Source organism: Mesorhizobium sp. B2-8-3 (assembly GCF_006440815.1).
In the GTDB taxonomy this organism is placed as follows: Bacteria; Pseudomonadota; Alphaproteobacteria; order Rhizobiales; family Rhizobiaceae; genus Mesorhizobium.
The window spans coordinates 1-113,076 of sequence record NZ_VFTW01000008.1; the positions used below are offsets into that span (position 1 = coordinate 1).

General features: G+C 64.4%; 109 protein-coding genes (1 of these 109 only partly in view). 38 read left to right on the top strand and 71 right to left on the bottom strand.

Going from position 1 to position 113,076, the window contains the following annotated elements; all coding sequences use genetic code 11:
* Positions 1–148 precede the first annotated feature (148 nt).
* Entirely contained in the window at positions 149–847 is a 699-nt protein-coding gene (locus FJ418_RS14420; protein ID WP_140866486.1) for a DUF433 domain-containing protein, read from the bottom strand.
* Positions 844–1,767: an IS1595 family transposase gene (locus tag FJ418_RS14425; protein WP_140866489.1), complete on the bottom strand. Its 924-nt coding sequence runs from the start codon at positions 1,765–1,767 to the stop codon at positions 844–846. Before FJ418_RS14425 ends, FJ418_RS14420 begins: the two co-directional genes overlap by 4 nt.
* 114 nt (positions 1,768–1,881) lie before the next feature.
* Here FJ418_RS14425 and FJ418_RS14430 point away from each other — a divergent pair, with 114 nt between their 5' ends.
* Positions 1,882–2,382: an MmcB family DNA repair protein gene (locus FJ418_RS14430; protein WP_181166940.1), complete on the top strand. Its 501-nt coding sequence runs from the start codon at positions 1,882–1,884 to the stop codon at positions 2,380–2,382.
* A gap of 281 nt (positions 2,383–2,663) precedes the next feature.
* Here FJ418_RS14430 and nhaA read toward each other — a convergent pair whose 3' ends face one another.
* The 5 genes from nhaA to FJ418_RS14455 form a co-directional block, all read right to left on the bottom strand.
* On the bottom strand, positions 2,664–3,854 hold the full coding sequence (gene nhaA / locus FJ418_RS14435) for a Na+/H+ antiporter NhaA (protein ID WP_140866492.1): 1,191 nt from the start codon (positions 3,852–3,854) through the stop codon (positions 2,664–2,666).
* A gap of 319 nt (positions 3,855–4,173) precedes the next feature.
* Positions 4,174–4,737, bottom strand: a complete 564-nt coding sequence (locus FJ418_RS14440) for an ActR/PrrA/RegA family redox response regulator transcription factor (RefSeq protein WP_140647361.1) — start codon at positions 4,735–4,737, stop codon at positions 4,174–4,176.
* A 291-nt stretch (positions 4,738–5,028) separates the two neighbouring features.
* Positions 5,029–6,354, bottom strand: a complete 1,326-nt coding sequence (locus tag FJ418_RS14445; RefSeq protein WP_140866495.1) for an ActS/PrrB/RegB family redox-sensitive histidine kinase — start codon at positions 6,352–6,354, stop codon at positions 5,029–5,031.
* Positions 6,355–6,732: 378 nt separating this feature from the next.
* Positions 6,733–9,195, bottom strand: a complete 2,463-nt coding sequence (hrpB, locus tag FJ418_RS14450; protein ID WP_140866498.1) for an ATP-dependent helicase HrpB — start codon at positions 9,193–9,195, stop codon at positions 6,733–6,735.
* Positions 9,196–9,252: 57 nt separating this feature from the next.
* Positions 9,253–10,143 carry a DMT family transporter gene (locus FJ418_RS14455; protein ID WP_140650370.1) on the bottom strand — a complete coding sequence of 297 codons (891 nt, stop codon included), beginning with the start codon at positions 10,141–10,143 and terminating at the stop codon, positions 9,253–9,255.
* 21 nt (positions 10,144–10,164) lie between these two features.
* Here FJ418_RS14455 and FJ418_RS14460 point away from each other — a divergent pair, with 21 nt between their 5' ends.
* From FJ418_RS14460 to dhaK, 14 genes are all read left to right on the top strand, one after another.
* A complete protein-coding gene (locus tag FJ418_RS14460) occupies positions 10,165–10,863 on the top strand; it encodes a PIG-L deacetylase family protein (protein WP_140866501.1) in 699 nt (232 codons plus the stop codon).
* Positions 10,864–11,116: 253 nt separating this feature from the next.
* Positions 11,117–12,448, top strand: a complete 1,332-nt coding sequence (locus FJ418_RS14465) for an ABC transporter substrate-binding protein (protein WP_140782532.1) — start codon at positions 11,117–11,119, stop codon at positions 12,446–12,448.
* Between the two features lie 108 nt (positions 12,449–12,556).
* Complete coding sequence (locus FJ418_RS14470; protein WP_140702471.1) at positions 12,557–13,504, top strand: sugar ABC transporter permease; 948 nt, start codon at positions 12,557–12,559, stop codon at positions 13,502–13,504.
* On the top strand, positions 13,501–14,451 hold the full coding sequence (locus tag FJ418_RS14475; RefSeq protein ID WP_140866504.1) for a carbohydrate ABC transporter permease: 951 nt from the start codon (positions 13,501–13,503) through the stop codon (positions 14,449–14,451). The genes FJ418_RS14470 and FJ418_RS14475 overlap by 4 nt, the downstream gene beginning before the upstream one ends.
* A 214-nt stretch (positions 14,452–14,665) precedes the next feature.
* The gene (locus tag FJ418_RS14480; protein ID WP_140702469.1) at positions 14,666–14,869 is read left to right on the top strand and encodes a hypothetical protein; all 204 of its coding nucleotides are present in this window, start codon (positions 14,666–14,668) and stop codon (positions 14,867–14,869) included.
* 2 nt (positions 14,870–14,871) lie between these two features.
* Complete coding sequence (locus FJ418_RS14485) at positions 14,872–15,978, top strand: ABC transporter ATP-binding protein (protein WP_140866506.1); 1,107 nt, start codon at positions 14,872–14,874, stop codon at positions 15,976–15,978.
* The gene (locus FJ418_RS14490; RefSeq protein ID WP_140866508.1) at positions 15,971–16,984 is read left to right on the top strand and encodes an ABC transporter ATP-binding protein; all 1,014 of its coding nucleotides are present in this window, start codon (positions 15,971–15,973) and stop codon (positions 16,982–16,984) included. Before FJ418_RS14485 ends, FJ418_RS14490 begins: the two co-directional genes overlap by 8 nt.
* Positions 16,985–17,061: 77 nt before the next feature.
* Positions 17,062–18,702, top strand: coding sequence for a dihydroxyacetone kinase subunit DhaK (locus FJ418_RS14495; RefSeq protein WP_140866511.1), 1,641 nt, complete (start codon positions 17,062–17,064; stop codon positions 18,700–18,702).
* Positions 18,703–18,712: 10 nt separating this feature from the next.
* Positions 18,713–19,312: a dihydroxyacetone kinase subunit DhaL gene (gene dhaL / locus FJ418_RS14500; RefSeq protein WP_140866514.1), complete on the top strand. Its 600-nt coding sequence runs from the start codon at positions 18,713–18,715 to the stop codon at positions 19,310–19,312.
* Positions 19,312–19,701, top strand: coding sequence for a dihydroxyacetone kinase phosphoryl donor subunit DhaM (gene dhaM, locus FJ418_RS14505; protein ID WP_140866517.1), 390 nt, complete (start codon positions 19,312–19,314; stop codon positions 19,699–19,701). The genes dhaL and dhaM overlap by 1 nt, the downstream gene beginning before the upstream one ends.
* Before the next feature lie 19 nt (positions 19,702–19,720).
* The gene (locus tag FJ418_RS14510; RefSeq protein WP_040988690.1) at positions 19,721–20,023 is read left to right on the top strand and encodes an HPr family phosphocarrier protein; all 303 of its coding nucleotides are present in this window, start codon (positions 19,721–19,723) and stop codon (positions 20,021–20,023) included.
* A 41-nt stretch (positions 20,024–20,064) separates the two neighbouring features.
* Positions 20,065–21,639, top strand: coding sequence for a phosphoenolpyruvate--protein phosphotransferase (ptsP, locus tag FJ418_RS14515; RefSeq protein ID WP_140866520.1), 1,575 nt, complete (start codon positions 20,065–20,067; stop codon positions 21,637–21,639).
* A gap of 7 nt (positions 21,640–21,646) precedes the next feature.
* A complete protein-coding gene (locus FJ418_RS14520; protein ID WP_140866523.1) occupies positions 21,647–22,078 on the top strand; it encodes a hypothetical protein in 432 nt (143 codons plus the stop codon).
* A gap of 79 nt (positions 22,079–22,157) precedes the next feature.
* On the top strand, positions 22,158–23,144 hold the full coding sequence (gene dhaK, locus FJ418_RS14525) for a dihydroxyacetone kinase subunit DhaK (protein ID WP_140866526.1): 987 nt from the start codon (positions 22,158–22,160) through the stop codon (positions 23,142–23,144).
* A 36-nt stretch (positions 23,145–23,180) separates the two neighbouring features.
* Here the strand turns inward: dhaK and FJ418_RS14530 are convergent, their stop codons facing one another.
* Positions 23,181–23,390 carry a hypothetical protein gene (locus FJ418_RS14530; protein ID WP_140866528.1) on the bottom strand — a complete coding sequence of 70 codons (210 nt, stop codon included), beginning with the start codon at positions 23,388–23,390 and terminating at the stop codon, positions 23,181–23,183.
* A gap of 34 nt (positions 23,391–23,424) precedes the next feature.
* Here FJ418_RS14530 and FJ418_RS14535 point away from each other — a divergent pair, with 34 nt between their 5' ends.
* Together FJ418_RS14535 and FJ418_RS14540 are read left to right on the top strand one after the other, a co-directional pair.
* A complete protein-coding gene (locus tag FJ418_RS14535; RefSeq protein ID WP_140866531.1) occupies positions 23,425–24,450 on the top strand; it encodes a nucleotidyltransferase family protein in 1,026 nt (341 codons plus the stop codon).
* A 7-nt stretch (positions 24,451–24,457) separates the two neighbouring features.
* Complete coding sequence (locus tag FJ418_RS14540; RefSeq protein ID WP_181166941.1) at positions 24,458–25,441, top strand: formyltransferase family protein; 984 nt, start codon at positions 24,458–24,460, stop codon at positions 25,439–25,441.
* 131 nt (positions 25,442–25,572) lie between these two features.
* Here FJ418_RS14540 and FJ418_RS14545 read toward each other — a convergent pair whose 3' ends face one another.
* The 5 genes from FJ418_RS14545 to FJ418_RS31925 all read right to left on the bottom strand — a co-directional run bounded on the left by FJ418_RS14545 (position 25,573) and on the right by FJ418_RS31925 (position 27,992).
* Positions 25,573–26,553 carry a serine kinase gene (locus FJ418_RS14545; RefSeq protein WP_140866536.1) on the bottom strand — a complete coding sequence of 327 codons (981 nt, stop codon included), beginning with the start codon at positions 26,551–26,553 and terminating at the stop codon, positions 25,573–25,575.
* Positions 26,550–26,981, bottom strand: a complete 432-nt coding sequence (locus tag FJ418_RS14550) for a lasso peptide biosynthesis B2 protein (RefSeq protein ID WP_140866539.1) — start codon at positions 26,979–26,981, stop codon at positions 26,550–26,552. Before FJ418_RS14550 ends, FJ418_RS14545 begins: the two co-directional genes overlap by 4 nt.
* Positions 26,981–27,268, bottom strand: coding sequence for a PqqD family protein (locus tag FJ418_RS14555; RefSeq protein WP_140644822.1), 288 nt, complete (start codon positions 27,266–27,268; stop codon positions 26,981–26,983). Before FJ418_RS14555 ends, FJ418_RS14550 begins: the two co-directional genes overlap by 1 nt.
* A gap of 392 nt (positions 27,269–27,660) precedes the next feature.
* Complete coding sequence (locus tag FJ418_RS14560; protein ID WP_140866542.1) at positions 27,661–27,852, bottom strand: DUF2259 domain-containing protein; 192 nt, start codon at positions 27,850–27,852, stop codon at positions 27,661–27,663.
* Positions 27,849–27,992 (bottom strand): hypothetical protein, encoded by a 144-nt coding sequence (locus FJ418_RS31925; protein WP_181166942.1) that lies wholly within the window; start codon positions 27,990–27,992, stop codon positions 27,849–27,851. The genes FJ418_RS14560 and FJ418_RS31925 overlap by 4 nt, the downstream gene beginning before the upstream one ends.
* 150 nt (positions 27,993–28,142) lie before the next feature.
* Here FJ418_RS31925 and FJ418_RS14565 point away from each other — a divergent pair, with 150 nt between their 5' ends.
* From FJ418_RS14565 to FJ418_RS14575, 3 genes are all read left to right on the top strand, one after another.
* Positions 28,143–30,050, top strand: a complete 1,908-nt coding sequence (locus FJ418_RS14565; RefSeq protein ID WP_140866545.1) for a propionyl-CoA synthetase — start codon at positions 28,143–28,145, stop codon at positions 30,048–30,050.
* Between the two features lie 122 nt (positions 30,051–30,172).
* Complete coding sequence (locus tag FJ418_RS14570) at positions 30,173–31,252, top strand: acyltransferase (RefSeq protein ID WP_140866548.1); 1,080 nt, start codon at positions 30,173–30,175, stop codon at positions 31,250–31,252.
* 150 nt (positions 31,253–31,402) lie between these two features.
* Positions 31,403–32,116 carry a metallophosphoesterase gene (locus FJ418_RS14575; RefSeq protein WP_246683046.1) on the top strand — a complete coding sequence of 238 codons (714 nt, stop codon included), beginning with the start codon at positions 31,403–31,405 and terminating at the stop codon, positions 32,114–32,116.
* Between the two features lie 10 nt (positions 32,117–32,126).
* Here the strand turns inward: FJ418_RS14575 and FJ418_RS14580 are convergent, their stop codons facing one another.
* The 6 genes from FJ418_RS14580 to FJ418_RS14605 all read right to left on the bottom strand — a co-directional run bounded on the left by FJ418_RS14580 (position 32,127) and on the right by FJ418_RS14605 (position 39,700).
* Positions 32,127–34,508, bottom strand: a complete 2,382-nt coding sequence (locus tag FJ418_RS14580; protein ID WP_140866554.1) for a polysaccharide biosynthesis tyrosine autokinase — start codon at positions 34,506–34,508, stop codon at positions 32,127–32,129.
* A 167-nt stretch (positions 34,509–34,675) separates the two neighbouring features.
* Positions 34,676–35,572 carry a UTP--glucose-1-phosphate uridylyltransferase GalU gene (gene galU, locus FJ418_RS14585; protein WP_140650430.1) on the bottom strand — a complete coding sequence of 299 codons (897 nt, stop codon included), beginning with the start codon at positions 35,570–35,572 and terminating at the stop codon, positions 34,676–34,678.
* Between the two features lie 28 nt (positions 35,573–35,600).
* Positions 35,601–36,587: a glycosyltransferase family 2 protein gene (locus tag FJ418_RS14590; protein ID WP_140866557.1), complete on the bottom strand. Its 987-nt coding sequence runs from the start codon at positions 36,585–36,587 to the stop codon at positions 35,601–35,603.
* Complete coding sequence (locus FJ418_RS14595) at positions 36,577–37,515, bottom strand: glycosyltransferase (RefSeq protein WP_140866560.1); 939 nt, start codon at positions 37,513–37,515, stop codon at positions 36,577–36,579. Before FJ418_RS14595 ends, FJ418_RS14590 begins: the two co-directional genes overlap by 11 nt.
* Positions 37,515–38,504, bottom strand: coding sequence for a glycosyltransferase family 2 protein (locus FJ418_RS14600; RefSeq protein ID WP_140866966.1), 990 nt, complete (start codon positions 38,502–38,504; stop codon positions 37,515–37,517). The genes FJ418_RS14595 and FJ418_RS14600 overlap by 1 nt, the downstream gene beginning before the upstream one ends.
* Before the next feature lie 23 nt (positions 38,505–38,527).
* Complete coding sequence (locus FJ418_RS14605) at positions 38,528–39,700, bottom strand: glycosyltransferase (protein WP_140866562.1); 1,173 nt, start codon at positions 39,698–39,700, stop codon at positions 38,528–38,530.
* Positions 39,701–39,895: 195 nt separating this feature from the next.
* On the opposite strand from FJ418_RS14605, the gene FJ418_RS14610 reads away from it, so the two are divergent.
* Both FJ418_RS14610 and FJ418_RS14615 read left to right on the top strand, forming a co-directional pair.
* Positions 39,896–41,392 carry a lipopolysaccharide biosynthesis protein gene (locus FJ418_RS14610; protein ID WP_140866564.1) on the top strand — a complete coding sequence of 499 codons (1,497 nt, stop codon included), beginning with the start codon at positions 39,896–39,898 and terminating at the stop codon, positions 41,390–41,392.
* 46 nt (positions 41,393–41,438) lie between these two features.
* The gene (locus FJ418_RS14615) at positions 41,439–42,461 is read left to right on the top strand and encodes a phosphoribosyltransferase (protein ID WP_140866567.1); all 1,023 of its coding nucleotides are present in this window, start codon (positions 41,439–41,441) and stop codon (positions 42,459–42,461) included.
* Positions 42,462–42,465: 4 nt separating this feature from the next.
* On the opposite strand, the gene FJ418_RS14620 is transcribed toward FJ418_RS14615, so the two are convergent.
* From FJ418_RS14620 to FJ418_RS14660, 9 genes are all read right to left on the bottom strand, one after another.
* Positions 42,466–43,545, bottom strand: a complete 1,080-nt coding sequence (locus FJ418_RS14620; RefSeq protein ID WP_140866569.1) for a glycosyltransferase — start codon at positions 43,543–43,545, stop codon at positions 42,466–42,468.
* 43 nt (positions 43,546–43,588) lie between these two features.
* The gene (locus tag FJ418_RS14625) at positions 43,589–44,809 is read right to left on the bottom strand and encodes a glycosyltransferase family A protein (protein WP_181166943.1); all 1,221 of its coding nucleotides are present in this window, start codon (positions 44,807–44,809) and stop codon (positions 43,589–43,591) included.
* A 34-nt stretch (positions 44,810–44,843) separates the two neighbouring features.
* Positions 44,844–45,287: a hypothetical protein gene (locus FJ418_RS14630; protein WP_140866574.1), complete on the bottom strand. Its 444-nt coding sequence runs from the start codon at positions 45,285–45,287 to the stop codon at positions 44,844–44,846.
* Between the two features lie 11 nt (positions 45,288–45,298).
* Positions 45,299–46,747: a GMC family oxidoreductase gene (locus tag FJ418_RS14635; RefSeq protein ID WP_140866578.1), complete on the bottom strand. Its 1,449-nt coding sequence runs from the start codon at positions 46,745–46,747 to the stop codon at positions 45,299–45,301.
* Between the two features lie 90 nt (positions 46,748–46,837).
* Positions 46,838–48,169: a UDP-glucose/GDP-mannose dehydrogenase family protein gene (locus FJ418_RS14640; protein ID WP_140644808.1), complete on the bottom strand. Its 1,332-nt coding sequence runs from the start codon at positions 48,167–48,169 to the stop codon at positions 46,838–46,840.
* Between the two features lie 133 nt (positions 48,170–48,302).
* Positions 48,303–49,187 (bottom strand): family 16 glycosylhydrolase, encoded by an 885-nt coding sequence (locus FJ418_RS14645; protein ID WP_140866581.1) that lies wholly within the window; start codon positions 49,185–49,187, stop codon positions 48,303–48,305.
* A 130-nt stretch (positions 49,188–49,317) separates the two neighbouring features.
* Entirely contained in the window at positions 49,318–49,695 is a 378-nt protein-coding gene (locus tag FJ418_RS14650) for a hypothetical protein (RefSeq protein ID WP_140866584.1), read from the bottom strand.
* A gap of 124 nt (positions 49,696–49,819) precedes the next feature.
* Positions 49,820–50,848: a glycosyltransferase family 2 protein gene (locus FJ418_RS14655; RefSeq protein ID WP_281407568.1), complete on the bottom strand. Its 1,029-nt coding sequence runs from the start codon at positions 50,846–50,848 to the stop codon at positions 49,820–49,822.
* Between the two features lie 4 nt (positions 50,849–50,852).
* The gene (locus FJ418_RS14660; protein WP_140866587.1) at positions 50,853–52,127 is read right to left on the bottom strand and encodes a nucleotidyltransferase family protein; all 1,275 of its coding nucleotides are present in this window, start codon (positions 52,125–52,127) and stop codon (positions 50,853–50,855) included.
* A gap of 500 nt (positions 52,128–52,627) precedes the next feature.
* Between FJ418_RS14660 and FJ418_RS14665 the strand changes: the two genes are divergently transcribed.
* From FJ418_RS14665 to FJ418_RS14690, 6 genes are all read left to right on the top strand, one after another.
* Positions 52,628–52,780: a lasso RiPP family leader peptide-containing protein gene (locus tag FJ418_RS14665; RefSeq protein WP_127229803.1), complete on the top strand. Its 153-nt coding sequence runs from the start codon at positions 52,628–52,630 to the stop codon at positions 52,778–52,780.
* Between the two features lie 156 nt (positions 52,781–52,936).
* Positions 52,937–53,236, top strand: a complete 300-nt coding sequence (locus FJ418_RS14670) for a PqqD family protein (RefSeq protein ID WP_140866590.1) — start codon at positions 52,937–52,939, stop codon at positions 53,234–53,236.
* A complete protein-coding gene (locus FJ418_RS14675) occupies positions 53,220–53,636 on the top strand; it encodes a lasso peptide biosynthesis B2 protein (protein WP_246672384.1) in 417 nt (138 codons plus the stop codon). The genes FJ418_RS14670 and FJ418_RS14675 overlap by 17 nt, the downstream gene beginning before the upstream one ends.
* 3 nt (positions 53,637–53,639) lie before the next feature.
* Positions 53,640–55,550 (top strand): lasso peptide isopeptide bond-forming cyclase, encoded by a 1,911-nt coding sequence (locus tag FJ418_RS14680; RefSeq protein WP_140866593.1) that lies wholly within the window; start codon positions 53,640–53,642, stop codon positions 55,548–55,550.
* On the top strand, positions 55,547–56,629 hold the full coding sequence (locus FJ418_RS14685) for a serine kinase (protein ID WP_246683050.1): 1,083 nt from the start codon (positions 55,547–55,549) through the stop codon (positions 56,627–56,629). Before FJ418_RS14680 ends, FJ418_RS14685 begins: the two co-directional genes overlap by 4 nt.
* 8 nt (positions 56,630–56,637) lie before the next feature.
* Entirely contained in the window at positions 56,638–58,533 is a 1,896-nt protein-coding gene (locus tag FJ418_RS14690; protein ID WP_140866596.1) for an ABC transporter ATP-binding protein, read from the top strand.
* Here FJ418_RS14690 and FJ418_RS14695 read toward each other — a convergent pair.
* The gene (locus tag FJ418_RS14695; protein ID WP_140650471.1) at positions 58,507–58,779 is read right to left on the bottom strand and encodes an exopolysaccharide production repressor exox; all 273 of its coding nucleotides are present in this window, start codon (positions 58,777–58,779) and stop codon (positions 58,507–58,509) included. The two genes, FJ418_RS14690 and FJ418_RS14695, sit on opposite strands and share 27 nt — an antisense overlap.
* 606 nt (positions 58,780–59,385) lie before the next feature.
* Here FJ418_RS14695 and FJ418_RS14700 point away from each other — a divergent pair.
* From FJ418_RS14700 to FJ418_RS14715, 4 genes are all read left to right on the top strand, one after another.
* Positions 59,386–60,063, top strand: coding sequence for a sugar transferase (locus FJ418_RS14700; RefSeq protein ID WP_140644800.1), 678 nt, complete (start codon positions 59,386–59,388; stop codon positions 60,061–60,063).
* A gap of 186 nt (positions 60,064–60,249) precedes the next feature.
* A complete protein-coding gene (locus FJ418_RS14705) occupies positions 60,250–61,431 on the top strand; it encodes a polysaccharide biosynthesis/export family protein (RefSeq protein WP_140644846.1) in 1,182 nt (393 codons plus the stop codon).
* A gap of 120 nt (positions 61,432–61,551) precedes the next feature.
* Positions 61,552–62,643 carry an acyltransferase gene (locus FJ418_RS14710; protein WP_140866599.1) on the top strand — a complete coding sequence of 364 codons (1,092 nt, stop codon included), beginning with the start codon at positions 61,552–61,554 and terminating at the stop codon, positions 62,641–62,643.
* Between the two features lie 41 nt (positions 62,644–62,684).
* The gene (locus FJ418_RS14715; RefSeq protein ID WP_140866602.1) at positions 62,685–63,968 is read left to right on the top strand and encodes an O-antigen ligase; all 1,284 of its coding nucleotides are present in this window, start codon (positions 62,685–62,687) and stop codon (positions 63,966–63,968) included.
* Here the strand turns inward: FJ418_RS14715 and FJ418_RS14720 are convergent, their stop codons facing one another.
* The 8 genes from FJ418_RS14720 to FJ418_RS14755 all read right to left on the bottom strand — a co-directional run bounded on the left by FJ418_RS14720 (position 63,969) and on the right by FJ418_RS14755 (position 74,783).
* Complete coding sequence (locus FJ418_RS14720) at positions 63,969–66,065, bottom strand: ABC transporter permease subunit (RefSeq protein WP_140866605.1); 2,097 nt, start codon at positions 66,063–66,065, stop codon at positions 63,969–63,971. It abuts the gene before it with no gap.
* Positions 66,062–67,123 (bottom strand): betaine/proline/choline family ABC transporter ATP-binding protein, encoded by a 1,062-nt coding sequence (locus FJ418_RS14725; protein ID WP_140866608.1) that lies wholly within the window; start codon positions 67,121–67,123, stop codon positions 66,062–66,064. The genes FJ418_RS14720 and FJ418_RS14725 overlap by 4 nt, the downstream gene beginning before the upstream one ends.
* A gap of 93 nt (positions 67,124–67,216) precedes the next feature.
* Positions 67,217–68,155, bottom strand: coding sequence for an ABC transporter substrate-binding protein (locus tag FJ418_RS14730; RefSeq protein WP_140866611.1), 939 nt, complete (start codon positions 68,153–68,155; stop codon positions 67,217–67,219).
* A gap of 83 nt (positions 68,156–68,238) precedes the next feature.
* Entirely contained in the window at positions 68,239–69,066 is an 828-nt protein-coding gene (locus FJ418_RS14735; protein WP_140866614.1) for an SDR family oxidoreductase, read from the bottom strand.
* An 18-nt stretch (positions 69,067–69,084) separates the two neighbouring features.
* Entirely contained in the window at positions 69,085–69,855 is a 771-nt protein-coding gene (locus tag FJ418_RS14740; RefSeq protein WP_140866617.1) for a glucose 1-dehydrogenase, read from the bottom strand.
* A 52-nt stretch (positions 69,856–69,907) separates the two neighbouring features.
* Positions 69,908–70,426 carry an acetone carboxylase subunit gamma gene (locus FJ418_RS14745; protein ID WP_140782493.1) on the bottom strand — a complete coding sequence of 173 codons (519 nt, stop codon included), beginning with the start codon at positions 70,424–70,426 and terminating at the stop codon, positions 69,908–69,910.
* A 5-nt stretch (positions 70,427–70,431) separates the two neighbouring features.
* On the bottom strand, positions 70,432–72,627 hold the full coding sequence (locus FJ418_RS14750) for a hydantoinase B/oxoprolinase family protein (RefSeq protein WP_140866620.1): 2,196 nt from the start codon (positions 72,625–72,627) through the stop codon (positions 70,432–70,434).
* A gap of 14 nt (positions 72,628–72,641) precedes the next feature.
* Positions 72,642–74,783, bottom strand: a complete 2,142-nt coding sequence (locus FJ418_RS14755; RefSeq protein ID WP_140866623.1) for a hydantoinase/oxoprolinase family protein — start codon at positions 74,781–74,783, stop codon at positions 72,642–72,644.
* A 110-nt stretch (positions 74,784–74,893) separates the two neighbouring features.
* Here FJ418_RS14755 and FJ418_RS14760 point away from each other — a divergent pair, with 110 nt between their 5' ends.
* A complete protein-coding gene (locus tag FJ418_RS14760) occupies positions 74,894–75,673 on the top strand; it encodes a helix-turn-helix transcriptional regulator (protein WP_140866626.1) in 780 nt (259 codons plus the stop codon).
* A 7-nt stretch (positions 75,674–75,680) separates the two neighbouring features.
* On the opposite strand, the gene FJ418_RS14765 is transcribed toward FJ418_RS14760, so the two are convergent.
* The 13 genes from FJ418_RS14765 to FJ418_RS14825 all read right to left on the bottom strand — a co-directional run bounded on the left by FJ418_RS14765 (position 75,681) and on the right by FJ418_RS14825 (position 89,484).
* Positions 75,681–76,262: a DUF1349 domain-containing protein gene (locus tag FJ418_RS14765; RefSeq protein WP_140866629.1), complete on the bottom strand. Its 582-nt coding sequence runs from the start codon at positions 76,260–76,262 to the stop codon at positions 75,681–75,683.
* 9 nt (positions 76,263–76,271) lie between these two features.
* The gene (locus FJ418_RS14770) at positions 76,272–77,711 is read right to left on the bottom strand and encodes an aldehyde dehydrogenase family protein (protein WP_140866632.1); all 1,440 of its coding nucleotides are present in this window, start codon (positions 77,709–77,711) and stop codon (positions 76,272–76,274) included.
* 115 nt (positions 77,712–77,826) lie between these two features.
* Positions 77,827–78,312 carry a hypothetical protein gene (locus FJ418_RS14775; RefSeq protein ID WP_140866635.1) on the bottom strand — a complete coding sequence of 162 codons (486 nt, stop codon included), beginning with the start codon at positions 78,310–78,312 and terminating at the stop codon, positions 77,827–77,829.
* 201 nt (positions 78,313–78,513) lie between these two features.
* Complete coding sequence (gene ugpC / locus FJ418_RS14780; protein ID WP_140866638.1) at positions 78,514–79,581, bottom strand: sn-glycerol-3-phosphate ABC transporter ATP-binding protein UgpC; 1,068 nt, start codon at positions 79,579–79,581, stop codon at positions 78,514–78,516.
* A gap of 3 nt (positions 79,582–79,584) precedes the next feature.
* On the bottom strand, positions 79,585–80,433 hold the full coding sequence (locus tag FJ418_RS14785; protein WP_140832168.1) for a carbohydrate ABC transporter permease: 849 nt from the start codon (positions 80,431–80,433) through the stop codon (positions 79,585–79,587).
* Positions 80,433–81,356: a sugar ABC transporter permease gene (locus tag FJ418_RS14790; protein ID WP_140866641.1), complete on the bottom strand. Its 924-nt coding sequence runs from the start codon at positions 81,354–81,356 to the stop codon at positions 80,433–80,435. Before FJ418_RS14790 ends, FJ418_RS14785 begins: the two co-directional genes overlap by 1 nt.
* A gap of 231 nt (positions 81,357–81,587) precedes the next feature.
* A complete protein-coding gene (locus FJ418_RS14795; protein WP_140866644.1) occupies positions 81,588–82,865 on the bottom strand; it encodes a sugar ABC transporter substrate-binding protein in 1,278 nt (425 codons plus the stop codon).
* Positions 82,866–82,890: 25 nt separating this feature from the next.
* Positions 82,891–84,093 carry a PLP-dependent transferase gene (locus tag FJ418_RS14800; protein WP_140866647.1) on the bottom strand — a complete coding sequence of 401 codons (1,203 nt, stop codon included), beginning with the start codon at positions 84,091–84,093 and terminating at the stop codon, positions 82,891–82,893.
* Positions 84,090–84,821, bottom strand: a complete 732-nt coding sequence (locus FJ418_RS14805) for a FadR/GntR family transcriptional regulator (RefSeq protein ID WP_140866649.1) — start codon at positions 84,819–84,821, stop codon at positions 84,090–84,092. Before FJ418_RS14805 ends, FJ418_RS14800 begins: the two co-directional genes overlap by 4 nt.
* Before the next feature lie 368 nt (positions 84,822–85,189).
* Positions 85,190–85,954: an SDR family oxidoreductase gene (locus FJ418_RS14810; RefSeq protein ID WP_140866652.1), complete on the bottom strand. Its 765-nt coding sequence runs from the start codon at positions 85,952–85,954 to the stop codon at positions 85,190–85,192.
* The gene (araH, locus tag FJ418_RS14815; protein ID WP_042645133.1) at positions 85,951–86,901 is read right to left on the bottom strand and encodes an L-arabinose ABC transporter permease AraH; all 951 of its coding nucleotides are present in this window, start codon (positions 86,899–86,901) and stop codon (positions 85,951–85,953) included. Before araH ends, FJ418_RS14810 begins: the two co-directional genes overlap by 4 nt.
* 11 nt (positions 86,902–86,912) lie before the next feature.
* Positions 86,913–88,424 (bottom strand): L-arabinose ABC transporter ATP-binding protein AraG, encoded by a 1,512-nt coding sequence (gene araG, locus FJ418_RS14820; protein WP_140866655.1) that lies wholly within the window; start codon positions 88,422–88,424, stop codon positions 86,913–86,915.
* 67 nt (positions 88,425–88,491) lie between these two features.
* Positions 88,492–89,484, bottom strand: a complete 993-nt coding sequence (locus FJ418_RS14825; protein WP_140866657.1) for an arabinose ABC transporter substrate-binding protein — start codon at positions 89,482–89,484, stop codon at positions 88,492–88,494.
* Positions 89,485–89,752: 268 nt separating this feature from the next.
* On the opposite strand from FJ418_RS14825, the gene FJ418_RS14830 reads away from it, so the two are divergent.
* Positions 89,753–90,442 carry a FadR/GntR family transcriptional regulator gene (locus FJ418_RS14830; RefSeq protein WP_140644844.1) on the top strand — a complete coding sequence of 230 codons (690 nt, stop codon included), beginning with the start codon at positions 89,753–89,755 and terminating at the stop codon, positions 90,440–90,442.
* A 14-nt stretch (positions 90,443–90,456) separates the two neighbouring features.
* Positions 90,457–91,605 (top strand): galactonate dehydratase, encoded by a 1,149-nt coding sequence (dgoD, locus tag FJ418_RS14835; protein WP_140866660.1) that lies wholly within the window; start codon positions 90,457–90,459, stop codon positions 91,603–91,605.
* A gap of 47 nt (positions 91,606–91,652) precedes the next feature.
* Here the strand turns inward: dgoD and FJ418_RS14840 are convergent, their stop codons facing one another.
* From FJ418_RS14840 to FJ418_RS14890, 11 genes are all read right to left on the bottom strand, one after another.
* Positions 91,653–92,312 (bottom strand): DUF2161 family putative PD-(D/E)XK-type phosphodiesterase, encoded by a 660-nt coding sequence (locus tag FJ418_RS14840; RefSeq protein WP_140866663.1) that lies wholly within the window; start codon positions 92,310–92,312, stop codon positions 91,653–91,655.
* Positions 92,313–92,379: 67 nt separating this feature from the next.
* Positions 92,380–93,657, bottom strand: coding sequence for an L-fuconate dehydratase (locus FJ418_RS14845; protein ID WP_140866666.1), 1,278 nt, complete (start codon positions 93,655–93,657; stop codon positions 92,380–92,382).
* A gap of 64 nt (positions 93,658–93,721) precedes the next feature.
* Positions 93,722–94,453 carry an SDR family oxidoreductase gene (locus tag FJ418_RS14850; protein WP_140866669.1) on the bottom strand — a complete coding sequence of 244 codons (732 nt, stop codon included), beginning with the start codon at positions 94,451–94,453 and terminating at the stop codon, positions 93,722–93,724.
* A gap of 18 nt (positions 94,454–94,471) precedes the next feature.
* Positions 94,472–94,918: a MaoC/PaaZ C-terminal domain-containing protein gene (locus FJ418_RS14855; protein WP_140866671.1), complete on the bottom strand. Its 447-nt coding sequence runs from the start codon at positions 94,916–94,918 to the stop codon at positions 94,472–94,474.
* Between the two features lie 9 nt (positions 94,919–94,927).
* Complete coding sequence (locus FJ418_RS14860) at positions 94,928–96,001, bottom strand: Gfo/Idh/MocA family oxidoreductase (RefSeq protein ID WP_140866674.1); 1,074 nt, start codon at positions 95,999–96,001, stop codon at positions 94,928–94,930.
* On the bottom strand, positions 95,994–96,323 hold the full coding sequence (locus tag FJ418_RS14865; RefSeq protein WP_140866677.1) for an L-rhamnose mutarotase: 330 nt from the start codon (positions 96,321–96,323) through the stop codon (positions 95,994–95,996). The genes FJ418_RS14860 and FJ418_RS14865 overlap by 8 nt, the downstream gene beginning before the upstream one ends.
* Before the next feature lie 10 nt (positions 96,324–96,333).
* Positions 96,334–97,446 carry a mandelate racemase/muconate lactonizing enzyme family protein gene (locus tag FJ418_RS14870; RefSeq protein WP_140782473.1) on the bottom strand — a complete coding sequence of 371 codons (1,113 nt, stop codon included), beginning with the start codon at positions 97,444–97,446 and terminating at the stop codon, positions 96,334–96,336.
* Position 97,447: 1 nt separating this feature from the next.
* On the bottom strand, positions 97,448–98,545 hold the full coding sequence (gene ugpC, locus FJ418_RS14875; RefSeq protein WP_140866679.1) for a sn-glycerol-3-phosphate ABC transporter ATP-binding protein UgpC: 1,098 nt from the start codon (positions 98,543–98,545) through the stop codon (positions 97,448–97,450).
* Between the two features lie 4 nt (positions 98,546–98,549).
* Positions 98,550–99,416: a carbohydrate ABC transporter permease gene (locus FJ418_RS14880; protein ID WP_140644767.1), complete on the bottom strand. Its 867-nt coding sequence runs from the start codon at positions 99,414–99,416 to the stop codon at positions 98,550–98,552.
* Between the two features lie 2 nt (positions 99,417–99,418).
* Positions 99,419–100,315, bottom strand: a complete 897-nt coding sequence (locus FJ418_RS14885) for a sugar ABC transporter permease (protein ID WP_140866682.1) — start codon at positions 100,313–100,315, stop codon at positions 99,419–99,421.
* 119 nt (positions 100,316–100,434) lie between these two features.
* The gene (locus tag FJ418_RS14890; protein WP_140853808.1) at positions 100,435–101,751 is read right to left on the bottom strand and encodes a sugar ABC transporter substrate-binding protein; all 1,317 of its coding nucleotides are present in this window, start codon (positions 101,749–101,751) and stop codon (positions 100,435–100,437) included.
* 165 nt (positions 101,752–101,916) lie between these two features.
* Here FJ418_RS14890 and FJ418_RS14895 point away from each other — a divergent pair, with 165 nt between their 5' ends.
* Positions 101,917–102,705: an IclR family transcriptional regulator gene (locus FJ418_RS14895; RefSeq protein WP_140866685.1), complete on the top strand. Its 789-nt coding sequence runs from the start codon at positions 101,917–101,919 to the stop codon at positions 102,703–102,705.
* Positions 102,706–102,872: 167 nt separating this feature from the next.
* Positions 102,873–103,712 (top strand): amidohydrolase, encoded by an 840-nt coding sequence (locus tag FJ418_RS14900; RefSeq protein ID WP_140866687.1) that lies wholly within the window; start codon positions 102,873–102,875, stop codon positions 103,710–103,712.
* Between the two features lie 25 nt (positions 103,713–103,737).
* Here the strand turns inward: FJ418_RS14900 and FJ418_RS14905 are convergent, their stop codons facing one another.
* The 10 genes from FJ418_RS14905 to FJ418_RS14950 all read right to left on the bottom strand — a co-directional run bounded on the left by FJ418_RS14905 (position 103,738) and on the right by FJ418_RS14950 (position 112,200).
* Positions 103,738–104,172, bottom strand: a complete 435-nt coding sequence (locus FJ418_RS14905) for a type II toxin-antitoxin system VapC family toxin (protein ID WP_140650564.1) — start codon at positions 104,170–104,172, stop codon at positions 103,738–103,740.
* Positions 104,172–104,414: a type II toxin-antitoxin system Phd/YefM family antitoxin gene (locus tag FJ418_RS14910; RefSeq protein ID WP_140644761.1), complete on the bottom strand. Its 243-nt coding sequence runs from the start codon at positions 104,412–104,414 to the stop codon at positions 104,172–104,174. Before FJ418_RS14910 ends, FJ418_RS14905 begins: the two co-directional genes overlap by 1 nt.
* Before the next feature lie 183 nt (positions 104,415–104,597).
* Complete coding sequence (locus tag FJ418_RS14915) at positions 104,598–105,563, bottom strand: ABC transporter permease (protein WP_140866690.1); 966 nt, start codon at positions 105,561–105,563, stop codon at positions 104,598–104,600.
* Between the two features lie 5 nt (positions 105,564–105,568).
* Positions 105,569–106,510 (bottom strand): ABC transporter permease, encoded by a 942-nt coding sequence (locus FJ418_RS14920; protein WP_140866693.1) that lies wholly within the window; start codon positions 106,508–106,510, stop codon positions 105,569–105,571.
* On the bottom strand, positions 106,507–107,244 hold the full coding sequence (locus tag FJ418_RS14925) for an ATP-binding cassette domain-containing protein (RefSeq protein WP_140866696.1): 738 nt from the start codon (positions 107,242–107,244) through the stop codon (positions 106,507–106,509). Before FJ418_RS14925 ends, FJ418_RS14920 begins: the two co-directional genes overlap by 4 nt.
* Positions 107,237–107,974 carry an ATP-binding cassette domain-containing protein gene (locus tag FJ418_RS14930; protein ID WP_140866698.1) on the bottom strand — a complete coding sequence of 246 codons (738 nt, stop codon included), beginning with the start codon at positions 107,972–107,974 and terminating at the stop codon, positions 107,237–107,239. The genes FJ418_RS14925 and FJ418_RS14930 overlap by 8 nt, the downstream gene beginning before the upstream one ends.
* Before the next feature lie 157 nt (positions 107,975–108,131).
* Positions 108,132–109,316 (bottom strand): substrate-binding domain-containing protein, encoded by a 1,185-nt coding sequence (locus tag FJ418_RS14935; protein ID WP_140866702.1) that lies wholly within the window; start codon positions 109,314–109,316, stop codon positions 108,132–108,134.
* A gap of 26 nt (positions 109,317–109,342) precedes the next feature.
* A complete protein-coding gene (locus tag FJ418_RS14940) occupies positions 109,343–110,470 on the bottom strand; it encodes an extracellular solute-binding protein (RefSeq protein WP_140866971.1) in 1,128 nt (375 codons plus the stop codon).
* A 14-nt stretch (positions 110,471–110,484) separates the two neighbouring features.
* Positions 110,485–111,645 carry a CaiB/BaiF CoA-transferase family protein gene (locus FJ418_RS14945; RefSeq protein ID WP_140866705.1) on the bottom strand — a complete coding sequence of 387 codons (1,161 nt, stop codon included), beginning with the start codon at positions 111,643–111,645 and terminating at the stop codon, positions 110,485–110,487.
* A 3-nt stretch (positions 111,646–111,648) separates the two neighbouring features.
* A complete protein-coding gene (locus tag FJ418_RS14950) occupies positions 111,649–112,200 on the bottom strand; it encodes a MaoC family dehydratase (protein ID WP_140866708.1) in 552 nt (183 codons plus the stop codon).
* A gap of 204 nt (positions 112,201–112,404) precedes the next feature.
* On the opposite strand from FJ418_RS14950, the gene FJ418_RS14955 reads away from it, so the two are divergent.
* On the top strand, positions 112,405–113,076 hold the 5' portion of the coding sequence (locus FJ418_RS14955; RefSeq protein ID WP_140866711.1) for a lactonase family protein. 435 nt of this gene lie beyond the right edge of the window; only the first 672 of its 1,107 coding nucleotides appear in the window; it begins with the start codon at positions 112,405–112,407; its stop codon lies off the right edge, out of view.

The window sequence follows — 113,076 nt, forward strand, 5'->3', positions numbered from 1 at the left end:
TCTCATCCTCCGATCTCGCTGGCGGAATCGAATCACGGAATGACCTTAGACAAAAGGGTTTTTCCGCAGCCTGTTAGGCTGCGTTCTTTGTGGAATGACCGGAAGACCCGCACCATTGCGGCTGGCATATTTTCATCAAAGGCGACCTTCAAGCCGCCTGCCGCAAGTCAGCTTGGAAGCGTACAGCTTCCCTGACTTGCTTTTCAGGTATCTCGAACTGATCAGCGACCGCGCGGACACTGCCTTCCGCCTTGACCGCAACCGCCAGGGTTTCGGTCGGAATGCGGCTATCCTGTAGGACTGGTTTTCCGAAAGAAAAGCGCGGGTGAACGATGACGTTCGGTGCAATATGCTTGCGAGGATACCAAGCGATCATGTTGCCGAGCGGATCGAACATCACGTCCTCTTTCAAGCAGGGCGCAATGATCGCTGGCAGCTCGAAATTCTTGGTTTTCAGATCCTCATAGATAAGCTCGACGCCGCGCTTTCTAGTGATGGTCGCAACTATCCTCCTGCCATCAGTCTGGAACACAATCCTGGCCCCAAACGGATGCGGATGTTCGAGCGTATCCCGCGCTTCCTGCATGATGGAGCGAATTTCGTTTAGGCGAACACCAGCGTTGGAAAACCGCGCGACAAAACGAAGTTCCATCAGATTGGTAAAGCTGACAGCTACCTTGCCGTTCACCAATCCAAGCTGATTTTCGATGACGGGCTGCTGGCGTCCCTTCTTGCCGTTCACCCAAATCCGCACGTCCGCCTGAGGGGCGTCCACCAAGCCTGCCGTCTCTGGAACGGTAAAGATTCCGCCGACAAGGAGATCAGGGGTATGGGTGTGTATGGTCACGGGACGCCTACCGACGAGTCCCGGTACTTCAGCCGCTTTCCAACGATGCCAGCCATAGCCTTTACCGTCCTGTTGTTGTCATCGACGCCAAGCGCGATGCGATTGCTGTAGCGGAAATCGAACTCTGCCAGATAGCGGTGCAAGTGCTGCTCGCCGCAATGCTGGTAAACGCCCTTCATGCCGCGCTTGAAGATGCTGTAATAGCCTTCGACCGTGTTCGTAACGCTGCCGCGAACGTATTCATCCTTGGAATGTGTGACGAAATCGTGAGAGGCAAATTCCTGGCCCACGCGGCGATACATTTGAGCCTCATCCGTCATCAACGCGCTTTCCTTGGCGATATTGTCGCGAACGATCGGCATAACGGTGCCGATGCGAGCGGTATCGACATGGAAGGAACGGGCGCGGCCGCCGCGCTCGACCAGCGTAACGACAGAATTCTTGTGAGCGCCGCCGTCGCGCTTCACCGGAGTGCCTTTCAGGCGGCCAATGTAGGTTTCGTCAACTTCGACCTGTTTGCCTTCGCCGCCCATTGGGGAAAGGACGCCATCGCGCATGGCCTCGCGTAACCGATGGAACATGAACCACGCGGTCTTGTAAGTGACCTGCAACGTCCGATGCAGTTGGTGAGCGCTGATACCCTTCTTGCTAGACACCAGAAGGTGCGCCGCCTGCCACCACTTGTGCAGCGGTACATGGCTGGACTCAAACACCGTTCCTACCTTCACAGTGAACTGCTTTTTGCACTCTAAGCAGCGGCGGAGGCCGATCCGCGCCGTCTCGCCGGTGACGCGCGTAATCCGTTGCTGATCGCAGTTACCGCACTTCGGGCAAACTGGACCTTCCGGCCACACAATCGCTTCCAGCCGCTCGAAAGCAGCTTCTTCGTTGTGAAAGTGCGATTCGGAAAGGACGCTCATACACTGATTTCCTAGCGTGAAATCAGTGTATCACACCGCCCGTGTTTGTAAAGTACATAATAGCCCATAGAAAACGGGTTCAAACCGTGAACAAAATCTGGCATGGTGCCATCCATGCCCATCGTATCCCCGATTCCCCTCAACCCTTTGATCGACGGCCGCCAGTCGGAGCGCGCCATGCTGGTGCGGCGCGGCGTGCAGCGGCTGCTGACCGAAATGGGCGCGCATGTGCTGCCGGAGCTTTCCTTGGCGACAGGCCGCCGCGCCGATCTCGTCGCGCTGACCAGGCAAGGCGACGTCTGGATCATCGAGATCAAATCCTCGATCGAGGATTTCCGCGTCGACCGCAAATGGCCCGACTACCGGCTGCATTCCGACCGCTTCTTCTTCGCCACCCATCCCGGCGTTCCCCAGGACATCTTTCCCGAGGAATGCGGCTTCATCCTTTCCGACGGCTACGGCGCGGAGATCCTGCGCGATGCGCCCGAGCACCGCATGGCGGCTGCGACGCGCAAGGCGCTGATGCTGCGGATGGCCCGCGCGGGCGCCGCGCGGCTCTTGGCGGCCGAGCTTGCCGGCGTCGCGGTGCCGGCGCTGGATGGCGAGAGCGAGTAGCGCCTGTTCCTCGCCGCACGGGAGTGGCGGGAGTAGGGAGAGGTGACCCGGCGCAGCCGGGACGGAGAGGGGTTGGCGGCGCTCGGAGGTTGTCTCGATCTCCCGAAGGCTTCCCGTTGCTGATCTTCCACCGGTTCTGGCGTCGCGACGGGCCCCCCCGCTCCGTCCCGGCTGCGCCGGGCCACCTCTCCCCGCTTGCGCGAGGGCGAGGAAATCGCGTCGCGGCCTGACCTAATGCATGTCGCGCAAAAGTGACCTCGGTTTTGCGACAACGACATGCATTAGTCCACGTCCTCGTCCACCCCACTCGCCGCCGGTGCCATGAGCAGGATGGCGGCGCCCAAGAGGGCGGCAATCAGCGAGCCGGCGAGGATGCCGACCTTCACCGCGTCCTGCAGCGCCGGGTCGCTGGCGAAGGCGAGCAGGCCGATGAACAGGCTCATGGTGAAGCCGATGCCGCAAAGCAGCGAAATGCCCAGCATATGCAGCCAGCCGGCATTGACCGGCAGGTCGGCGAGGCCGAAGCGGATCGCGAGCGCCGAGGAGCCGAAGACGCCGACCAGCTTGCCGAGAACCAGGCCGGCGGCGACGCCGAGCGTCAGCGGCTCGACAAGGGCCGCAAAGCTCAGGCCGCCGAGCGAGACGCCGGCATTGGCGAAGCCGAAGATCGGGATGACGAGGAAGGGCACGAGCTTGTGCAGGCCGTGCTCCAGCCGGTGGAGCGGTGACTGTTCGAGATCGTGGCTGATGCCGGGAGAGCGTTCGAGCGGGATGGTGAGCGCCAGCGCCACACCGGCGAGCGTGGCGTGCACGCCCGACTTCAGCACCAGCACCCACAGCAGCGCGCCGAGCACCAGATACGGCCAGAGCTTCATGGCCCGCATGCGGTTGAGCACGACCAGCAAGGCGATGACGACAAAGGCGGCGGCCAGATAGGCGAGCGACAGGCCGCTGGTGTAGAACAGCGCGATGATGATGACGGCGCCGAGGTCGTCGATGATGGCGAGAGCGGTGAGGAAGACTTTCAGCGAGGCCGGCACGCGGCTGCCGAGCAGCGAAAGCACGCCGAGCGCGAAGGCGATGTCGGTGGCGGTCGGGATCGCCCAGCCGGAAAGCGCGGCCGCGTTGTCGCGATTGACGGCGACGTAGACCAGCGCCGGAACCAGCATGCCGCCGGCGGCGGCGATGCCGGGCAGCACCCGGCGCGGCCAGGTCGAGAGCTGACCGTCCAGCATCTCGCGCTTGATCTCCAGCCCGACCAGCAGGAAGAACACCGCCATCAGCCCGTCATTGATCCAATGCGAGACGCTGAGCGGTCCGAGATAGGCGTGCAGGACGGTGAAATAGGTTGTGGCCAAAGGCGAGTTGGCGACGATCAGCGCAAGGGCTGCAGCCACCATCAGGATGATGCCGCCAGTGGCCTCGCCGTCGAGGAATTCACGCAGGATCGATTTCGGCCGTTCGTCTTGCATGGTGCCTCGCTAACCTAGCCTGTTGGCTGGGAATCTGTGGTCCAATGATGCGCAACGTCAGTGGAGATGCAAGGCTTACGGGCGACACCGCAGCCGATGCTTCGAAAATTGGCCGAAACGTCGGTCTCTTCGTCATCCACGGGCGAAGCAAGGAGCGAAGCGACGCAGCGCAGACCCGAGGATCCATTCCGTTGCATCGGAGCGGTGCCGACGGCGCAGAATTCTGCTCCGCTGCATCCTCCGGCCAAGGTCACGGCATGGATCCTCGGGTCTCCGCGTCCGCCTCGCTCCCGCTCCGCCCGTGGATGATGACGCTTGCCTAGCGCGGCGCCCGCTTCGCGAGGATCCGCTGCAGGGTGCGCCGATGCATGTTCAGCCGGCGCGCCGTCTCGGACACGTTGCGGTCGCACATTTCGTAGACGCGCTGGATGTGCTCCCAGCGCACGCGGTCGGCCGACATCGGGTTTTCCGGCGGCGCCGCACGCTCGCCTGAGGTCCGGGTAAGCGCGGCGAAGACGTCGTCGGCATCGGCGGGCTTGGAGAGGTAGTCGATGGCGCCGAGCTTCACCGCTGTCACCGCGGTGGCGATGTTGCCGTAGCCGGTCAGGATGATGGCGCGGGCGTCGTCGCGTCTCTCGCGAATGGCGGCAACGACATCGAGGCCATTGCCGTCGCCGAGCCGCATGTCGACCACCGCATAGGCGGGCGGATGGGCGCGCGCCTTGGCGACCGCCTCCTCCACGCTCTCCGCCGTCTCGACCACGAAGCCCCGGGTCTCCATAGCCCGGGCGAGCCGAGTGAGGAACGGCTTGTCGTCCTCGACGATGAGCAGCGAGGTGTCCTCGCCCTCCACCATTGCAACAGTCGTTTCGTCTCCGCTCATCTTATCGGCATCCTACTGACTTGAACCACCTCGCCCCGAAACGAATTCTAGCGAATGCGCCTTAAGTCCTTGTTTCCAGGCACGCCGTTTGCCAAAAAAGCTGCACGGTTTTGGGCGGCATGCCTTACTTTTACGCAGATACAGTCCCGCAAGGGCAATGTCCAATTTTTACAGCCGGCAACAGAGCTGCCATGCAGTAATTGCAGGGCTTTTCACCGTTTCGCAATTCCGGACGGAAAACTACGGCGAAGTCGCCGAGCCCAACCGCTGCGCACTTTTCCTGGAATTGCTTTAGGCATTGTCGAACATGGTGGCCGACGCCTGGTCCTGGTTGAGGAAGACGCCGCGCGGCCATGCGATCTGCACCACCGCGCCTTCGCCAAGCCCGCTCGAATTGCGGAAATCGATGGTGGCGCCCGATCGTTCCAGCAAGGTCTTGGCGATGAACAGCCCTAGCCCCAGGCCGCCGCCGGCCTCCGTGCCCTGGCGCGTCGACATATAGGGCTCGCCGATGCGGTCGATGATCTCGGCCGGAAAGCCCGGCCCGTCATCAGTGATCGAGAAGATGACCTTGTCATTGTCCCAACTCCAGCTGACAGTGACCGACTTGCGGGCGAAATCGACGGCATTCTCGACCAGGTTGCCGAGCCCGTAGATGACGCCGGGGCTGCGCTGGCCGACGGGCTCGGGGCCGATACACTCGCCGGGCCGCAGCCGGATCGAGATGCCGAAATCGCGATGCGGCGCCGTCACCTCCTCGACCAGCGAGGTGAGCGGCATGCGCGACATATGCGCTTCGCCTTCCGACGAAAGGCTGGTCAGCCGCTTCAGGATCTCGCGGCAACGCTCGCTTTGCGAGCGCAGGAGCTTCACGTCCTCGCCGTACTTCGGGTCCTTGCCGAGCGCCTTCTCCATCTCCTTGGCGACGACGGTGATGGTCGCCAAGGGCGTGCCGAGCTCATGCGCGGCCGCCGCCGCCAGCCCGTCCAGCGCCGACAGATGCTGCTCGCGCTGCAGCACCAGTTCGGTGGCGGCCAGGGCGTTGGCGAGGAGGCGCGCCTCCGCCGCGACGCGGAAGGCATAGATGGCGGTGAAGGCGATCGAGGCGAACACCGCCATCCACATGCCGGCGACATAGATGAACGGCATCGGCAGCGGCGCGTCCTCATACCAGGGCAGTGGCAGGTGGAAGAACACCAGCAACGTGGCGGCTATCATGACCAGCGCGCCCAGCACCGCGGTCATGGGCAGCGGCAGCGAAGCGGCCGAGATGACGACCGGGACCGAAAGCAGCACGCAAAACGGGTTGGTCAGGCCGCCGGTCATGTAGAGAAGGCCGGTGAGCTGGATGCCGTCGAAGGTGAGAATCGCGAAGGCCGAAAGCGGGGTCAGGCGGTGCGCCGCCGGATAGCGGAAGGTCAGCCACAGATTCATCCAGGCCGAGCAGGCGATCAGCGCGAAGCACATCGACACCGGCAGCGGGAATTTCAAGCCATAGGCGACAACCAGCACGGTCAGGCTCTGGCCGACGATGGCCAGCCAGCGCAGGCGGATCAACGTGTTGAGCCGCAGCCGCTGGCTTTGCTGGGAATCGGGCGCGCGCAGGATGTTGATCATCGACTTACGATTATAACCGCGGGAGGATAAGCGCTAGTAGCGCTGTAAAGGCGACTTGAGCGATTGGCAGCCGGTGTTTCGGTTCACCATCATGAGCGCTTGGTGGTTGGCCGGGGCCGTCGCGACTTCGTCATCCACGGGCGGAGCGAGGCGAAGCGGAGCGCAGACCCGAGGATCCATTCCGTTACCTCGATCGTAGAGCGCAGCGGAGGGAATTCTGAACCGTGGCAACGCGTCGACGTCGCGGAATGGATCCTCGGGTCTGCGCGCGTCGCTTCGCTCCTTGCTCCGCCCGTGGATGACGAAGTGATGGGCGTTTGCGCCAATCACCAACGTACGCCGCTCGCCAGCGAGACCCCACCAAGCTTCTGTGCAATCCTACGTTCCGCGCGGCTTGGCACGGCTGGTGGCGGCGGCCAACAGCGGATTTTCCGGCCAGACATGCTTGGGGTAGCGGCCGCGCATGTCGGCGCGCACATCCGCCCAGGAACCGCGCCAGAAGCCGGGGAGGTCGCGCGTCGTCTGGATGGGGCGGTGCGCCGGCGAGAGAAGCTCCAGCGTCAGCGGCACGGTGCCGCCCGCGATCGCCGGATGACGGTCGAGGCCGAACAGCTCCTGCACGCGGACCGCAAGCACCGGCCATTCGCCGCCGTAGCGGATCGGCACGTGACTACCCGACGGCGCGTCGAAATGGGTCGGCGCCAGCGCGTCGACCTTGCGCTGCAGGTCGTGCGGGACCAAAGCCATGAGTGCCGACGAAAAAGTCGCCGGCTTGATGGCCGCGAAAGAGGCGTCGCCGGCGAGAAAGGGCAGGAGCCAGTCGTCGAGGCCCTCGACCAGCGCTTCATCCGAAACGTCGGGCCAGGGCGCTCCCAGCCCGCGATGCAGCCAGCCGAGCCGCTGCCGCAACGTCTCGGCATCCTTGCCCCAATCGAGCAGCGACAGCCCGTGCTCCCGTAAAGCGTCGAGGATAGCCTGATCGGCATCGGCGCCCGACGGCGCCGGCAGCATACGCTCGGACAAGGTGATGGCGCCGAGCCGCGCGGTCTCGCGCACACGCACGGCGCGGCGCTCGCGGTCGAAGGTCGTCTCGCGCTTCGTCTCGATGCGATCGGCAAGAGCGGCGCGGATATCGGCTTCGACGACCGGCGCGGCGGCGGTGATGCGGGCATTCTGCGCCTTGCCCTGCAGGTCGGCGACCACCAGCCAGGTCTCATTGGCGAGCGGATCGGCGGCTTCGACCATGGCGCCCGAGCCGTTGGCGAGCACGAAGCGGCCGCGCTCGCCGCGCGCCCTCGCCACCCGATCCGGCCAGGCATGGATCAGGAGCGAGCCGGCGGAGCCCGCCTCGCCACCCTGCCCGCCGCCGGCCTGTCTGGCCAAACGCTCGGCGAGCTGCCTGGCGGCGTTGGCGCGCGGCGATTTCTCGCCGCGAAAGCGGATCAGGCGGCGTTCGAGATCGGCGCTGTCGCCGCCCAATCCGCGCTCGGTCAGCAATACGGCAAGTGTCGCCGCTTCCTGCGCATGACCACCTCTCACCGCTTCGGCCACCATATGCGCCAACCGCACCGGCAATGCCAGCTTTCGCATGGCGGCACCCGCCTTCGTCAGCCGGCCGGCATCGTCGATGGCATGAAGCGCCTTCAGCAGCACCCTCGCCTCGCTGAGCGCCGGGGCCGGCGGCGGATCGAGGAAGGAAAGGCTGGACGGATCGGCGACGCCGAAGGCGGCGCAGTCAAGCAGCAGTCCGGACAGATCGGCCTCGAGGATTTCCGGCGGCGAGAAGGCGGGGAGCGACGCGGTCTGCTCGGCCCGCCACAGGCGAACCGCCACGCCGGCTTGAGTGCGGCCGGCGCGGCCGGCGCGCTGATCGGCCGAAGCCTTGCTGACGCGCACCGTCTCAAGCCTGGTCAGGCCGCTCGCCGGCTCGTAGCGCGGCAGGCGCGACAGGCCGGAATCGATGACGACACGCACGCCGTCGATGGTGATCGAGGTCTCGGCGATCGAGGTCGCCAGCACCACCTTGCGGCGGCCGGCCGGCGCCGGTCTGATCGCCTGATCCTGCGCCCGGTTGTCGAGCTGGCCGTAGAGCGGAACGATGTCGGTGTCGGCGGCGACATTGCCCTGAAGCCGCTCGGCGGTGCGCTCGATCTCGCGCTGTCCGGGCAGGAAGGCGAGCACGCTGCCCTGCTCGCCGGCCAGGGCCGCGCGCACGGCCTTGGCCATGGCGTCCTCGATCGCCAGGCCGGCCGGCCGTTCGTCGTAGCGGACCTCGACCGGATAAGCGCGGCCCTCGCTTTCGATCACCGGTGCCTGCGCCAGAAGCCTCGATACGCGGGCGCCGTCGAGCGTCGCCGACATGACCAGCAGACGCAGGTCAGGCCGCAGCGCGCCCTGCACGTCGAGCGCCAGCGCCAGGCCGAAATCGCCGTCGAGCGAGCGCTCATGGAATTCGTCGAAGATCACCGCCGAAACGCCGGGCAGTTCCGGGTCGTCGAGAATCATGCGGGAGAGCACGCCTTCGGTGACGACCAGGATTTTTGTCCGCGCCGACGTGCGGTTCTCCATGCGCATGGCATAGCCGACCGTGCCGCCAGGTTCCTCGCCGAGCAGCTCGGCCATACGGCGGGCAGCGGCGCGAGCGGCCAGCCGGCGCGGTTCGAGCAGCACGATCCGGCCTTTGCCCAGCCAGGGCGCGTCGAGCAGCGCCAGTGGCACCAGCGTCGTCTTGCCGGCGCCGGGCGGCGCCACCAGCACGGCGCTGCTGCGCTGCGAGAGCGCTTCGCCGAGCGCCGGCAGCACGGCAGTGACCGGAAGCTCCGGCAGGGGTTTTGTCGTCATCTGGCCCGCATATCAGCGGTCGCGGTCGCCATGCAACTTGCGAGGGCCGGTGCGCGGTCAAAGCCTGGTGCGCGAAAACGGATTCCAGCGCACGGTGCCGAGCCTCACCTCTTCGCGCACCATCGTCAGCAGGCCGGAAGCGCCGACCACCGCCAGGCCGACCAATGACAGCCAGTCGGGATATTCCTGGAAGAACAGCGCGCCGAGGATGACCGCCCAGACGATCTGCGAGTAATGCGTCGGTGCGATGCGGTTCGCAGGCGCGTATTTGACCGCAAGCAGCTGCAGAAGTTGTCCGCCGGCGGTGAAGACACCGGCCAGCATCAGCCAGACCAATTGCCCGAGATTGGGGAGCGAGAACGACGTCGCGGCCGCGCCGACGCCGTTGAAGACAAGGCCATAGCCGACCAGGGCGCCGAGAATCGTCGTGCGCTTTTCCTGCTTGGCGAGCGAGCGCATCAGGATGACGCTGGTGGCGGCGAGGAAGGCGTTGGCGAAGGCGGCGAGATGGCCGAGATGCAATTCGCGAAAGCCCGGCCGCACCACCAGCATGACGCCGAAGAAGCCGGCGACCACGGCCAGCCACCGCCAGGGACCGACCTTTTCCTTCAGGATGACCGTCGACAGGATGGTGACCAGCAGCGGCGCCAGGAAGATCAGCGCGTAGACTTCCGCCAGCGGAATGGTGGTGAAGGAATAAACGCTGAGCACACCCGACGCGATGCCCGCCAAGGCGCGCGCCTGCACCGCCCACGGCCTTTTGGTGCGCCAGAAATCGCGCCAGCGTTCGTCATTGGGCTTGGTAAAGAACAGAAAGCAGCCGGCAAACAAGGTCGAGAAGAAGCCGATCTCGAAGACGGTGAACTGCCCGCCCAGGCTCTTGATGACCCCGTCGCTGAACGAATAGCTTGCATAGGCGATCAGGGCGAGCAGGATTCCGTTCGGCATACCATTTCCGGGAGAGAAGACGTGAAGATATTGGCGCTGGGGGCACATCCCGACGACATCGAGATATTCATGTTCGGTACGCTGGCCGCCTATGCGGCGCAAGGCGCAGAGCTGACTTTTGCGATAGCCACCGATGGTGCCAAGGGCGGCAAGGGCGACCCGAAGGCGCTTGCCCGCCTGCGGCGCGAGGAGGCGGCCAAGGCGGCGGGGCTGCTCGGCGTCGAGCCGCGTTTCCTCGACTTTCCCGACGGCGCGCTCATTGCCGATGCAGCGTTGATTTCGGTGCTCAAGGTGCTGATCGGCGAGGTGAAACCCGACCTCGCGATCACCCATGCGCCCTACGACTACCACGGCGACCATCGCGCCCTGTCCGATGGCGTGCGCATAGCCGCATCCTTCGCCGTCCCTGTGCTGCATGCCGATACGCTCGGCGGCACCGGCTTTTCGCCGACGCATTATGTCGAGATCTCGCATCACTGGGAGATCAAGGCGAAGGCGATCCGCGCGCACCAGTCGCAAGGTCCGGAGCACTATGTGCACAGGGCACGCCTCCAGAACGAGTTTCGCGCCGGCCAGTGCAACGGCGCCGCCGGCGCACGGGCCGAGGCCTTCCGCTTCGAGCCGACCTTCCCCTTCGCCGACATACGCGCGCTCTTACCGCCGGCGCCGCCGATCCGGCCGATAACGGCAAGCCCTGGCCCCGCCGACCGGGCCGGCTGACCGCGGCGGGTGCAGCGTCCGGCGACCATTTCCCAACGATTTCAATCACCCGTTTCGCCATGCTGCGGCGCAGCAACGAATTCGCTTGCGTTGTTTAGTAAAAATGGCATCACTAAACAAATTACTAAACATCGGCGGCGCATCGCGCACCATAGCGACGCATAGCGCGCCGTGTTCAGGCCCTCGGAGGAGCGAGGGTTGAGGGGCTCTTGAAACCGTCATCCGGACGCGTTTCGCAAATGGGAGGTAAGGCATGAAATCGACCTTGAAACTGGCGTTGGGACTGGCCTCGGCGATCTTTGCGTCGACAGCCGTCTCGAACGTCGCGCATGCGGAAGACCTGACGCTGTGCTGGGCGGCCTGGGATCCGGCCAACGCGCTCGTGGAACTGTCCAAGGACTTCACCAAGGAAACCGGCATCGGCATGAAGTTCGAGTTCGTGCCGTGGACCAATTACGCCGACCGCTTCCTCAACGAGCTCAACTCGCATGGCAAGCTCTGCGATCTGATCATTGGCGACAGCCAGTGGATCGGCGGCGCCGCCGAGAACGGCCATTACGTCAAGCTGAACGACTTCTTCGACAAGGAGAAGATCAGCATGGACGATTTCGTGCCGGCAACCGTGGTCGGCTATTCCGAATGGCCGAAGAACACGCCGAACTACTGGGCGCTGCCGGCCATGGGCGACGTCGTCGGCTGGACCTATCGCAAGGACTGGTTCTCCAAGCCCGAGCTGCAGAAGGAATTCAAGGAAAAGTATGGCTGGGACCTCGCCCCGCCGACCACCTTCGACCAGCTGAAGCAGATCGCCGAATTTTTCCAGAAGCGGCAGATCGACGGCAAGACCGTCTATGGCGCCTCTATCTACACAGAGCGCGGCTCGGAAGGCATCACCATGGGCGCCATGGACGTGCTCTACAGCTACGGCTTCCAGTATGAGAACCCGAAGAAGCCCTACGAGATGGAAGGCTTCGTCAATTCCGAGAAATCGGTGAAGGGACTGGAATTCTACAAGGCGCTGTATGATTGCTGCACGCCGCCCGGCGCCTCCAACAGCTACATGGGCGAAGGCGTCGACGCCTTCAAATCCGGACAGGTGGCGATGCATATGAACTTCGCCTTCACCTGGCCCGGCCTGCAGAAGGACGAGAATGTCGGCGGCGACAAGATCGGCTATTTCGTCAATCCGAAGGGTCCCGACGGCGACCAGTTCGCGCAACTCGGCGGCCAGGGTATCTCGGTGGTTTCCTACTCCGACAAGCAGGAATCGGCGCTGAAATACATCAAGTGGTTCGCCAACAAGGACGTGCAGGCCAAGTGGTGGTCGCTCGGCGGCTATTCCTGCCTGAACTCGGTGGTCAAGGACCCGAAATTCCCGTCCAGCCAGCCCTATGCGCAGGCCTTCCTCGACTCGATGGCCATCGTGAAGGATTTCTGGGCCGAACCCAGCTACGCGCCGTTGCTGCAGGCCTCGCAGAAGCGCTTCCATGACTATGTCGTGGCCGGCCAGGGCTCGGCCAAGGACGCGCTGGACGGTCTGGTCAAGGACTGGACGCAGGTGTTCCAGGACGACGGCAAGATGTAACCGCTCCTCCCGAGCAACATCGACGCGTCCCGTGCCGCCCTTGGCACGGGACGCAGTTCAGATAAATTCCATAGCCGAGACTTACCCGTGACCGAAGCAGGACTTACCATGCTCAATCGGACTGCGGACAACGTTGCCCGGGCGACGCCGGAGCCGTTGGCCAAGAAGATCCGGGGCATCAGCGACAAGGGCCTCGCCTGGCTGTTCATCTCGCCGACGATCCTTTTGCTGTTGGCCATCAACATCTTCCCGCTGTTCTGGGCGATCTATCTCTCCTTCACCAATTACCGCGCCAACCGGCCCAACGAGGTGGTGAAGAATCTGGGGCTGTCGAATTACCAGCGCATCCTTGGCGACCAGGACATCTGGATCGCCATGCAGACGACGGCGCATTTCGTGTTCTGGACGATCCTCCTGCAGACCGTCATCGGCTTCACGCTGGCCTGGCTGATCGACCGCAAGTTCCGCGGCCACGCCTTCTGGACCACCATCATCCTGGTGCCGATGATGTTGTCGCCGGCGGTGGTCGGCAATTTCTGGCGCTTCCTCTACGAGCCGCAGATCGGGCTGTTCTCCTATGTCATCTCCTTCGTCACCGGTATTCCGCCGACGAATGTCCAGATGCTGTCCAATGTCGAACTGGCGCCATGGGCAATCATCATCGTCGACACTTGGATGTGGACGCCTTACGTGATGCTGATCTGCCTCGCCGGCCTGCGCTCCATTCCCGAATACATCTATGAAGCGGCCGAGGTCGACCGCGCCTCCAACTGGCGGCAATTCTGGTCGATCACCCTGCCGATGGCGCTGCCCTTCATCATGCTGGCCGTGCTGTTCCGCGGCATCGAGAACTTCAAGATGTTCGACATGGTCAACCTGCTCACCGGCGGCGGACCCGGCTCGACCACGGAAGTCGCCTCGATCACGCTGAAGCGGCAGGCCTTCGAGAGCTGGCGCACCGGCTATTCCTCGGCCTTCGCCATCATCCTGTTCGTCGCGGTGTTCGGCCTCGCCAACATCTACGTCAAGGCGCTCAACAAGGTGAAGCAGAGATGAGCCTGACCACCGCCCATTCCGTCGTCGCACCCTCGTCGAACGCGAAACTGATCGCCGGCACGATCATCATAGCCTATGCGTTGATCTCGATCGTGCCGCTGTTGTGGATCTTCGCCACCAGCTTCAAGACGCCGCCGGATTCGATCGCCTACCCGCCGAAGATCGTCTTCCAGCCGAGCATCGAGGGCTATTGCAACCTGTTCACGACCCGCACCCGGCAGACGCCGGAATACATCAACTCGCTCGGGCCGGCGACCGGCTTCTGCGACGAGACCGTGCGCAAGCGCAACATGGTGATTGCCGGGCCGTCGAACTTCCTCCCGCGCTTCGTCAACTCGCTGATCATCGCCTTCGGCTCGACCTTCTGCGCAGTGTTCCTCGGCACGCTCTCGGCCTATGGCTTCTCGCGCTTCAAGGTGCCTTTGGCCGACGACCTTCTGTTCTTCATCCTGTCGACGCGCTTCATGCCGCCGATCGCCGTGGCGATCCCGATCTACTTGATGTATCGCGAACTCAGCCTCTCCGACACCGCGCTCGGCATGATCCTGCTCTACACCGCGGTCAACGTCTCTTTGGCGGTCTGGCTGCTCAAGGGCTTCATCGACGAGATCCCGCGCGAATACGAGGAGGCCGCGATGATCGACGGCTATACGCGGCTGCAAGCCTTCTGGCGCACCGTGCTGCCGCAGGCGACCACCGGCATCGCCGCGACCGCCATCTTCTGCCTGATCTTTGCCTGGAACGAATATGCATTCGCAGCGCTCTTGACCTCCGGCACGGCGCAGACAGCGCCGCCCTTCATCCCGACCATCATCGGCGAGGGCGGCCAGGACTGGCCGGCGGTGGCGGCGGGCACGACCATCTTCCTGGTGCCGATCCTCGTCTTCACCATCCTGCTCCGCAAGCAGCTCCTGCGCGGCATCACCTTCGGCGCGGTGCGCAAATGAGCAGTGTGGGAATAAGTCGACCCCCACTCCGTCGAGCTTCGCTCGACACCTCTCCCCCGATCGACGGGGTAGAGGAAGGGCGCGAACTTCATTCAGCCAGGCTCCCTTCCTCTCCCTCCGGAGGGGGGAGAGGTGGCGCCGCGAAGCAGCCACGGAGTGGGGGAACCACCTGGCAACCATCTCTCCCCTTGAACGAGAAGGAAGGGAGGAACGCATGAGCCGCACCGTTGTCTCCAAGCGCTCCTCTTGGCCCCGCTGGGCAAGGCGCGGCCTGATGGAAAACATCGCGACAGCGATCATCGCGATCGGCTTCCTGATGTTGTTCCAGCCCTTCGCGCTGTCGCTCTACACCTATTCCTTCATCACCATGCTTGCCGGCACGGTCATGTTCATCATCGTCTCGAAATTCCCGGAATAACGATGGCCGAGATCCGTGTTCAGAACCTGAGGAAAGCCTTCGGCGCATTCGTCGCCGTGCAGGATTCCAATTTCGTCGTCGAGGACGGCGAGTTCTTCGTCATGCTCGGGCCGTCCGGCTGCGGCAAGACGACGACGCTGCGCATGATCGCCGGCCTCGAGCTGCCTACCGGAGGCAAGATCCTGCTCGGCGGCGAGGACGTCTCCATGCGCCGGGCGCGCGAGCGCGACATCGCCTTCGTCTTCCAGCTCTTCGCGCTCTACCCGCATATGAACGTGCGCCGGAATATCGGCTTTCCGTTGCTGGCGCAGGGCATGGCGTCGGCCGAGATCCGCAGCCGCGTCGAGGAGACCGCCAAGCTGCTGCGTATCGACCATCTGCTGGACAAGTCGGTCTCCGGCCTCGCCGGCGGCGACCGCCAGCGCGTCGCGCTCGGCCGCGCCATCGTGCGGCGGCCGAAATGCTTCCTGATGGACGAGCCGCTCGGCACGCTCGATACCGAGTTCCGCGACCTGATGGTGCATGAGCTGCGCGAGCTGCACAACCGCATCCACGCCACGACCGTCTATGTCACGCACGACCAGATGGAAGCCATGTCGATGGCCGACAAGATAGCGGTGATGAACCACGGCGTCATCGAACAGTTCGGCACGCCGCGCGAGATCTACGACCGGCCGGCGACGATGTTCGTCGCCGATTTCATCGGCTCGCCGCCGATGAATTTCCTGAAGTTCGGCGGCGGCCTTGCCAGGGGCGCGAAGGAGATCGTCGTGCAGGGCGCCAAGGTGACGGTGCCGGAAGTCCGCGAGGACATCGAACCCGCCGACATGGCGCTCGGCATCCGGCCCGAGCACATCCGCTTCGACGATGCCTCGAAGCTGCGCGGCGCGATCTACGGCACCGAATATCTCGGCACCACGCAGATCGTCGCGGTCGAGACGGCCGACGGCATCATCAAGGCGCGGGTGCCGGCCGGCATCCATCTCAGCCCCGGCGAACAGGTCGGACTGGCCTTGAGCAGCGCCCGGCTGTCGCTGTTCGAAAAGGGCTCCGGACGTGCGGTCAGGACCGCCATGCATGATCAAGCAGTGGAGGCGCGCCATGGCTGATGTCCATATCAAGGGCGTGACCAAGAGTTTCGGCGACACCGTCGCGATCAACGATCTCGACCTTGCCATCAAGGACGGCGAATTCGTCGTGCTGCTCGGTCCGACCGGCGCCGGCAAGACGACGACGCTGAGGCTGGTCGCCGGGCTGGAGCGGCCGGACAGCGGCACGATCCATATCGGCGGCCATGACGCGACCGCGCTGTCGCCGGCCGAGCGCGACACCGCCTTCGTCTTCCAGCAATATTCGCTCTATCCGCATCTTTCGGTGTTCGACAACCTCGCCTTCCCGCTGCGCTCTCCGGCGCGGCGGTTTCCGGAGGAGGCGGTGCGGCGCCGCGTCGAGGAAGTGGCGCGCATGGTGCGCATCGACCACAAGCTCGACAACCGCTCGACGAAACTGTCGGGCGGCGAGATGCAACGCGTCGCCATCGGCCGCGCCCTGGTGCGCAAACCCGCGATCTACCTGATGGACGAGCCGCTGTCTTCGCTTGACGCCAAGCTGCGCGCCGATCTCAGGCTCGAGTTGAAGCGCATCCAGTTCGAGCTCGGCGCCACCATGCTCTATGTCACGCACGACCAGATCGAGGCGATGACCATGGCCGACCGTATCGGCATCCTCGCCGACGGCATGCTGGTGCAGATCGGCACGCCGCGCGCGATCTATTCGGAGCCGGCAAACCTTCATGTCGCGGCGCGCCTCGGCCAGCCGGCGATCAACCTCCTGCCGGCCGGACTGCTGCCCGACGGCGGCGCGCCGACCGGAACGGCGACGATCGGCGCCCGCACCGAGCATCTCGCGATCGAAAAGGCGATGAACGGCCATGCCGACGGCGTGGTCGACTGGGTCGAGCATCTCGGCGACCAGAATCATCTGCATGTGACCGTGGGAGCGAAGAAGCTGGTAACGCTGACCGATCCCGACACGCCGCTCGCAAAGGGGGACAAGGTGACGATTCGCTACATGGCGCCGCTCTATTTCGGCTCGGACGGGCAAAGATTGATGTAGCAGGGGGACTGATGTAGCCGCCTCGCGCCTTATTGGCACACCGATTGACGACCGCAGATACGGACTGGACGAAATCCATGAAGCACTTTTTCAACCGCAAGGACACGATCGTCACCGAAGCGCTCGACGGCTTCCTCGCCACGGCGGGATCGGGCGCGCTCGCCCGCCTCGACGGCTATCCGGAGATTAAAGTCGTGCTGCGCGCCGACTGGGACAAGACGAAGGTGGCGATCGTTTCCGGTGGTGGCGCCGGGCATGAACCCTCGCATGCCGGCTTCGTCGGCGCCGGCATGCTGACGGCGGCCGTCTCCGGCGAGATCTTCGCCTCGCCGAGCGTCGAAGCGGTGCTGGCGGCGATCCGCGCCACGACCGGCCCCGCCGGCTGCCTGCTGATCGTCAAGAACTACACCGGCGACCGGCTCAATTTCGGGCTGGCCGCGGAGAAGGCGCGCGCCGAGGGTCTGGCGGTCGAGATGGCGATCGTCGGCGACGATATCGCGCTGCCCGATATCGTGCAGCCGCGCGGGGTCGCCGGCACGCTGTTCGTGCACAAGATCGCCGGGCATCTTTCCGAAAGCGGCCGTGACCTGGCGTCGGTCGCGGCCGCGGCACGCGCGGCGGCGAAGGACATCTTTTCGCTCGGCATCTCGCTGTCCTCATGCTCAATCCCCGGACAGGCGCATGAGGAGCGCTTCGGCGCCGAAGACGGCGAGCTTGGCCTCGGCATCCATGGCGAGCCGGGCGTCGAGCGCATCGCCCTGCAGAGCGCCGGCGCATTCGTCGCCGTCATGGCGGAGCGCCTCGCCGCGCGGCTCGACACCGCCAGCCGCTATGCCTTGCTGATCAACAATCTCGGCTCGGTGCCGCCGCTCGAAATGTCCTTGATCGCCAATGCGGTGCTCGCCTCGCCGCTCGCCAAGGCCGTGGCGCTGACGATCGGCCCCGGGCATCTGATGACGGCGCTCAACATGAACGGCTTCTCGCTGTCGCTGATCAAGCTGGACGCCGAGCGCGAGGCGGCGCTGCTCGCGCCCGTCGGCCCGCATGCCTGGCTGCCGGCAAAGCCGGTTCGCGCGCCGGTCATCGTGGCGATGGCCAAGCCCGCCATCGGCACAGCCACAAAGCCAGCTAGCCACGATGCGGCCGGAGAGCGGCTGATCAGAGCCGTCTGCCAAAGGCTGATCTCGCTGGAAGAGCCGCTCAACGCGCTCGATGCCAAGGCAGGCGATGGCGACACCGGTTCGACCGTGGCGACCGGGGCGCGCAGCATCCTCGAGCGCATCGAGACGCTGCCGCTTGCCGATCGCGCCGCGACCGCCGCCGCGATCGGCGATACGCTGGGCACGTCGATGGGCGGTTCCAGCGGCGTGCTGTTGTCGATCTTCTTCACCGCCGCGTCGCAGTCGCTCGGCACCGGCGCGTCACTCGGCAAGGCCCTGCTCGCAGGACTCGACCGGATGACTTTCTACGGCGGCGCCAAGGTCGGCGACCGCACCATGGTCGATGCGCTGGAGCCGGCGCTGCGGGTTCTCGACGCGACCGGACTGGAAGCGGCGGCACAAGCGGCGCGGCAAGGCGCCGAGGCAACCGCCGCGATGCGGAAGGCCAAGGCCGGCCGTTCCGCCTATATCGGTAGGCAGCTCGACGTTGCGGATCCCGGCGCCTTCGCCGTGGCCGAAGTCTTCGCTGCCGTGGCGGCGCTGTTTGCCCCGGCATGAAGGACAGAAAATGGCCGCAGCCGATTTCTCCAGACTGATCGCGGCGGCGGCCGATACGATCGCGGCGCATGCCGAGGAACTGACAGCGCTCGACCAGGCGATCGGCGACGGCGACCACGGGCTGAACATGAAGCGAGGCTTCGAGGCCGTGCGCGCCGAGGCGGACGCCTTTTCGGCCAAGCCGCTGCCCGAGGCGCTGAAGGCGGTCGGCACCAAGCTGGTGATGACCGTCGGCGGCGCCTCCGGGCCGCTGTTCGGCACATTGTTCATGGCGCTCGGCAAGGACATGCCGGCAGCACCCGATCGAAACGGGCTGGCCGCGGCGCTGGGCAAGGCGATCGAGGCGGTCGCGGCGCGCGGCAAATCGCAGCCGGGGCAAAAAACCATGCTCGATGTGCTGCAGCCGGTGTATGAGGCGCTGACGCAAGGCAAGACGGCCACCGAAATCGTCGATGCGGCCGACAAGGCGGCGGAAGCCACGGTGCCGATGAAGGCCCTGCGCGGACGCGCTTCCTTCCTGGGAGAGCGCTCGATCGGGCATATGGACGCCGGAGCGCGCTCGACCGCGCTGCTGGTGCGCGCAGTCGCGGAAGCGATAGAGGGTATTTGATGAGCAATGTCGGGATCGTCATCGTGTCGCATTCCCCCCTGGTCGCCGAGGGCACGGCCGACATGGTGCGCCAGATGGTAGGCGACGAAGTGCCGCTTGCATGGTGCGGTGGAAACGGCCATGGCGGGCTCGGCACCAGCGTCGACGCGATCATGGATGCGATCGACAAAGCCTGGTCGGAAGCGGGCGTCGCCATACTTGTCGATCTCGGCGGCGCCGAGACCAATTCGGAGATGGCGGTCGAGATGATCGGCGAGCCGCGCTCCCACAGAATAGTCGTCTGCAACGCGCCGATCGTCGAAGGCGCGGTGATGGCGGCGACCGAATCCTCTGGCGGCGCCTCGCTCAAGGAAGTGGTGGCGACGGCGCATGAATTGTCGCCGTCGTGAACGAACGGGAACCGACTGAATGTCCGCATCCGCCGAAGCAACGGTCCTGATCACCCACGCCGTGGGCCTGCACGCGCGCCCTTCGGTGAAGTTCACCAAGCTCGCGAAGTCGTTCGCGGCCGAGGTGGAAGTGGCGGTGGCGGCAAACGGCCCCTGGTTCGACGCCAAGAGCATCGTCAAGGTGATGGCGGCCAAGGCGCCGAAAGGGACCATGCTGCACATCCGCGCCAAGGGTGACGGCGCGGCCCAGGCGGTGAAAGCGCTGGTCGATCTGGTGCAGCGTGACTTCGACGAGGACGCGGATCATGCCAGGTCCGCTTGAGACATATCTGCATGTCGATGTGCTCGCAAGGAACGCGAGCCATGCGGATTGACGGCATCCCCGCCTCCCCCGGTTACGCCGAAGGTCCGCTGTTCGATCTCGACCAGCCTCCGGCCGGCTACGAAGCCAAGGCGGGCGCGGCGGAAGAGAAGGTTGCGCTGGAAGTGGCGATCGGCAAGGCCGTCGGCCGGCTGGCGGCGCTGATCGAAACCGCCGACGGCGACGCCGCGAGCATCCTCGAATTCCACATCGCCATGCTGGAGGACGACGCCCTGAGCGGTCCGGCCTTCGCGGCGATCGGTTCCGGGCAGGCGGCGGACGCCGCCTGGCGCGCGGCGCTGGACGGCGAGGTTGCCGGCTACGAAGCGTCGGACCAGGACTATTTCCGCGCCCGCGCGGCGGATTTGCGCGACATTCGCGATCAGGTGCTGCGCGCGCTGAGCGAGGACAGCGAGGCCGCGGCGCCCCCGGGCGCGATCCTCTATGGCGAGGACATCGCGCCGACGCGTTTTCTCGAAACCGATTGGAGCAAAGGCGGCGGCATTGCGCTCAAGCGTGGCAGCACCGCCAGCCATGTCGCCATGCTGGCGCGCTCGCGCGGCGTGCCGATGGTCGTCGGTCTCGACATCCCTGTTGGACCGCTCACCGGCGCGGCGTTGCTCGATGCCGAGCGCGGCGGGATCGTTTTCTCGCCGTCGCCCGCCGAGATCGAAGCCTTCCGGCAATCCGCCTCCGCCTTCGCCGACCGGCAGGGCGCGGTGCGGACATTCCTGACCGAGCCGGCGGTGACCAAGGCCGGCACCACCGTGCGTGTCCAGGTCAACATCGCTTACCCGTCCGACGTCGACGGCATCGATATCGCAAGCTGCGACGGCGTCGGCCTGATGCGGACCGAATTCCTGTTCGGAAAGACATTGCCGGACGAGGAGATGCAATACCGTGCCTACCGCAAGGTGCTGGACTGGGCCGGCGACAAGCCGGTGACCATCCGCACCGTGGACGCCGGCGGCGACAAGCCGATACCGGGTTTCACGGTCGAGGAAACCAATCCGTTTCTCGGCTTGCGCGGCATAAGGCTGTCGCTGGCGCGGCGCGATATCTTCCGCGTACAGATACGGGCATTGCTGCGCGCCGCCATCCACGGCAATCTGAAGGTGATGTTCCCGATGATCGCCACGCCCGACGAGTACAGCCAAGCCGCAGCGCTGTTCGCCGGGGAACAGGCCGGGCTTGCCGCGCAGGGCGTGGCGCACAAGCTGCCGCCGCTTGGCATCATGGTCGAGGTGCCGTCCGTCGCACTGGCGCCGGAAGCCTTCGCCGATGTCGCCTTCTTCTCGATCGGCTCCAACGACCTGACGCAATATGTGATGGCGGCCGCGCGGGACAACGCAGCCGTGGCGCATCTCAACTCCGTCCGTCACCCGGCGGTGCTGCGGCTGATCGCTGCGGTCACCGCCTTCGGGCGGGAAAGAGGTATCCCGGTCAGCCTGTGCGGCGACGCGGGCGGCGATCCGGCAGCCATCCCGGCGCTGCTCGAAGCGGGCCTGCGCGACCTGTCGGTCGCCCCCGCGCAACTCGCCATGGCCAAGGCGGCCATCGCGGACGTGCCGGTGTAGGCGCGGCATGGGCAGGACCGAGAAGATACCGGAAACAGGCTCGGAAGAGGCGATCCGCGCCTACAAGACGATCCTGTCGCAGGTCATCGACCAGCGCCCTTCGGGCATGCGCCAGCGCCTGGCCGATGCGCTCGGCAAGCACCGCAGCTTCGTCACGCAGATTTCCAGCCCGGCCTATTCGATCCCGATCCCGTCAAAGCATCTGCCGGCCATCTTTTCCGTCTGCCACTTCAGCCAGGCCGAGCGCGACCAGTTCATGGCCGCCTATCACCAGGCGCATCCCGGCAAGGTGCCCGCGGCCTCCGGTCCGCGCAAGACACGCCATGTCTCGCTCATCGTGCCGGATTTCGGCGACGACAGGCAAAACGCCGCGCTCGACCGGGCGATCAACGAATTCATCCAGAAGATAACCAGCATCGCCGGCAAGGGCAGCGGCTGAGCAAAAGCAATTCCAGGAAAAGTGTGTGGCGGTTTTCCGTTCGGAATTGCGTAAACTAAAGACCGTCGGGAGGACTGCCATGAAGAAATTCATCAATTCGGTGGACACGGTCCTGACCGAGAGCCTCGATGGCTTCGCGGCGGCCCATGCCGATATCCTCGTGCTCGGCGAGGAGCACAAATTCATCCGCCGCAGGGAACTGAAGCCAGGCAAGGTGGCGTTGATCTCGGGCGGTGGCTCCGGCCACGAGCCGCTGCATGGCGGCTTTGTCGGCCATGGCATGCTCGACGCCGCCTGCCCCGGTCAGGTCTTCACCTCACCGACGCCCGACCAGATGCTGGCCGCCGTGCAGTCCGTCGACACCGGCGCCGGCTGCCTGTTCATCGTCAAGAACTACGAAGGCGACGTGATGAATTTCGACATGGCGGCCGAGATGGCAGACGGCGTGCTGCAGGTGGTGACCAATGACGACGTCGCGGTCGAGAACTCGTCCTACACGACCGGGCGGCGCGGCGTCGCCGGCACGCTGGTGGTGGAAAAGATCGTCGGCGCGGCGGCCGAGCAAGGCATGCCGCTGCCCGCGCTCAAGGCGCTGGGCGACCGCGTCAATGCCGCGACGCGCTCGATGGGCGTGGCGCTGACCAGCGGCACGGTGCCCGCCGCCGGCAAGCCGACCTTCGAGATCGGCGACGGCGAGATGGAATTCGGCGTCGGCATCCACGGCGAGCCCGGCCGGCGGCGCGACACGCTGAAGAGCGCCGATGCCATCGCCGAGGAGGTCTGCGCCGCGATTGCCGGCGACCTCGGCGAACGGGCCAAAGGACCGGCGCTGCTGTTCGTCAACGGCTTCGGCGGCACGCCGTCGATGGAGCTATATGTGATGTACAACAGCGCCCGCAGAATGTTCGAGAAACAGGGCGTGACGGTTGTCCGCTCGCTCGTCGGATCCTATGTGACGTCGCTCGACATGGCGGGATGCTCGATCACGCTGACCATGCTCGACGACGAAATGTCAGCACTTTGGGACGCGCCGGTTCACACGGCGACGCTGCGCTGGGGGATGTAAGCGGTTTCAGCCGAGCTGAAGCTGCGGATTGATGGCCTAGACCACCTTTGACGGGCCAGCGACGACAGCGGACAGCTTGCCCACCTTGCGCAGCACCGGTGCTTGATATTGCTTCTTGGTCATTTTCGTGCCCTCCGACTCCAGCTTGTGAGAATGCGGCAAAGCTATTCGCACTGTCAATTCATGCGCGGGGTGTGCCCCGCGCTGCTGGCATCCCTGATGCTTTTCTGCAACCATGTTCGCCATATCTGTCTTCCATGGACGAATCTCGACCAGATCGATGCTGCCTTCTCTTGCGCCTGCCGATGAGAAACTGCTGCTGACCTTCGCCGACCCCGAGGCACCGGCCGCCGCGGGCAATGGCCTTGCGGCCAAAACCCTGCTGGCGCTGCTCGCCAATGCGGAGTTTCATGGCGTGCTGCCGATCATGCTGCGCAAACTGAGGGAAATCGGCGACGCTCAACTGCCGCAGGACACAGCCTTGCAGCGGAAATTGTCGGAGTTGCGCGATGAAGCGACGATGGCGACCGGTCAGTCGATGTTGTTGCAGTACCATGGCGACCGCATCATGAAGGCATTGGCGGCGAAAGGCGTGCCGGCCCGGATCGTCAAGGGACCGGTTTTCGCACGCAAGCTTTATCGCCAGGTTGCGGACCGTCCCTTCACCGACATCGACATTCTCGTCGACCCCGCCAGCATCGAGGAAGCCAACAAGACCATCGGCGAATGCGGCTTCGAGCTCGGCAGCGACGAGGCCGAGTCGCATGAATTGCAGGAGTTCAAATGGCTGGAGAAAGAGAACTCCAGCCTGCTGATCGAGTTGCATGGCGATCTGGTGCACGACACCGGTATGCGCCGGCGCCTGTCGCTCGGGTTTCGGGAATTGCAGGCGATCGACGACGGCGAAACCGACACGCCGGCCGCGCTGCTCACCATCGCCATCGTCCATGCCGCCGGCGGCCACAAATTCCACCGGCTGCAGCTCTGCGTCGACGTGCTGCAAGGCGTGCGGGGGCTGAAATCGCCGGAGGAGGAAACGCGGCTGCTCGAGGCCGCCCGCATGACCGGCATCGAGCTCGAGCTGGCCACGGTCCTCAACGTCACCGGACGCCTGTTCGGCGCGCCACGCGCGATCGAGCTTGCCAACCGCATCAAGCCTGACCTCTCGATACGGCTGGCGAAATGGCTCATCACCGGCAACATGCTGCTTCGGGTCAATTCCCGCGAAAAGCTACGCTCGCGCCTCAGCCGCGATGCCTTCCGCTGGGTGCAGAGGCTGGCGCGGCCGCGACCATATCCAGCCTGAGCCTGGGATGGAGAAACCGCTCTCGGCCGTGTTCGTCACCGAGGTTTCTCCCGTCACCGCGCCCATGCTTGCGCGCTGGACAAATGGCGGCCACGGCATCGCCGCCGTGGTCGTGCCGGGTCCACGTGCCGGCAAACGCTTCAGCTTCAGTGTCCTGCGTCGTCGCCTGCGGCGACGGTTTGCGTTGATATTTCATCCCAGACACGCCATGCCCCGGCTGATCGAATTCAGCCCGCCCTACGACTGGGATACGCTCGGGCGGGAGCTCGACGTGCTCGGCGCCGATCTTCTGATCTGTTTCGGATATGGCAAGCTGATCCCGCGAACCGTGCTGGAGCTGTTTCCAAACGGCGGCCTCAACCTGCATCCCGCGCTTCTGCCGCACTATCGCGGCCCGCATCCGATTCACCGGCTGGTTATCGACCAGATGCATGAAGCCCATGGCGGCGTGACCTTGCACAAGATGACGTCCGGCTTCGACGAGGGCGACATCCTCGCGCATGTTGGCTTTGTAGCAGAGGACTGGCATTCGGCCGCAACGGTGAACCGGGCCCTGGCCGACGCGATGGCTGCGCTCGCGGCGGATATTGCGCCCGAGTTTTGCCGTGGCGGGCTTGCCGGATTGCCCCAGCCGGATGGGGCATATGTCTGGGCGCAGATCGAACAGGGCCCGTTGATCGTCGGCACGCAGTCGTCAAGCGACCATGTCGCCCGGCTGTGCCGGATCGTCGGATCGAGTGTTCCGGTCAGTGTGCTGATCAATGGAAGACCGGTCCGGTTGGCTCAGCCGGTCCGCCGCCTGGGGCCACCCAGCGGCGAAGCGGCGAAATGCCGATGGGGGCTGGTGGAGTTCGACTGCGCCGACGCCCGCGTCGTCCATCTGGGCTACAACAAGCTGTCCAGGCTGTTGTTGCGATGGCAGTCGAAACCCCGCCAGGCACGGCGGGAACAGCGATCCTTCCACATCCGGCGTTTCGGCGCGAAGGGCTAACTCTTTGTTGGAGCATGATCTTCTCCGAGAACCGGTTCCCACTTTTCGGGATCATGCTCTAGGCTTTTGTTTTGTCGCAATTCCCGGACGGAAAACCGCTCACACTTTTCCTGGAATTGCTCTAACACGCCTCAATCAGGCAGCGCTGCCTGGATCAACGAGGCCGCATCGGCGGGACTTGCCCCGACTTCGAGCGTGAAGGTCGGCACCGCCTTCACCAAGGCGGCGATCATCGCCATGCGCCTTTTCTGCAGCGACAGCAGGCCGGTCATGCCGGTCCGCACATTGTCCGTGGCCAAAGCCACCATGGCGTCGGTCCTGGCCATCGGCAGCAGCCGGGTCTCGGTGCCTGCCGGACGCGCAAGATGCAGGAGCGCGGCGACGGGTCTGGCGCGCACATCCTCGACGCGGATGATTTCGCCGAGGCGGTCCAGCGAAACGGACTGCTCGCCCTCGGTGTCCCATTTTTCGCCCAGGCAAGGCGCCACGAAGGGCAGCATCGCCGCCGTGTTGCGGTGGACCTTCACCCTGCGCGGCATGCCCCAGGCCGTGATGCCCTGCCCGCTTGCGTTGAGGATCATCACGTCGTCCGAGCAGAGGCCGAAGCCCCGCGACGCAAGCGCGAGCGATGTGGTCGACTTGCCTGTACCGCTTGGCGCATGAATGAGAACCAGGCCGTCCTTTCCAGGCAAGGTGAGGCCCGCGGTGTGCAGCATATGCTGGCCGTCCGCGTCGAGCGCCGCGTCCAGCACCATCATCAGCAGGGTCCACTTGATCTTGCTGTCCGGATGAAGACGGATTTCGGCCTGGCCCCCGCCGTCGTGGATCGACACGGTCTGCTGGCCCGGGAAGACGAGATGGAAGACGCTTCCGGCGTCGATCATGCGGCAATGGCCGTCCACCGGCACTTCGCCGTCGAAAGCCAGCTTTCCTTCGGGGTTCTCGTGCAACTCAAGCGTTTCGACGATGTCGACGCGAAAGCCGGGCTGGACAGGCTCGTCCACACGCAGGGCGCCGAGCATCAGGTCGAAGCTCGGCCACAGATCGGCACGCGCGGCGGTGATGCCCAGGACCTGACCGTTGAGGTCGTAGCGGAAAGTCTGGTCGCTCAAGCGGCTGGCGCCTTCATCCTGGCCGGGTGGCGGTAGATCTCCACCATGCCGGGCTGGCTGTCGCTGACCACCGGCTTGCCGTCGAGGCAGACCCAGCAATGCGCCGACAGGCGAGGCTCGTTCATCGACTGGGCATCGACGCCGAAACGCAGCTCCGGATCAAGGCCGGCCATGCGCAGAAAGCGAAAACCGAGCAGGCCTTCCCGAAGGCACCTGCGGTCGCGCATCAGCCAGGGACGCCGCACCGTTCGCTTGACGCGGTGGACGATGTAGGTCCAGGGCAAGTCGCGATAGGGCGCCGGCGACTGCAGCGGCGCCAGTTTCAACACACCTTCGAAATCGCGCCGCCCGACCAGCACCGGCATCAGCCGGGCGCTGAGCCACAAATGGACGCGGAACAGGACGCGCAGGGCAGGGCCGTCGGCCATCACGCGCCCGGGTCGGCGAGGATGCCTTCGGCCACCAGTTCGGCGGCCAATTCGGCCATATCCTGGTCGAGCGTTGCCTTGTCGACCTCGAACTCGTCCGACAGCAGGTCGACGATCTGGTCGAGGTTGCGCGCACCGTTCACCTTGTCGAGGAAAGCCTCGGTCGTGTCGTTGCAGGTGTAAAGCTGGCCGCTGCGCGCCAGAAGCACGACGGCGCCATCGCCGACATGCTGCACGGACGCATCGTCCGCCATGCGCAGCACCGTTTCAGAGCCGATTTCCGCCATCCGCCCGCTCCCTTCGCTGAAGAGCAATTAGCGCGGCACAGCAAGGCTGTCCATCGCTGTGGGGTGGCGAAGGGGACGATAGCTCGGCAGGCCTTGCCCGTCGCGGGGCGAATATTAGCGAGGTCTTGCCTTCATGCCCTTGGGTAAGCTATGAGTCCGCCGGGCTTTGGGGAGTGATGTGCATGCGTTACAATTGGGAACGTGCTCCGACGGCGTTCGAGCGCCATCGGAAGGCGCTTGCGGCGGCCATCCTGATCGCCGGCGGCGTCGGGCTGATGCTGGCGGCGCTACCGCTCTAAGCCGGCTGATATCGCAGACCAGGCATAAACGGCGCTCTCGCGAGAGGGCGGAAGAATCGTTTGGCTCTTGTCTGAGCGACCAGGACCAAGCGATCAGGGCAGTTGGCCCGTCACCGCCATGAAGCGGCGGTCGCGGCCTTCGAAGCCCTGGCTGAAGCGCTGGACCAGCGCGGCAATCGCCACCGGCTTGCCCTTGGGCGCGAACTCATAGATCTCCGACAGGCTGCAGGATGTCGGACAGGTGCGCGAACCAGGCCCGGCCTTGTCCTCGTGCAGCACCTTCATCGGCCTGCCGTCCTGACCCCTGCAGCATCCAGCGAGAAGCCGATGATGCGCCGCGCGGCCGCATCATCGCCCGGGTGTGCCGCCGCGCCGGCAAACACGACGCACAGGCCGAGCGCCGCCACGGCAGGCAAATCTCTCATCTCCCCCTCGTTCGGCCGAAACCCGATGCTGCCGTATATTGGCCGGCAAGGCGAGAGCGGAGTGGACCAAAATGCAGGAAGACATGGCCGGCGGAACCGGCTTAGGCTATTTGCCGGTTGATGAAAGCTATTCCTGGGGAGGAAGACCACATGGCCTCACGCTACCGCGAAGTCTATGAGGGCTGGAAAAGCGACCCCATAGGGTTCTGGGCCGAGGCGGCGAAGGCGATCGACTGGTATATGCCAGCCGAAAAGGTCTTCGATCCGGCGGAAGGCGTCTATGGCCGCTGGTTCATCGGCGCCACCTGCAACACCTGCTACAACGCAATCGACCGCCATGTCGCCGGCGGACGCGCCGACCAGCTGGCGCTGATCCATGACAGCGCCATCACCGGCACGATCCGGAAATTCACCTATGCCGAATTGAAGCGCGAGGTCGTCGCGCTTGCCTCGGTGCTGAGGCATCGCGGCATCGGCAAGGGCGACCGCGTCATCATCTACATGCCGATGGTGGCGGAAGCTGCGATCGCCATGCTCGCGTGCGCGAGGCTGGGCGCCGTGCATTCGGTGGTGTTCGGCGGCTTCGCCTCGCATGAGCTCGCCACCCGTATCGACGACGCCAAGCCGAAGCTGATCATCACCGCGTCCTGCGGGCTGGAGCCGGGACGCGTGGTCGCCTACAAGCCGCTGCTCGACAAGGCGATCGAGATGTCGAAGCACAAGCCCGACGCCTGCCTGATCCTGCAGCGCGAGCAGTTGCGCTGCGAGATGAAGGACAATTACGACTTCGACTATGCGGACGCGGTGGCGCGTGAACGTGCGGCCGGCGCCAATGTCGACTGCGTGCCGGTGCTGGCTACCGACCCGCTTTACATCATCTACACCTCCGGCACGACAGGCCAGCCGAAAGGCATTGTGCGCGACAATGGCGGTCACATGGTCGCGCTGAAATGGACCATGGACAACGAGTTCGGCGTGAAGCCCGGCGAAGTGTTCTGGGCTGCCTCCGACGTCGGCTGGGTGGTCGGTCATTCCTATATCGTCTACGGGCCGCTTCTGCATGGCTGCGCCAGCGTGCTGTTCGAGGGCAAGCCGATCGGCACGCCGGATGCCGGCACCTACTGGCGGGTGATCGCTGAGCATGGCGTGGTGGCGCTGTTCACCGCGCCGACCGCCTTCCGCGCCATCAAAGGGCAGGATCCCAAGGGCGAGTTCGTGCCGAAATACGATCTGTCGAAATTCCGCACCCTGTTCCTGGCCGGCGAGCGCGCCGACCCCGAAACCATCAAATGGGCCGAGCAGAAGCTCGACCGTCCGGTGATCGACCATTGGTGGCAGACCGAGACCGGCTCGCCGATGACGATCAACCCGGCGGGGCTCGGGCTGTTGCCGGTGAAATACGGCTCGCCCGGCGTGCCGATGCCGGGCTACGACATCCGTATCCTCGACGATGCCGGCCACGAGGTGGCGCGCGGCACGCTCGGCAATGTCGTGGTCAAGCTGCCATTGCCCGCCGGCTGCCTGCCGACGCTGTGGAAAGCCGACGCCCGCTTCCGCCAGGCCTATCTCGAGGAGTTCCCCGGCTACTACAAGACCGCCGACGCCGGCATGATGGACGGGGACGGCTATCTCTATGTGATGGCCCGCACCGACGACATCATCAACGTCGCCGGCCACCGGCTCTCGACGGGCGCCATGGAAGAGGTGCTGGCGGCCCATCCCGATGTCGCCGAATGCGCGGTCATCGGCATTGCCGATGCCATGAAGGGCCAGGTGCCGCTCGGCTTCGTCGTGCTCAATGCCGGCGTGTCGCGCGATAGCGGCGCGATCGAAAGCGAGGTGGTAGGGCTGGTGCGCGAGCGGATCGGCCCGGTTGCCGCCTTCAAGACGGTGGTGACGATCAAGCGGCTGCCCAAGACCCGCTCCGGCAAGATCCTGCGCGGCACGATGCAGAAGATCGCCGACAAGGAGGAATGGACAATGCCGGCGACCATCGACGATCCCGCCATTCTCGACGAGATCACGGTGGCGCTGAAGGGCCGCGGCATCGGGGTGTAGTCGCCAAGCAGACTGCCGCGTTAAGGAAGAATTCACGAACTTGTCCCGCACTGCAATCGCTTGTTGTGCAGCGCAGCAATAGACTTTAAAGTTTGCGTGGGGGGCCATACCGAAGGCACGGCATGGCTCAGCACAAGACGACATTCGGCGGTGTCGACATCCTGCGTTTCCTGGCTGCCGTCATGGTGATGTTCTATCATTATGGCTTCTGGGTCTGGGCCTTCCCCGACGGCGTTTCGGCGCGCGCCACCGGCGGCATCCCGCCGCATCCCGAAATGGCCTTCGCCGGTTCCGGCTGGGTCGGCGTGCAGGTGTTCTTCGTCATCAGCGGTTTCGTCATCGCCTTCAGCGCCGAGAATTCCACGCCGCTGAAATTCTTCGAGGCGCGCTTCCGGCGGCTGCTGCCGGCGGTCTGGATCTGCGCGCCGATCTCCGCCATCGTCCTGCTCGCTGTCGGCCTCTCCTGGCCGACGGACGCCGTGATCCGCCTCGTCCGCACCGGGCTGTTCGTGCCCTTCGAACCCTGGGTGGACAGCGTCTACTGGACGCTCGGTATCGAGATTGCGTTCTATGCCATCGTCTGGGTCCTGCTGCGGTTCGGCCGATTCGACCTGATGGAGATAGTGGCCATCGTCATCGGCCTCGCCAGCACATTGTTCTGGTGCGCCTATTTCGCCTTCGGCTGGACCGATCTCGCCGAGACGCGCTGGCTGCAGCTGGCCTTGGTGCATCACGGCGCGTTCTTCGCCGTCGGCGTGCTTCTGTGGCTGATGCGCTTCAAGGCGGTAACCCTGCCGCGGCTTGCCTTCGCGGCCCTGTTCCTGTTCGGGGGCGCATTGCAGATCGCGAGCTCGGTCGATGTGCACAGCGTCAAGGTGGAAGCCGCGATGCCTTACACGGCGCCGATCGTCGTCTTCCTCGCAGCGGTGGCGCTGATGGCGTGGTCGCTGCGCCTCGACCTGTCCTGGCGCGGCTGGCGGCGGATCGGACTGATGACCTATCCGCTCTATCTCATCCACGATGTCGTCGGTGCGGCGATGCTCGGCGCCCTGATGCGCGCCGGCGTGCCCTATCTGGCCGCTATTCCCGTTGTCGCCGCTGCCATGATCGTGGTGAGCTGGCTGATCGCGGCCGAGGCCGAGCCGCGGATCCGGCTGCTCTTGGACTACACGCTGTTCCGCTATCGGTTGAAGGCCGCCTGACGACGCGACTGCCGATCGCGCGCCGGTGTGGAATTGTTTGCATTCGGCATGATATCGAGGCGCAGATCAGTGCAAATAGCCGAGCCTCAATCCGTGAATCTTTTCCAACGATCGAGACGCCCTCGACCCGCGCCACGCGAGCGCCTCGTCATGGACATGCGCGACACGGTCATCTACGCGATCGGCGACGTGCATGGCTGCCACGACGAACTGCGCGCGCTGGAGCAAAAGATCCAGATCGATGCGCAGCGCTTCCGCGGCCGCAAGATCATCATCATGCTGGGCGACTATATCGACCGCGGGCCGCACTCGCGGCGCGTGGTCGACCATCTGATGGCGCCGCCGCCGAGAGGGTTCCTGCGCGTCTGCCTGGTGGGAAACCACGAGGTCGCGCTGCTCCTCTATCTGGATGGCTATCTCTCGCGTGAGACCTGGCTCGGCTATGGCGGGCGCGAGACGTTGTTCTCCTACGGCATCGATCCGGACCGCCTGGCAAGCCTCTACGGTTCCAGCGAACGGACGGACGCGCATATACGCGAGGCCTTTCCCGCCGGCCATGTCGACTTCCTGCGCACGTTGCCCATAATGGTCTGCTCCGAGCATTTCGTCTTCGTCCATGCCGGTATCCGGCCCGGTATCGCGCTCGAGGCGCAGGACGAGGGCGACCTCCTCAACATCCGCGAGGAGTTCTTCGAGGCGGCGCACCGTCTCGACCGCTGGGTGGTGCACGGACACACGGTCGTGGAGGTTCCGACGCTCGACGGGCGCCGGCTCGACATCGACACCGGTGCCTTCCAAACCGGGCGGCTGACCGCGCTCAGGATCGTCGGCAAATACGGCCGGCTGCTGTCTTCAAGAGATTGAAGACGGCGCGTCAAGCAGCCTGTTTGGCGCGCGATTCCGACTTGTCCAGATAATAGGTCGAATAGCGGTCGAAGAACCTTTCCGAGCCACCGAGCGAGCCGTATTTGGCCAGCTTCTTCAAATCGACCTTGTTGAGCACCGCGCCGATCACCTTGTTGGCGATATAGGGCTCGGATTCCAGCATCGAGCGCACCATGTTGCGCGGCGTGCGGCCCCATTCGGTGACCAGCACGAAACCGTCGACCAGCGGCGCGAAAGCCTTGGCGTCGACGACGGGGCCGAGCGGCGGCAGGTCGACGATGATGTACTCGAACGTCTCCTTGGCGTTGTCGATGAAGCGCCGCATGCCGGCCGAGCCCAGAAGCTCGCTGGTGTGCGAGAACTGGCCGCGCAGCACGGCGGGAATGATCGCGAGCTTGGTCTGGCGGTCGACCTTGCCGACCGACTGCCAGGTCTGGCCGTTGACCACCGCTTCCATCAGGCCCTGCTCGGCCTCCATGCCGAGGCTGCGGCTCAAGCCAGGATTGCGCAAGTCGCCGTCGATGAGCAGGGTCTTGGCGCCGTTGGCGGCGAGCAGGCCGGCAAGGTTTGCGGCGACCGTCGACTTGCCTTCGCCGGGCAGCACCGAAATGACGCCGATCACCCGGCTGCCGCGGTCTTCCATCACCACGTCGAAGGCGATCTTGGCGTTGCGCAGCGTCTCGGCGAACATCGAGGCCGGGGCGTCGATGCTGACGCGCATGCGCGCCCGTCTCTCAGCCGCGGAGAGACTGGCCACCTTGCTGTCGGCCGGCAGGTCGTCGGCTTTGCTATCCTTGGCCTTGCCGCCGCCGATCGTCGGCAGATAACCGAGGAATTTCAGGCCGACGCGGTCGCGAATGTCCTCGCCCGTCCTGAAGAAACGCTCGTTGAACTCGTTGAGGCCGCCAAAGCCGGCGCCAAGCATCAGGCCGAGCACCAGCGAGAGCGCCAGCACGCGCAAGGTGCGCGGGCTGGAAGCCGCGAGCGGCATCGTCGCGTCGGAAATGATGCGGACCTTGCCGACCGGGAAGGACTGCTGCTGCGAAGCTTCCTCATAGCGGCTGAGGAAGGTCTGATAGAGCGTGGTCAGCGCCTGGGCCTGCTGGTCGAGCTCCTTCAGCTTCACCTGCGACTGGTTGTCGATCGAGCTCTTGCCGGCGGCGGTGGAAATCTTGTCGCGCAAAGCCGTCTCGCGCGCCTGCGCCACCTCGAAATCGTTGCGGTAGCTTTCGGTGAGCTGCTTCAGCTGGCCGAAGATCTGCGCCGAGACATCGGCCTTTTCCTTGGCCAGCGCGATCGCCTGCGGGTGATCCTTGCCGAAATTCGTCTCGACGTCCTGCAGGCGCTTGGCGACGGCCAGATAGCGGGTCTTGAGCGCGATGATGACCGAGCTGCTCGGCTGGTCGGCGCCGATGGCCGAATCGTTGAAGGCGCTTTCGGAGCCGCTGTCGACGATCGCCTTGTATTGCTGGTAGCGGGCGCTGGCTCTGGCGGTATCGGCCTGGGCGACGATGAGCTGTGCGTTGAGATCGGCGAGCTGCTTGTCGCTCAAGAGCTGGCCGTCGCTGTTGGCGGACAATCCATGTTCGGCCCTGAACTTCTCGACGGCCATCGCTGCCTGCTGAGAGCTTTCGCGCAACTCCGTGAGCCGGCCCTGCAGCCACAAGGCCGCGCGCTCGGTGGCGTCGAAGCTGGCATTGAGCTGGTCAGCCAGATAGGCGTCGGCATAGGCCTTGGTGATGGCCGTGGCCAAGGCAGGATCGGGCGCCTGGTAGCCGATGGAAATGACGTAGCTGCGGCCGTTGCGCTGCGCCAGCACCTCGCTCTGCAGCTTCAGCACGGCATAATCGTGGCGTGCCGTCTTGATCATGGCCTGGCGCGTCGCTTCGTCGACATTCTGCATGCCGGGGATGTCATCGGCCGAACTGCCGCGGAAATAGCCGACCGCGCCGCGCAAGAAACCGATGCCCTTGGCCAGAGCCGATTGCGGCGGGTTCATGAACGCTTCGTTCTGGTCGAGCTTCAGCTTGTCGACCACCACCGATGCAAGGCGCGCGGACGTCAGGATCTCGATCTGGCTGAGCAGCGAAGCGTCGGTCTGCATGGTTTGCGACGCCGCCGAGATATCGTCGACGACCTTGTTCAGGCCCTCGTCGATCAGGACGCTCGCCACCGACATATATTGCTTGGGTGTGGTCTGCAGATAGATCACGCCCAGGAACAGGCCGATGATGGCGCAGACCGCCACCACCTTGACCTGTCGGGCGGCCATGCCAAGCAGACGCTCGATGTCGATGAAGTCTTCACCCTTTTCCGGATCGGTGCTGGGCAACGGCATCCTCTTGTCGAGAGGGAAGTTGGCATAGTTCATCTTCGGTCCAATTCCAGGTTGCAGGCGCTATCGGCCTTGGTAGATCGGCGTCGTGACCAGAAAAGACCGCGCAACGTCGTTGCCAGGATGCGCCGGGCCGGAAGGCCCTGGCGCTTGAGTGGCTGTCGCGCCATCGCGGGTTCGTATATGCACCCGAAAGATGGGCATTATGCGGCTACTTCCCGGCGCTCATGCGACCGGACGAATTGCTGCAACATCTCGAGGACAGGCCCCTTCATGTCGTCGCGCGCCAGGGCGAAGGCGATGGTGGCCTCGATGAAGCCCTCCTTGGAGCCGCAATCGAACATGCGGCCATCGAAAGGCCGCGCGTAGAAAGGCTGGCTTTGGGCCAGCCGCACCATGGCGTCGGTGAGCTGGATCTCGTTGCCGGCGCCGCGCTGCTGGTTGCCGAGCAGCGCAAATATCTCCGGCTGCAGAACGTAGCGACCATTGATGTAGAAATTCGACGGCGCATTGGCCGGCGCGGGTTTTTCGACCATCGCCGTCACTTCGAAGCCGGATGCCACGTCGGCGCCGCGGCCGACAATGCCGTATTTTCCGGTTTCGGAGGGATCGCAGCGCTCGACGGCGATCACATTGCCGCCGGTCCGCTGATAAAGATCGACCGTCTCGGCAAGGCAACCGCGCGCACCAAAGGACACCATGTCGGGGAGCAGCAGCGCGAAGGGCTCATTGCCGATCACGTCGCGCGCGCACCAGACGGCGTGGCCGAGACCTTGCGGCGACTGCTGGCGGATGAAGGAGGTGGCGCCGGCCTCCGGCAACAGGCTTTCCAGCGATTGCAACTGCGCCTTTTTGCCGGTCTGCTCCAGCGTGCCGATCAGTTCAGGATGCAGGTCGAAATAGTCCTCGATGACCGCCTTGTTACGACCGGTGACGAAGACGATGTGCTCGATGCCGGCCTCGAACGCCTCGTCGACGGCATATTGCACGACAGGCTTGTCGACGACGGGCAGCATCTCCTTCGGCATCGACTTGGTCGCCGGCAGGAACCGCGTTCCGAGCCCCGCCACCGGGATGACTGCCTTCCTGACTTTCTGCATCTGCTCTTCCTTCTGAGAGAAAAGATTTCTACCTATCGCCGGCTATCAAATCGCCCGCATGCTTCATCTCCCCACCCCCACGGCGAACTTGCGCCGCAACCCTTCTGAGCCGGACCGCGATCGGCATCGACATATGCCCGATCGCGGCCGGATCCCTGAGCGCCGCGCCGATCGCCTTGAGCGGGGCGCGCGCCTTGATATGCTGAACCAGGGACAGGAACGACGCCGCCTTGCGCAGGCTGCGGCCACGCCTGGCGAAGGCCGCCTTTGCGCTGCTGTCCATGGGATATGCCGCCGCGAAGGCGGCGTCGGCGCGCGTCATCGCCTCGACGTGATGCAATTCGAGCATGCGCGAGATCGAGCCGGAGCGGATGTGGTAGACATAGCCGACTGTCGGCTCAACCACGCAGCGGCCGCCGCTGGCCAGCGCGCTCGCCAGGAGGATGTAGTCCTCGCCGATGCGCAGCTTCTCGTCGTAGCGCAGCCTGTTGTCGTCGAGGAAGCGGCGCTGGAAAATCGGCTTCAGATAGCCGAGATTGAAACGCGATTCGAAGACCAGATTGCCGGCGATGTAGTCGGCCAGCGAGATTTCGCGCAGGCCTTCGAGATAGCCGGCCGGGAACATGATGTCGTCGGGCGTGCCGTCCTCGCGCACGACCTGCACATTGTCGACCGCAATTTGCGCACCCGCCGCTTCGGCGCGCGAGATCATCGTGGCCACGCGGTCGGGAAGGACCGCGTCATCGGAATCGAGCACTGCCACCCAGCGGCCGCGCGCCAGGTCGAGGCCGGCATTGCGGGCGCCGCCAGGACCACGATTGGCGGGCAGCGCCACCACCTTGACGATATCTTGCGGATAAGCGCGCGCCACATCCAGCGTGCCGTCGCGCGACTGGTCGTCGACGACAATGACCTCTACGGTCACGCCAAGTTGCGCGATCGCGCCGGCGATGGCGCGGTCGAGAGTGGCCTCCGCGTTATAGGCGGCGATCACGAAACTGACGTCAGGCTGCACGCTTGTTTCCTTGTTCTGGCGAAGTGAGGCCGTACTGGCGGATTTCGCGGACGCCGACCAAACCGCTGATGACGCCAACGTGCATAATGCCGCGCAGCACGCTGCGGTTCCGTCGAACCGGGCTGATCGCGGTCAAAATGGCCATGCCGAAGCAATAGACGGCCTTGGCCGCAGCCAGCCCGACCTGGCCGCCGCGGCGCACGCCGCCGGCGCCGCGACCGATCAGGTGGCCATGCGTCTGGCCGAAGCGGAAGCGGCGGCGGCGCAGCCAGTCGAACGCGGCCCTGGCGCGCGGCACGACTTCGTCGACGAAAGCCTCGGGTGCAAAGGCGATGCGGCCGCCGGCCTTGACCATGGCATCGAAGAACTCGGTATCCTCGCCGCCGGTCTGGCCGCGCGCCAGGCTGAAGCGCCGGCCGCGCAGGCTCGCATCGGTCATTTTGAGCAGAACGTTGCAGGTGTAGCCGGTGCGGATCTCGCCCCGCACCCAAACCGGGAAGGTGGAATGGAAGTCGCCCTTCTGCATCCAGTCCGGCGCGTCCTGGCGATAATGCGCCCGCACCGGTCCGAGCACCGCCGTGGCGCCCGTGGCGTCGGCCGCCGCCATCAATTCGACCAGCCAGCCGGGAGACGCCGTCTCGTCGTCGTCGATAAAAGCGGCGAAATCCGAAACGCAGGCGTCGAGGCAGGCGTTGCGGGCGATCGAGATGTTGCGCGCCGGCGCGTGGCGATAACGGATCGGCAGCTTCAGCTCTTCGGCCAAAGCCTTCACCAGTTTCTGCGCGCTGGGCTCGTCGTCATTGTCGGCAATAACGACGCCGATCACCGCGCCCTCGGGCTTCTCCAGCGCGGCCACAGAGCGCACCGTGTCGGCCAGCTCCGGCCGGCGAAAGGTGCAGATGCAGATGTCGATCGAGCGGCTGGCCATCACGCCACCTTGCGCTGGGAGCGCGACGCCAGAAGCTGCTGCCAGAAGCCGACGGACCAGCCGAAATGCATGACCATCGCCGAGACCCCGGCCAGCGCGATGCTAGCGTTGCGCTGGCGTAGCGCCGTCACCAGCCCGTAACCGAGGCACACGGCCATCCACAAAAGGAAAGGCACCGCCGCGGTCCAGTGGACGAAGGAAAACAGGGCGAGCAGCACCACGGGCGCCACCAGCAGCGGGATCATCTGACGAACCTTCGGCACCATGCGATGCTTCAGGACGTTCCTGGCGCGGCCGCGGCCATAGCCGAGATACTGGAAATAGAGGCTCTTCAGCGTCGAGCGCGGATAGTAGACCATCTGCGTCCTGCCGCTCATCCAGATGCGGTAGCCGGCCTGGCGCAGGCGGTAGTCGAGCTCGGCGTCCTCGTTGTGGCTGAAGCTCTCGTCGTAGCCGCCGACATGCCTGAAAGCGGCGATGCGCATCAGCGCGTGATGGCCGTGGTCGACCCATTCGCCCTCGGACACGTGCCGGTGCTTCGAGCCACCGGTGCCGAGCTTGGAATTCTGCGCAGCAGCGACCGCCTTCTGCACGGCGCCGGTACCGGCGGTCAGCATCGAAACGACGACCGAATCGGCGCCGGTGGCAAGGGCTTCCTCGACCAGCCGCTCGCAGTAATCGTCCGGATAGCCGCCATGCGCGTCGATGCGGATGAGGTAGTCGGCGTCTTCACCAAGGGTCGCCACCGCGAGATTGATGGCGGCGCTCTGGAGACGCTTCGGATTGGCGAGCAGGACGACCCGGGCATCCTTCGCCACGATCTTTTCGACGATGGCTTGCGTGCCGTCGGTGCTGCCGCCGTCGGCGACGACGATGCGGCCGCCGAGCCGCGCCGCGGCGGGCCTCAACTGGTCGAGCAGGCCGCCGATATGGGCTGCCTCGTTGAGGCATGGAATGACGATCAGGATCGATGTGGTGGCCTGCGTCATCGGCTCTTGTGAATCCCCCGCCATCACGCCGCCTCCGTCGTCGCAAAATTTGAAGGCATTGCGGCAAGGCCGCGCAGCTTGTCGACGAAGGCCGCGCAATCGCTGCGGTCGTAGCTCCAGGTTCTGGGGTTGCGCGCCAACACGCGCGACTTCAGGCCGCGATATCGATCCTGATCCATCCGGCTCAGCATCGCCTCGATGCCTTCGGGCGTCGCTTCGGGCAGGAGCACGCCGATGTCCTGCCGTTTCAGGAACCTGCCGGTTTCGGTGTCCGCCATCGAGATCGGCACGGCGCCGAAGCGGCAGCCCTCATAGAGGCGGTTGGGAAGCAGCCATTCGGAATTCTGGCCGGCTTCGAAGAAATCGATCGCCCAGGAGAAATGCACCTGCCCATAGATTGTCGCCATGTCCTCCGGATTGCGGTAAGGCCCCTCGAACGAAAGCCAGGGCTCTGCCTCGACGAAACCGTGAAAATCCCGGAATTCGGACAGCGCCGGGCGGCCTCTCAGCACGACCTCGAAACGGCCCGCCTGGCGGCGGGTGAAATCGGCCAGCAGCTCCAGCGAGCGGCGACAGCGCAGCGCGCCGAACCAGCCGATGCGCCAAGGCGGCGTCGCCGGGCTGTCGTCCTCGAAAGAATGCGCCGCGACAACGGATGCCGCCTCGAAATATTTGTTCTCGATCAGCTCGACAGGCGCGCCGATCTGCCCGAACGGCTCGAAATAATTGGCGATGAAGGCCGGCGAGCTCGTCACCAGAAGCTTCACGTCGCGGGCGAGATGACGTTCGGCGCCACGCAGCGTTCTGCCGACGAAATCGTCGCGCAGCACAAGACGGTGGATATCGAGGCATTCATAGACGATCGGCACGCTCGCTCCGAGCGCGCCATTGGCGCGGCGGGCCAGCGCCAGCATTTCGAGGTTGCGCGCGATGATGAGATCGGGCCTGGACACGGCGCCCAGTTTCGCGCCGATCGACACGGCTGCCTTGGCGACCGCGGCGATGCGCTGCGCGAATCGACCGTCGCGCGTCGCGCCAAGGTCGACAGGCTCGACACCCTCGATTTCGGCGACCGGACCGGTGGTGCGGCGGAAGCCCGCCAAGGTGACCCTGGCGCCGCCTGCCTTGAGCATCTGAACCCTCCGGCGCACCGCCGGGTCGGATACGTCATGCACAAGGTACAAGACATGCAGCATGTAACTCGACCGCTGTTGGCCCACCCATCGGGGATGCTAGTACAGCTTTTGCTGCATCGCAACAATTTTGGTGCGGCGTAGCAAGCGCCCGCAGATTTTTTGTTGCACTGCAAAAACATCTTGCGGTAGCTTATGCATGGCGGCGGGCGCCGGTCGCGACGATGTCGGACCGATGCAAGATCAGGGATCCTGAATTTGGAAACCAGTGCATTCGATCCGCCTGAGGGCTCTCTGCGCAAATCGGTCGGACGCGGCGCGGTCGTCACCGCGATCGCGCAAGGCGTGCGGGTGGCGACGCAGATCATTTCCGTCATCGTGCTGTCGCGCTTGTTGTCGCCGCAGGATTTCGGCGTCGTGGCGATGTGCGCGCCGGTGCTTGCCTTCATCGCGCTGTTCCAGGATTTCGGCCTGACCCAGGCGACGATCCAGAAGAGCGGTATCCGTCACGATGAGGTCAACTACCTGTTCTGGATCAACGTGGCGGTGAGCGTGCTGCTGGCCTGCGTGCTTGCGGCCTCGGCGCCGCTGGTCGCCGCCTTCTATGGCGAGCCGCGCGTGACAGGCCTCGTTGCCGCCTTCGGCCTGCAGATCATAGCCTATGGCCTGGGAGCCCAGCATGTGGCGCTGTTGACGCGCCGCATGGAGTTCACGCGGCTGGCCATCATCGACATCGCCAGCGCCATCGTCGGTGTCGTCGTCTCGATCGCCTGGACCTTCATCGATCGCTCCTATTGGGCGCTGTTCGCCGGCACGCTGGCGAGCGCGGTGCTGCCGACCTTGTGCTACTGGTATTTTTCGCGCTGGCGTCCCGGCCTGCCGCGCAAGGTCGAAGGCATCGGCGCGCTGATCAATTTCGGCGCCGGCATCACCGGCTTCAACTTCGCCAATTTCTTCGCCCGCAACCTCGACAATGTGCTGATCGGCAAATACTGGGGCGAGGCACAGCTCGGCCTTTACGACCGCGCCTACAAGCTCTTGCTCTTCCCGCTCAGCCAGATCACCAACCCGCTGTCGAAGGTGATGGTGCCGGCATTGTCGCGATTGAAGGACGAGCCGGACCGCTACCGCAGCGCCTATCTGCGCGTCATGCCGCTTATCCTTCTGGTCGCGCTTCCGGGTGTCGCCTTCGCCACCGCCATGTCGGACACGCTCATTCCCTTCGTGCTCGGCGAGCAGTGGCGGGGGAGCGCGCCGATCTTCCTGGCGCTGGGCTTTGCCGGATTGCTGCAGCCGCTCAACAACCCCGCGGGATGGCTGTTCGTAAGCCAGGGCCGCTCGGGTGACTTCATGCGCTGGGGCATCGTCACCGCCGTGACCTCGGTGCTGGCTTTCGCCATCGGCCTGCCCTACGGGGCGCTGGGCGTCGCGGTCGCCTACGCAATCAGCGAATATATGCGCACGCCCTTCCTGTGGCTCTATGTCGGCAGGCACGGACCGCTGAAGGCCAGCCATGTGCTTCACGCGGCATTGCCTTTCGTGCTTGGCGCGCATCTGGCGTTCGGCCTGGTCTGGCTCGCCAAACCCATGCTGCAGGCGCCGCCCGTCGTTGCGCTGGCCGCCGGCGCGGCGCTCTCCTATCTCGCCACCATTGTGGTCGCACTTGCCTTCAGCGCCGGCCGCGAAGCACTTCGCGAGGCCTTGCGGCTGATCCCGGCACGAGGGGTCCTCGCAGCCCCGAGCGGGGCCAAATGAGCCCGGCCTGCTCGCGAAATGCTGATTTCAGGACAGGGATAACCGCATGAACTACCGATCGATTTCAGACATGAACGACGCGATCGTGCGCAACCTGCACCGGCTGCCGCGCGACATCGACCTGGTTGTCGGCGTGCCGAGGAGCGGCATCCTCGCCGGCACCATGGTCAGCCTGATCGCGAACATCCCAATGACCGATCTCGACAGTTTCCTGGCCGGCAGGATCTATACGTCCGGGATCACGAAACGCTGGGCGGGCCTCGACCGGCAGGCTTCCGAGATGCGCAAGATCCTGGTGATCGACGACAGCATCATCGGCGGCACCGCCATGCGCGATGCGCGCGAAAAGGTCGCGGCCAGCGGCATCGAGGGCGATTTCATCTTCGCCGCCGTGTTCGGCCTGTCGCTGCAGCACGAGGAAACCGACATGGTCTTCGAGGCCGTGCCGCATCCCAGGATGTTCCAGTGGAATTTCATGCACCATGTCTTCCTCGAGCAATGTTGCGTCGACATCGACGGCGTGCTTTGCCTCGATCCGACCGAGGACGAAAACGACGACGGCCCGGCCTACGAGAAGTTCCTGGCCGAGGCGCGGCCGCTGCTCGGGCCGACCCGCAAGATCGGCTGGCTGGTGACGAGCCGGCTGGAAAAATACCGCAAGCTGACCGAGGCATGGCTCGCCAGCCGCGACATCAAATACGATCATCTCATCATGCTCGATCTGCCGAACAAGGCCGAGCGGCAGCGGCTCGGCACGCATGGCAGCTTCAAGGCCGAGTTCTACCGCAAGTCGGACGCCATCCTGTTCATCGAGAGCGAGCACGAGCAGGCGCAGAGGATCGCGAAGCTCTCCGGCAAGCCGGTGCTGTGCGTCGAAACCAACATGGTGAGCCTGCCGGATCCGATGTCGCTGCCGGCGCTGCAGCAGGCGGCGCGCAACCTGCCGGCGCGGCTGAGACAAATCAATTCACTCGACGGGCGAAAGCAGGCCGTCAAGGCGACGGCGCGCGCGCTGCTCGGCGAGCGCGGCTACCAGGCGCTGAAGAACCGGGTGAAGCGCCCGGCATAAGAAATTAGGCGGCGCGGCGGACGCCCTGCCGGGCCGCCCTTTCGAGAAGATCGAGAAACACAACCAATTGCCGCGCGGGGTCGAGCTCCGGGCGTTTGGAGAAGGCGATAGCCGCGGCCGAAAGCCGTTCGTATTCCGGGCGGTCGTTCCACAGGCGCCGGACCGCCGTGGCCCAGTCAGCGACCGGAGCATCGTAGTCGAGCAACACGCCGCCGGGCCCGATGGCTTCGGGCAGGCCGCCACGCTTCGATCCGACGACCGGGATGCCGCTGCAATGCGCCTCGGATGCGACGCGGCCCCAGGCTTCCTCCCATTTGCTCGGGGCAAGCAGGATCCTGGTGCGGCCATAAACCGTCTTCATGTCGTTGGTGCGGTTTTCGAGCTTGATGTTCGAAAACGGCGCGATGGTCTTCTCGACGCGGGCGCGGTGGTCGTCGTCCAGCTTCCAGCTTTCCACGAACAGGAAGGGAATCTCCGGACGGGCGGCCGCAATCTTGACCGCCAGATCGAAACCCTTTTCCTCATAGGGATTGATCATGGTGACGAATTCGCCGGTCGTGTGCGTGCAATAGAGCGCGTCGTTGATGGTCGGCGGAAGAACGATGGACTCGATGCCGAATTTTTCCTTGTAGGTGCGCGCCGTGAATTCCGAATTTGCGATGTATATAGCCGAACCGAGTTCGCGCGGATCGCCGGCGAGTTCGTGAAACTCGACATTGTGGAGATAGATGACCAGCGGCACTCCCTCCGCCAGAAGCGCCTTTCCGAGCAGGACCGACTTGTGGCACTGCACGACGGCGACATCGGGTCTGGTTTTCCCGACGGCGAAGCCGGCCGCCTCCCAGGGGTACCAGGCGCGCATCACCGGATAGCCGGGGAAATTGTCGACAACCGCGGGCTGCCGCAACAGCTTCATCTTGGCGCGCGCCTTGAGGCCGAACATGCCGTCGCCGAACAGCGAGGCGAGGACCGAGGCCTGGTGGCCGTGCTCGATCAGTTGTTCGACCAGATGGTGGGTGTTGGATTGCACGCCGCCGGTGAACTCGGGAATGTATCCGTTGCCGCTCGCAAAAAGCACTTTCATCATTCGACTCCTATCCGGCCCGGCGGATGAGCATGCGCGCTTATCAGCCTGCGCCGCGCGCCAATGGAAGCTTCGAAGTCATTGCCTGACACAGGCGGCTGACCGAGGCGGAAAGCGACAGCGTCGAGTACTCCCGCAACAACTTCGATGCCGGGATCACCTTTCCCGCCTTCAAGTCCTGCGCCAGGTAGTGAGGAAACGAATGCATGTATTCCCTGACGATGTCGGCCTTCAGCGCTCCCGACTTCCATGCCTTCACCGCCGAGACGAATTCGTCGGCGGGGGCGGATGCCAGGCCCGTATCGTAGGCTTCGAATGTACGCCGCACGATGGCGCGTTCCTTGTCGCTGAGCGAGGTCTTTCCGGCTCGTTCGGCAAGCAGGGCGTAGCGGCGGATGTCTTCGGCCGCGTGGTGCCATAGACCCTTCCTGGCCATGATGCTCGAACGCTGCAGCAATGCCTGCATCTCGAGATCGGCCGTCTTCGGCAAGGCCTGCTCCGAGCGGTCGAGATACTCATGCAGATCGACCGACTTGTAGACTTCTTCCATGATGACCCGGTCGTACGAGCCCCAGGCCTTGATCCGGTCGGTATAGGAAATCACCACCTTGGTGCTGCCGCGGACCATGTCGTGCTGGCGCTGGAAGAACATGAGGCCGTCGACCCTGACGCCCTTGAACCGGCGCGCAAGCCTCAGCATCATCTCGTAGTCCTGCGACCGGACAAGGGTTTCATTGAAGCCTCCAACCTCGTCGTAGCATTTGCGGCGCACCAGCAGACCCGGCTGGTGGACGTGGCAATATTCGAGGTGGGACGGAAAGAAATTGTCCTGGCTGACGTGGCCGAACGCGACGATCTCGTAATTCTGCTCTTGGATCTGAGCCGACTGCTGGAAACGCGCATATTCACCGAAAGCGAAATCGGCGGCCGGCTCCCCCTCAAAGGCGGCGAGAAACCGCTCGAGCGCCGTCTCGTGCGCGACGTCGTCGTCGTCGAATATCCAGACGAAATCTCCCGTGCAGTGCTTCAGGGCGAAATTCAGCGCCGTCGATTTGCCGCCATTCTCCTTGCGGTAATATTCCACCGGCGCGGGGAAAGAGGCCGCCACCGCGCTGGTGTTATCCGTCGAGCCGTCGTCCACGATCAGGATCTGATCCGGCGCCACGGTCTGCCGCAGCAGGCTGGCGATGGATTCGGGCAGGAACTTTTCCCGGTTGAAGGTAGGAACGATGACGGTGACCGTCGGTTTCCGCGGTGCAGCCATTGGTGACCTCATACTGTCTTCTGTTCCGCCTGTCTTACGCATTCTGCAGATCGAGTTTGGCGAAGGGATTGGTGCATGGATGCCAGCCGGTGAAGCGGATCGGATCGTCGGGCGAGCTGCGCCAGGCATAATCGGTCAGCATGTGGAACTCGGCGATGACCCAGCGGTCGAAATGGCGGAGGTCGCGCCGCTTGTCCTGAGGCAACAGCTCGCGCGCCTTGCCGAGCTTCACCGTTTCCGCCAGCGTCACCACATCGGCCACCTTGGCACTCGGGAATATCCAGGGGTTGCGGTTCTGGAATTCGAGCACGAATTGCTGCAGGTGCTCGATGCGCATGTTGAGCGGCCCGAAATATTTTTCGAGCGTGACGCGAACCAGATCCTCGTCCGATAAGGACGAGATGGCAGCGGCCGCGATGCCGGTGGAGGCAATGCCGCCGGCGACGATGGCCAGTGCGGTGCGGCGCGTGATCTTCATCGACCCCTCCCTCATGCCGCCAGCTTACCCGCCGCCCGCAAGGACAGGGCAGCCGCGGTCAGGCTTGGATTGGCGCAGGAACAGCTCGGATAGGTGCTGGTGCCGACGACCACGAGGTTCCTGAGCTGGTGATGGATCATGTCGCGGTCGACCACGGAATCGACCGGGCCCGTGCCCATGCGCAACGTGCCCTGCACATGCGATTCGGTCGGCCTTATGCCGCGATCGAAAATCTGTTCGACCGGCAGCGGCTTGAGCAGTTCCGGCAACCTTTCCAGCGCTTTCGCCATGCCCTTGGTGGCGTAGTCCGACGCGCCCCTGAAGGTCACGAAGGCGTTCTGGTCCTTGTCGAGCACGACGCGGTTTTCCGGATCGAGCAGGTTCTCGGTGACGATGACCAGCGGCAGCACCTGCCGCAGCCTTCCCTTCTCGGCGCGCATGCCGTGCTGCCAGCGGTTCTCGAAATAGACGAGCGCCGCCGCATGCTCGGCCCGGTGCGGCCCGTCATAGAGGCCGAAATTGAGGCCGGTGGTGATGGTCGAGCCGTCGAAATTGTCGACGCCGCCGAGATAGGCTTCGTAATTCCAGCCATAGGATTCGTGCAAGCCCAAGCCGACGAACTCGCCGCCAAGTCCGGAGCGCAGCATGATCGCGGGGCTCTGTATGGCATTGGCGCCGAGGATGAAGAGATCGCCGCCGACCGAATATTCCTTGCCCTTGTGGACGAAGGTGACGGAGCGGACCGCACCGCCGGCATGATCGAACCGGCGCACCTCGGCGCCGAGACAGACCGAGACGTCCGGATGCTGGAACACATGCATCAGTCCGTTGTTGACGGTGAACTTGGCGTCCGCCGGACACAGCCAGCATCTGAGATTGGCGCAGCATGAGGCGCGTTGCGAGGTCGCCACGCGCGCCCGGGCGGTCGGCATGACGAAATGCTGATCCGGCTGCGCCGCCTTCATCATGCGGTCGGGTGTCGACATGCGATGCGGCGGCTGCGGAAACGACCGCGAGCGCGGCAGCATCCGCGCCATGTCGGGATCGCCGGAGATCGACATGACCTCCTCGGCATCGCCATAGAACGGTTCGAGGTCGTCATAGCTGATCGGCCAGTCATTGCCGACGCCGTAAGTGCTCTTCAGCTTGAAGTCGTTGGGATGGAAACGCGGCGTCTGCGCGAACCAGCAATTGGTGCCGCCCCCAAGACCGATCGTGTAGTTCCACGGCTTGTCGGGATTGTCAGTATCGTAGGTGGTTTCATCGTCTATGTCGGTGTTGGCGTTCTGGCTGAGCTGCCACTCATGCGTGTTGTGGCGGCCCCATTCCAGCACCAGGACGCGGGCTTTGCGCCGCTTCAGGAATTCGTGCAGGAAGAAGGACGACCCGAAGCCGGATCCGATGACGACGAGATCGAAATGCTCGCTGGCGATTTGTTCGGGCCGAACGTCGAGCACCATCAGATCGAACCCTCCTGCTCTACGCGCATGGTCATTGTCGGCGCCGTTGTCGTCCGCGGCGGCGATCGTCCTCGAGGCAAGCGGCCATCGTCATGCCGCCATCCTGCCGATCGAGAAATATTCGATGCCGTAGCGCGCGATCACCTTGGGATCGTAGAGGTTGCGGCCGTCGAAGATGACCGGCGTCGTCAGCGCATCCTTGAGCGCGTCGAAGGACGGCGCGCGGAAGCTCTTCCATTCGGTGCAGATCAACAGCGCGTCGGCGCCGCGCAGCGCCGCCTCCTTGGTGCCGCACAACAGCAGGTCGTCGCGCAGGCCGTAGATCGCCTGGCATTCCTGCATCGCCTCGGGATCGTAGGCCTGGACCTTGGCGCCGGCCGCCCACAGCGCTTCCATCAGCGTGCGCGACGGCGCCTCGCGCATGTCGTCCGTGTTGGGCTTGAAGGCCAGCCCCCAGACGGCGAATGTCTTGCCCCTGAGCGCGCCCTTGAAATAGTGGTTGACCTTGTCGAACAGGACCGACTTTTGCGCATTGTTGCGCTCCTCGACGGCGCGCAGCAGCTTGGCGTCGAACTTGACGCCCTCGGCGGTCTTGATAAGCGCGCGCACGTCCTTCGGGAAGCAGGAGCCGCCATAGCCGAGGCCGGGATAGATGAAGTGGTAGCCGATGCGCGGATCCGAGCCGATGCCCTTGCGCACCTCCTCGATGTCGGCGCCCAGCTGCTCGGCGAGATTGGCCATCTCGTTCATGAAGCTGATCTTGGTCGCCAGCATGCAGTTGGCGGCGTATTTGGTGAATTCGGCGCTGCGCACGTCCATCACGATCATCTTCTCGTGGTTGCGGTTGAAGGGCGCGTAGAGCTCGCGCATCACCATCTCGGTGTCCTCGCTGGAGGTGCCGACGATGATGCGGTCCGGCTTCATGCAGTCGGCGACCGCCGAGCCCTCCTTGAGGAATTCGGGGTTCGAGGCGACATCGAAGCCGAGATCCTCGCGACCGCGTTTCTTCAGCGTTTCGGCGATTCTGGCCTTCACCTTTTCGCAGGTGCCGACCGGCACGGTCGATTTGCCGACGACGATCTTGGCGCTGTCCATCTCACGGCCGATGGTTTCGGCGACGGCGAGCACATATTTCAGATCGGCCGAGCCATCCTCGCCCGGCGGCGTGCCGACCGCGATCATCTGGATCTGGCCATGCCTGACCGCTGCTGCCGCGTCCGTGGTGAAGCGGATGCGGCCGGCCGCGTGGTTTTCCTTGACGAGGGCCTCCAGGCCCGGTTCGAAAATCGGGATCAGGCCCTGGTTGAGCCGCTCCACCTTCTTCTCGTCGATGTCGACGCACACCACCTCGTGACCGACCTCGGCAAGCACAGCGGCCTGGACGAGACCGACATAGCCAATCCCAAACACCGTCAAATTCATTTGGTTCTATTCCTGTCAAAGGCCGGGCCACAAAAGGTGGTCCGGCCGGTTCAGATGTCCCTCAGGCCCAACGGCCTAGTTGGTTCGGCATGATCTTAATCCGAAAACCGGTTCCCACTTTTCGGGATCATGCCTAGTTGCTGTTACTTATGCTGCATGCCAGCGATTCCGGAAACTGGCATGGTTGGCCCAAAGCGGTGAAAGCGACGCGCTTGACCTCCAGGATCACCTTGCTGCCGGGATCGACGAAGGCGCCCATCCAGTTGGTCAGCTTGTCGCTGCCCCAGAGGCTGAAGAAGATTTTCTGCGAATGCGTCGGCAACTCGTCGGGATTGGTCACTTCATGGACAAGCTTGCCGTTGACATACCAGCGCAGCCGGTCCTTCTCCCAAACGAAGCCGTAGTCGTTGAAGCCCTTGTCGGCGCCGCCTTCGACGTCGACCAGCTTGCCGTTCTTCGGCTTGCCCTGGATGTAGCTGTTGACCTGCACCTTCGACGGATCCTTGGTGAGGACCTCGAAGTCGATCTCGTCCCAGGGCTGTTTGTCCTGCGGACCGATATAGGAGAAGAAGGCGGCGTTGAGGCCTGAGCCGGTGCCGGTCTTCATGCGCGCCTCGTAGACACCGTAGCCGTAGCGCTGCTTGGTCTGGATCTCGGCGCAGGCGAAATCGCGGTCCTTCAGCTTGCGCTTTTCGAAGCCCAGCGACAGCACGCCATCGGAAAGCCGCACGAGATCCTTCGACCAGGTGCAATTCTGATGGGCGCCATTGGTCCAGCCGTCCGAGACGAACCAGCGGGACCGGTCGAAATTCGAGAAATTATCGACGAAGGACGGCGCGCTTTGCAGCTCCTGTTGCGTCCCTTGCGCGTGCGCCGGATGCGGACTCGCCGCAAGGGTCGCTGCGATGGCGAACAAGGCGCCGACCACGCCGAGCCGCAGGCTGTTTAATCCATTCCCGGGCGTATGCGACTTGTCGCACACCGCCATGGTGGAGGTGTTGCTGGGATCTGCGTTCATAACAAACTCACCTTGTGTTGTCCGCCCAACCCAAAGTCTTCCTTGGCCCGCGCGAGCGAGCCGCTTCCGATCCTTCGCCCTCTTGAACTCCTCTAATGTCTCGTACCGATGACGACACCCGAAGGCGCCGTCAGCCTCTTGCTGCGGACTGCGGTGCAGACCGATCGGCACCATCCTCGACGATCGCGTCGAGCGAATGACGCAGTTCCTTCATCAGGCCTTTTTGGCGAACGAGCTCCGCAATGCGCCGCTCGCAGTTCAGGATCGAATTCGTCATCGCGCTGACATCCGAGCCCTTGCTGGTCGACGCCGAACCATTCTCCATCGCCTCGACCAGAAAGGCCGCGTTGGCGGCCGTCGACCTGTAGCGATTCTCCAGCCCGGTCTTCTCCGCCTCGATCTCGGCAGCGATCTGGTCGAACAGCTTCGCGAGCCGGTCGAAACGCTGGAGATCGGTCTGGCGGTCGCGAGCCGGATCCCGGGATCTGAAGCCAAAAATCGAAGCCATCCTGTCGGCCTTTCGAAATTGCTGCATTGCAGCATAGACTGCCACTACCGCGGCGACTAGGCAATATCATAGTTTTGCGAATGCGGATTTTTTGAGGGATGACGGCTTGCGGCGTGATGCGGGATCATTCGTTCGCGGCGCTCGTCGCCGCCATCAGGAAGCGCGTCGGCGGTATTTGTTGCTTTGCAGCAATCCCGGCGTGGCGGAGCAGCGCGTCGAGTTTGTCGGTGGCGACGCCCCGCACGATCGGGATCAGATTCGACTGGCTGGCGAAGGCATAAGCCGCGGCCGACGCCAGCCCACGCTCGGCTTTGACGTCGAGGAAATTGCGCAACCGGTATTTGTCGCGGACATGGCGCTCGTGGCGCCGCAAGGCGGCCTTCGAGCGCTCCGGAAGGTTGTCGAGCGCCAGCAGCGCCAGGTCGGCATCGGCAAGACGCTTCAAATCCTGCGTTCGATGGCGCCCACTCAGCGAATCGGCGCGGACGATCGCGCCATAGCCGCAGGACTTGATGACCTTGAAGCGCGCCCCGCGGGCGACAGCGCGCGCATAGAGCTCGTAGTCTTCACCAAGACGCAAGCTTTCATCGTAAGCCAGCCCATGCCGTTCGAGAAAAGCCCTGCTGATTACCGGCTTCAGGAAACCGAGTTCGCCGCGCAGGACGCGGCGGCGCGAGATGTTGCCGTCGATGAAGCGCTCGAAATCGAGAAATTCCGGATCGGCCGCGAAAGGCGGCGCGGCGACCTTGGCAAAGTCTGTCGCGGCATCGTCGCGGATCAGCATGATGTTGTCGGCCGCGAAATCCCAGTCGGTGCTGGCGAAAAGCCGGCGGAAGCGGCCTTCGAGGAAGAAATCGTCGGCGTCGAGAATGCTGATGAAAGGCGATTTGGAAGCCTGGATAGCGGCGTTGCGCGCGGCGGAAGGACCGCGATTGACGTCGAGGCGGACGACGGCAAGCCGGCCGCTGCCGTCGTCGGCGGCCAAAGCCACGTCACGGGTGTCGTCGGTGGAAGCGTCGTCGACCACGACGACTTCGGCGACCTCCCTCTCGCGCAGCGCCGAAGCGATGGCGGCGGGGATCGTGCGCGCCGCATTGCGGGCGGCGATGATGACGCAGACCCCCAAGGTCGCCATCGGGCTCGTCACAGGCATGGGCTCACCTTTCGCTTGCATGAGTGGCCGCCCCGCCCACGATTTTGACCATTTCGCTCCGTGCCGGCTCAATCGTGGCCGGGCGCTCGAAGATGCGCCGGCTGAGGTCGGCGGAGGCAGCCCAGCCGGCTTCAGCCAGGTAACGGACCGGCTCGCGGCCGCAGAGCTCCCACAGCACATGGCGGCGCTGCGGCCAGCGCAGCGACGCGAGCCAGGGCGCGACCACCATGTGGAAGAGATCGGCGTTGTCGATGCGCGCCAGAATGCGGGCGGCGCGATCCGAAAGCAGCGTGCCGGCGGCGCCGAGCAGCACGTCGGCGGCACGCAACCCCAAGAGCAGCGTGTCCGCCAGGCCCTGCTCGGCGGCGTGGTCGAGAACCATCCGCTGCTCGGCTTCGCTCAGGCGGCTGGCGCTGGCCCTGACGTCGCAGACATAGCCGGCGCAGGGCTCGCGGTTGAAAAAGGCCTTGGCGACGCTGATCGCGGACAAAAGCAAGGTGTCGGCCGCCGAGATGATCGGCATGGCGGCACCGGCGACCGCGACTTCGCGCTTGCGGCGCAGGAAGCCGTCGATGTCGCGGGGGCTGGGCGACCCCGGCTGCTGGAGCCGGTGGTGGAGGTCGACGGTCGAGGCCCTCGTGCCGTCTTCGCGAACCATATGCTGCTCGCCGAGGAAGCGCACCCACCAGACCGAGCGCGACTTGCCGGCAACCTCATAGCCGATCGTGCGCAACGCATCGCGGGCCCTGGCGAAACCGGTCGGCGAAACCAGTATGTCGACATCGCCGGATGGCTTCATGAAATGGTCGCCATAGAGCAGATGCTGCTGCAGCGGCCCCTTGAGGAAGACGAAATCGACCCGGCTCTCGCGCAGCACGCGATCGATGGCCATCGAATCGCCGATGCAGGCGGCATTCATCGACATGGTGCGCCGGCGGTAGGTGTCGAGCCAGGCAGGCAACTCCGCTGGCGCAGCATTCCCGGGCGTATGCGCGAGCGCCTTGAGCAGGAAGACGGCGACCTTGTTCAACCTGGCGATGTCGGCGACATTGGCCGCCGAGATTGTTGGGGCTGCCGAGATTGTTGGGGCTGTCAAGATTGTTGGGGTCGCTGAGATTGCCGGGGCCGACCAGATTGTCGGCGCGGGCATGTCGGCCCGGCCGCCCGTGATGTCGACGCCTGGCGCGAAAAACAGCCTCAGGCAGGCCTGCACATAGGCGACTTCGTCAGCGCAGCCGGCGGCACGCAGCCTTTCATAGGAGCCATCCTGCATCGCCATGCCCGATGTCGTTCTCCGCAAAATGCCGCCCGCGCGGTTTATACCGCACCTGCGAAGAAAAGCATCGGGAAAATTGACGAGATCGCCCAAAAGCGGGCAGAGGCCGGCTCGTGACTGCAACCGCAGCGTTTAAAACCGCTGCACGCTCAATCACTTTTGAAGACAAAACCGGATATGCCAACGCGAGCCGGAACATGGCGATTTCTTGCAGTAAATTCTTCGCGTTTGCGAAATGAATTTCTCGCCTAGCAAATTATCATAATTAAATCAGATGCTTATTTAAACGGCAAAGACCTACGGTTGAATTCGTGGACGGCTGAGGTCTAGGATGACGGCGCCTACACCTTGATTACCAACGAAGGCGAGCGCAACCAAGAATTGATTAATGCTTGGTAAATCAGGCTTGACTCATGGATGGTGCCGTGCAGCAATCGCATTGCAGCATAGCGATATGCTGGCGGCAGCCTGCAGCCGCTTCCAGTCCTTAATTGGAGAGTAAAATGGAACAGAATGTTGAAAAGCATGAGTACGAAACCCCCAGCCTGACGGTTCATGGTTCGATTGAAACGATCACGCAGGGCGGTGCTGGCACGACGGCGCTCGACGCGAGCTTTCCCGCGCACACGCCGATCGGCGAGCTGACTTTCTCCTAAAGCTTACAGGCATCCGGGAGTCTAAGTTGGGGCTCCGGGTGTTCTCCAACAGGTGAGCCCGGGGGGCTTTTGTCCCCCGGCTTCCTGCCGGGGATCGTCGGCAACCGATCCACGGCAACGTCTGACGGCGCGGCGGGCCAGCAACGAGGTTTTAGGATGCACTGGAACCCTTCGGACGATGACCGCGTCGTCGCGACCAACGAGGCGGTGGCTTGTGAATTCGGCGCCGGACTGGCGCTGCTCCACCTGAAATCCAATGTCTATTACAGCCTGAACGGCGTCGGCGCCTTCATCTGGGAGCAGATCCAGGAGCCGCGATCGGTCCTCGATATCCGCGGCGCCGTGCTTGCGCGCTACAATGTCGACGCCGAACGCTGCAAGGCCGATGTCGAGGGCTTGCTCAAGGGGCTGAGCGAAGCAGGGCTTGCGAGGCTCTACAGTGAGGAACTGGTCTAGACTCCGCTCGCTGAGCGGCCAGGAAATGCTGTTTCTGGCGCGCTGCCTGACGGTGGTGAGCGCGGTACGGCTTGCGCTGACGCTGTCTTCCTACAACCGTGTCCGCAGCCTGGTGACGCGGCTGGACGCCGGACGCGACGCCAGCATCGCCGACCTGCGGCGTGTCGCATGGGGCGTCGCCGCCGCGGCGCGGCTCGTGCCGGGCGCCAGCTGCCTTACCCAGGCGCTGGCTGGACAGTATCTGCTCGCCCGCCAGGGCAGCGCCTCGAAGATCAGCATCGGCATCGAGAAAGGAACGGGCAGCGAGCTCAAGGCGCATGCCTGGCTGATGAGCGGCAACCACATCGTGCTTGGCGGCTCGATCAAAGGATTTGCCCATCTGGTCGACCATGGGTCGTGAGCGATGAGCGGCGTCGCCGGAATCGTGCTCAGCGACAATGACCGGCCCGCCGGGGCCGGCGATATCCAGCAGATGCTTTCGCGCATGCGCCACCGCGCCCGCGACGGCAACTCGTGGTGGACGGAGGGCAGCGTGGCGCTCGGCCACGCCTGGCTCGACACGACCGGCGAGGATGGTCCCGGCCCGCTGACGATGGCCGGCGGCAAGCTCGCCATCACCGCCGACTGCCGGCTGGACAATCGCGACGAGCTTCTGGCGCGGCTCGGCATGCGCGACCGGTCGATCGCCGACGCGGTGCTCATCATGCGCGCCTACCTCAAATGGGGCGAGGCCTGCCCGACCTATCTGCAGGGTGATTTCGCCTTCGCCATATGGGACGGCGAGCGGCAGGCGCTGTTTTGCGCGCGCGACCATTTCGGCGTCAAACCTTTCTACTATCACTCGACCGGCAGGCGCTTCGCGTTCGCCTCGGAGATCGGGCCGATCCTTGCGCTGGACGGCATCGGCAGGCGCCTCAGCGAGCACCAGATTTCCGGCTTCCTCGCCGGCCTGCCGGACGATCCGCAGGCCACGCACTACGCCGAGATCTTCCGCCTGCCGGCACGGCACGGCATGACGGTCGCAGGCCGCCAGGTGGTGGTGCGGCGCTACTGGCAGATCGAGCCGTCGCAACGGCCGCCGCGCTCGGACGCGGCCGAGGAATTCAGGCATCTCTTCGCGCAATCGGTGGAGAACCGGATGCGCGGCACGCCGGCCGTCGGCGCCATGCTGAGCGGCGGGCTCGATTCCTCCTCGATCGCCTGTCTCGCGGGCCTCAGGGCGGCCGCGCAGCGCAACCCGAGGCTCAAGACCTTCTCGCTGGTTTTCGACAAGGGCTCGCCGATGGACGAGAAGCCGTTCATCGATGCGGTGCTCGGCGGCAATCCGCTTGACGCCACGCTGATTGCGGTGAGCAATTACGCGCCCTTCGCCGAGTTCGAGCGCATCCTGGAGGAGCAGGGGGGCACGTTCCTGGCGCCCGGCCTGTCGTTGACGCGCGACCTTTACCGGACAGCGGGCGCAAAAGGCGTCAAAGTGCTTCTCGATGGACATGGCGGCGACGAGGTCGTCTCGCAGGGCCATGGACACCTTCACGAACTCGCCAATGCCGGCCGGTGGCTCGAGTTGTGGCGCGAATTGCACAGCGCGGCGAACACCTATGGCGAGGGCATGCTCTCCCTCTATTTCAAGTTCCTGACCATCTACGGACCGGCCTGGCGGATCGCCCGGATGCGATCGATGGCCCGACGCCTTGTCGGCAAGGTGCGGCAGAGGCCGGCATCGGCACCGCGTGCCTGGGCGGGCCTGGTCAATCCGGACCTTGCCAGGCGCACCGATCTTGCCGAGCGCTTTCACCGCAGCGGCTACATGCCCGCCGCCGTGAGCGCCAGCGAAGCGCTGACGCATCGCTGGCTTCTGTCCACCGGGCTGGTGCCGCACGCCTTCGAAGTGCTCGACAAGGCCGCCGCCAATTTCGGCGTCGAGCCGCGCTATCCGTTCTGGGACAAGCCGCTCGTCGAATTCTGCCTGGCGCTGCCCGGCGAGGAAAAGCTCAAGGACGGTTTTGGCCGCCATGTGCTGCGCCGGGCGATGCAAGGCGTTCTGCCGCCGGCGGTGCAATGGCGGCGCGACAAGATCGATTTCACCGCCAACCTGGTCAAGGGCATGCTCGGCAACCACCGCGAGCTTCTGGACAAGCTTTTGATATCGGACAGCGAGCGGATCGCGCCCTATGTCAACCTGCCTGAAGTGAACGCGGTTTATGAGCGCATGCTGCGCCAGCCCGAGCAGGCGACGCTGCCCGACGTCCAGCATGTCTGGCGCTCGGTTTCGCTGTCGCTGTGGCTGCGGCAAGTCCAAGGAGGCCCCGCATGAATCTTCCGATCGCTTCCCTAGAGCATGATCCCGAAAAGTGGGAACCGGTTTTCGGAGAAAGATCATGCCCTAACAAAGAGTTAGACCGTGATGGCGATTCAACGAAACGCCATCACGGTCTTGCGCGGCCCGAGCCAGCCACCGAGACGACGGCGCCGGGCGGACGCGTCCGCCATTTCTACAAGGCCTACGGGCTGATCGTCAGCTCGGAAGTGACCTTGCCGGAACTGGAACCGACGGCGCCGGCGACACCCGACCTCGATATCGCTATCAGGCCGGTTGACTTTCCCGACAGCGCATCGCTGGGCGCCACGGCGTTCCGGTTCGAGGCGACGCGCCAATATCTTTCCTGGGAGGCGGTCGGCACCTTCATGATCAGCGACGCCAGCCGGATCGATGTCGATCCGGCGGCGGGGATCGACGACCCGCTGCTCGCCTTTCCGCTGCTCGGGCCGGTGATGGCGCTTGCCCTGCATCGGCGCGGGCTGCTCGTCCTGCATGCCAGCGCCATTGCCGTCGGCGGCAGGAGCGTGATCTTCATGGGCGACAAGGGCGCCGGCAAGTCGACGACGGCGGGCGCGATGATCCGCGCCGGTCACCGCCTGCTCACCGACGACGTCGTGGCGCTGGATTTGTCCGATCCTGACCGGCCGATGATCCTGCCCGGATTTCCGCAGCTCAAGCTCTCGGCGGACGCGGCCGGCGCCATTCGCCTCGAGCAGGCGGAGGTGCGTCCGCAGGTGCATCCGCAGATCGACAAGGCGCAGCATCGGCTGCATGACGGATTTGCCGCCGAGGCGGTGCCGGTATCGCGCATCTATGTGCTCGAGCGCGGCGGGCGGGCGGCGATCTCGCCATTGATCGGCGCCGCCGCGTTGCCGGCGATCATCAAATTCTCCTATGTCACGCGGTTCGGCCGGCAGGCGCTGCCCGGCGATCTTGCCGCCGCGCATCTTAGCCAATGCGCGCAGGTCGCCGGACGGGTCGGCGTCAGCCGCCTCGAAGTGCCGGCCGGACTCGCCAGGCTCGATGAAGCGGTCGCCGCGATCGAAGCCGACCTGGCGTCCGGAACAAGGTGAGCCAGGGCATGGGCTGGTCCTCGAAGTTTCGCCTGTCGCTTTTCCGGGACATCGCCGGTTTCGGCGCCATGATGGCGCATGTCGGCGGACGGCGCACGGCGACGGCGCTTGCCTTCCTGATCCTGGGCAGTCTCACCGAAGGCATCTCGATCCTGCTGCTCGTTCCGCTGCTGCGCCTGATCGGCAAGCCCGACCAGGACTATGCGGTGCGGGTGCCGGAGGCCTTGCATTGGCTGGTGCCCGGCGGAACGCTGTCGCTCGCGACCGTGCTCTGCCTACTCGTCGCGCTGGTGGCGCTGCAAGCGACGTTCAACCGCTTCAAGTCGGTCTACATGGCGCGGCTGCTCTACGACTTCGTCAACCGCGTGCGCATGAACCTGTTCGAGAGCGTCGGCAAGGCGCGCTGGGGCGTTTTCACCCGCATCCGCGGCTCCGATCTCGACCATGCGCTGAACGGTGATGTCGACCGGGTGCAGGTGGCCGCCTTCTCGCTGCTGATGCTGACCCAGGCGACGCTGCTTCTCACCGGCTATCTCGTGGTCTCGCTGTTCATCTCGCCGGTGATGACGTCCTTCGCCATTTTCATCGGCCTGGTGCTGCTGGTTGCGCTGCAGCCGTTCAGGGCGCGCGCCAGCGCCTATGGCCGCACCCTGACCGGCAATCGCCAGGATCAGTACCGCACGGTCTCCGAGTTCCTCGGCGGCATCAAGGTCGCCAAGAGCCTGAATGTCGAGGCAAGCTATTTTGCCGAGCTGGGCGCGACGCTGGACAAGATGAAGACCGACAACATCGCCTTCGTCCGCAACAGTTCGCTCGGCACCGCCCTGTTCCAGGTTACGAGCGTGATTGGGCTCAGCCTCTTCATCTATGTCGCGCTGGTCCGTTTCCACCTGTCGCTGGCCGAGATCGTCGTGCTGCTCCTGGTATTCATGCGGGTCGCGCCGCGCTTCATGGACATGCAGCTCCAGACCCAGCAGGTGCTGATCAACCTGCCGGCCTATGCTTCGATGAAAAGCCTCCAGGCCCGCTTCGATGCCGAGCGCGAGCCGGAAGAAAGCATGGCCGAACAAGGGGCAAGACTGTCTCTCGAGACCGGCCTCAACATCCGCGATGTGGCATTCGCCTATGGCGAGGGCGACGGCAAGCCGGTGGTCAGCGATATCACCTTCAGCCTGCCGGCCGGCAAGGTGACGGCGCTGATCGGCCCTTCCGGTTCCGGCAAGAGCACGATCGCCGACATGCTGCTCGGCCTGCTCGAACCGACCGCGGGACGCATCCTGGCCGACGGCGTGGAGATCACGGCGCAAAATCGCAGGGCCTGGCGCGATCGGGTCGCCTATGTGCCGCAGGACGTGTTCCTGCTGCATGACACGATCGCCGCCAATCTGCGCCTTGCCGCGCCCGCGGCCAGCGACGAAGAACTATGGGCGGCCTTGCGCAACGCCCATGCGGCCGATTTCGTGGAGCGCCTGGCATTGCGGCTGGAGACGGTGGTGGGCGACCGCGGCGTCCGGCTTTCCGGCGGCGAGCGGCAGCGCATCGCCTTGGCGCGGGCGCTGCTGCGCAAGCCTTCGCTGCTCATCCTCGACGAGGCGACGAGCGCGCTCGACTGGCAGAATCAGTCGCTGATCGCCCAATCGATCGAGGCGCTGCGCGGCCAAATGACGATTTTGACCATCGCGCACCGGCCGTCGATGATCGCCTTCGCCGACTGGGTGGTGGCCATCGAGAACGGACGCATCGTCGAGGTCGGACAATATAGGCGGCTGAAGGCAAAGGCCGGCAGCCGCCTTGCCAGGATGCTGTCCGGCGAACAGGCCGAGCGCGAAGGCGCGTCATCGGTAGAGACGGGACTGGTCCCGGCGCCGGTCGAACGTTCAGTGGAGGCTGCGTCTGGCGCTTAGCTTTTCACCGTCGGCGACCTTGTTCAGGATCGTGCCGCGGTCGGCCTCGCGGGCCTTGTCGGCCGATGTCGGCGTGGTTCCGCCGATCATGGCAAAGACCAGGAGGAAATAGCCGGCCTGGATGATGACGGCACAGACGACGGCGCGAAGGAGGATGGTGCCCGCCGACGCGCCATCGAAATAAGACCAGCCGATGACGATCGCGAGCGCGAAGATCATCCCGACGATGAATTTTGGCAGAGACATGTTCGCCGGCTTCTCAACCGAGACGAGCATGCAGAAGCTGCGACTTACCCACCCGCGTAACTCCCCGTTGCGCCAAGAGCTTTTTCTGGCTGCCCTATCCGGCCGGTTGCTTCCGACCTTCCTTAACCATGCAGACTATGACAGGAACAATTTGCGACTCTATTAAGGCGGGTCGGCCGGAGCAAGGCCGTGCAGGTATGGTTTCCAACGATTTTACGAGATCGACTCTGCCATGCTGCGTCGCACACTCTGGCTCCGGCAGCTATTCAATTAGCCGCCTGCCGCTTCAGTAAAACTCGCCACTTTGATTAGTATTTTATCTGAATAACTTACCATGGCGAGTGCTTCCGACGGCGCGCAACCGCGTTTCTTCTGCAGCAAAGAATGCACTGTCCAAAAATGGCCTAAAAGGCGGACTACATTTTCCTGGTTCGCTCTCACCTTGTCATAAACGTGCCACAAAGGTGAAAATTTGGGCAGGGCAGGTTTATTATTTAGTCAATTCATGACGTGAGCATTTCAGTCCGATGGGAAATTGTGTGTTGCGCTGCAGCATTTTTTTGATATCTTGTCGTAAACCATCCGTTCAACGTATGGAGCTTCTGCATGAGGGACGTCGCCAAGTCGGCTAATGCGGGTTTTGCGCAGGTCGGCGTTGATTTTCCACCCCCCATCGGCGGTCTGCTCAAACGCAGTTTCGATATCGTCGGTTCCCTGGCCGGGCTGATCCTGCTCAGCCCGCTTTTCCTAATGGTCGCGCTGCTGGTCAAGCTTTCGGACAACGGTCCGATCTTCTATGGCCACAAGCGCATCGGCCGCGGCGGCAGGATCTTTTCCTGTCTCAAATTCCGCACCATGGTGCCGGATGGCGAGCGCGTGCTCGCTGCGTATCTGGCGGCCAATCCCGATGCCAACGCCGAATGGATCGCGACACGCAAACTGAAGAACGATCCACGCGTCACCCGCGTCGGGCAGGTGCTTCGCAAGCTCAGCCTCGATGAACTGCCGCAGATCCTCAACATCCTGCAGGGCGACATGAGCCTTGTCGGCCCGCGCCCGGTCGTGCGCGACGAATTGGAGATCTACGGCAGCGCCGCGGTCTATTACCTGAAGTCGCGTCCGGGCCTGACCGGGTTGTGGCAGGTCAGCGGCCGCAACGACGTATCCTACGACACGCGCGTCGCCTTCGATCGCCACTATGTCGAGAACTGGTCTTTGTCCGAGGATATTCGCATCATCTTCAAGACCGTTCCTGCCGTGTGGATGTCACGCGGCAGCTATTGACCGACGGGCCTGCTCCGCCAGATTCGGGGCAGGCATCCGGCAGTGATCTCATCGGGCGGATGGGGCCAAAGCGAATCGGAAACGTATTTGACAAAAAACCCCTTCGGACTGTCTTACGCCTGCAGTCTCCTGTCCAAGACGACGGCCCGCTTCGCGGGCGCGTTGTTTGTTGCGGCGTCGCTCGCCATGCCGCAGCTGGCCGCCGCCGGCGATTATCAGCTTGGCCCACAGGACAAGCTCAACATCCGCGTCGCCGAATGGCAGACGGTCGACGGCACGTTCCGCGACTGGTCAGCCCTCAATGGCGAATATTCGGTCGGCCCGAGCGGGACGCTCTCGGTGCCGTTCGTCGGCGACATGCAGGCCGCCGGCAAGACGACGGCGGAAGTCGCTTCGGCGATCGGGCTGGCGTTGCAGCGCAAGCTGGCGCTGCCCGACAAGCCGGAAGCCTCGGTCGAGATGGCGCAGTTCCGGCCGTTCTACATTTCCGGCGAAGTCCAGAACCCCGGCCAGTTTCCCTTCGTGCCCGATCTGACGGTGCTCAAGGCAGTCAGCATCGCCGGCGGCATAAGGCGCAACGCCGATTACGGCCCGCAGCTCGGGAAGGATCTGGTTACCGCCAAGGGCAGCTTCGATATCTATGACGATCAGCGCATCCGCCTGCTCGTCAAACGAGCCAGGATCGATGCCGACCTCGCAGGCAAGACGACTTTCGAGGTGCCCAAGGAAATCGAGGGGGGCGATCCGAAACTGGCGACCATCGTCGCCGACGAAACGGCGATCCTGGTCTCCGACCAGAAATCGCTGAAGCTGAAGCTCGATGCGCTCGACGATTTGAAGGGCGTTCTGCAGTCGGAAATCGAATCGCTGCAAAAGAAGATCGCCAACCAGCAGAAGCAGGTCGATCTGGCCGAGAAGCAGGCCGAAAGCATCGGTCCACTGGCGCAGAAGGGCCTGGTTGCCAATGCGCGCCTGCTTTCCTCGCAGCAGTCGGTCACCGACCTGCAGGGCAAGATCCTGGATTACGAGACGGCCATCCTCACCGCCAAGCAGTCGATCAGCAAGGCCGAGCAGGACGCCATCGATGCCAGGAACTCGCTGAATTCCACCCTTACCGCCAACCGGCAGCAGGCCGAGGCCGACCTGAACGAGGCGACGTTGAAGGCCGGCATGCAGAAGGGCCTGATCGCGCAGGCGTCGGACCCCGCGACGGCGGCCAGCATCACCGGAGATGAGGAGCCGGCCCTGCTCTATTCGCTAGTGCGGGTTGCCGACGGCAAGACGAGCGAGATCGAAGCCAAGGAAGACACGCCTGTCCTGCCGGGCGACGTGATCAAGGTGAAGCTGGCGCCGACGGCCAGCCAGTAGCGCCGCCGGACCGAAGCTTGCCCGAAGCGAGCCGGGACCCGGAGGCGGGAGGGACAAGCCAGGCTCGTTCGCGTTGCGGCGCGGGCGGGCGATCTGTTTTGGACCGCTTGAAGGCATAACATGCAGCCCGCAGCCCAGCGTCACGTCTATCTGAATCTCGACGCCATCCGCGGCGTGGCGGCGATCAGCGTCATGCTCTACCATTTCTCGCCGTTCCTGGCCGACGGCAAGGTGCTGCCGTCGAGCTATCTCGCGGTCGATCTGTTCTTCCTGCTCAGCGGATTCGTCATCGCGCATGCCTATGACCGCAAGATCGAGAACGGCATGGGCTTCGGCTCCTTCGTGGCCATCCGCCTGATCCGGCTCTATCCGCTCTATCTCGCCGGCACGCTGCTCGGCTTCTTCTACTTGCTGGTCAAGAACAGGCTCATGCCGGCCGAATACATGCCGCTGTCCGAGATCGGCATGCAGCTGACGACCGGCATGCTCTTCGTCCCGCTGGTCAGCGACGCCTATCACACGATCTTTCCGCTCAATCCCGCTTCGTGGTCGCTGTTCTTCGAGCTCATCGTCAACATCGCCTATGTCGCGGTCTTCGCGCTGCTTTCGCGGCGGGTGCTGACGGGGATCGTCGGCGCCAGCCTCGTGCTGCTCGTCGTCGCCTCGATCTTCGCCGGCACGCTCGATTTCGGCATGACCGGCAAGACCATCCTCAGCGGCCTGCCGCGCGTAACCTTCTCGTTCTTCCTGGGCGTGCTGCTCTGCCGATCGATGGCGCGCTGGCAGGGCGGCCTCGGCTTCCTGCGGCGCGGCTTCTGGGTCGAAGGCGCAATCCTGCTCACACTTGCCGTCTTCGCCATCGCTCCGGCCGGCGGCGCGCGCGTCGTCTACGACCTCGCCGCCATCGTCATCGTCTTCCCGCTCATGGTGATGACCGGCGCGGTGGCGCCGACCGCGCCGCTTCTATCAAGCTTCTATGGCTGGCTCGGGCGGATTTCCTACCCGATCTACATCATTCATACGCCGATGCTGATGATCATCGCCGGGGCCGGCAAGGCCTTCTCGATCGATCCGTTCGCGCATCATCCCTGGTTCGGCATCGTGATGGCGGCCTCGGTCGTCGTCATCGCCGACATCGCCACGCGCATCTATGACGAACCGGTGCGGCGCTTCCTGCAGCGGCAGATGCAGCGCGCCCGGGCCGTGGCGTAGCGGTTCATCGCACAAGAAGGGCTCAACGGACAAAATCCGGTATGAAGATTCCGAAATCCATTCTGATCGATCCCGATCGCAACGAGACCTCCGGCACTTTCGCCGTCGCGGTTTCCATGCTCGCCTTCGCCTACTCGCCAAATTTCGGCCAGATCCTGATCCTCGCCTACTACGCCGTCTGGCTGCCGCTGCTGTTCGTCGATTACCGGCGCTTCACCTGGAAGCTCTCCAGCGCCTGGCTGCCCATTCTGCTTGCGGCCTATGTCTGCTTCTCGGTGTTCTGGTCCCAGGCAGCGGGCATCAGCGCGCGCGCGGCGGTGCAATATTCCTCGCACATCGTCTGCGCCTATGTCGCGGCGCGCACCATCAACGTGCGCACGCTGGTGGTGGGCTCGCTGATCGGCATCTTCTTCGTTCTGCTCTATTCCCTGAAAGTCGGCGCTTACGCGCTCGACACGATCGACGGCACGGTCAATTTCGTCGGCGCCTTCGGCTCCAAGAACCAGATCGGCTTCTTCTCATCGCTCGGCATCTTCTTCTGCCTTGCGTTCCTGGCCTTCTACCGGCGCAACTGGCTGGGCTTCGTCTGGACCGCGCCGATCATGCTGTTATCGGTCTACATGCTGGCCATCGCCCATTCGGCAACGTCGGTGGCCTCGCTGCCGGCGGTGATCGGCATCGTGGCGCTGCTCAGCATGACCAAGGTGCTGTCGCTGCGCTATCGCCGCGTGCTGTTCATCGTCGGCGCCGGCGCGCTGGTGACAGGGGTGGTCGCGGCGCTCAACCTCGGCCTGCTGGATGTCGTGCTCGGCATCTTCGGCAAGGATTCGACGCTCACCGGCCGCACCTATCTGTGGGAGCAAGGCTGGGAGGCGGCGCAGCAGCATCCGCTGCTCGGCTATGGCTATGCCGCCTATTGGGTGCAAGGCTTTGCCGATCCGGAGCGGCTGTGGGCGGAATTCTACATCTCGACCCGCTCCGGCTTCCACTTCCACAACACCTATGTCGAGACACTGGTTGAAATCGGCTTTATCGGCGTCACCTTGCTGGCGCTGGTCATCCTGCGTTCTTTCTACGGCCACGTGTCGAAAGTGGTGTTCGGCGACTGGAGCGCCGATTCGGTGGTGCTTGCCGGCGCGATCGGCCTGATGCTGATCCGCTCCTTCTTCGAGGTCGAGATGCTCGGCCCCTACTTCATGGCATCCTTCATCGTCTATTATGGCCTGTTCAGCCTGACCCCGTTGCCAGCTTTCCGGCGCCGCAGAGTGGCCATTCCCGCCGAGGACGAGAGGCATGCCAGCGGTCGCATGCCGGCCCCGGTCTGATCAGTGCGACGCAGCCGCGGAGCGCGCGACCGCGGCTTGGATGAGCCGGTCGGCCAGGATCGCCAGGAAGGCAATCGACAGGCCGGCGATCAGGCCCATGCCGGCATCGGCCTTGCCGAGCGCGACATAGACCGCCTGGCCAAGATCGCGCGTGCCGACAAGGGCGGCGATCGCCAGCATCGAGAGCGCCGCCATGATGGTCTGGTTGAGGCCGAGCATGACGACGGGAAGCGCCAGCGGCAGCTTGGCGTGCAGCAGCGTCTGCATCGGCGTCGCGCCCATCTGCTCGACCGCCTCGACGACATCGGCGCGCACATGCCGCAATCCATGCTCGACATAGCGGATCGGCGGCACGATGGCGTAGAGCATGATGGCGATCAGCGCCGTGAACTCGCCGACCTTGAAGAACATCAGCGCCGGGATGAGGAAGACGAATTGCGGCATGGTCTGCAGCGCGTCGCAGATCGGCTTCAGGATGCGCGAGACGCGGTCGCTGTGCGCCGCCCATGTGCCGAGGGCGCCACCGACCAGAAGGCAAAGCAGGACTGCCAGCGTGCAGAGATAGAGCGACTGCACCAGCTGCGGCCACAGGCCGTTGACCAGGATCAGCCCGAAGCCGGCCAGCGCGAAGATACCGAGGCGATAGCCCGCCACCTGACCGGCAAGCAAGGCGACGGCAAGGATGAAGACGGGCCAGGGCAGATCGAGAAAGCCGGTGTAGAGAACAAGGCCGGCGGCGACCACGGCGACCGCTGCCCGCCAGCCGAAACGGCACAGGGCCAACCCAGCCAAGGCCGCCACCAAAACCACATAGACGGCCAGTACCGACGGCGGCAGGGTGAAGCCCCATATTGCAGGCGTCGCCGCGCCCGAAATGCCGACGCGCATCGGCAAAAGCAGGCAATAGAGCACGGCATTGCGCACGCCGTTGAAGAACCAGGCATAGTCGCGCACGAGTCCCAGCAGCCACTGGTTGACGACGCCCATCTGCATGCGCAGCCCGGTTTCCGGCAGGAGCGTCGCATCGGGCGCGGCGAGCCGGATGACCACGGCCAGAGCCAGCGCGACCGCCAGCGACACAGCCAGCCGGCGCGGCGTCATCCAGCGCATGGCCCGCGTCGGCCCGGTCTCCGGCGCCTTGGCGAAGCCGATGGTGAGACGGTCGATGAGGATGGCGAGCAGCGCGATCACCAGGCCGGAGAGGATGCTCTGGCCGAACTCGGCCTTGCGCATGGAGGACAGGACCTCCCAGCCGATATCCTCGAAGCCGCCGATGATGGCGGCGACGATGACCATCGACAGTGCCGCCATCGTCGTCTGGTTGAAGCCGACGAGAACCTGCGGCAGCGCCGTCGGCACCTCGACCTGCCAGAATTGCTGGCGGCGCGTGCAGCCGCTCATCAGGCCGGCCTCGCTGATCGCCGCCGGCACGCGATCGAGGCCGAGCATGGTGTTGCGGACCATCGGCGGCGTCGCGTAGATCGCCGAGGCGATCAGGCCCACCACCGGGCCGAAGCCGAACAGAAGCAGCAGCGGGATGAGGTAGGCGAAAGCCGGCACCGTCTGCATCAGGTCGAGCGCGCCGAGCAGCGCAGGACGCCAGTGCGGGCGAGCGTAGCCGAGAACGCCAAGCAGGAAGCCGAGCACGGTCGAGATCGGCACGGCAAGCAGCACCAGCGCCAGCGTGTTCATGCTCTGCGGCCAGTAGCCGGCAAGCAGGATATAGGCGAGCGTGGCGAGCGCGAAGAGCGCCAGCCGCTCGCCGCTCGATTTCAGCGCCAGCGCGGCGACAGCCAGCATCACCGCCGGCCAGGGCAACCAGGCGAGCGCCAACCGCGCGCCGCGCATCGGCGCATCGAGCAAGGCGGAGAGCGCCCGGAACCCGGGCTGGATGACGGCGACGACAACGTCGGTCACGGCGTTGATATAAGTGGCCAGCGGCAGCGTCCATTCCTTGGGGAAACTGACCAGCCAGGGAAGCTCGGTTTTCAGCAGCAGGCAAAGCACCGTCAGCACGGCCAGGCCGCACCAGGGGACAAGGGCCGGCGCGATGGCGATCCTTTGCGGGGGTGGTGCGATCGCGGCCGGCGCCGTCATGAGCGCGTGCGTCTTGCCTGCTCGCGCTCCAGCACGGCAAGCACCGCGCCGGCGCTGAGCACCGCCGGCGGGCCGTCGCCGGCGCCGGGCACCGCGAAGGCCGCCACGCCGGAGGCGAGCTGCGGGATAAGCGCCTCGAGGCTGGTGTCGGCGGCGATGCTCCGTTCCGGCAGCGCGGCGCCATTGGCCGGCGTGGCAATGTCGCCGGCCGTGATGACGCGCAGCAGCGGCATGTCCTCGGTGAACTGCGCGACATAATCGTCGGCCGGATTGAGCACGATGTCGGCCGGTCGGCCGATCTGCACGATCTTGCCGGCCCGCATGATCGCCAGCCGGTCGGCCAGGCGGAAGGCCTCGGCGATGTCGTGGGTGATGAAGATGATGGTCTTCTTCAGCATGCGCTGCAGGCGCAGAAACTCATCCTGCATCTGCTTGCGGATCAGCGGATCGAGCGCGGAGAACGGCTCGTCGAGGAACCAGAGCTCCGGGCCCACGGCGAGCGAGCGGGCGATGCCGACGCGCTGCTGCTGGCCGCCGGAGAGCTGGTGCGGGAGGGACGCCTCGCGGCCTTCGAGCCCGACCAGCGCGATCATCTCGCGGGCGCGGGCCTCCCGCTCCTTCGCCGACTTGCCCTGGATCTTCAGCGGGAAGGCGACATTGCCCAATACACTCAGATGCGGCAGCAAGCCGAAATTCTGGAACACCATGCCCATGGCGTGGCGGCGCAGTTCGATGAGCTGCTTGCCGCTGGCGGCGAGCAGGTTCCTGCCGTCGAGCAGGATTTCGCCAGCGCTCGGCTCGACCAGGCGCGACAGGCAGCGCACCAAGGTCGACTTGCCGGAGCCGGACAGGCCCATGATGACGAATATCTCGCCGGTCGCCACTTCGAAACTGGCGTCGACCACGGCCGGCAGATGCGCCTCCGCACGCAGCCGCTCGGCCAGCGCGTCGGGATCGATGACATAGCCGCGCGAGTCGAAATAGTAGCCCGGGCGCCGGCCATAGACCTTCCAGACATTGCGGCAGGCAAGCTTGACCGGGCGCGCGGCAGTGTCCATTCCTATCGACCCGTGCCGATCGCCCGCCCGGCTCCGCGCATTGCGGAAACCGGGCCCGTGTTGCCCTTGGCCTTTGTCAGGCACATCGGCGAATTATCCCTTGGCGGCGTCGAGCCAAGGTTTCCACACCGCCTCGTTCTTGTCGATCCATTCCTTGACGACGGCGTCGAGGTCCTTGCCCTGCTTGTCGACGGCCAGCATCATCTTCTGCTGTTCGGTCGCATCCATCTTGAAGGCTTTCAGGAAGGCGTAGGCTGCCGGCCATTTGGCGCCGAAGCCCGACCAGACGATCTTGTCGACGTCCGGAGGCGTGATGCAGTGCTCGTTGGTCTGTTCCTTGCAGGGCGGCATCGTCACCCAACCCACATCGCTCTCGGCCAGCGCGTAATGCGGGCCCCAGAACATCATGATCAGCGGCGTCTTGGCCGCCTCGGCCGCTTCCAACTCGGCGACCAGCGCGCCTTCGGAACCGGATGGCACAGCGGTGTAAGGCATGTTGTTGTCGGCTAGGATGGTGGCCGCGCGCGAACCCCAATCGGCTGGATAATCAAGGAAGCGGCCGTTGGGCGCCGTCTCGGGCGTCGCCAGCGCCTGCACGCATTCTGGCTTGTTCAGCGCATTCCAGTCTGGCAGGCCCGGGCAGACCTTCTCCATGAATTTGGGGTAGATCCAGCCTTCCTGCGTCTTCAGGTCGAGCTTGCCGATGTCCTCGATTTTCTTCTCCGCCAGCACCTTCGGATAGATGTCGCCGACATTGTTGAGCCAGATTTCGACCGAGGCGCTGAGCGAGCCGTCGGCCAACCCCGAGAATTGCGGGAAGTTGCCGGCAGTGACGTATTCGACGTGATAGCCGAGCTTCTCCAGAAGCTGCCCGGCGATGTGGGTGGAGACATGCGCGCCGGTCCATTCCAGCATCGCGAGCTTGATCGGCTCGTCCTTGGCGCCGAGATCGGCGCTTTGGCCGGCCGTCGTCGCGGCAAACATCAGCACGAGGCCGAGACCGACCCCCTTCAAGGTAGTTTTCATTCTCATGTCAGTTCCCCTAGCTGGTTGATAGCCCTTCTTCTACGCCGGCCTCCTCCCATGAAGGCCGGGATCCACTCCCCTGCCCGACGCTACCACAATGCGCCGCCAGTGATCTGGATGTTTTCCATGGTGATCCCCTTGGCCAGGTCCGTGCAGAGGAAGACCGCAAGTGCTGCAATCTCTTCCGGCTGCATCATGCGCCCCTGGGGGTTGCCTTTCCTGAATTCGTCCATCAATTCCTCGGCGCTGCGGCCCTTGCCTTCGCGCTCGACGACCTGCGCCACATTGCGGCGCATCAGCTCGGTCTCAACCCAGGTCGGACTGATCATCACGCAGGTGACGCCATGCGCAGCGCCTTCGAGCGCGACGCAACGGGTGAGCCCAAGCAGGCCGGCCTTGGAGGCGCAATAGGCGGGATTGTCCTTCCAGCCGACGGAAGCCGCCGTCGAGCCGACGTTGACGATCCGGCCCCAGCCGCGCTCGATCATGCCGGGCAGGACGGCGCGCGTCGCGCGAAATGCGCCGGTGAGATTGGTGTCGACGATCTTGTCCCACAGCTCGTCGGAATGGCCGCAGACCGGCTGCTCTGCCGTGGTGCCGGCGGCGTTGACCAGGATATCCGCCTGGCCGATGGCCGCCTGGGCTTCGGCGAAGAAGAGGTTGGTGAGCGCGCTGTCGCGCACGTCGAGATGGGCGGCATGCACCTTGGTGCCGTAAGCGGCAAGCGTCGACTTCACGCGCTCGATCTCGTCGGTGCCGGGATAATAAGCGGCGTCCGCCCTGCCCGGCTGCGGAGGCGCCACATAGGAACCGACGGCGACATTGGCGCCTGCTTTGGCGAGCGCCGTGGCGATGGCAAAACCCATGCCCGAAAAGCCGCCGGTGACGATGGCGCCGCGGCCGGTGAGGTTGGTCATCGCAAGCGGTCTCCGCGTTCACACTGCAAGATAGCCTCCGTCGACCACCATTTCGGAGCCGGTGACGAATTTGGATTCGTCCGAGGCGAGATAGAGGACCATGTAGGCGATGTCGTTCGGCTCGCCGAGGAAGCCGATCGGATGGCGGGACAGCGCCTTGGCCTTCTCCTGCTCGAGCGTGCCCAGATCGCGCAGGTAGTTTTCCGTCTGCGGCGTCCAGATATAGCCGGGATGGATCGAGTTGCAGCGGATGCCGTAGCGCTGCTCGGCGCAATGCACGGCGACCGCCTTGGTCAGGGTGCGCACGCCACCCTTGGAGGCGCAGTAGGCGGCAAGATCCGCCTCACCGATGATGCCGTCTATGGAGGAGAGATTGATGATCGATCCGCCACCGGATTTCTTCATCAGCTTGATGCCTGCCTGGCAGCCGAGGAAGACGCCGTCAAGGTTGATCGCCATGGTGCGCCGCCATTCGGCGATTGTTGTGTCTTCGATGTTCCGGGCAATGGCAATGCCGGCATTGTTGACCAGTACGTCGAGCCGGCCGAAGTGCTGCTCGATCGCCGCCATGACGGCCGGCCAGTCTTCGGGCTTCGAGACATCATGGCGCAACGCCAGCGCCTCGCCGCCAGCCTTGACGATCTCCGCCGCCGCATCGCCGGCGAGCCTCTCGTCGATGTCGCTGACGACCAACTTCGCGCCTTCCGACGCCAGAAGGAGCGAAGACGCCCGCCCGAGGCCGAGACCGGCCCCGGTTACGAGCGCCACCTTGCCTGCGACGCGACCCATCTGCGGCATCAGCCTCCCACTCTGTTGACGCAATTCCGGACGGAAAACCGCTTCACACGTTTCCTGGAATTGCTCTCGTTGACGACTCCAGCGGCTTGCCCAGCCAATCGCGGTAGAACCCTTCGAGGTCCGGCTCGAAATCGTGAACGATCGGATAGCCGGGCGCAGCCGCTTCCACCTCATGCAGCGTGCCGCATTCAGGGCAGATGAATTCGCGGATTTCCATCCAATCCGGATCCGGCAGGTCGCTGTTGGGGTAGATCTCGCGCAGCGTCTCCTCTGTGTCGCGCACGATGATCGCGGCCTTCAGCTTCCAGTTCCTGCGGTAGTCGCCGAAGGAGTGGCCGCATTCGCATTTCGTCACCCGTTCGTCGCCGCTCTGGCAGATGAAAAGATGGTCGCCGACCGGGAGCAGGATCGGATCCTTCCAGCCGACGCGATCCTGCAGCACCGCGACATATTTGAAGAAACGGTCGTCGTCCTTGTAGGCGCTCATGATGCGGCGCGTCTGCGGCCACGGCAGCGTGCCGGCAACCAGATCGGCGATGACTTCCTTGCTGTATGAGGTCATGGTCCTTACTCCACGCCGAAGGTCGATTTGGCATCGACATCCCAGAAGGTCGAAAAGTCCTTGGTGAAGCGCGGCGAGAGCCTGATGGCGCTGGCATACATCTTCTTCACCTCGGGCGCGAAACCGGCCGCTTTCACGCGCTCGCGCTCCTCGGCCATCCATTCCGAAACCGGCCTGGCGTGCGTCAGGCGCTTGGCCCGCATGTCGGCGCGATGGCGCTTGGTGGCTTCCAGATTGGCGACCGGGAAACCCTCCTCGTCCTCGTCGAGCACGATGCCGAAGATACCTTCGGCCGCTTCCCTGGTGAGGAAGCCGTTCTCGACGTCCCAGGCGGTCTTGACGGGATCGCGCTCCAGCACGTCGCCGTAACCGCCGCCGCCATTATAGGAGTGGGTGAAGACGTCACCGGTCTTGTGCGGCGCAGTGATGTACGGCCCTTCCAGCGTCACATGCTCGCCTTCCAGCCGCACTTCCAGCTCCGAGCGGTAGGGATTGGTGCCGGTGTGGTGCGCCAGCGGCGCGCCATTTTCGGCCAGCTCGAAGATGTTCGAGTCCCGCACCGCGCGATGCTTCTGGCAGGTCGGGGCCGGATAGCCGCCGCACAGGCCGCCATTGTCGAAGACGCGCGAGGAATGCTCGGAGGTCACCAGCCTGAGATGATCGGTCTTGGAAACCAGCCAGGTCGACAGAAAGGAACAGCCGCCGCGATATTTGCCGGCGCCGCCGGAATTGGGAACGATCGACCTGCCGATATAAAGCATCGGCATGTTCTGTTCCCAGATCTCGATGTTGCCCATGTCGGATTCCGGATTCCAGCCGACATAGGCTGTGTCCAGCCCGTCCTTGATGGCCAAGGCGCCCGAGCCGGCGGCGGCGCATTCGAAATGCGCCATGCCGAAGGGCGTGCCGTACTGGCTGGTGCCGCCCATCTCGATCATCGGGCTGTTGACCTGGCCGACAAAGGCTTCCTCGACGAAGCCGCGCGCGATGAAGGAGCGCGACAAGAGCCGCTGGAAGACGCCATAGGCGGGCAGCAACAGCGCCCAGGAGGTGGCGGTCGCCACCATCTCATTGTCGGGGTTGGTCCAGGTGCCGTGCGGCAGCTTCAACTCGGTCGCCATCCATGCGCCGTCATTGACCAGGCCCTCGAAGTTCATGTGCTGCGTCAGCGTCACGAACATGCCGCCATCCATGCCGGCCGGCGTGCAGTTCATCGAATGATAGCCCCAGGGCTGCGTGCCCTCGAAGTCCATCTTGATCTTGCCGTCGCTGGTGATCTCCATCTCGATCGGGATGTTGTAGAGCCAGTCGGGATCGCCGAGCGGCTGGTAGCCGGGCTTGCCCTTGGTGACGTGGCCGTAAAAAGTGTGGCCGCGGTAGATGCCGGGCACCGTGAGCTGGCGCGTGCGGGCGAGCTGGGCGCGGCGGCCTTCCTCGATGAACTCCTTCGACACCTGCATCCAGTAGTCGAGGCCGATCTCGTCGATCAGCGCCTTGACGCTTTCGCGCATGTCGATGCAGGAGGCGACCTTGGCCTTCTCGTCGAGCACCCAGTAGATCGGCATCCTGAGATTGCGCTCGCAGCGGATGACGTAGTCGCGCCGCAGTTCGTCGTTCTGGCCGACCTTTTCGGCGCAGACGAACAGGCCTTCGGTAAAGCGCTCCTGCGCCAGCGCGACGTCGCCGCCTGGCGTGATGCCGCCGGCTTCGAGCTCGTGGCAGACGGCGCCGGCCCAGCCGACGAGCTTACCGGAATGGAAGATCGGCACGACGTCCATCACGTCCGGCACCTGCACGGTGCCGATGAAGGCGTCGTTGTTGGCGAAGATGTCGCCGTCGCGGATCTGCGGATTTTCCTCGTAGCCGTTGCGGATCATCCATTTGATGAAGCGGCTCATCGTGTGCACATGCACCATGATGCCGTTGGAAAGCGCGATCGCGTCGCCTTCCGGCGTGTAGATGGCGACGACCATCTCGCCGACCTCGCGCACGCCGGGCGAGGCGGAGATGCGGCGCGCCATCTCGCGCGCCGAGACGCAGTAGGCGCGCAGCTTCGTGTGCAGCGTCTCGAATTTCAGCGGGTCCTGGTTGCGCAGCTGAAGCTCGGTGATGCCGTCATAGCAGCCGGTCTCTTCCATCAGCCGTTCGGATTCGATCAGCCGTTCGCGGATGCGCAGCGCAGAGGCGGGTTTGTCCAGCATGGCGTTCGCCCTTCTCAAGCGTGGGTGTAGTGGAGCAGCGTCCATTCATCGACATGGACGCGGTCCTGCGGATGGACGACGAGCGTCGTCGCCGGGTGTTCGATGATGGCCGGGCCGGTAACCTCGTGGCCGGGCTGCAGCAGGTCCATCTCGTAGAGATTGGCCTTGTGCCAGCGGCCGCCGATATAGGCCTCGCGCACACCCTTATGGGCGGAAGCCGGATCGGATTTGCCGAGCGGGCGCTTGACCAAAGTCGGCTTCACCTTGTCGGCGGTGGCGATCAGCCCCAGCTCGGTGATCGAGAAGCCGGCCTCGCCATAGCGCGAGACGCGGTGGTTGACCTTGGCGTAGACCGCCTCGAACTCGGCGATGACCCTGCGCATGTCGTCGGCGGAGTGAATCGCCGACAGCGGCGCCATCACCTCGACGTCTTCCAACTGGCCGGTGTAGCGCATCATCAGGAACGGCGCGGTCTTGATCTTGGGGAGCGCGTGGCCGTCGGCCACCATTTCGTCGACCGCGGCCTTGGTCAGGTCGTCCCAGACGGTGGTGACCTTCTTGCCGAAGGCGACCAGCTCGTCATCGCTGGCCCGCGCGCCGATGTCGATCTGCGTCGAGACCGAGTGGCGACGCATGAAGTCGGCTGTGGTGCAGCCGAAGGCCGAGAAGGCGGCGGCGAACTGGAACGTGATGATGTCCTTGAAGCCGATGCCCCTGGAGCAGCCGGCCAGATGCAACGGCCCCGAGCCACCGTAGGACAAAAGCGTGAATTCCGAAGGATGGATGCCCTGGCCGGAGATGACGCGGCGCAGCGCGTTGTTCGCGTCGGCCTCCAGCATGTCGATCATGCCTTCGGCCGCCTCCTCGACGCCGACGCCGAGCACGCGGGCGCATTTCTCCTCGAAGGCTTTCCTTGCCTTCTCCACCTGCAGCACGACCTTGCCGCCGAGGAAGTAATGCGGGTTCAGGCGACCTAGGATGGCGTCGCAGTCGGCGATGGTCGGCTCGGTGCCGCCCTTGGCGAAGCAGATCGGCCCGGGATCGGAGCCGGCGCTTTCCGGCCCGAGCGAGACCTTCTTGGTCAGCGGATCGACCTTGAGGATCATGCCGGCGCCGGCGCCGATCGTGTCGAGATGCAACGTTGGCACGTTGAGCTTGAAGCGGTCCATCAGCGGCTCGTTCTCGATACGTGTCTGGCCGCGCGTGATGACGCCCATGTCGAAGGACGTGCCGCCCATGTCCGAGCAGATCAGCGAGTCGTTGCCGATCAGCTTGCCGACATAGGCGGCGCCCAGGATGCCGCCGATCGGCCCGGAGATCATCGTTTCGTGCAGGCGCGGATGGTTGATCGAGGTCAGGCCACCGAAGGAGAGCAGCGTCTGCACGCCGTATTTGAAGCCGTATTTCTTCGAGATGTCCTCGATGCCCTTCAACTGCTTGCGGCCGCGCGAGGTGGCGTAGGCCTCGATAAGCACCGAGTTCAGCCGCGACTGCTCGCGGATCACCGGGCGCACCTCGTGGCTGGTGTAGACGAGGATGTCGGCGCCGGCGGCGGCGATCTCCTCGCGGCAGATTTCGGCGATGCGCTTCTCATGCGCCGGGTTAACGTGCGAGAAGACGGTCATGATGCAGATCGCCTCGACCTTGTCGGCGATGAGCTTCTTGGCGGCGGCATGCACCTCGTGCTCGTAGAGCGGCAGGATGACGTCGCCGAACTGGTCGATGCGCTCCGTCACGCCATGCGTGCGGCGGCGCGGCACCAGCGGATCGGGATGGTGGTGGGTGACCGCGTGCAGGCGGTCGGCATAGGAATAATCCGCCCAGGCCTGCAGGCCACGGCCCATCAGGATCATGTCCTCGAGGCCCTTGGTGGTGATCAGCCCGAGCCTGCGGCCGGTGCGCGACAACAGCGTGTTGAGCATGCCGGTGCCGGAATAGAGCACCACGTTGACGCCGGAGAACAGGTCCTGCAGCGAGATGCCCCAGGCATCGGCCGCGTCCTCTGCCGAAGCCAGGAAGCCTTCGGCCTCGTTCTTAGGCGTCGTCGCCGACTTGCCGATCTTGAAGTGACCGTCCTGATCCACAAGGATCGTGTCGGTCATGGTGCCGCCAGCGTCGATGCCGATGACGATTGGATTGGTGGTGATCTGGTCCACGGATCGCTTTCCCTTGCCGAGAATGACCACAGGCTAGATTCCCGGAGCCGGATCGCGCCATATGCCTAAAGACACAATGACCGCGCGGCGCGGTTCGCCGAGAAAAGGGCATGCGCATGGGCAATATCTGGGCGCCGCTGGCCAAGGCGATCGCCGCCACCGGCACCGACCGGCATGTCGACTGCCTGATCGACCTGATCGGCGCCGACATCGCGCATGACCTGGTGACGGTGACGCGCTATTCGGCGACCAGGACACCGGAATTCGTCAAGCACCGGCACTTCTCGGACGAGATGGTGCGGCGCTATCTCGACAATTACTACGTCTTCGATCCCTTCTATGCCTCGTGGCGGCGCGAGCGCCGGCTCGGCATCATGCCGCTCAAGGGACTGGCCGACGAGGAGGCCAAGCGCGGCCAATACATTGCCGGTTTCCTGGCGCAGTCGGAAATCTGCGACGAGGTCGGCATCCTGCTCACCGACGGCGGCGACTGGTGCCTGGGCATATTCCTCGACCGCTCGACCGTATTATTCAAGGACAGCGAGATCGCGCTACTGACCGAGCGGCTGCCGGTGTTCGAGGCGCTGCATGCGCTCGACATCAAGGCGCGCGGCTCAGACTTTTCACGCACCTCGGCGCCGAGCGGTCCCGGCGCCTCGCCGCAGCAGAAGCCGAGCATTCCGGGAAACCTGTGGCCGGAGCTATCGCTGCGCGAGCGCGAGCTGGTGCAGCTGATCCTCGCCGGCCATCCGACCGCCAACATCGCCGAGCGGCTCGGCATCACCGTCGGCACGGTGAAGAACCATCGCCGCCGCATCTATGAGAAGCTGGACATCACCACGGAGCGCGAATTGTTCCTGCAATTCTTCCAGCACCGGATGAACGGGTAGCGCCGCGTCAGTCGTGCAATTCCCGCGAGATGGGCGCCCCGACGGTGAAGTCCGAAAAGGTGACCTCAAAGCCTTCGCGCTGCGGCGAGCAGCACATCATGCCGACATCGACCGTTTTCGAGATCGGGAAATAGGCCAGCCGCACCGGCTTCCAGTGGCCATCCGAAGCGTCCAGATATTGGATGCGGATCGCCTCGGCGTGACGGGTCAGGCGGATCCTGACGCCGTCCTTGCTGGCGGCGATGGCAACCAGCGACCAGTCGGAGGTGTCGTTGGTGACGACGACGGAGAAGTAGGCCAGCCCGTCGGTGTATTCGATGCCGGCCTTGATCCAGTGCGTTTCGCTGAGGCGCAGCATCAGCCCCGCCTGATCGTAGAGCACCTTGTAGTCGCCCTGGACGGTGACCTCGGCGCTGAAATCACCCTCTACCGGGCGGTAGAGGAAATGCCCGTTGTCGCGCCAGAAGCCGTAGAAGGTCTCGCGCCAGAAGTCGGTCTCCTTGCCCGTCCGAACGGTGAGCGTGCCGTCGCCGACCGTGTGGCGCGGCGGCGGGTTGAGCCATGTCATGTCGTCCAGAGCTGACGCCATCGATCCCTCTTAGCCGGCGAATGTATAGGCGGTCTTCACCGTGGTGTAGAACTCCATGGCGTAGCGGCCCTGCTCGCGCGGGCCGTAGCTCGAACCCTTGCGGCCGCCGAACGGCACGTGGAAGTCGACGCCCGCCGTCGGCAGGTTGACCATCACCATGCCGGCTTCGGAATTGCGCTTGAAATGGGTCGCGTGCTTCAGGCTGGTGGTGCAGATACCGGAGGTGAGGCCGAACGGCGTGTCGTTGGCGACAGCCAAGGCTTCGTCATAATCCTTGACTCGAATGACGTTGGCGACAGGACCAAAAATCTCCTCGCGCGAGATGCGCATCGCATTGGTAGAGCCAACAAACAGAGCAGGCTGCAGATAGAAGCCGGGCGCGCCGCGCTCCAGCCGGTCGCCGCCGAAGGCAAGCTCGGCGCCTTCCTGGCGGCCGATGGCGATGTAATCCTCGTCCTGCTTGAGCTGCGTCTGGTCGACGACCGGACCGATCTGGGTCTTGGCATCGAGCGCGTCGCCGATGACGAGCTTGTCCAGCCGCTCCTTGATCGCGTCGACGAAGCGGTCGTGGATGGCCTCGGTGACGATCAGGCGCGAGGAGGCCGTGCAGCGCTGTCCGGTCGAGAAATAGGCGCCGTTGACGGCGCAATCGACGGCGACGGCCAGATCGGCGTCATCGAGCACGACGAGCGGATTCTTGCCGCCCATTTCGAGCTGGAACTTGCGCATGTGCTCGACGCTTGCGGCAGCGACGCGCTTGCCCGTACCGACCGAGCCGGTGAAGGAGATGGCGTTGACGTCGGGGCTGTCGAGCATCGCTTGGCCGACCACCGAGCCCTTGCCCATGACGAGGTTGAGCACGCCCTTGGGCAGGCCAGCGCGATGCAGGATGTCGACGATGGTCCAGGCGCTTTCAGGCACCAGCTCGGCCGGCTTGAAGACGATGGTATTGCCGTATGCCAGCGCCGGCGCGATCTTCCAGGCGGGGATGGCGATCGGGAAATTCCACGGCGTGATGATGCCGACGACGCCGACGCCTTCGCGGGTCATCTCGACGCCGACACCGGGCCGGACGCTCGGCACCATCTCGCCCGACAGACGCAGCGTCTCGCCGGCGAAGAAGTCGAAGAGCTGCGCCGCCCGGATCGTCTCGCCGACACCCTCGGCCAGCGTCTTGCCTTCCTCGCGGGCCAGCGAGCGGCCGATCTCGTCCTTGCGCGCCATGATCTCGTCGGAGGTTTTCTTCAGCACCGCATGGCGGGTCAGCGGGCCTGAGCGCGACCAGGCCGGAAAGGCCGTCTTGGCGGCCGCGATGGCCTGCTTGGCCTCCTCCGGCCCGGCCGAAGCGTATTCGCCGACGACGTCGTTGGTGTTCGAAGGGTTGATGTTGCGCGAGCCGGCCTCGCCAAGCCACTCGCCGTCGATCAGGTTTTTGCGCAGCACGGTCATCTTGTTTTTCCTTGGGTTTTGGTCGCGGCGGCCTTCGACCGGGTCAATTGTCAGACAAATGATATAGCCATTGCCTGGCAGGAGGTCTACCAGCCATATGCGACAAAGCTAGGACTCAGGTCGAGAATGACCAGAACAGGCAGGCGAGCGTGACCGCGCCGAAGGCGACGAAGAACAGGCTTCTGAGCAGGATGTTGCGGCGAAGCTCGTTCATGGTGAGATGCGCCGCCACGATCGCCGCGACGAACAGGAAGCGCCAGTTGAACAGCGCCCAAAGCACCTCGTGCTGACCGAAGGCCCATCTGGCAAGCAGCGAGCCGACGATCGTCGCGAAGAGCATGATCGTCGCCCAGAAGATCGCATCGGCCGCATGGGTCAGCACAACGCCGGCGGCACGGATGGGCAAGATCATCATCAGCATGGCGCCGAAGAAGTAGATGGCGGCGATCGCCAGGAACGAGCCGGCGTCGGCGATGCCGTCGAGACGCTTCACGCCGTAGGCGCCATAGGGGTAGCCGTGCCTCGCCACGGCCAATGACAGCGCCATCAGCAAGGCGCTCAGAACCGTGATCAGTGCGAATGTGCCGAGGGCCTTGCTCATGCCTTTTCCTGTCGAGACGAATCAGCAGGAGTCTAGCAATCAAAATCCGCAATTCACCTGTCGATATTCTCGAAGGCGCCGACCCTTGAGCGATCAAATTGTCGCCATCACCAGCGCAACAATCGTGCCCGAGTTGAACACCCACATCTGCCGCCAGTGAGTTGCTGGCGAAGCCATCCATGACGCGTCGCTGTTGGCCAGCTAGCCGATCCGAACGCCGCTCTTTGAATCGAAGAGGTGCAGCGCCGCCGGATCGGCGGCGAGGCGGATGGTGTCGCCCGGCCTGACGTCGCTGCGTCCCATGACGAAGACGCAAATCTGCTGGTTGGCTAGCCGGACATAGAACTGCGTCGACAGGCCGAGCGGCTCGACCACCTCGACCTCGGCCTTCAGCGCTCCGTCATCGGCCAGCCTGATATGCTCGGGCCGCAGGCCGATGGTGAGCGCATCGCCGTCCTGCAGCGGCAGACCATCCGGCAATCCAAGCTTCTGGCCGTCGGCGAGCACGGCATCGGCCTTGCCGTCCCTGGCGACCTTAGCCGGCAAGAAATTCATGCCGGGCGAGCCGATGAAGCCGGCGACGAAAGTGTTGGCCGGCCGGTCGTAAAGCTCGAGCGGACGGCCGACCTGCTGGACATAGCCGTCATGCATGACGACGATGCGGTCGGCCATGGTCATGGCCTCGACCTGGTCGTGGGTGACGTAGACCGACGTGGTCTTGAGCTGCTGGTGCAGCGCCTTGATCTCGGCGCGCATATGGACGCGCAGCTTGGCGTCGAGGTTGGACAGCGGCTCATCGAACAGAAAAACTTTCGGATCGCGCACGATGGCGCGGCCCATGGCGACGCGCTGACGCTGGCCGCCGGAGAGCTGGCGCGGCAGGCGGCTGAGATAGGAGTCGAGGCCAAGCCGCTTGGCGGCGGCACCGACCCTGTCGTCGATCGTCGTCTTCTCGGCCTTCTTCAGCAGCAGGCTGAAGCCCATATTCGAGGAGACGTCCATATGCGGATAGAGCGCGTAGGACTGGAACACCATGGCGATGTCGCGATCCTTCGGCGCGACGTCGTTGACCAGCCGGTCGCCGATATGGATCTCACCGCCGGTGACCTCTTCGAGGCCGGCGATCATGCGCAAGAGCGTGGACTTGCCGCAGCCGGACGGACCGACCAGGACCACGAACTCGCCATCGGCGATCTCGAGGTCGACGCCATGCAGGATGCGCAGCGCGCCATAATCCTTCTCGACGTTTTGCAGCGTGACGGAAGCCATCGATTATCCTTTGACAGCGCCGGCGGTGAGGCCGGTGACGAGATAGCGTTGCAGGAAGGCGAAGAAGACGCAGACCGGAATCAGCGCCAGGATCGAGGCCGCCATCATCTGCCCCCAGTCGACGGCGAATTTGCCGATGAAGGTGAGCAGGCCGACGGCGAAGGTCTTCTGCTCGTCGCTGGAGATCAGCATCAGCGCGAACAGCAACTCGCTCCAGGCGGCCGTGAAGACGAAACCCAGCGTGGCGCCCATGCCGGGCAAGGTCAGCGGCACGATGACCCGGCGCATCGCCTGAGCACGGGTGCAGCCGTCGATCATCGCCGCCTCCTCAAGATCCCTCGGGATGCCGTCGAAGAAGGACTGCATGAGGAACGTCGCGAAGGCGGTGTTGAAGGCCGTGTAGATGATGATCAGTCCGATCAGGCTGTTGGTCAGGCCGAGATCGCCCATGATCCGGTAGATCGGCGGAATGACCATGACCAGCGGGAAGGTCTGGGTCAGCAACAGCAAGATGGCCAGCGTCGCCTTGCCGCGGAAGGTGAAGCGCGACATGGCGTAGCCGGCGAGCGTGGCGATGACGGTGACAAAGGCGGCCGTCGACACCGAGACGATGACGCTGTTGAGGAAATAGCGTGGAAAGTCGGAGGCTTCGAGCACGGTGACGAAGTTCTGGAAGGTCGTCTGCGACGGCCAGAAGGTGATGCCTTCGGAATAGAGCAGGCGCTCGGGCGTCACCGAGATCTTCAGCGTCCAGAAGATCGGGAACAGCGCGAAGATCACGTAAGCCGCGACCGCCGCGTAGAGCCCGATGCCGCCGAAAATGCGCGAGGAAGTGGAGCGACCGGCGATCATCAGACGTGCCTCACCAGGGTGCGGCGGATGGCGATCAATCCGATGGCGTAGACAATGAGCAGCACCAGAAGCAGCACCGCCACCGCCGATGCATAGCCCTTGTCGAGCGACTTGAAGGCGCTGACATAGATGTAGACCGGCACGGTGCTGGTCGAGCCGGCCGGCCCGCCTTCGGTCATGACGAAGATCAGGTCGGCGAAGGTGGCGATCCAGATGGTGCGCAGCATCACCGTGATGACGATGGTCGGCGCCAGGAAGGGCAGCGTCACCTTGGTGAAGCGCTGCCAGGGCGAGGCGCCGTCGATGGCTGCAGCCTCATGCAATTCGGAGGGGATCGATTTCAGCGCGGCAAGCAGCGTTATGGCGAAGAACGGAATGCCGAACCAGATGTTGGCGACGATCGGGCCCCACATGGCGGTGGCCGGATCCGACAGCACATTGGTCGGCTCGGCCTTGAGGCCAAGCGCGAAAAGCCAGTGCGGCAGCGGCCCGATGATCGGGTTGAACAGCCAGGCCCAGGTGAGGCCGGAGAGGAAAGACGGCACGGCCCAGGGCAGGAAGACCACGGCCTGCACCACCTTGCGGCCGTAGAACGGCTTGTCGAGCAGCAATGCGAGACCCAAGCCCAGAAAGAACTGGAAGAACAGGCTGGCGACCGTCCACCACAGCGTGTTGATCAGCGCCTGACCGAGCACCTGGTCGGAGAGCATCGCCTGATATTGGGCAAGGCCGACATATTGCGACTTGAACGCCGAGAATTTGCGAAAAGAGTAGGAGATGCCAATGACCAACGGCACCAGCAGCACCAGGACCAGCAGGACGATAGAAGGCGAAAGATAAAGCCACGGCTCGATCGCGGCCTTGCTGAACCGCCGCTTGCGCGGCGGGGCGGCGGATCGGATCTCGGACACTGCGTAGGTCATACGTTCTGGCTCTACGGTGGTGATTGGGTGCCGGGGACGGCGACAGCGTCCTTCTCCCGTGAACGAGGGGAAGATGCCGGTTCACCCTCCGTAGCAGCGGCGCAGCTGCTGCGAAGGACGGGCAGGCAGATGAGGGGCGGCGCGAACTTATGAAATGCTGGCGCCGCCCCTCATCCGTCACTTCGTGACACCTTCTCCCCGTAAACGGGGCGAAGGAAAAAGGCCTGCGCCTTACTTCTTGTTTTTCGCCAGCCAGTCCTGCTGTTCCTTGGTCAGGAACTTGGCCCATTCATCGGCCACGTCCTTGGCCGGCTTCTGGCCGAGCAGCACTTCCTGAAAATTCTTGATCGCCACCTGATCGACGAAGTTGCCGAGGTTTTCCAGATGCGTCGGCGGCGTCACCATTTCATATTTGGAGCTGTCGCTGAGTTCGGTGAACCAGCCCTTGAACTGCTCGGTCTTGAAGTGCGCGTCCTGGTCGGCGCCGTTGTGGATCGGCACGACGCCAACTTCCTTGGCCCATTCCAGATTGTCCTTCGGCGACAAAAGCGTCGCCATCAGCTTCCAGGCTTCGTCCTTGTGCTGGGAATTGGCGAACATCGCCCAGCCGGCATAGCCCAGCGTCGGATAGGATTTGCCGCTCGGGCCGACCGGCAACGGCGCAACCGCGAAGTCGTCGGCGCTCATCTTGTCGGCGATGCCGAGCAGCGCATCCGGGTCCTGGTTGAGCATGGCGCAGGTGCCGGAATAGAAGCTGGTCACCGTTTCGTTGAAGCCCCAGCTCACGGAATCTTTCGGCGCCAGACCGTTCTTGTACATGTCGGCCAGCATCTGCAGGCCCTTGACCGAGCCTTCGTCGTTGATGGTCGAGACGCCGTCGTCGGTGAAGTAGCCGCCCTTGCCGTCGGCGATGTTCATGAACATGTGCATGCCGTTGAAGGCGCCGGGTCCGCCGCGCAGGCAGTAGCCATATTTACCCGGGATGGCCGAGATCTTCTTGGAATCGGCGACGAACTCATCGAGCGTTGCCGGCGGGCCGTCGAGACCAGCTTCCTTGAACAGCTTCTTGTTCCAGAACAGCGCGTTCACATAGTAGCCGTAGGGGATCATGAACTGGGTGTTGTCGACGGTCGAGCCGAACTGCTTGGCGCGGTCGCCGAGCGTCTTGGCGTCGGGCCATTTGGCCATGAAGGGACCGAGATCCTCGAGCTGACCGTTGTTGGCATAGAGGCCCATCCAGCGTTCCGGCATCTCGACGACGTCGGGCGTGTCGCCGGCCTGCACCATGGTGAGGAACTTCTCGAAGGCCTGGCCCCAGGGCAGCGAGACCACTTCCACCTTGATGCCCGGATTGGCGGTCTCGAATTCGGCGATCTGCTTCTTCAGGAATTCGGTGCGCGGCGGGCTGGTGATGACTTCGACCAGCTTGATGGTGGTGTCGGCCAGCGCGCCGCTGGCGGAGATCGCCAGGCCGGCTACGGCGGCAAGCATGAAGGTCGGTCTTTTCATGTTCAGGACTCCCATTTTTGATCCATTATTTTTTTGACTTGTCGAAGGCCTGGGCGATGTCGGCCCAGAGGTCCTCGACATTTTCCAATCCGACATTGAAGCGGATGGTTCGGGGGCTGACGCCGAAGCGCGCCATCGAATTGATGCCCGGCGTCTGCTCGAGCGAGGCCTTGGCCGGCACGACCAGGCTTTCATGGCCGCCCCAGCTGACGCCAATGCGGAAGAACTTCAGCGCATCGACGAAGGCAGGGATGTCGACATCCTCGGTGACCTCGAAGGAGAACAGCCCGGCATAGCCGGCAAGCGTCTTCTTGCCGGGGTGGTTCGAATAGGCAGGATGGTTGACTCGCTCGACCTTGCCATGCGCCTTCAGCCGCTCGGCAATCGTAAGTCCGCTCTTCATGTGATGCGGCACGCGCAGCGGCAGCGTGCGCAGCCCGCGCAGCAAGAGCCAGCCTTCGAAGGGCGACAGCTTGCCGCCAAGCTGCGAATAGGTCTGCTCGTTGATGTGCTTGATATGGACGGCGGAGCCGGCCACCACGCCGGCGACGGTGTCGCTGTGGCCGCTCAGATATTTCGAGGCCGAATGCAGCACCAGGTCGACGCCATGCGAAATCGGCTTCTGGAAGACGGGGGTGGCCCAGGAATTGTCGATGGTGGTGACGATGCCCTGCTCCTTCGCAAGCCGCGTCAGATGCTCCAGGTCCTGCAGCTCGAACATCATCGAGGTCGGACTTTCTAGGTAGAGCAGCTTGGCGCCGGGAAGTGCCGCGGCAACCGCGTCGGGATCGGAGCCGTCGATATAATCGACCTTGATGTGCAAGCGCGGGAACAGCCGCTCGAACAGGCGGTAGGCGTCGCCATAGCAGTTGCGCACGGCAACCATGCGCTCGCCGGCGCCGACAAAGGCAAGGACCGTGGCGCTGATGGCCGCCATGCCGCTGGAAAAGCCGCGCGCGGCCTCCGCGCCTTCGAGCGCGGCGACACGTGCTTCGAATTCCATCACCGTCGGGTTGTCGCCGCGCGAATAGATCGGCTGCTTTCGCCGGCCGGCGAAGGTGTCGGCCATGTCGGCGTAGCTGGCGAAGGTGAACAGCGACGTCTGGTAGATCGGCGGCACAACCGCGCCGCCGGGGAACGGATCGTCATGCGCCAGAAGCGTCGCCGCCTCGCCGAGATAGTCGCTGGCCATCGAGGCCGGGTCGAAAGTGTTGGGCTGCTCGTTCATCTGCGGTCCGAAAGTTTGAGGTTGGCGGCGCCGCGCTTCAGATCGTCCTCGACGGTGGCGATGAGTTTTAGCGCCTCGGCGCGAGCGCCATCGGGGTCACGCGCGGCGATGCAATTGAAGATGGTCCGGTGATAAGGAAAGCTGGCATGGCCGAAATCGCGCACGCCCAGAGGGTGTTCCCAGAAGCGGTGGAACAGCTCGTACATGGCGGCGATGATCTGCTCGAACAGCGGATTGCCGGAAGCGCGGAAGATCGCCTGGTGGAACTCCCAATCCTCCTCCGAGGACATCCCGGCGCGGGTCTGGAAGGCCTCTTCCATGAGGTCGAGCTTGCGCTCGATCTCGGCGAGTTCGGCCTTGCCTGCACGAATGGCGCAGAGCGCGGCGGCCTCCGCCTCCAGCGCGCGGCGGATCTCAAGCGTGGACATCAGGCCGGCGAAATCGTTGCCACCGGACAGCGTCAGCGGCATGTGCAGCATATCGGGCGAAACGGCGGCCTTGAGGTAGGTGCCTGAACCCTGCCGCCGCTCGACAAGGCCGAGGCCTTCCCAGCGCGTCAGCGCCTCACGCACCGTGTTGCGGCTGACCTTGAGGCGTTCAGCCAGGATGCGCTCCGTCGGCAGTCTTTCACCGGGCCCCAGAGCCTCCTGCCGAACGAAACCCGCCAACGCCTTCAGAACCGCGTCGTCGCGGGCCGTGGTCTGGATGGGAGGCAGGAAATCGGTCACGCCGGCTGAGCCTAAAGTGGTTCAATGGTCCAACCAATTTCTGCACAGAGCGGGAGACGTGTCAACGGTCGAAACGAGGTTTGGCGAATGGCGCGGGCATGCGCCATTCAGCCCCGCCGTCTCAGGCGCGGATGCGCGCCGGCATGGGCTGATACGTAACCACCTGGAGCGGAGCTTGCAGGGTCCTATGTGACCTCAGCCTCTCGTGGACAGACTTCCGCGACCTTCGACATGGCGTATCCCTCGTCGCACTGCATGACATAGCGGAGGCGGTCGCCGGCGAGCTCGATGCCGGCCATCGTCAGCCCTTGATGCCGGATTGCGGTGGTTTTGAGTTCCCGCGGCATATCAATGGTTCATGGCTTGTTTCAGGGGTGGTGAAGCACGCTCAGGCCGCCATCCGCGACGAGACAGGCGGCGTTGATGAAGGGACATTCCTCCGAGACCAGAAAGACCGCCGCCATGGCGATCTCCTGCGGTGTGGCGATGCGCCCACCCGGATGCAGCGCCAGCGTTTTGGCGCGCGCGGCCTCCGGATCGTCGAAACTGTTCCAGTAGTCGATGACCTTCTGGGTGGCGACATAACCGGGCGCCAGCGCGTTCACGCGGACATTGTTGCCGGCATATTCGATCGCCAGCGATTTTGTCAGGCCGAGCAAAGCATGCTTGGCGACGGGATAGGGAAAGGTGTGCGGGATGATGGTGAAGGCGTGCGTGGAGGCGACGTTCAGGATCACGCCGCCGCCCTGCCCGATCATCCCCGGCAGCGCCGCCTTGGCGCAGTGCCAGGCGCCTTTCACATTGACGTCGAGATTGCGCGTCCAGTCATCCTCGGTGGCCGCGAGCGGCGTCGAGAAGACGTTCATGCCGGCATTGTTGATGACGGCGTTGACCGGGCCGATGGCCTTCGTCGCCGCCTGCATCGCGGCGTCGATTGCCTTGGCGTCGGCGATATCGGCCGCCGCATGGGCGACCTTGCCCAAACGGGCAGCGCTTTCAGCAAGCAGGTCCGCGTCGCGGTCGACGAGGAACAGCTCGGCCTTCTCGCGCAGGCAGGCTTCGGCGATGGCGTAGCCGATGCCTTGCGCCGCGCCGGTGAGGAAGATGCGTTTTCCCTTCAGACGTGCCATCAGCGCCGGCCCAATGCCGAGGAACGCAGATTGTCGAGCAGGACCGCCAGAAGCAGGATCACGCCCCTGACGATATATTGGTAGAAGGCCGGGATGTTGAGCAGGTTCATCGCGTTCTCGGCGATGCCCATGATCAGCACGCCGACGATGACGCCCGACATCGTGGCCCTGCCGCCCGCAAGCGAGACGCCGCCGAGCACGCAGGCCGAGATCACCGACAATTCGAGCCCGACCGCGGCGTTGGGCTGGCCCGAGGTGATGCGCGAGGCAAGCAGGATGCCGGCGATGCCGCAGACCACGCCCTGCAGCGTGAAGATCCAGATGCGCGTCCTGTCGACATTGACGCCGGCAAGGCGCGAGGCTTCCGGATTGCCGCCGATGGCCAGCGTGTTCTTGCCGAAGACGGTGCTGTTGAGCACGAAGCCGAAAATGGCGAAGAGCACCGCCAGCACCCAGATCGGCGTCGGTATGCCGAGCAGCTTCGACAAGGCAAGCTGGTAGAAGTCCGGGCTGTTGATGCCGACGGCGCGGCCGTCCGACGAGATCAGCGCGAAACCGCGCACGATCTGCATGGTGGCCAAGGTGGTGATCAGAGCATTGATGCGGAATTTGGCGATGACGACGCCGTTGACCCAGCCGACGACGGCGCCGCAGGCGATCGCCGCGATAAGGCCAAGCAGGATCGAACCTGTGGCGTTCGAGGCCATCACCGCGACCATGCCGGCAAAGGCGACGATGGAGCCGACCGACAGATCGAAGTCGCGCGCGGCGAGGCAGAACATCATCGTGCAGGCGACGATGCCGACGGTGACCACCGATTGCAGCAGGCCCAGCATGTTGCGGTCGGTGAGGAAGTTCGGCACCAGCAGCGACACCAGCGCGAAGGCGACGATGAAGATCACGACGAGGCCCTGCTCGCCGAGCAGTATCTTCTTCAACCGGTCGGTCATGGCTGGTGTCCTCAGGATGCGATCGCGTCGGGGGTTTTCTTGTCTGGAAGGGCCGCGGCCAGGATTGCCTTTTCGGCGAACTGGCCGCGCGTGAGCTCGGCGCTGATGCGCCCGCCGCACATCACCAGGATGCGGTCGCAGATGCCCATCACTTCCGGCAGCTCGGAGGAGACGACGACGATCGCCATGCCGTCCTCGGCGAGTTGGTAGAGCAGCTCGTAGATCTCCGACTTGGCGCCGACATCGATGCCGCGCGTCGGCTCGTCGACGATCAAAACGCGTATGCCCTGCTCGGACAGCCAGCGGCCAAGGATGACCTTCTGCTGGTTGCCGCCAGACAGGTTGACGATGTCCTGCCTGCGCGAAGGCGTGCGCACCTTGAGCTTCTTGATGAAGGTTTCGGCCGTCGCGATCTCGCTGGCGCGGCTGAGCACCCCGAAGCGCGTGTGATGGCGCCTGGACGAGATGTTGATGTTTTCCTCGATCGAGCGGCCCTGGATGATGCCGTCATGCTTGCGGTCCTCGGAGCAGAGCACAATGCCGGCGCGGATCGCGTCATGCGGGCTGGCGGCGGCAATCGCCTTGCCGTCGACGGCGATCGTGCCGCCCGAGCGCGGATCGGCGCCGAAGACCAGCCGCATCAGCTCCGAGCGTCCGGCGCCGATCAGGCCGAAGAAGCCGACGATCTCGCCGGCGCGAGCTTCGAAGCTTGCCGGCGTCCGCAATCTGGCGCCGCTCAGATTATCGGCCTTGAGGCGAACCTCTCCCGGATTTCGCGGCCGAAAACCCCAGATGTCGGAAATCTCGCGACCGACCATTTCGGCAACGACCTGATCGCGCGTCACATCTTTCAGCGATGCGTGATGCGCGGCGAGCTTGCCGTCGCGCAGCACCGTCAGGCTGTCGCAGAGGCGGAACACCTCGTCGAGGCGGTGCGAGACATAGATGATGACCTTGCCCTCGCCGCGCAGCCGGTCGATCAGCTTAAACAGGATCGCGCTTTCGCGCGAGGACAGCGACGAGGTCGGCTCGTCGAGCGCGATGACGCGGGCGTCGAGCATCACGGCCTTTGCGATCTCGACCATCTGGCGTTCGCCGATCGAGAGCGTCTTGACCTTGCGGCGCATGTCGATGTCGATGCCGGCCGACTTCAGCTTGGCGCCGACATCGTCGAGCATGCGGCGGCGGGCGATGACGCCTCCGCTCGCCGGAAACCGGCCGAGGCTGAGATTTTCCGCGACGGTCAGCTCGGACACCAGCTGCAATTCCTGATGGATGACGATGACGCCGTTGTCGAAGGCATTCCTGGTCGAGGCATAGGCCTGGACCTTGCCGTCGATGCTTATCTCGCCGGCATCGGCATGCTGGTCGCCGGACAGGATCTTGATGAGGGTGGATTTGCCGGCGCCGTTCTCGCCCATCAATCCGTGCACGGCGCCCTTTTCGACGCCGAACGACACGCCGGACAGAGCCCTGACGCCCGGATAGGTCTTGCTGATGTTGGAAAATTGGAGAAAGGACACGGCCTGGATCCTTGAGCATGCCAAACGGGCGGCAGCATCAAGCCGCCGCCTGTTTGTACAGGGAAGGCTATTCGATGCCGAGGTCCTTGCGCACCTTCTGATAGTCGTCGCGCTTGGCCAGCGCGCCGGAGGTCAGCGTAAGCTTTGCCGGCTCCTTGTTGTTGGCGATCCAGTCATACATGTTCAGCGCCGTCTCGTAACCATGGCGCTTCGGCGAGATGATCACCGTGCCGACGAAGCCGGTCGCGGCCGGTTTCTTGAACTCGTTGATCGCCGATTCCGCGCCGCCGATGCCGACGCCGATCATGCCGTCCGCCGGAATGCCGACGCTTTCGGAAGCGCGCACGGCGCCCAGCACCGCCTCGTCATTGAGGCCGAAGGCAATCCACTTCTTGATGTCGGCATGGGCATTGAGCACCACGGTCGCGGCATTGAGCGCGGCTTCCGTATCGGTCTTGGCCTGCGGCGCGTCGAAGATGTTCTCGGCCTTGAAGCCGGCGGCCTTCAGCACCGAGATCGCGCCTTCGACACGGTCGACGGCGGTCGGCAGTTGGTCATAGGAAACGCGGATCGCGCCGACCTCGTCCATTTTCCAGCCGCGCGCCTTCATCTCGTCGATAATGGCCTGACCCACGGCCTCGCCGATCTTGGTGGCGGAGATGCCCATATGCGGCACGTCTTCGAGCGGCTTGCCGTCGGCGCCGACGAGGCGGTCGTCCACCGTCATCAGCTTCAGATTGTTGGCGGCTGCCTTGGCGACGATGCCCGGGCCGAGCTTCACATCCGGCGTGCAGACGACGAAGCCTTGCGCGCCCTGGGCGCCGAGATTGTCGATCGCCGACATCAGCTTCTCGCCGTCTTCGGCACCGATCTTGACGAGAGTGAAGCCCTTTTCCTTGGCAGCCTGGTCAGCGAATTTCCATTCGTCCTGGAACCAGGGTTCCTCGGGCTGTTTGACGATGAAGCCGATCTTGGTGTCCTGCGCATAGGCAGACGCGATTGTTGTGACCGACAAGACGGCGAGAGCGCCCGCGACGAGCGCGGTTTTCAAAAGTCGCATGTTTACCTCCCAGCGAACGGCCGGGCGCCGAGCCCGGGCCTCCCGTCATTAATCAATTTCATCATACACGTCAATTGATCTGGTATGATAAATGATTTAAATAGTCCGCTCAGTAGCGCTGGCGCAAATCACCGGTATCCGCTAAGGCCGGGCCGAGCGCGCGCAAACCAGGGTTCGCTGCCTTGGAGGAGGGGCTGAGGTGAACGAGACACCGAAGAAGGCTGACGAGGCGACGGAGGAGCGCGAGACGGCGCGTCGCCCGCGCGTCATGCCGGATGTGACAAGAGCGCTCGCCTCCGACATTTTCTCGGGCCGCTATCCGGCCGGATCGTCGCTGCCGACCGAGAACGATCTCGGCATCGAATATGGCGTCAGCCGTACCGTCATACGCGAAGCGCTGAAGGTGCTGGCGGCCAAGGGGCTGGTGCTGTCCCGGCCACGCGTCGGCACGGTCGTCTGCGACCAGGACAAATGGAACATCATCGATCCGCAGGTGCTGGCCTGGCATGCGCCGCATGCGCTGGACGACAAATTGTTCGACGCGATCCTCGAAACCCGCCGCGCCATCGAGCCGCTGGTCGCCGAACTCGCGGCAACGCGCGCGACGTTGCAGGAGATCGCCGACCTCGAAGCAGCCTGGCAAGGCATGGCCGGCGCCGGCGAGGACCTGACGCAATTCTCGCGGTCCGACATCGTCTTCCACCAGATCGTCTATGGCGCGAGCCACAACCCGATCTTCCGCCAGATCGGCAAGCTGATCGACACGGCGCTGCTGTTTTCGCTGGAAGCCACGGCGACGATCTCGCCGGTCAGGCGCAGAGAAGCGGCGGCGGCTCACGGCGAGGTGGTCGAGGCGCTGCGGATGCGCGACGCCGTGGCTGCGCGAAACGCGGCCAACAAGATACTCGATCTCGCCGCGCGCGACCTCGTCAGCGCCAAGAAACTGAAAAACAACTGAGACCGGCCGACCGCATGAAGATCACCGCTCTGACCACCTATATCGTTCCGCCGCGCTGGCTGTTCCTCAAGATCGAGACCGATGCCGGCATCAGCGGCTGGGGCGAGCCGGTGGTCGAAGGCAAGGCGCTGACGGTCGAAGCGGCGGTCAAGGAACTGGCCGACTATCTGATCGGCAAGGATCCGCGTCTGATCGAGGATCATTGGACGGTGATGCATCGCGGCGGCTTCTATCGCGGCGGGCCGATCCTGATGAGCGCCATCGCCGGCATCGACCAGGCGCTATGGGACATCAAGGGCAAGGCGCTCGGCGTGCCGGTGCATGAATTGCTCGGCGGCAAGCTGCGCGAGACGATCAAGGTCTATTCCTGGATCGGCGGCGACCGGCCGGCCGAAGTCGCCGCCGGCGCCTGGGATGTCGTGGCGCGCGGCTTTCAGGCGCTCAAGATGAACGGCACCGAGGAACTGCAGATCGTCGACAGCCATGACAGGATCGATGCCGCGGTCGAGCGGGTTGCCATGGTGCGCGAGTCGGTCGGCCCCGATATCGGCATCGCCGTCGATTTCCACGGCCGCGTGCACCGGCCGATGGCGCGCATCCTGGTCAAGGAACTGGAGCCCTACCGGCTGATGTTCATCGAGGAGCCGGTGCTGAGCGAGAACCGCGAGGCGCTGAAGGAGATCGCCGCGCTCGGCTCGACGCCGATCGCGCTCGGCGAACGGCTCTACAGCCGCTGGGATTTCAAATCGGTGTTCGAGGAAGCTGTCGTCGACATCATCCAGCCGGACCTGTCGCATGCCGGCGGCATCACCGAATGCCGCAAGATCGCGGCGATGGCGGAAGCCTATGACGTGGCGGTGGCGCCGCACTGTCCGCTTGGGCCCATCGCGCTGGCCGCGTGCCTGCAGCTCGATGCCGTAAGCTACAATTGCTTCATCCAGGAGCAGAGCCTGGGCATCCACTACAATGCCGGCAACGACCTGCTCGACTATGCCGCCAACAAGGATGTCTTCCGTTACGAGGATGGCTATGTCGCCATTCCCGACGGCCCGGGCCTGGGCGTCGAGATCGACGAGGATTATGTGAAGGAGCGCGCCAAGGAAGGGCATCGCTGGCGCAACCCGGTCTGGCGCCACAAGGACGGTTCGTTCGCCGAATGGTAAGCCGGGCGCCGAGTGGTAAGCCGGCGAATTTTTCGTCACCCAATAGCTTATAAGACCACCGCCGCGGGTGTGATCGCGGCAAGGCCGGCTTCTGTCAGTGCATAGATGCCGCGCTCGGCGCGGGCGAACCAGCCATAGTAATTATGCTGCAGGATGGTCGCGGCGCGCGGCGAAAGCGCCTTGAGGTCGCGCGGCCGTTTCGGGCCGTCGGCCATGGCGGCGGCGCAGGCCAGCGCCTCCTGCCGGTAGGCAGTCATGATCGGCCTCCTGCGCGTGCTGCCGCCGACGGACGGATCGCCCTTGCGGCGGTGATGTTCCTCGACCAGGCGCGAGCGCCGCCTGGGATCGCGGCGCGGCGGCAGGGCGGCGGGACTGAGAAGCAGCTCGACCTCGCCCTTCTTGCCGACGCCCAACAGACCGAAGCCGAGACGGCGGCACAGCGCGCGGAAGCGGCGATCGTGCTCCCTGCCCTTGCCGCGCGCCGACATCAAAGCAGCCAGCCAGACCTCGTCACAGGCCGCCGCGCGGTCGACGGCTTGCAAAACAAGCTCGAGGTTGAACTGCAGCTTCAATTCGCAAATGACGACAACTGGCGGCTCGCCCGCGCGGACGCCGACCACGTCGCAGCCGCCGATCTCGCCCTTGACGGCGAAATCCATGCTCTCGAGGAACCGCTTCACCGGCTCGTAGAGGGATGTTTCCTGCATGCGACAGGCATAGCCGATTCGCGGCGGTCCGGTCGCGTGCTGCGGCACGGTTTGCAGCGCCGATGCTTCAGGCGCGATGCAGGTAATCCTCGATCGACTGAGCTTTCATCTCGATCGAGAAACCGGGCGCCCGAGGCGGCATATAGGCGGCGTCGCGGATCACGCAGGGTTCGAGGAAATGCTCGTGCAGGTGGTTGACATATTCGATGACGCGTCCGTCCTTGCTGCCTGACACGGCGACATAGTCGATCATCGACAGATGCTGAACATATTCGCAAAGGCCGACGCCGCCGGCATGTGGCCAGACCGGCAGGCCGAACTTGGCGGCGATCAGCAGCACCGCCAGCACTTCGTTCAGCCCCCCCATGCGGCAGGAATCGATCTGCACGACGTCGATCGCACCGCCGGCGATGAACTGCTTGAACATGATGCGGTTCTGGCACATCTCGCCGGTCGCGACCTTGATCGGCGCCACAGCCTTGCGGATATGTGCGTGGCCGGCGACGTCGTCGGGGCTGGTCGGCTCCTCGATGAAGAAGGGCTTGGCGAAGGCCAGGTCCTTCAGCCAGTCGATCGCCTGGTCGACCTCCCAGACCTGGTTGGCGTCTATCATCAGATAGCGGTCCGGGCCGATCACCTCGCGGGCGATCCTGAGACGGCGGATGTCGTCGGCGCGGTCGCGGCCGACCTTCAGCTTGATATGATTGAACCCATCGTCCACCGCTTCCTGGCAAAGACGCCTGAGCTTGTCGTCGGGATAGCCGAGCCAGCCGGCCGAGGTGGTGTAGCAGGCATATCCCTCGCGCTCGAGCGCGGCGATGCGCCCGGCCTTGCCGGCCTCGGCCTTCGTCAGGATCGCCAGCGCCTCTGCCGGTGTGATCGCGTCGGTGAGGTAGCGGAAATCGACGATGCGCACGATCTCTTCCGGGCTCATCTCGGCGACCAGGCGCCAGACCGGCTTGCCGGCCTCCTTGGCCCACAGGTCCCAGACCGCGTTGACCACGGCTCCGACTGCAAGATGCATGGCGCCCTTGTCCGGGCCGATCCAGCGCAGCTGGCTGTCGCCGGTCACATGGTGCCAAAAACGGCCTGGGTCCTCTTTCACCCAGTCGAGCTCGAGCCCGACGACGCGGTGGCGCAGCGCTTCGATCGCCGCGCAGCAGATCTCATTGCCGCGGCCGATGGTGAAGGTGAGGCCATGGCCCTTCAGCGATGGGACATCGGTGTCGAGGATGACATAGGCGGCCGAGTAATCCGGGTCCGGATTCATCGCGTCGGAGCCGTCGAGGCTTTGCGATGTCGGGAAGCGCAGGTCGAAGGTTCTGAGGTCCGTGATCTTGGTCATGCCTGCCTCTTAACTGGGCTGCCTCGTAGCTGGATTGCCGCCGCCGCTGGCTGCCGGAACGGCCTCAGATCGACCAGCCGCCGTCGATGTTATAAGCCTGCCCGCTCGTGTAGGTCGCACCGGCCAGATAGACAGCGAGGTCGGCGATCTCGTCGGGCGTGCCGATCCTGCCCATCGGCTGGCGGGCGATGAAAGCGGCGCGGGCCGCCTCATAGTCGCCCTGCGCCTGCATGCGGCCCTGAAGCGAGGGGCTCTCGACGGTACCCGGGCAAATGGCGTTGCAGCGTATGCCCTTGGCGACATAATCGGCGGCAATCGATTTTGTCAGACCGATGACCGCGGCCTTGGTCACACCATAAGCAAAACGGTTCGGCACGCCCTTCGGGGCGCCCGCCACCGACGCCATGTTGATGATCGAGCCATCGCCGCGTTCCAGCATGCCGGGCAGCACGGCGCGGATGGTGCGGATCATGGCGCGCACGTTGAGATTGAAGGCGAAGTCGAGATCCTCGTCCTTCATCTCGAGGATCGAGCCGGCATGGACGAAGCCGGCGCAGTTGAACAGCACGTCGACGCGGCCGATTTCGGCAAAGGCGGTTTTCACCGCAGCGTCGTTCAGCACATCGAGTTTTCGCGCCGCAATGCCGGGCGTCTTGCTAAGTTCGGCTAGGGCCGCCTCGTTGATGTCGGTGGCGTGGACGATGGCGCCGGCCTTTGCGAAAGCCAGAACGCTTGCCCGTCCAATGCCCTGCGCGGCCGCCGTGACGACCACGACCTTGCCTGTGATATCAGCCATGTTCTTTTGTCTCCGTCTTCAGCCGGGCCGTCGCTCGACGATGTAGATGTGATCCGCCGCCAGCACGACCTCGTCGCGCTGGTTCAAAACCTCGACACGCTCGATGACACGTCCGGCGTTTGGCCGTTTCGGGTCGTCCTCCTTGGCGGCGATGGTGGTGCGCGTGCGGATCGTGTCGCCGATGAAAACCGGCTTGATGAATCGCACCCGGTCGTAGCCGTAGGAGAAGGCGGCGGGATTGATCACGCTTGCCGTCAAGCCGACGCCGACCGAGAAGACCAGCGTGCCATGCGCGATGCGCTGGCCGAAGGGCGTCGTCTTCATGAACTCGGCGTCCATGTGATGCGGAAAGAAGTCGCCGGTGTGGCCGGCATGGACGACGAAATCGGTCTCGGTGATGGTGCGGCCACTGGTGAGGCGCGACGAGCCGATCTCATAGTCCTCGAAATAAGTGGTCTGTTCCATGACGCGCTTCTACGGCTTTGCGGCCAGCGGCGTCGCCGGCGCGGCACTGGATTTGTAGGCGGCCTCGACCAATGCCATGGTGTGCCAGGCATCCTCGACGGAGCTGACAAGCTCGGCGTCCTCGCCGGAAGCAAAACGCTGGACATTGGCCATGCGGCCGACAAAGGCATCGGGGAACCATTCGCCGGCGAGCGGCACGCTGACCCAATCCGACCCGCCCTTGGGATGGATTTCCAGAATATCGGGCTCGCCGCGCGGATAGTCGAGATTGAGGCCGAGCTGGACGTAAGCCGCGCCTTCGGTGCCGCAGATGCGGAACTCGCACGCTTGGTAGCGGCGGCCGAATTTGTGGTCGTGGTTGATCGACAGCCCGCAACGCACCGTGTCGCCATAGTCGAGGATGGCGCTGGTGCGGGTCTGCGCAACCTTGTGGTTGGGATGGCCGAGCGTCTTGGCATGCACGCCCAGCGGATTGCCGAGAAGCTGGCGGATCAGATCGAGATAATGGATCGAATGCATGGCGATCTCAACGCGCGGCGCCTTGAGCAGGAATTCCCACAACTGCCAGGGCGTGTCGAGCGCCAGAAGCGCGTCGAAATCGACGACCTCGCCCAGCCAGCGCTTGGCGATAGCGTCCTTCAGCGCCAGCATCATCGGCGCGAAGCGAAGCTGGAAGTTCACGGCGGCCTTCAGTTGCTTGGCGCGGCAGATTTCGAGGATCTCGGTCGCCTCGCCGAGATAGTTGCCCATCGGCTTCTGGATCAGCGCCACCGCGTCGTCCGGCAGGGCCTTCAGCACCTCGGCATGTCGGCCCGGCGGCGTGGCGAGATCGAAGATTGCGTCCTTCACCGCCGCTGCTTCCTCGACCGAGCGGAACGCCGTCACGCCCCATGTCTCGGCGAGCTTCCGCGCCTTGGCCTGGTCCGGATCGTAGAGGCCAGAAATCGGGAAGCCGCCCTTGCGGTAGGCGGGAAAATGCGCGTCGCCGACGATCGAGCCGGCGCCGAAGGTGACGATCGGGCGCGGCTTCGACGGTTTCGGCCAGGACTGCGCCAGCGATACCGGATCGAAGGCATCAATCATGATGGAAGACCTCGTCCATCGACGCCCACCACTCGCCTTCCTTGCGGGTCGGCAGCGGCTCCTGGCAAGGCATGCAGACCGCCCACCATTCCTGCGTCTTCGGATCGGCGGCCATCTTGGCCATGTCGGCGGCGTAGTCGGTGCCGTGATATTCGAAATAGGAGAAAAGCAGGTTCTCAGGCCGCTTCAGGTAGATCGAATAGTTCTTGATGCTGCAGGCCGAGATCATGGTCAGCACGTCCGGCCAGACGGCAGCGTGAAGGCGGACATATTCCTCGACCTTCTCGGGTTTTAAGCCCAGCACCATTCCCATGCGCTGCATATCCGCCTCCCTATTTCACGATCGCCGTGGTGAATTCGGCGATGCTTCTTGCCTTCACGGCGTCCCAGTCCCAGTCGATGCCGATGCCGGGTTCGCTGGGCGCCAGCGCATGGCCATCCTCGATGCGCATCTTGGCGCCCGTCAACTCATCGAGCTGCGGAATATACTCGACATATTTGCCGTTCTGGATGGCGCAGACCAGACTGACATGCAACTCCATCAGGAAATGCGGGCAGACCGGCATATCGAAGGCCTCGGCCGCATGGGCCACTTTCAGCCAAGGGGTGATGCCGCCGATGCGGCCGACATCGACCTGGACGATGTTGCAGCCGCCCTTCTGCATGTACTCGCGAAAGTGCCTGATGGAATAGAGCGATTCGCCGACGGCGATCGGCGTCGGCGTCGAATTCGACAGCCGCACATGGCCGTCGATGTCGTCGGCCGGCAGCGGCTCCTCGATCCAGGCGAGGTCGAGCTCGCGCAGCCGTTCGGCGCGGCGGATCGCTTCGTCGACGGAAAAGCCCTGGTTGCAGTCGGTCATGATCTCGTAGCCGTCGCCGACCGCCTTGCGCACGGCCGAGAGCCGCGCGACGTCCTCGGAGCCGTGCGGCTTGCCGATCTTGACCTTCGAGCCGGTGAAGCCTCTTGCCTTCGCGGCAAGCGCGTCGTCGACAAGTGCGGCCGTCTCGATATGCAGCCAGCCCCCCTCGGTGGTGTAGAGCGGGCAGCGGTCCTTGGCGCCGCCGGCAAGCTTCCAGAGCGGCAGGTTCTGTTTTCTCGCCCGCAGATCCCAAAGCGCCGTGTCGATCGCGGCCAGCGCTATAGCGGTGATGGCGCCGATGGTGGTGGCGTGGGTGGCGAATTCGAGATCGTGCCAGATCGCCTCGATCTGGTCGGCGTCGCGGCCGATCAGGCGCGGCGCCAGATGGTCGGCCAGAAGCCGCATCACCGAGGAGCCGCCGGTGCCGATCGTATAACTGTAGCCGGTGCCCGACGCGCCGTCGGCATCCGTAATGGTGACGATCGGCGTCTCCTGGCTGACGAAGCTCTGGATCGCGTCCGTGCGCTTCACCTTCGGCACGAGGTCGACCATGCGCAGTTCGATTTTCTCGATTTTCGCCATGTTAGTTCCTCAGCGATTTGCCGGTTTCAGCGGAGAACAGATGCGCGCGGCTCAGATCGAAGCTCATGCCGATCCGGTCGCCCGCTTTCAACGGTTTCGGATTGAGCATGCGCGACACCCAGTCGGCGCCGTTGAACTCGGCGAAGACCAGCGTTTCGTTGCCGAGCGGTTCGGTGATGCTGACCGGCAGCTCGACGCGGTGGACTTCTGTTTCGCCGCCGGAGCTGAGGCCGTGACCGGTCGGATAGAAGTCGTCCGGACGAATGCCGAACACGACCTTGTCGCCGGCCGCCGTCTTCGACTTGAACTGGCCGGGCAGCGGCAGGCTGGCGCCGCCGCTGAAAACAAGCTTGCCATCGCTCACCGCCGCCTCGTGCAGGTTCATCGGCGGCGAGCCGATGAAGCCGGCGACGAAGTGGGTCGCGGGTCGGCTGAACACCTCGTCCGGTGTGCCGACCTGCTCGATGTAACCAGAGCGCATTATGACGATGCGATCGGCAAGCGTCATCGCCTCGACCTGGTCGTGGGTGACGTAGATGACCGTCGACTTGACCTTGGCGTGCAGCTTCTTGATCTCGGTGCGCATCTGCGTGCGCAGCTTGGCATCGAGGTTGGAGAGCGGCTCGTCGAACAGGAAGACATCGGGATCGCGCACGATGGCACGGCCCATGGCGACGCGCTGGCGCTGGCCGCCGGAGAGCTGCGAGGGACGGCGCTCGAGCAGTTCGTCGAGGCCGAGGATGGCGGAGGCTTCCGCCACACGCCGGTCCATGTCGTCCTTGGCCGCACCCGCGATCTTCAAGGAGAAGCCGAGGTTCTCGCGCACCGTCATATGCGGGTAGAGCGCATAGGACTGGAACACCATGGAGATGTTGCGCGAGCGCGGCGGCAGGTCGTTGACCACGCGGCCGCCGATGTCGATCGTGCCGCCGCTGATGTCCTCGAGGCCGGCGATCATGCGCAAGGTCGTCGACTTGCCACAGCCGGACGGACCGACCAGCGCGATGAATTCGCGGTCGGCGATGTCGAGATCGATGCCGTGCACGATCTCCATGTTGCCGTAGCGCTTGGTGAGCTCTTTCAGCGAAACCGTTGCCATGAAGTCAACCTTTTACCGCGCCGGAGGTGAGGCCGCCGACGAGGTGTTTCTGGACGATGTAAGTAAGGGTCAGCGCCGGGATGATCATCACCACGGCCAGCGCGCACATGCCGCGCCAGTCGATGGTGAACTCGGCCGTGTAGTCGAGCAGCCCGACGGGCAGCGTCTTGGAATTGACGGAACGGGTCAGCTGCGAAGCCAAAGCGAACTCGTTCCAGCAGGTGAGGAAGGCGAAGATCGCGGCCGAGGCGATGCCCGGACGCGCCAGCGGGAATTCGACCTGCCAGAAGGCTTGCCAGCGCGTGCAGCCGTCGATCTGCGCGGCTTCGGCGAGGTCTTTCGGCACCTGGCGGAAGAAGCCGTCGATCAGCCAGATGGTGAAGGGCACATTGAGCGCGACATAGGCCAGGATCATGCCGATATGGGTGTCGATGATGCCCAGCCGCACATAGAGGAAGAACAGGGGAAGCGAGAGCGCGATGCCGGGCACGGTGCGCGTCAGCATCAGGCCGAGGAACATGCCCGACTTGCCGCGGAACCGGTACCGCGCGAAGGCGTAGCCGCCGGCCATGCCGATGGCCACCGCAATCACCGTCGAGGTGACCGAGATGATCAGCGAGTTGCGGAAATAGTCCAGCACCGGGATGCCGCCCTTGCCGATGCCGCTGAACATCGCGACATAGGCATCGAAGGAGAGTTCTTGCGGGATCCAGACCGGCGGCTTGGCCATGATCTCGACCGTGGGCCTGAGCGACGACAGCACGATCCAGATGCCCGGCAGGCAGATAAGCAGCATGGCGAGGAACAGGCCGACACGGTGCGCGACGGTCAGCGCGCGGCGCGTGAGGCGGGCGGAGGCGTTCTCGTCCATCGTCACCACTCCGCGCCGATCTGCGCGCGCGCCGCGGCGAGCTTGTTGTAGAAATAGACGGTGAAGGCGATCGACAGCAGGATCGAGAAATAGGCCATGGCGTTGGCGAGACCCATGCGGGCGTCGCTATAGGCGGTGCGCCCGACCAGCGTCCACAACAGCTCGGTGCGGCCGGCCGGGCCGCCATCGGTCATGATCTTGACGATGTCATAGGCGCGCGCGACGTCGAGCGAGCGGATCGTCATGGCGATATAGGCGAAGGGCATGACGAACGGCCAGGTGACATAGCGGAAGGTCTGCCAGGGCGTGCAGCCGTCGACGCGCGCCGCCTCGATCGGTTCCCTGGGCATGGCGAGCAGGCCGGCCAGGATCAGGATGGCGAAGATCGAGGTCGACGACCAGATCTCGGCGATCGAGATGGCGATGAAGGCGAGATGGCCTTCGATCAGCCACGGGATGGCGTCCTGCGTGATGCCCAGCGACTGCAGCGCGTTGTTCACCAGGCCGATATTGTCGTTGAACATGAATTTGAACTGGAAGCCGACCAGGATCGGCGAGAACATCATGGGGAACATCATCAGCGTGCGCAGGATGCGCTGGCCGCGCGTCGCCTTCTCCACCAGCATCGCCAGGCCGAGGCCGAGCAGCATTTCGAGGTTCAGCGCGATGGTGAGCAGGAGCACGGTGCGGCCGAAAGCCCACCAGAAATCCGCATTGGACAGGATCGACAGATAGTTGCGAAGGCCGACGAAGACGAAGAACGTCTCGGGCCGCGTCAGGCGGAACGGCGTGAAGCTGGAATAGAGCGACAGGATCAACGGCAGCACCACGACCGCCGCCAGCACGACGATGGCCGGGAGCAGCAACAGGAACGGCGCGGATGGCTTGAAGCCCTTCATCGGGACCCTGTGAAAGAAACGACTGAGCCGGCCCCGGCCGAAGCCTGGGGGAGATTTGAGCAGCCGCAAAGACTGCAGCCTCCCCGGTTTGCCGGGGAGGCGATTTACGAGCGCGATGCCTAGAGCTTGCCGGCGTCCTGGAGGATCTGCGTCGCCTTGGCGGCCGCCTCGTCCAGGGCCTGCTTGGACGTCTTGTCGCCGAGGATCGCCGCCTGCAACTCGGGGTAGACGGCGTTCGAGATCTCGATCCATTCCGGCGTCTGCGGCACCGCGAAGGCGTGCTTGGCTTCCTCCTGGAAGGCGGAGAGAACCTCCTTCTTGTAAGGATCGTTTTCAGCCTGCTTCAAGTCCCAGTCCCAAACCGCGGTGCGGGTCGGCAGCGGGCCGGCGGCGGCTTCCAGCTTCTGGCTGTCCTCGTTGGTCAGCCACCAGACCAGGGAGGCGGCGGCTTCCTTGTTGGCGCAGTTCTCGGTCACCGAGAAGCCGTGGAAACCGGACCAGCCGGTGCGCTTGCCGGAAGACCCCTTGGGCGCGACTTTCACGCCGACATTGCCGGCGACCTTCGAGGACTTCGGATCGTTGAAGAAACCGGCCCAGCCCGGCCAATCGAGGTTGATCGCCACGGTGCCCGAGGCAAAGCCCTGGCCGAGATCGTCCCAGAGATAGTTGGTCGTGCCGGCCGGCACCGCCTTGGCCTTGTAAAGGTTGACGAACCAGTCGAGTGCACGGATGCCGGCCTCGGAGTTGAAGACGGGCTTGCCGTCCTTGTCGAGATATTCGCCACCCTCGGCGACCACCATCTCGTAGAAGCGGCCGTTGATCGCCTCTTCCTTGCCGGCGAACTGCGTGCCGTAGAAATTGGGCGGGTTGGCGAAGAACTCGGCCTGGTCGGTGACTTCCTTCCAGGTGTCGGGCGGCGCAAGGTCATAGCCGTATTTGGCCTTGAACTTGGTCTTGTTGTCGGCATTCTCGTAGAGGCTCTTCTGGTAGTAGAGCGCCGAGACGTCGAACTGCGCGCGCGGCAGCATTTCCAGCTTGCCGTCGATGGTCGCGGCCTTGATCGTCGACGGCACGAAAGCGTCGATCTCTTCCTTCGGCAAGAGCTTGCTGAGGTCGGTGTAAAGGCCCGTATACTGCGGCGCGAAGGACGAATGGTTCCAGCCGACGCACCAGTTGGTGCTGCCCGAGGCGATGTCGGACTTCAATTCCTTGTCGATGTCGAAGCCGTTCTTCTTGGTCAGGATGTTGACCTTGGCGCCGGTCGCCTTCTCCCATTCGGGGATGCGCTCGTAGAGCTTCTCATATTGCTGGCCGCCGATCAGCTTCACGTCGATCGTCACGCCCGGAAATTTGCCGGGCAGATCGGCCGAAAACGCCGTGCCGCTCAGCAGCAGGCCAGCCAGGCCGGCGGAAATGCCTAGAACCAGTCTCGTCATGTTCTCCTCCCATGGGCTCGCAGCGACGGCCCGCCGAGTGCGTGACCGATCGCTTAAGCTTCATTCATATGCAAATAGCATTTTCATTCCCGGGTCAAGATGATTATGCTTCCAGCGGAATGAAGTCCATGCATATATGCAGATCGAAATTCACTGGAGGGGCAGGTGGCAGAGGAAGAAGATGGGGACCGCTACCGCGCGCCGGCGCTCGACAAGGGCCTGGACATCCTCGAGCTCTTGTCGAGCGTGGATGGCGGGCTGACCCAGGCGGAGATCGCCAAGCGGCTCGACCGCAGCCCGAACGAGTTCTACCGGATGCTCGACCGGCTGGTGCGGCGCGGCTATGTCACCAAGATCGACGGCGACCGGTATTCGCTGACGCTCAAGCTGTTCGGCCTCGCGCAGCTGCATGCCCCGGTGCGGCGGCTGGTGTCCTATGCGACGCCGATCATGCGGGAACTGGCCGAAACCTCATGGCAGGCCAACCAGTTGGTGGTGTTCGACCGCGGCGCGGCCGTGGTCATCGCGCAGCAGGAAGCGCCGCGCTATTGGGGCATTTCGATCCGTGTCGGCTCGCATATCAGCCTGTTCGACACCGGTTCCGGCCATGTGCTGCTCGCCTTCCGCTCACCCGACGAGCGCAAGATGATGATCGCCGAGCATCTCCAGAGCACCGAACAGCTCAACCTGACGCCGGAGTTCTTCGCCCGCCTCGACCAGGTGCGCGACCGGGGCTACGAGATGATGGCGTCGCTGCAGACCGCCGGCGTCTACAATCTTTCGACGCCGGTGCTAGGCCCCGACGGCAGAGCCATCGCGGCGCTGACCATCCCCTACATCACCCTGGTCAACGCGCCGACGGCGCCGGATATCACGCTGACGATCCGGCATCTGCAAGGTGCCGCCGCCAGGCTCTCGCAGCTCGCCGGATCCGATGTGCCGCAGTCGCAGTAATTTCTTATTTGAATAATGGATTTTTCGGCGGGATAGTGTCCTAGAGTGGATGAACTCAAAAGCAGCCGGTCATCCCGCTCTAACGCCTTGTTTTTTGGAGCATGATCTTATCCGAAAAGTCTGCAGCTTTTCGGGATCATTCTCCGGTCCACGGAGGATACGTCGCCATGATCATCGACACGCATCTGCATCTCATCGACCAGAGCGCGCTCCGCTATCCGTGGCTGGCCGGCGCGCCGGCGCTCAACCGCGATTTCTCCTATGAGGAATATGCCGCCGACGCGCGGCGCTCAGGCATCGAAGGCGTCCTGCATATGGAGGTCGATGTCGACCCCGCCGATATCGTTGCCGAGACAGCTTATGTGAAGTCGATCGCCGGCCGGGCGGATAGCTTACTCAAGGGCGCGATCGCCTCCTGCCGGCCCGAGGAGGCCGGTTTCGAGGCCTATCTGGAAACGGTCAAGGCCGAGCCCTTCGTCAAGGGTTTCCGCCGCGTGCTGCATGTCGTGCCCGACGATCTCTCGGAAGGCGCGCTGTTTCGCCGGAACATCAAGCGGCTGGCCGGCACCGGACTGACCTTCGATCTTGTGGTGCTGCCGCACCAGATCCCGAAGGCGATGGCGCTTGCCGACCTCGCGCCCGACGTCCAGTTCGTCCTCGACCATTGCGGCGTGCCCGACATCAAGGGCAATGCCGAGCATCCGTGGCGCGAGCATATGGAAGCAATCGCCAAGCGGCCGAACGTCACGGCCAAGATCTCCGGCGTCGTCGCCTATGCCGACCCGGCGACGTGGACGGTCGAGACGCTCCGGCCCTATGTCGAGCACACGATAAGCTCGTTCGGCTGGGACCGCGTGATCTGGGGCAGCGACTGGCCGGTCTGCACGCTGGGTGGCGGGCTGACGACCTGGATTGCCGCCACCCATGCACTGCTTGCCGGCACGAGCGAGGCGGAGCGAGCACGCCTGCTTTCGGGCAATGCGCGCCAGTTGTGGCGGCTTGGATAGGCTAAAAAAGGAGCTCGCCTGCAAACTAATCGCTGTCAGCGAGCATTTGCGCCGGCACACCGAGCTCTGGCCCGGCGTCGGCGAGCCGCTGATCAAGCGTATATATCGTGGCGCCATGCTCCGATGCGATGGCGAGATGCAGCGCGTCCCCTGCTCGAAGTCCAAGATCGTGCCGATCGGCAAACCTCGCTGCCGCCCGGAACTGCCCGCCCGTCACGCCCAGGACGGTAAAGCTCTCCGCGACAAGCCTATTAAACACGGCAAGCGCGGCGGCGCGCTGTTCCAGGCTGATTTGTCCTGTGCGTAGCTTGATCGCCATGGCGGACGACATCTCGGTGACGGTCCAGTCGCTAATGAGAAGCTGCGCCGGCTCCTGTTCCGTCAGCCAAGCCTGCACACGCGGCGTCATCGTTTCGTTCGAGAGAGCCGCCACGATCAGCGACGTGTCGAGATAGAGCATCAGTAGCGATCGCCATCCCGCATCGACCGGACGAGATCGGCGGCGCCCTGGGACTGGGCCGACATCGCTGCCGTCAGCGAGCGAAGCAGCGCGATATCGATCGGTTTGCGCGGCCCGACTACGGCAGTGAGTCGTGCGACCGGCTTGCCGCGACGAGTGATGTCGATCGAATCGCCCGCCTCGACCCGGTCGATCAGTTCGCTGAGATGGGCCTTGGCATCGGCGAGATTGATCGCGTTCATGTCGCACTCCTGACCATGTAGATAGTCATATAGCGCATCGGGCTGGACAATTCCAGAACGATGCTTCTCTGCGATCAACTGACGGCTGGACCAGCCTCTGTAACCCCAAGGTGTCGTACGCTAAGTCGCCCAAGTGCGACATTTTACGAGGGCGACCAGGAATCAAACAGCTTGCCGCTCGATCTAAACCGTCGTGCGAACGTGGCGCTCGCGGCCGTAGAGCGAGACCAGAAGCAGGATGACCAGGCCGAGCGCGGCCTGCACCGTCGACGGCCGGAAGCCGAGACCGATCAGCAGCGTGTTGATTTCGGTCAACACCAGGACGCCGGCGATGGTGCCGAGATAGCTGCCGCGGCCGCCGACAAGCGCCGCGCCGCCGACCACGACGGAGGCGATCGTCTGGAAGAGATAGGGCTGGCCGACATCGCCATAGGCCGAGCCGGTGAAGCCGAGCAGCAACACGCCGGCGACAGCCGCGAAGAAGGCGCTGGCCGCATAGGTGACGACCCACATGCGCAACGGATCGATCAGCGCCAGGAGCGCTGCCTCCGGGTTGCTGCCGACCGCGTAGAGCCGGCGCCCGTAGGGCGTGCGTGCAAGCACCAGCACGATCAGCGCCGTCAGTACCACGAGGCAAGGCACTAGCAAGGGCACGGGCAAGGGACCGACCGAGCCGCCGATCGAGACGAAGCTGGACACGGCCTGCGGTGCCGAGCCGGATGGAAAACCGCCGGTCCACAACAACACGGCGCCCTGGACGATCATGCCGATGCCGAGCGTGACGATCAGCGGATGGATGTCGAGCCCGCGCGAGATCAGCCCGTTCAGCGCCCCGATGGCGACGGCAAGCACACCGACGACAACGCAGACCAGGGCGAAGTTCCAGCCCTGGCCGTAAAGCTGCGCCGCCACGACATTGGCGAAGCCGATGACGAAGGGGATGGAAAGATCGATGCCGCCGAGGATGACGACCAGCGTCTGGCCGATCGAAGCCACCGCCAGCAGCGAGGCGATGACCAGCAGCGCGCGGATGGCGAAGGGCGCCGAATAGCCGGGGATGAGCAGCGTGCCGACGATCTGCAGCAGCAGCGCCATCAGGAAGGCACCGGCGATGCGGGCGTTGGTGGACTGGAACCAGTTGCTTATCATCCCGGTCAGCCTTTCCGCCTCGACAGCCGTTCCTGCACCGCCGTCAACACCACGGCGATAACGAGGATCAGGCCATAGGCGATCTGCAGCACATAGGTTGAAACGTTGAAGGTTGTGAGCAGGCTCTGCAGCAGGAAGATGTCGATGGCGCCGATCGCCGCACCGCCAAGCCCGCCGCGCCCGCCGGCGAGGCTGACGCCGCCGAGCGCCACGGCGGCAATCGCAATCAGTGTGTAGGTCGGGCCGATATTGGGGTCGGCCGAGCCGATCAGCGCGGTGAGCATCAGCCCAGCCGCGGCGGCGAAGATCCCGGTCAGGACATAGGCGATGAGCCGCACCTTGGTCACCGGCACTCCGGCGGTATAGGCGGCGCGGTCGTCGCTGCCGACGGCCATCAGCAGGTCGTAATAGGGCGTGCGGCGCACCAGGAGCCAGCACAGGCCGATCAGCGCCAGCGGTAGGATCGAGAGCGGCCCGGCCATGGCCTTCAGCCAGTCCGGCGCCGGACCGATCGGCGCCGGCAGGATGGTGAGCGTGACGCCGGTCAGGATCAGATAAGTGCCAAGCGTCGCCACGATCGGTTGAATGCGCAGGATCGTGGCGAGCACACCGTTCGCGGCGCCGACCGCCGCGCCAACCAGCAGAGCCGCGGGAACAATGATCCACGGTGACGAGATGCCGAGATTGAGGAACAGCACCTGGATGACCAAAGCATTGACGAAGCCCATGAGCGGACCGACGGAGATATCGATGCCTCCGCGTCCCGCCAGGATGACCGGGGCGGAGGCGACGGCTGCGCCGATCAGCGGTGCGGCCAGCCCCAGCAGCGTGCCCCAGGACGAAGGCTGAAAGCGCGCCGGGTTGAGCGTGACGTTGAGCACGAGCAGGACGACGAGCATCACCGCGGCAAAGCCGACGTCACGGAGCTTGCGAAGGACCGGGCTCATGCGGCGCGCCCGAACATGGCGGCAATCACGGTGTCGGTGGTCATCTCCGCGCCCGCGAACTCGGCCGACACGCGCTGCTCGCGGAACACCAGCACGCGGTGGCAGAGAAGCAATATCTCCTCGATCTCGCTGGACAGGATCACCAGGGCCATGCCCTCGGCGGCGAGGCCACGGAAGACGTCATAAAGCACATGACGGGTCGCCACGTCGACGCCGCGCGTCGGATCGTTGAGCAGAAGGAAGTTCGGCTCCAGGGCCAAGGCGCGGGCGAGCAGCACCTTCTGCTGGTTGCCGCCGGACAGCGTCGTTATGGCAGCATCCGGACGCGGCGCGACGATGCTGAGCTTCTGCCTGTAGGTCTCGTAGCGACGACGGCGTGCCGCGAAGCTCAAGAAGCCGAAGCGGCGGTCGTTCGACACGGTGGAGATGGCGAAATTGTCGAGCACCGACTGCGTCGGGAAAATGCCGGTCGAACGGCGGTCGCGCGGCAGATAGGCGATGCCGCCGGCGACGGCCTTGCGGAAGCTGGTGATCGACCCCGCCTTGCCGTCGACTGCGATCTCGCCGGCGACTGGCCGCTCAAGCCCGGCCAGCGCGCGCAGGAAGCGTTCCTGGCCATGGCCGTCGAGCCCGGCAAGACCGACAATCTCGCCCGCCGCGATCGTCAGACTGATCGGATCGACACCGGGAGCGATGACGAGCTCCCGCACACGGAGGGCCTTTGCATCAGCCATGCGCCAGCTCCGCGGCCGTCTGCGGCGCCATCGCCGCCAGGAGCTCGGCCGGCGTCGAAACACCGCGCTCCTCGGTCTTCACCACCCGGCCGGCGCGCAGGATGGATATCCGGTCGGACAAAGCCATCACCTCGTCCATGCGGTGCGTGATGAACAGGATCAGCGTGCCCGCCCCGGCCATCGCGCGCATAAGCGCGAAGACCGACTCGCGATCGGCGAAGTCGAGCGCCGCCGTCACCTCGTCGAGGATCAGGACACGCGGGTTGCGAATGACGGCGCGGGCCAGCACGACAAGCTGTCGCGCGGCAAGCGGCAGCTCGCCGCATGGCCGGTCGAGATTGATCGGCGTCACCGCGAAGCGGTCGAGTGCGGCCTGCGCCCGGGCGCGTCGCTCGCCACGCGGCACGCCTCGTCGCCAAAGGCCGTCAAGGCCGAGCAGGATGTTGTCGGTCACCGAACGATCGGGCGCGACCAGCACCTCCTGGAAGACGGTAGCAAAGCCAGCGGCTTGGAAGGCGGCGGGCTGCGTGCCGGAAAACGCCTTGCCGCCCAGCAGGATCGCACCCCTATCCGGCTGCACGATGCCGGACAACAGTTTCACGAGCGTGCTCTTGCCCGAGCCATTCTCGCCGAGGATCGTATGGATCGTGCCGGGACGGAAGACGATCGACGCCTCGGCCAGCGCGACGGTTTCGCCATAGCGTTTGGAGACGCCTTGGACTTCGAGCATGTGTCTTTCCAAGATAGAGAAGCCGGCCCTTAGAGCGTTTCACCGTTTCACGGAAACGGCAAACCGCTCTATCTTTTCGTTTTGACGCAATTCCGGACGGAAAACCGTTTCACACTTTTCCTGGAATTGCTTTAGCGAGAGCCGGCTTCGCAAAACATCACTTGGCGCAGGCGTCCGGCACCTTGGAATAATCCCAGCCCTTGGTCGGCGCGGGATTGGCGAAATAGGCGTCGAGCACGTCCTCGGGCATCGGGTCGGTCGGCGGCACCGGGAAGACCGAAACGGCATCCGGCGTCATGCAGTCCTTGTACCATTTGTCGAGCTCGGCGGCATGCACCGGCGGGATCGGGATCAGCAGCGTGTTGAGCTTCGGCTTCTGGCCGTCGAGCATGCGCTCTCCGACGCGAAACAGCGTCTGCGCGGTCCAGCCCGGCAGCACGGCATGGCCCTCGAAGCGGTATTTGTAGGGATTGGCTTTCCAGTAGCCGAGCGCGTCGCCGGTGATCGAGCCGGTGATCAGCGGCGCCGGCCGACCGGCTTCGGCGAAGGCTTCGGCCACGACGCGGCTTTCGGAGCCGGTCGTCCACACCGCGTCGATCGGCGCCGGATTGGTGGCGATGGCCTGCAGCACCACCGTCTTGGTGACGTTGGCCGTCCAGTTGCCGTTGACGGTGCGCGCGACCTTGAGGCCCTTGTTCTCGCCAAGCGCCTTGTCGGCGCCCTGCTTTTCCTGGACCACGATCGGATGACCGGCGATGCCCTCCACCACCAGCACGCTGGCGTCGGGCTTTGCCTTGCCGATCGCCGTCATCATGTCATAGCCCCAGCGGGCATAGTTGGAATCGACATTGATGGCGTTGGGGCTGGTGATCGAGCCCGCCGCGGTGATGAAGGGGATGCCAGCCTTGGCGGCGGCATCCACGGCATCGTCGAGCGCCGTCGCCGAGCCCGGGATCGAGGTGATGATCGAACATTTCTTGTCGATGAAGGCACGGATCTGGTTGATCTGCTGGCTCGGGTCGTTGTTCGAATCCGACACTTCGAAGCTCGATACCGTGCCGTCGGCGATCAGGCCCTCGACCAGCCGCTTCAGCTCCTTGGTGACCGACACGCGCCACGGATTGCCCTGGTAGCTCTCCGAGTGGCACCATTTCCACGGCTTGGCCGGCGGCGTGAAATTATCCCAGGCCGACGGCAGCACTTTCTGCGGCGCACCGTCATACTGTGCCTTGAGATCGGCAGGCAGGCCGTCGATCACCGACTTCACGTCGGCGGCATGGGCGGCGAACGGGATCGAGACTATGGCGGTTGCGGCGAGCAGGCCGCGTATCAGGCTGGTCATTTTTTCCTCCCTTGGTGCACCAGAAACTAGCCGGCGGCGGCCGGCGCGAAACTTTCCCTGAACAGGCGATTGATGTCGGCGACGACTTGGCCGGCGTCCTGCCTGCCGGCAAGGCCTTCATTGATGCGGTCCGAAGCCTGCTGTTGGAACGCCATGTAGCCGTCGTGGCGCGGGCGGACCCAGGCGCCTTCGAGCGTCGCCCTCGTGTCGCGATAGAAGTGGCCGGTCGCGGCGTTGACGGCGTCGTCCTCCCAGGCCGCGGCATGGCCGGGCTGGCCGCCGGCGGCTGCGTAAGGCCCGCGCTGCACGTCGCCGCTGGCAATCCAGTAGGCGAAGTCGATCGCCGCCTCGCGCGCGGCGGAAAAGGCCGAGACGGCAATACCGGTTCCGCCAAGCGCCGAGCCGATCGGGCCGTTGCCGCCGGCGACCGGCATGTCGGCGAAGGCAAGACTGTGCGGTCGGAAACCCGCCACCGCATAGGGAACATAACCGTAGATCAGTGGCGCGCAGGCGATGCGGGAATTGGCTTCCGCCATCCTTTCAAACACCGCGATCGGGTCCATGGTCAGGCATGCGGAATCGACGAGCGCCGCGATCTCGCGCAGGATCTCGAGGACGGTTTCGCCGGTCTCGCCATCGATAAGGTCGACCGAACCGTCGACGATGCACGGCCGGCCAAGATCGGCGGCCAATGTGTAGAAGCACATCAGCGAATGCGGCGGCCGGAGCGGCAAGAGAACGCGGCCCTGCTCGGCAAGCGCCAGCACTTCGGTCCAGATCGCCGGCGCGGCTTCGATCAGATCCGGCCGCCAGGCCTGAACCTGGGTCGCGGCATCGATCGGAAATGCCCATTGCCGGCCCTGCCAGGTGTAACTCGGATAGGATTGGCCGACGCTTCCGGCGGCGAGTGCCTTACGTTCCGCCTCGCGTCCCGGCACATCGAGCGGCGCCAGACACTTTTCGGCGGTGATCTGGCCGACATGCGGATGGTCGATGACGATCAGATCATAGGCGCGGGCGAGTTCTTCCACCGGGAAGGATTCGAAATCCTGCAGCGTGCGCTTTTCCCATTCGATCGAAACGCTGGTCTTTTCCTTCCACAGCGCCGAGCACGCCACCATCGGATCGTAACCGCGCGGATGGCTCCAGGTCATGCCTTTCAGCCGGATCACAGGCCGAACTCCGCGCGAATCCTGTCGCTGTGTTCGCCGATGCGCGGGGCGGCGCGATCCACCCTGGCGCGGGCGCCATCGACGCGCAGCGGCGTGCGGGTGGTTAGGATCGAGACATTGTCCTCGCGCGTCACGGTCTGCAGCATGTCGAGCGTCTTGAAGCCGTCGCTTTCCATCAGTTCCGGCCAGGTCAGCACCTTGGCGCACCAGACATCGGCGGGCTCGAGGATGGCCAGCCATTCGTCGATGGTTTTCTCGGCGATGCGCCTGGCGACGATCGCCTTGATCTCGTCGCGGGCGGTGAACCAGGTCGCCGGCTTGTCGCGGAAAGGATCGAGTTCGGGCAGTTCGAGCAGGTCGGCAATCTTCGGGATCGGCGTCATGGCAATCGCCAGGTAGCCGTCCTTGGCAGGATAGACGCCGTAGGGCGCCGACAGATAGGCATGCGCGCTGCGGAAGGACGAGCGCTTCGGCAGACGGCGGCCGTCGTTGAGATGCGTGGTCAGCACCTCGAACTGGAAATCGATCAGCGCCTCGAGGAGGCTGGTCTCGACATGGCCACCCTCACCGGTGATGCCGCGCCGCACCAGCTTGGCGAGGATGCCTTGCGCGCAGGCAGCGCCCGCCAGCATGTCGGCGATCGCCAGGCCGAACGGCACCGGTCCCTGCTCCTCGTCGCCGTTGAGCCACATCACGCCGGAACGGGCCTGGGCGAGCAGATCCTGCCCCGGGCGCTTGACCCAGGGACCGTCCTCGCCATAGCCGCTGATCGAGGCGTAGACGAGCCGGGGGTTGATCGTCCTCACATGCTCATAGTCGAGGCCGAGCCGCTCGATGACGCCCGGCCTGAAATTCTGGATGAGCACATCGGCCCTGGCGATCAGCGCGCGCAGCATGGCGAGATCGGCCTCGTTCTTGAGATCGACGGCGAGGCTCTCCTTGCCGCGGTTGATGGCGTGGAAAATGGTGGAATCGCCGCCGATCTCGGTGTCGCTGAGATAGAGCCGGCGCGACAGGTCGCCGCCATCGGGCCGCTCGACCTTGATGACGCGCGCGCCGAGGTCGAGCAGGCGCAGCGAGCAGTAGGGTCCCGACAGGAACTGGCTCATGTCGATGACGGCGAGGCCGGTCAGCGGAAGTTCGTTTTCAGCGGCCACGGTTCACTTCTCTGTCTTGCCGACGAAATCGGCCGGGTTCTTGTATTTCACCGTCTGCAGGTGCTCGCAGTAGAGCACCAGCTCTCCTTCACCCTTGAAGACTTCATAGCTAGCGCGGATCAGGCCCATGTCCTGGTAGCGCGGCTTTTTGTCGAGGTTGGTGCGGATCGAATAGATGGTGTCCCCGATGAAGACCGGCTTGATGAAGCGCAGCTTGTCGTAGCCATAGGAAAAGGCGTTGATGCAATTGGTGGCAACGAGCCCGAGCCCGGCCGAAAAGACGAAGGCGCCCGCCACCAGCCGCCGGCCGAAAATGCCTTCCTTCTCGGCGAACATCTGGTCCTGCACGTAAGGATGGATGTCCAGCACCAGCGCATTGAACATATGGCTTTCGCCCTCGGCGATGGTGCGGCGGAGCGAGCGGATTTTGTGGCCGACCTGCCAGTCCTCGTAGAACCAGTTTTCCGAATTCCAGACGGGGATTTCGGCATGCGCCTCGGGCATGTCGGCCGGATGCGTCGAGGCGATACCGACGGTCAGTGAGAATGCGCTCATGATCCTCTCCGGGAGCTTCCGGCGCGGCCTGCAAGGCGGTTCCGGGCACGATGCCGGATGGCGAGACGCATGTCGCTTTTCCTCCCGTCAATTTTCTTTTGTAAATAATATTTTCACATATGGGATTGCCTTGCAAGCGACGATCGGCGAAATTTTTGGAAAGCCGGCGCGAGCGCAGCAGCGTCGGCGATGGGAGGAAGATCGATGCAAAGCGCCTGTCTTGTCTTTGTCGGCAGCCTCAACCGCGAGGCTCCCTATTTCCAGGGGGCGCGCGGCGTCGGCCTCGGCGTCTACGCCTTCGACGAGGCGACGCTTGCCGTGCAAAAGCTTGCCGAGACCGACGAGATCGACAACCCGACCTTCCTGTCGGTGACGCCGGACGGGGCGCGCATCTATGCCAATTCGGAAGTCTTCGCCTGGCGCGAGGGAACGGTCACGGCCTATCGCTTCGAGCGCGCGACCAATTCACTCGCCTATATCAACAAGCAGCCGTCGCTTGGCAGCATCACCGCGCACAACACGATCACCCGCGACGGCGGCAAGCTGCTGGTCGCGAATTACGGCATGGGAAGCGGCGGCCCCGACAAGGCGGTCGCTGTGTTCGGCTTCGCGGCCGACGGCGGCCTGACTGCGCCGCTGGCGAGCGTGGCGCATTCCGGCATCGGCCCCAACGCCGAGCGGCAAGAGCGATCGCACGCCCACAGCGTCACCGAAACCGTTGAGGGCGGCGTTGCCATCGTCGCCGATCTCGGCATCGACCAGCTGGTCTCCTACCGCATAGAGCCCGACGGCACGCTGACGAAGCTCGCTTCCTCGGCGCTGGCGCCCGGCGCCGGGCCGCGTCACGTCGCGCTGCATCCGAACGGCCGCTTCGTT

Coding starts and splice junctions, on each gene's coding strand:
- FJ418_RS14915 (WP_140866690.1), bottom strand. CDS start 105,563: ATGATAAGCAACTGGTTCCAGTCCACCAACGCCCGCATCGCCGGTGCC.
- FJ418_RS14935 (WP_140866702.1), bottom strand. CDS start 109,316: ATGACCAGCCTGATACGCGGCCTGCTCGCCGCAACCGCCATAGTCTCG.
- FJ418_RS14455 (WP_140650370.1), bottom strand. CDS start 10,143: ATGCCGAACGGAATCCTGCTCGCCCTGATCGCCTATGCAAGCTATTCG.
- FJ418_RS14825 (WP_140866657.1), bottom strand. CDS start 89,484: ATGCGACTTTTGAAAACCGCGCTCGTCGCGGGCGCTCTCGCCGTCTTG.
- FJ418_RS14745 (WP_140782493.1), bottom strand. CDS start 70,426: ATGACCTCATACAGCAAGGAAGTCATCGCCGATCTGGTTGCCGGCACG.
- FJ418_RS14765 (WP_140866629.1), bottom strand. CDS start 76,262: ATGGCGTCAGCTCTGGACGACATGACATGGCTCAACCCGCCGCCGCGC.
- FJ418_RS14920 (WP_140866693.1), bottom strand. CDS start 106,510: ATGAGCCCGGTCCTTCGCAAGCTCCGTGACGTCGGCTTTGCCGCGGTG.
- FJ418_RS14950 (WP_140866708.1), bottom strand. CDS start 112,200: ATGAGCGCATTCTCACTGACCGTCGGTATCGCCTCGACGCATCCGGCC.
- nhaA (WP_140866492.1), bottom strand. CDS start 3,854: ATGCAAGACGAACGGCCGAAATCGATCCTGCGTGAATTCCTCGACGGC.
- FJ418_RS14760 (WP_140866626.1), top strand. CDS start 74,894: ATGCGCATGGGCAATATCTGGGCGCCGCTGGCCAAGGCGATCGCCGCC.
- FJ418_RS14470 (WP_140702471.1), top strand. CDS start 12,557: ATGCTCAATCGGACTGCGGACAACGTTGCCCGGGCGACGCCGGAGCCG.
- FJ418_RS14560 (WP_140866542.1), bottom strand. CDS start 27,852: ATGAAGGTGCTGCACGAGGACAAGGCCGGGCCTGGTTCGCGCACCTGT.
- FJ418_RS14840 (WP_140866663.1), bottom strand. CDS start 92,312: ATGCAGGAAACATCCCTCTACGAGCCGGTGAAGCGGTTCCTCGAGAGC.
- FJ418_RS14615 (WP_140866567.1), top strand. CDS start 41,439: ATGAACTACCGATCGATTTCAGACATGAACGACGCGATCGTGCGCAAC.
- FJ418_RS14580 (WP_140866554.1), bottom strand. CDS start 34,508: ATGAACTATGCCAACTTCCCTCTCGACAAGAGGATGCCGTTGCCCAGC.
- FJ418_RS14735 (WP_140866614.1), bottom strand. CDS start 69,066: ATGACCAACCTCACCGGCCGCGGCGCCATCGTCACCGGCGGCTTTTCG.
- FJ418_RS14440 (WP_140647361.1), bottom strand. CDS start 4,737: ATGAGCGGAGACGAAACGACTGTTGCAATGGTGGAGGGCGAGGACACC.
- FJ418_RS14870 (WP_140782473.1), bottom strand. CDS start 97,446: ATGGCGAAAATCGAGAAAATCGAACTGCGCATGGTCGACCTCGTGCCG.
- FJ418_RS14605 (WP_140866562.1), bottom strand. CDS start 39,700: ATGCTGCATGTCTTGTACCTTGTGCATGACGTATCCGACCCGGCGGTG.
- FJ418_RS14790 (WP_140866641.1), bottom strand. CDS start 81,356: ATGACCTACGCAGTGTCCGAGATCCGATCCGCCGCCCCGCCGCGCAAG.
- FJ418_RS14740 (WP_140866617.1), bottom strand. CDS start 69,855: ATGGGTCGCGTCGCAGGCAAGGTGGCGCTCGTAACCGGGGCCGGTCTC.
- FJ418_RS31925 (WP_181166942.1), bottom strand. CDS start 27,992: ATGAGAGATTTGCCTGCCGTGGCGGCGCTCGGCCTGTGCGTCGTGTTT.
- FJ418_RS14750 (WP_140866620.1), bottom strand. CDS start 72,627: ATGCTGGACAAACCCGCCTCTGCGCTGCGCATCCGCGAACGGCTGATC.
- FJ418_RS14640 (WP_140644808.1), bottom strand. CDS start 48,169: ATGAATTTGACGGTGTTTGGGATTGGCTATGTCGGTCTCGTCCAGGCC.
- FJ418_RS14705 (WP_140644846.1), top strand. CDS start 60,250: ATGCCGCAGCTGGCCGCCGCCGGCGATTATCAGCTTGGCCCACAGGAC.
- FJ418_RS14785 (WP_140832168.1), bottom strand. CDS start 80,433: ATGATCGCCGGTCGCTCCACTTCCTCGCGCATTTTCGGCGGCATCGGG.
- FJ418_RS14495 (WP_140866511.1), top strand. CDS start 17,062: ATGAAGCACTTTTTCAACCGCAAGGACACGATCGTCACCGAAGCGCTC.
- FJ418_RS14475 (WP_140866504.1), top strand. CDS start 13,501: ATGAGCCTGACCACCGCCCATTCCGTCGTCGCACCCTCGTCGAACGCG.
- FJ418_RS14465 (WP_140782532.1), top strand. CDS start 11,117: ATGAAATCGACCTTGAAACTGGCGTTGGGACTGGCCTCGGCGATCTTT.
- FJ418_RS14655 (WP_281407568.1), bottom strand. CDS start 50,848: ATGCCTGTGACGAGCCCGATGGCGACCTTGGGGGTCTGCGTCATCATC.
- FJ418_RS14725 (WP_140866608.1), bottom strand. CDS start 67,123: ATGGACACTGCCGCGCGCCCGGTCAAGCTTGCCTGCCGCAATGTCTGG.
- FJ418_RS14830 (WP_140644844.1), top strand. CDS start 89,753: ATGCCGGATGTGACAAGAGCGCTCGCCTCCGACATTTTCTCGGGCCGC.
- FJ418_RS14910 (WP_140644761.1), bottom strand. CDS start 104,414: ATGAACGCGATCAATCTCGCCGATGCCAAGGCCCATCTCAGCGAACTG.
- FJ418_RS14630 (WP_140866574.1), bottom strand. CDS start 45,287: ATGAAGATCACGCGCCGCACCGCACTGGCCATCGTCGCCGGCGGCATT.
- ugpC (WP_140866679.1), bottom strand. CDS start 98,545: ATGGCAACGGTTTCGCTGAAAGAGCTCACCAAGCGCTACGGCAACATG.
- FJ418_RS14575 (WP_246683046.1), top strand. CDS start 31,403: ATGGACATGCGCGACACGGTCATCTACGCGATCGGCGACGTGCATGGC.
- FJ418_RS14795 (WP_140866644.1), bottom strand. CDS start 82,865: ATGAAAAGACCGACCTTCATGCTTGCCGCCGTAGCCGGCCTGGCGATC.
- FJ418_RS14940 (WP_140866971.1), bottom strand. CDS start 110,470: ATGACCTGGAGCCATCCGCGCGGTTACGATCCGATGGTGGCGTGCTCG.
- FJ418_RS14520 (WP_140866523.1), top strand. CDS start 21,647: ATGGGCAGGACCGAGAAGATACCGGAAACAGGCTCGGAAGAGGCGATC.
- ptsP (WP_140866520.1), top strand. CDS start 20,065: ATGCGGATTGACGGCATCCCCGCCTCCCCCGGTTACGCCGAAGGTCCG.
- FJ418_RS14905 (WP_140650564.1), bottom strand. CDS start 104,172: ATGCTCTATCTCGACACGTCGCTGATCGTGGCGGCTCTCTCGAACGAA.
- FJ418_RS14565 (WP_140866545.1), top strand. CDS start 28,143: ATGGCCTCACGCTACCGCGAAGTCTATGAGGGCTGGAAAAGCGACCCC.
- FJ418_RS14900 (WP_140866687.1), top strand. CDS start 102,873: ATGATCATCGACACGCATCTGCATCTCATCGACCAGAGCGCGCTCCGC.
- FJ418_RS14645 (WP_140866581.1), bottom strand. CDS start 49,187: ATGAACGCAGATCCCAGCAACACCTCCACCATGGCGGTGTGCGACAAG.
- FJ418_RS14540 (WP_181166941.1), top strand. CDS start 24,458: ATGGAGAAACCGCTCTCGGCCGTGTTCGTCACCGAGGTTTCTCCCGTC.
- FJ418_RS14695 (WP_140650471.1), bottom strand. CDS start 58,779: ATGTCTCTGCCAAAATTCATCGTCGGGATGATCTTCGCGCTCGCGATC.
- FJ418_RS14490 (WP_140866508.1), top strand. CDS start 15,971: ATGGCTGATGTCCATATCAAGGGCGTGACCAAGAGTTTCGGCGACACC.
- FJ418_RS14885 (WP_140866682.1), bottom strand. CDS start 100,315: ATGAAGGGCTTCAAGCCATCCGCGCCGTTCCTGTTGCTGCTCCCGGCC.
- FJ418_RS14845 (WP_140866666.1), bottom strand. CDS start 93,657: ATGACCAAGATCACGGACCTCAGAACCTTCGACCTGCGCTTCCCGACA.
- FJ418_RS14800 (WP_140866647.1), bottom strand. CDS start 84,093: ATGAACGAGCAGCCCAACACTTTCGACCCGGCCTCGATGGCCAGCGAC.
- FJ418_RS14715 (WP_140866602.1), top strand. CDS start 62,685: ATGAAGATTCCGAAATCCATTCTGATCGATCCCGATCGCAACGAGACC.
- FJ418_RS14570 (WP_140866548.1), top strand. CDS start 30,173: ATGGCTCAGCACAAGACGACATTCGGCGGTGTCGACATCCTGCGTTTC.
- dhaM (WP_140866517.1), top strand. CDS start 19,312: ATGAGCAATGTCGGGATCGTCATCGTGTCGCATTCCCCCCTGGTCGCC.
- galU (WP_140650430.1), bottom strand. CDS start 35,572: ATGCAGAAAGTCAGGAAGGCAGTCATCCCGGTGGCGGGGCTCGGAACG.
- FJ418_RS14730 (WP_140866611.1), bottom strand. CDS start 68,155: ATGAGAATGAAAACTACCTTGAAGGGGGTCGGTCTCGGCCTCGTGCTG.
- FJ418_RS14510 (WP_040988690.1), top strand. CDS start 19,721: ATGTCCGCATCCGCCGAAGCAACGGTCCTGATCACCCACGCCGTGGGC.
- FJ418_RS14600 (WP_140866966.1), bottom strand. CDS start 38,504: ATGACGCAGGCCACCACATCGATCCTGATCGTCATTCCATGCCTCAAC.
- FJ418_RS14775 (WP_140866635.1), bottom strand. CDS start 78,312: ATGAGCAAGGCCCTCGGCACATTCGCACTGATCACGGTTCTGAGCGCC.
- dhaK (WP_140866526.1), top strand. CDS start 22,158: ATGAAGAAATTCATCAATTCGGTGGACACGGTCCTGACCGAGAGCCTC.
- dhaL (WP_140866514.1), top strand. CDS start 18,713: ATGGCCGCAGCCGATTTCTCCAGACTGATCGCGGCGGCGGCCGATACG.
- araH (WP_042645133.1), bottom strand. CDS start 86,901: ATGACCGACCGGTTGAAGAAGATACTGCTCGGCGAGCAGGGCCTCGTC.
- FJ418_RS14670 (WP_140866590.1), top strand. CDS start 52,937: ATGCACTGGAACCCTTCGGACGATGACCGCGTCGTCGCGACCAACGAG.
- FJ418_RS14880 (WP_140644767.1), bottom strand. CDS start 99,416: ATGGACGAGAACGCCTCCGCCCGCCTCACGCGCCGCGCGCTGACCGTC.
- FJ418_RS14720 (WP_140866605.1), bottom strand. CDS start 66,065: ATGACGGCGCCGGCCGCGATCGCACCACCCCCGCAAAGGATCGCCATC.
- FJ418_RS14860 (WP_140866674.1), bottom strand. CDS start 96,001: ATGATTGATGCCTTCGATCCGGTATCGCTGGCGCAGTCCTGGCCGAAA.
- FJ418_RS14890 (WP_140853808.1), bottom strand. CDS start 101,751: ATGACGAGACTGGTTCTAGGCATTTCCGCCGGCCTGGCTGGCCTGCTG.
- FJ418_RS14930 (WP_140866698.1), bottom strand. CDS start 107,974: ATGCTCGAAGTCCAAGGCGTCTCCAAACGCTATGGCGAAACCGTCGCG.
- FJ418_RS14690 (WP_140866596.1), top strand. CDS start 56,638: ATGGGCTGGTCCTCGAAGTTTCGCCTGTCGCTTTTCCGGGACATCGCC.
- FJ418_RS14535 (WP_140866531.1), top strand. CDS start 23,425: ATGCTGCCTTCTCTTGCGCCTGCCGATGAGAAACTGCTGCTGACCTTC.
- FJ418_RS14850 (WP_140866669.1), bottom strand. CDS start 94,453: ATGGCTGATATCACAGGCAAGGTCGTGGTCGTCACGGCGGCCGCGCAG.
- FJ418_RS14865 (WP_140866677.1), bottom strand. CDS start 96,323: ATGCAGCGCATGGGAATGGTGCTGGGCTTAAAACCCGAGAAGGTCGAG.
- FJ418_RS14855 (WP_140866671.1), bottom strand. CDS start 94,918: ATGGAACAGACCACTTATTTCGAGGACTATGAGATCGGCTCGTCGCGC.
- FJ418_RS14650 (WP_140866584.1), bottom strand. CDS start 49,695: ATGGCTTCGATTTTTGGCTTCAGATCCCGGGATCCGGCTCGCGACCGC.
- FJ418_RS14770 (WP_140866632.1), bottom strand. CDS start 77,711: ATGACCGTGCTGCGCAAAAACCTGATCGACGGCGAGTGGCTTGGCGAG.
- FJ418_RS14685 (WP_246683050.1), top strand. CDS start 55,547: ATGAATCTTCCGATCGCTTCCCTAGAGCATGATCCCGAAAAGTGGGAA.
- FJ418_RS14665 (WP_127229803.1), top strand. CDS start 52,628: ATGGAACAGAATGTTGAAAAGCATGAGTACGAAACCCCCAGCCTGACG.
- dgoD (WP_140866660.1), top strand. CDS start 90,457: ATGAAGATCACCGCTCTGACCACCTATATCGTTCCGCCGCGCTGGCTG.
- hrpB (WP_140866498.1), bottom strand. CDS start 9,195: ATGACGACAAAACCCCTGCCGGAGCTTCCGGTCACTGCCGTGCTGCCG.
- FJ418_RS14635 (WP_140866578.1), bottom strand. CDS start 46,747: ATGGTGCTCGACGTTCGGCCCGAACAAATCGCCAGCGAGCATTTCGAT.
- FJ418_RS14625 (WP_181166943.1), bottom strand. CDS start 44,809: ATGGCTGCACCGCGGAAACCGACGGTCACCGTCATCGTTCCTACCTTC.
- FJ418_RS14595 (WP_140866560.1), bottom strand. CDS start 37,515: ATGGCCAGCCGCTCGATCGACATCTGCATCTGCACCTTTCGCCGGCCG.
- FJ418_RS14480 (WP_140702469.1), top strand. CDS start 14,666: ATGAGCCGCACCGTTGTCTCCAAGCGCTCCTCTTGGCCCCGCTGGGCA.
- FJ418_RS14680 (WP_140866593.1), top strand. CDS start 53,640: ATGAGCGGCGTCGCCGGAATCGTGCTCAGCGACAATGACCGGCCCGCC.
- ugpC (WP_140866638.1), bottom strand. CDS start 79,581: ATGGCTTCCGTCACGCTGCAAAACGTCGAGAAGGATTATGGCGCGCTG.
- FJ418_RS14710 (WP_140866599.1), top strand. CDS start 61,552: ATGCAGCCCGCAGCCCAGCGTCACGTCTATCTGAATCTCGACGCCATC.
- FJ418_RS14925 (WP_140866696.1), bottom strand. CDS start 107,244: ATGGCTGATGCAAAGGCCCTCCGTGTGCGGGAGCTCGTCATCGCTCCC.
- FJ418_RS14660 (WP_140866587.1), bottom strand. CDS start 52,127: ATGGCGATGCAGGATGGCTCCTATGAAAGGCTGCGTGCCGCCGGCTGC.
- FJ418_RS14530 (WP_140866528.1), bottom strand. CDS start 23,390: ATGGCGAACATGGTTGCAGAAAAGCATCAGGGATGCCAGCAGCGCGGG.
- FJ418_RS14550 (WP_140866539.1), bottom strand. CDS start 26,981: ATGGCCGACGGCCCTGCCCTGCGCGTCCTGTTCCGCGTCCATTTGTGG.
- FJ418_RS14445 (WP_140866495.1), bottom strand. CDS start 6,354: ATGATCAACATCCTGCGCGCGCCCGATTCCCAGCAAAGCCAGCGGCTG.
- FJ418_RS14425 (WP_140866489.1), bottom strand. CDS start 1,767: ATGAGCGTCCTTTCCGAATCGCACTTTCACAACGAAGAAGCTGCTTTC.
- FJ418_RS14700 (WP_140644800.1), top strand. CDS start 59,386: ATGAGGGACGTCGCCAAGTCGGCTAATGCGGGTTTTGCGCAGGTCGGC.
- FJ418_RS14620 (WP_140866569.1), bottom strand. CDS start 43,545: ATGAAAGTGCTTTTTGCGAGCGGCAACGGATACATTCCCGAGTTCACC.
- FJ418_RS14485 (WP_140866506.1), top strand. CDS start 14,872: ATGGCCGAGATCCGTGTTCAGAACCTGAGGAAAGCCTTCGGCGCATTC.
- FJ418_RS14555 (WP_140644822.1), bottom strand. CDS start 27,268: ATGGCGGAAATCGGCTCTGAAACGGTGCTGCGCATGGCGGACGATGCG.
- FJ418_RS14430 (WP_181166940.1), top strand. CDS start 1,882: ATGCCCATCGTATCCCCGATTCCCCTCAACCCTTTGATCGACGGCCGC.